Raw genomic sequence first — 113,044 nt, 5'->3', positions numbered from 1 at the left:
GCGATCGCCGACAAGGCCGATCCGGTCCTCCTGCCCTCGCCCGCCAAGGGCGCGGTCGCCTTCGAGGGCGTCAGCTTCGCCTATCCGACGCGGCCGGGTGTCTCGGCGGTGCACGAACTGTCCTTCGCCGTCAGTCCCGGCGAGACCGTGGCAATCGTCGGCCCGTCCGGCGCCGGCAAGTCGACGATCTTCGGCCTTCTGGAGCGCTTCTACGACCCGCTGGCCGGCCGGATCCTCGTCGACGGCGTCGACATCCGCGACGCCTCGCTGGAGGCGCTGCGCCGGCGCATCGCGCTGGTGCCGCAGGACGTGACGATCTTTGCCGCGAGCGCCGCCGACAACATCGCCTTCGGCGATCCGGACGCCTCGCGCGAAAGAATCGAGGCGGCGGCGCAGACCGCGCTCGCGGACGGCTTCGTGCGGGCGATGGACAAGGGCTACGAGACCGTCATCGGCGAACGCGGCATCACGCTTTCCGGTGGCCAGCGCCAGCGTATCGCGATTGCCCGCGCGGTTCTTCGCGACGCGCCGATCCTGCTCCTCGACGAGGCGACCTCGGCGCTCGACGCCGAGAGCGAGACCGCCGTGCAGAAGGCGCTCGACCGGCTGATGGAAGGGCGCACGACGCTCGTCATCGCGCATCGCCTGGCGACCGTCCTCAAAGCCGACCGCATCCTCGTTCTCGACGGCGGACGGATCGTGGAGGACGGCACGCATCAGAGCCTGATCGCCAAGGGCGGCCTCTATGCCCGCCTCGCCCGGCTGCAGTTCGAGGCTGGCCGCGCTGACGCGATGCTGGCCGGCGCGGCGGAGTAGCGCCAACCGGCCGAGAAAAAGGCCCGGGGCGTCGTCCGGGCCCCTACTTTACCTCGGGCAGCGTCGCCTCGACCTCGATCGCGGAGAACCAGGCCGCGAGGTTGGCAATGTCTTCCTCGCTGAGGCTCTGAGCGATCAGCGACATCTGCTCGTGCTGGCGCTTGCCGGATTTGAACGCTTTTAGCTGCGCGGTGAGATAGTAAGCGCTGTCGCCGGCGATGTTCGGCGCGTCCGGCATGACCGCGAGCCCCTTCGGCCCGTGGCAGGTCGCGCACATCACCGCCTTGGCCTTGCCCGCGGCAAGGTCCGCCGCGTAGGCGGGCGGCGCTGTCAGCGCAAAAAGAAGAAGCGCGGCAGCCAAGAGCCGGCATGGGGTCATCTGGGACAGTCCTCGTCGCCCGATCGACCATCGCCGGGGCAATGAACCCGAACAGCCGATCGATGGTTGGGAGATTGGCGCAATCGGCCGGCGCCGGAACGGCTGGCACGGCGCCGGACGCTTCCCGCCCGGCGCCGCAAATGGCGATCGCCTACTTGTCGTAGGAGATCCGGTAGAGCGCGCCGGCCAGGTCGTCGGAGACCAGCAGCGAGCCGTCCTTCATCATCTCGACGTCGACCGGGCGGCCGAGATATTCGCCGCTGCCCGTCAGCCAGCCCGAGGCGAAGACCTCCGTCTCGCCGGCCGTTCCGTCGTCGTTTACCGGTGTGAACATCACCCTCGCGCCGACCGGCTCGGTCCGGTTCCAGGAGCCGTGCTGGGCGGAGAAGATGCCGCCGCGATATTTCTGCGGAAAGCTCTTGCCGGTGTAGAAGTCCATGCCAAGATCGGCGGCATGCGCGGTCATCTCGACCTGCGGCATCACCGCGTCCGCCGGCACTTCGGCATCCTTGTACTCGTTGGTCCTGACGCTGCCGCCACCATAGACCGGGAAGCCGAAGTTCTGGCCCGGCCCCGTCGAGCGGTTCAGTTCGCCCGGCGGAATGTCGTCGCCCATGCCGTCGACCTGGTTGTCGGTGAACCAGAGATCGCCATTTGCGGGATTGAACTGCATGCCGACCGAATTGCGGATGCCGGTGGCATAGACCTCGCGGCCGGTGCCGTCGCGGTTCATCCGGATGATCCCGCCGATGCCTTCCTTCCTGTACATGTCGAGCTTGTCGGCCGCCGGCACGTTGAAGGGCTGGCCGAGCGCGATGTAGAGCTTGTCGTCCGGGCCGATACGGCAGACGCGGGCCGTGTGGTTGAAGCTCTCCTCCGATGGGGGAATGAGCTTGCCCTGCTCGACCACGGTGCCGACCGCGACATCCGGGCTCTCATAGAAGAATTCCGCCGCCGGCATGACCAGGACGCGGTTCTGCTCGGCGATGAACAGGAAGCCGTCCTTGGAGAAGCAGACGCCGTTCGGGATGGCGAAGGAGATCGACGGCGCGAACTCCTTCACTTCGTCCGCAACGCGGTTCTTGTCGCGGTCGGTGACCACCCAGACATTCTGCTTGCGGGTGCCGACGAAGGTCGCGACACCCTGCGGGCCGACGGCGATGTGTCGGGCATCCGGCACCACCGCGTAAAGGTCGATCTTGAAGCCGTCCGGCAGCTGGACCTTCTTGAGGTTCTCCCGCAGCTGGTCGGCATACTCGCCGGTCTGCTCGATGGTCTTGAAGTCCATCGAGGTCCCGGTCTTCTGGAAGCCCTGGAGCTTCTTCATGTTGTCGTCCTGCGCGAACGCATGCGACGCCATCACGAGGCCGAGCGCGGCCACCGTGCTCATCAGCACCTGTTTCATGTCCAATTCCTCCCTGCCGCACTCCCGTCGCGGTCTTTTCAAGGGCTTATCTGCCCCTGCGGAATGGATGCTGACACAGCGCCGACAAAGCCGTCAATCTCGTTCGAAACGAACCGCGCCCGACCGCCGGTCTTCAGGCCACGCTGCGGGAAAAGACGCGGATCCGGTGTCCGTCAGACGTCGCGCCCGTCACGGCATAGCCGAAATCGAGCCGGGTCGGCGCCTGCAGGATCACGGCGCCTAGCTCGGCAAGGCGATCCCCCAGCCGCTGCACCGCCTCCTCGCTCTCGACGCGAAAGGCAACTTCCGATCCGCCGATCTCGGCCTCGGCCTTGGGTTCGACGCCGGAGCGGCGCCAGAGGCCGAGCATCATGCCGTCCAGGGCGAAGAGGGCGAAGGTGGCCGAACTGTCGATCGGCTCGCGGTCGAAGAGCGCCCCGAAGAAGCTCGCCGAGATCTCGGGGTCGGCAACGTAGAGAAGGGCATAAGGGGTCATGACTTGTGCTCCGTGGTGGTTGATGACGGAGGCATTGCTACGCGAGGTGAGTGTCAGCCTATGGCAGCAGCGGGTTCGTCACCCGCCCCGCTCGGCGCGGTAGAGGCGCCATTCGGCGAAAAGCAGGCGGTGGCGCCGGCCCATGGGGCCGCCGGTCGGCGTCGCGGAGAGGACCCGGTCGAGGCGGAAGTGGCGGAAGTCGGTACGAAGCTCGCACCAGGCGGCCAGCATCTCCGCCGCCTCGAAAAAGCCGACTGCAATCGGCCAGACTCGTCGCCGGCTTTCCCTCCCGTTCTTGTCGCGATAGGCGATGTCGAGGGATTCCTCCGTCCGGATAGCCCGACGGATTGCATCGAGTGAAACCGCTTCCCGCCGACCCCGCGGCGGAACCAAGAGCGCCACGTCCGTCGCAGTCCGCCCGGGCGGCAGCACGGCCTCGATCTTGGCAAGCGCGCCGCGGGCCTTTTCGCCGAGGAGATCGGGGAGCCTCTGTTCGATCATGCGCAGGCCGAGGACGAGCGCGTCGATCTCGTCCTCGTCGAACATCAGCGGCGGCAGGCTGAAGCCGGAGCCGAGGACATAGCCGAGACCGGCCTCCCCTTCGACCGGCACGCCCTGGCCCTGAAGCACCGCGACGTCGCGATAGAGCGTTCGCAGGCTCACGCCCAATTCCGCCGCGAGATCAGCGCCGCGCATCGGCCGACGGTGTCGGCGCAGGATCTCGATCAGGTCGAGCAGGCGTGCGGCGCGGGTCATCCTGCAACGGCGGTCATTGCGGGTCCGTCAGGCCGGCACCGGCGCCACCGGTGTCGTCGGCCCGGTCCCTGCGATCCGGCTCCACCACCCGTCTCACCAGCCGAACCGGTTCGGCCGCTCGTCACTGCGCCGACAGAAGAAGACGATGAGGATGATCGCGCCGACGACCGGGATGAGAAGGAGGAGGTAGTTCCAGCCGGACTTGCCGATGTCGTGCAGACGCCTGACCGAGATCGAGAGCGATGGAATGAGCGTCACCAGCCCGAAGATCTGGTCGACGGGCTGATCGGATCCCGGCCAGGCGAACGTCTCGAATATTGCCAGGACGATCCCGATCAACAGGATGGCGAGCTGCGCATACCAGAATTCCGAGCGGCTCGCCCGCCCGCGGAAGTCCAGTCCCCGCTTCCAGAAGCGCGTGAAAGCTTCGCCGAATGTCGCCCCGGGGAGCGAGCGGTCGGTCTCCCGGGGAGCGGACGCCGCAGCTCCGGATTGCCCCATGGGGCGGACGCCGATCGCACCCTCGGTGCCGCGCCGGGCGGCTTCTGGCACGAGTGGTAGATCCGGCGGCAGCTGGATCCGGCCGGCGAGCTCGGTTCGTTCCGCCGGCTCCCAGTCCGCCATGCCGTCGCGCCAGACCAGGGTGTCGCGACGCACCCGGCCAGTCCTGGCGAACTGCGCCATGTCATGCTCGTCATGCGGACCGACCTGCTGTCCGGCTTCGACGAAATACCACTCTGCCAAGACCATCCCCCTGAAACAGCCCCGCCCGGTCGCGGGGCGGCGAAGACTTCCGTCACGGCTTAGAGCTTGGCAAGTTCTGGCGACGAAGGACAGGGGGCCGGAGATCCAGCGACTTCGCCGAAAGACTCGACATGCGCCCGAGCGCGCCGGAGTGCGGCGCGGGCGCCCTCAGCGCTCGGTCAGCTTGAACTCGATGCGCCGGTTCTTCGCCCGTGCCTCCGGCGAATCGCCCTCCTCGAGCGGCTGGAATTCCCCGAAGCCGGTAGCGGCAAGCCGCTGCGGCGGCACGCCCTGGCTGATCAGGAAGCGGACCACCGCATCGGCGCGGGCGGTCGAAAGCTCCCAATTGTCCCTGAAGCGATTGCCCGAGGTCGGCACATTGTCGGTGTGGCCGTCGACTCGGATGATCCAGTTGATGTCGGAAGGGATCTCGCGGACGAGTTCCTTGATGGCGTCGGCGAGCTTGGCCATCTCGTCCTGGCCGGCAGGCTGGAGGTCCGCTGCGCCCGAGGGAAACAGGATTTCCGACTGGAAGACGAAGCGGTCGCCGACGACGCGGATGTTCTGGCGATCGGCGAGGATCTCGCGCAGGCGCCCGAAGAAGTCCGACCGGTAGCGCGACAGCTCCTGGACGCGCTGCGCGAGCGCGATGTTCAGCCGCTTGCCGAGATCGGCGATCTTGGTCTGGCTCTCCTTGTCGCGGCTCTCGGAGACGTCGAGCGCGTTTTCCAGCGCGGCGATCTGCTGGCGCAGCGCCGAAAGCTGCTGGTTGAGCAATTCGACCTGCGACTTCGCCCGCTGCGAAACCTGTTGCTCCTCGTCAAGCGCGCCCTCCAGCGCGCTGACCTGCTGGCTTGCCGCCGCGGCCGTGCCCGAACCCGATTCCAGCGCCTTCTGCAGCCGTGAGCGCTCGTCCTCCGACGAGGAGAGCGAGGCACGCAGCGTTGCGATCTGGTCCTGATAGTCCTGGCTGGAGGAGCGCTCCAGCGCCAGCATCTGGGTGAGCTCGTTGATCTGGCTGTTGAGCCGGTCGAGCACGGCGTCCTTGCCGGAGATTTCGCGGGTCAGGAGGAACTGCGCCAGCACGAACACCGACAGGAGGAACATGATGGCCAGGAGCAGCGTCGAGAGAGCGTCGACGAAGCCGGGCCAGTAGTCGATCGTGCGCTCGCTGCGGCGATTGCGGGAAAGCGCCATCGCCCTATTCCTTCTCCTCGACCCGCGCGCCCGTCTCGCCCTTGCCGAGCTGGCCGGCCAGCCTGTCGAGAACCTTCCGCATCTCGCGCTGCTCGCCGGCCTGCGCCTCGACGAAGTCGCGCAGAAGCTGCTGCTCCCCGCGCATGTGTTGGACGAGGCCCTGGATGCTCTCGGCGAGATTGGCCATGGCGGCACTGGTGCGCGGGCTCGCGGCCTGGTCATGGATCATCTTGTTCAGCCGCTCCGACAGGACACGGAGCTCTTCCGCGCCGTCCTGCGAGCCGCCAGGCGCCGGCGGCAGCACCATGTCGGAGCCGACGTCGGTGACCGAGGAGAGCCAGTTCTCGAGTTCGGTGTAGAACCGGTTCTGCGCCCGCCCGATCTGCAGGTCGAGAAAGCCGAGGACGAGCGAGCCGGAGAGGCCGAAGAGCGAGGAGGAAAAGGCCGTGCCCATGCCCGACAGCGGCGCGGCAAGCCCCGCCTTCAACGCGTCGAGAATGCTGGCCGTGTCGCCGCCACCGGGGTCCAGGCCCTGGATCGTCGCGCCGATCGAGCCGATGGTGCGCAAGAGACCCCAGAACGTGCCGAGCAGGCCGAGGAAGACCAGGAGGCCGATGAGATAGCGCGCAATGTCGCGCGTCTCGTCGAGGCGCGTCGCGATCGAATCGAGGATCGAGCGCATCGAGGTGGTCGACAGCGAGATCGAGCGGCGGCGGCCGATCAGGGCGCGCATGGGGGCGAGCAGGACCGGGTCGCGCAGACGGTCGAAATCGGCCGATCCGTCGCGATAGGCATTCACCCATCGCACCTCGCGCGACAGGCGCAGGACCTGCAGCAGTGCCAGGAAGATGCCGACGGCCAGGACACCGATGATCAGGCCGTTGAGCCCCGGATTGGTCGCGAACGCCGTCGAGATCTGCCGGCCGAGGATTGCCGCCACGAAGCCCGCAAGCGCCAGGAAGACCAGCATCGACCACAGGAAGACGACCGGGCTCGACAACCGCGTCGGGTCGTAGGCGTCGGGTCGCTCTGTCTTGTTCGTCGGCGCGTTGAAGACCTGCATCTGTTTCACTCAACCCATCGGAGCCGCACGGGCGTCGACACCCCCTTTGCCAGCGGGCCTTTCCGCCAATTATCCCTTACCTCGACCAGATGGCCGATCGGAGCAAGGGATTTCGGCCGGCCCAAGGCATCCGGCTGTAATCATGGGAAACAATAGGGAAGAATGCCGATCATTGAAACGCCGGGGCGAATTCGGGAACGAGCGTCCGCCTCGGGGGACGGAGCGCCGCTTGCGGGCAAGTCGCTGCGATCAGGCCGATCCCGTTTCCGCGCTCGTCGACGTCGCGCGCTTGCGCTTCTGCGCGGCCGTCTTCAGCTGATCCACCAGCGCCTTGTGCATGAACTCGTTGCCGCAGGCGACGTCGCCGCGCATGTGGTCGAACTTCTCGCCGGACAGGCCGGTGACGAAGCCGCCCGCCTCGCGCAGCAGGACGATGCCGGCGGCCACGTCCCAGGGCTGCAGCGCCTGTTCCCAGAAGCCGTCCAGGCGCCCGGCCGCCACATAGGCGAGGTCGAGCGAGGCCGCGCCCATGCGCCGGATGCCCGCCGTCTCCGACATGATCTGGCGCAGCTCGTAGAGGAAACCGGCATGGTCGCCCCGGCCGAGAAAGGGAATGCCGGTTCCGAACAGGCCCTCGGGCAGGGTCTTTCTCGCCGCGACGCGGATGCGCCGGTCGTTGAGGAAGGCGCCGCCGCCCTTTTCGGCCGTATAGAGCTCGTCCATCGCCGGGTTGAAGATCACGCCCGCCACCAGCTGGCCATCGCGCTCCAGCGCGATCGAGACCGAGAACATCGGAATGCCGTGCAGGAAATTCGTGGTGCCGTCGAGCGGATCGACGATCCAGCGATGCTGCGGATCGCGGCCCTCGATCTCGCCGCGCTCTTCCATCAGGAAGCCCCAATCGGGCCGCACCCGCGACAGTTCCTGGAAGACGATTTCCTCGGCCCGGCGATCGGCATTGGAGACGAAATCCGCCGGTCCCTTCATCGAGACCTGCAGATTCTGGACCTCGCCGAAATCGCGGGTCAGGGCGCGGCCGGCCTTCATGGCGGCCTGCGTCATCACGTTTAGCAGCGCGGAACGGGCCATCGAACGCTTTCTTCGGAATTTCTCGGATGCCGGGTGTCGTCAGATCGTCGGACGGCAGCGGTCAGTCGGCACGCCGCAGATAGGAGATCTCGTTGGTGTCCACCAGGATCTTCTCGCCGGTCTCGATGAACGGCGGCACCATCACCCGCATGCCGTTCTCCATCACCGCCGGCTTGTAGGACGACGCCGCGGTCTGTCCCTTCACCACCGGATCGGCCTCGACGATGGTCAGGACGACCTGGTCCGGCAGCTTGATGCCGATCGGCTTTTCCTCGTGGCTTTCCACCGTCACCATCATGCCGTCCTGCAGAAAGGCGGCGCGCTCGCCGACGAAGTCCTTCTGCAGTTCCAGCTGCTCGTAGGTCTCGGTGTCCATGAACACCAGCATCTCGCCCTCGGCATAGAGGAACTGGTAGTCCTTCTGCTCGAGGCGCACGCGCTCGACCGTCTCGGAGGCGCGGAAGCGCTCGTTCAGCTTGGTGCCGTCGATCAGGTTCTTGAGCTCGACCTGCGCGAAGGCGCCGCCCTTGCCGGGCTTCACATGCGCGGTCTTCACCGCGGCCCAGAGGCCACCGTTGTGCTCGATCACATTGCCGGGGCGGATTTCGTTGCCGTTGATCTTCATCGGGACTCTCAAGAGGATGGGCACGCCGCGCATCCGAAGGATCCGGGCCGGCGGCATTCGTTTCGGCCATGGCGCCGCGCCGGCGAGCCCTGGCGGTTTCGCTTCCGCATGGCGCGCGCGCAGTCACAAATTCGGCCGGCGAGGGCTCAAGACCATAAATCATCGCCGCATTCAAGCCTTGCGGCGCGCCCGGCGGGGGGAGGCCCTGCGCCAAGCGCCGTTGCCAGCCCGCCCGCCCGGCGCTACCACCTTGCGGAAATTTCGCTCTTACGGCCTTTCGCGAAGGATCAAGCCATGGCGCTCGATGTCGCGGTCCAGATGGACCATGTCTCCTCGATCTCGATCAAGGGGGATTCCACCTTCGCCCTGTGTCTCGAAGCGCAGCGGCGCGGGCACAGACTGTTCCACTACACGCCGGACCGCCTGTCGCTGCGCGACGGCCGGGCCACAGCCCGCGGCGAGCGGATGGAGGTGCGCGAGGAGGAAGGCAACCACTTTACCCTCGGCCCCTCGGAAAAGGTCGATCTGGCGGACTTCTCGGTGGTGCTCCTGCGCCAGGACCCGCCCTTCGACATGGCCTACATCACCTCGACGCACATTCTGGAGCGCGTCCAGCCGAAGACCCTCGTCGTCAACGACCCGGCCGCGGTGCGCAACGCGCCGGAAAAGATCTTCGTCACCGAGTTTCAGGATCTGATGCCCGAGACTCTGATCACCAAGGACATCCAGGAGGTCGCGGCCTTCCGCGCCGACTTCGGCGAGATCGTCCTGAAGCCGCTCTACGGAAACGGCGGCGCCGGCGTCTTCCACATCACAAGGGAAGACCGCAACCTCACCTCCTTCATGGAGACCTTCGCCCAGCTCTTCCGCGAGCCCTTCATCGTCCAGCGCTACCTCAAGGACGTGCGCCAGGGCGACAAGCGCATCATCCTCGTCGACGGCGAGTTCGCCGGGGCGATCAACCGCATCCCGGCCGAAACCGACGCGCGCTCCAACATGCATGTCGGCGGCAGGGCGGTGGCGACGGATCTGACGGACCGCGAGCGCGAGATCTGCGAGCGGATCGGGCCGGCCTTGAAGGAGCGGGGACTGATCTTCGTGGGGATCGACGTCATCGGCGGGTACCTCACCGAGATCAACGTCACCTCGCCGACGGGCATCCGCGAGGTCCAGCGCTTCGGCGGCGCCGACATCGCCGGCCTGATCTGGGACGCGATCGAGACCCGCCTCTGACGACCTCCCGCAATCGTCTCGCGCGGCCTTCCTGCCGCGACCGGCGCAAGGGCAGCAGGGCGGAACCGGGCAACGGCGGCCGGACGGGCGAATGGCCTCCCGCAGGCGGTCCGGCCGGGCCGCCGCAGGCTTCGGCGCCGGCGCGGCGAAGCTGAACCGCAGATAACAGCGCCGTTCCGGAACGGTTCGGGTGTGGCATGGCTTAATCCCAGCAATCAGCAACACCTCTGAAACGAGGGAAGGGAACTCACATGACTCTCAGGCTTCTCGCAGCCGCAGCAGCGCTCGGGGCTCTGGTCCTGCCGGGAACGGCGCTCGCGGCCGAACGCGCCATCGCCACGACGGACGTCAATCTGCGGGCCGGCCCATCGACCGACTATCCGGCGGTGAACGTCGTCGAACAGGGCGACTCCGTCCGGGTGTTCGGCTGCCTGCAGACCCGGTCCTGGTGCGACGTCGCCTATGACGGCCAGCGCGGCTGGCTCTCGGCCCACTACATCGCCTATGCCGGACGCCACGGCTATTCCGACCGCCGCGACTTCGATCCCTATCAGGCGCCGGTGATCACCTTCTCGATCGACAGCTACTGGAACGATCACTATCGCGGTCGCGATTTCTACAGCCGCCGGGACGATTACGACGGTCCGCGCTTCCGTCCGCGTCCGGACCACTGGCGCGACCGGCGCGACGCCCGCCGCGACTGGCGCGACGACAGGCGTGACTTCCGTCGCGACAGGCCCGAGGATCCCCTCGAATATCGCGACGGCCGCCGCGATCGCCGCGACAATTACCGCCGCCGCCATCATGACGATCGCGGGCCGGACCCCGTCGTGCCGCTCTATCGGGTCGACTGACTGCTCGCGGAGGCGGCGGCCCGCAACCTTCAGATTTTCTTAGCAAAGTCATGAACCGACCGGCCGAACGCGATTCGGCCGGTCTTTGTTCGTTCCCTGTTCTTGTTTTATTCCAGCCCCTGTGCTTAGCTGTGTCCGCCTGACATTCAACCCTGTCTTGCGGCGCCCTTAGCCGCGTTCTTGCGGGAGGGCAGCATGGTATCGCGGGTCAAGACCGTCGCCTTCCAGGGCATCGAGGCCGTTCCGGTCGACGTGCAGGTCATGGTGGCGCCCGGCAAGATGGGCATCCAGATCGTCGGGCTGCCGGACAAGGCGGTGGCGGAGAGCCGCGAGCGGGTGCAGGCGGCGCTCCATGCCTCCGGGCTGTCGATGCCGCCGAAGAAAGTGACGGTCAATCTGGCGCCGGCGGATCTGCCGAAGGAAGGCAGCCATTACGATCTGCCGATCGCCCTCGGCCTGATGGCGGCGCTGGGCGCGATTCCGTCCGATTCTCTCGCTGGCTACGTGGTTCTTGGCGAATTGTCGCTCGACGGGATGATCGCGCCGGTTGCTGGCGTCCTGCCGGCGGCGATGGGTGCCAATGCGATCGAACTCGGCCTGATCTGCCCGGCCGAATGCGGGGCGGAGGCGGCCTGGGCGAGCGGCGACATGGACATCGTGGCCGCCCGCAGCCTGATCCAGATCGCCAACCACTTTCGCGGGACACAAGTGATCGCCCGGCCGGAGCCGGCGATCCGGGCCGCCCCGGCGAACCTTCCGGATCTCGCCGAGATCAAGGGCCAGATCGTCGCCAAGCGGGCGCTGGAGATTTCCGCGGCCGGCGGCCACAATCTCCTGATGGTGGGGCCGCCGGGCTCGGGCAAGTCGATGCTGGCGCAGCGCCTGCCCTCGATCCTGCCGGCGCTGACCCCGCGTGAACTTCTCGAAGTGTCGATGATCGCGTCGATCGCCGGGGAACTCTCGGGCGGCAAGCTGTCGGACCGCCGGCCGTTCCGGGCACCGCACCATTCGGCCTCGATGGCCGCGATGGTCGGCGGCGGACTGCGGGCCCGGCCGGGGGAGGTCTCTCTCGCTCATCGCGGCGTTCTCTTCCTCGACGAATTTCCGGAATTCACGCCGGTCGTCCTCGATTCGCTGCGCCAGCCGCTGGAAAGCGGCGAGAGCGTGATCGCCAGGGCCAATCACCGCGTGACCTATCCGGCGAAGATCCAGCTCGTCGCGGCGATGAACCCGTGCCGCTGCGGCATGGCGGGCGAGCCCGGGCACAGCTGCCCGCGCGGGCCGCGCTGCGCTGCCGATTACCAGGCCCGGATCTCCGGCCCGCTGCTCGACCGGATCGACCTGCGCGTCGCCGTCCCGGCGGTCACAGCCGCAGACCTGATCCGGCCGGCCCCGGCCGAGACCTCGGAGACCGTGAAGACCCGCGTCGCGGCCGCGCGCCGGCGCCAGGCGGAGCGGTATGCGGCGCTCGGAATGGCGTCGGAGACGCTCAATGCCCATTGTTCGGCCGCGCTGATCGAGACCGTCGCCGAGCCGGATGCCGGTGGGCTGGCGCTCCTGCGCGAGGCGGCCGAGCAGATGAAGTTCTCGGCTCGGGCCTATCACCGGATCCTGAAGGTCGCCCGCACGCTCGCCGATCTCGGCGGGCAGGAGACCGTCGGGCGCATTCATCTGGCCGAGGCGATCTCCTACCGCGTCGCCGGCGAGCGGCTCGCGGCGGCGGCCTGATCGGCGATGGCGCGCGTTTGTCCGCCTGGGCGCCGATTGCTCCGGCGGTTCCGCCGATTATGGATTAGAGCCGCGGCCGGCTTCCGCCGGCGTCTCCGCTCAGTTGCGCAGCGTGCCGCCGGTCGCCTTTTCCACCTGTGCGACAATCCGGCCGGACACCGCTTCGAGATCCTCCTCGGTGAGCGTCCGGTCCACCGGCAGGAGCGTCACCTCGATCGCCACCGACTTCCTGCCCTCCCCGAGCGCTTCACCGGTGAAGACATCGAAGACCCGAACCTCGCGGACGAGCTTCTTGTCGGCCCCCTCGGCCGCCCGGACAATCTTCAGCGCGTCCACATCCGCCGCGACAAGGAAGGCGAAGTCCCGGCGTACCGGCTGGAAGGCAGACAGGGAGAGAACCGGCTTCGTGCGGGTCGGCCGCTCTCTCGGTTCCGGAATTGCGCCCAGGAACACCTCGAACCCGCAGAACGGTCCGGCGGCGTCGAGAGTCTTCAGCGTCTTCGGGTGGAACTCGCCGAATTCCGCGAGCACGACCTTCGGGCCGAGCTTGATCCGGCCGGAGCGGCCGGGATGATACCATTCGCTTGCCGGCGTCTCGATCATCAGCCGGTCGACGGGCGCCCCCGCCGCCTCGAGTGCCGCGATGGCGTCCTGCTTGGCGTCAAAGACGCCGACCGGCTCCAGCCGCTCGCCCCAGAAGCGGCCGGTCCCGGCCATGCGCGCCGTCCCCCGACGCACGCCGGCCGCGACCCGCCGCTGGCCGTCCGGCTCGTCGGAGACATAGCTTGCTGCGACCTCGAAGAGCGCGGTGTCGCCATAGCCCCGCGCCGCGTTGCGGCCGGCAGCGGCGATCAGGCCGGGCAGGAGCGACGGCCGCATGTCGGACATGTCTGCCGAGATCGGATTTTCGAGCTTCAGCGCTTCGGCCCCGCCGCCGAAGGCGACGGCGTACTCTTCCGCAATGAAGCTGTAGGTGACCGTCTCGACCATGCCGCGGGCGGCGAGCGCCCGCCGTGCCGCCCGGTCGCGGATCTGGGCGACCGTCAGGATCTTGGTGTTGACGCTCGCGGCCGCCGGCAGCGGCGCCGGCGCGATCCGTTCCACACCCTTCAGCCGCATGACCTCCTCGACGAGATCGGCCTTGCCGTCGATGTCCGGCCGCCAGGTCGGGGCGACGATTTCGGCCGCCTCGCCATTCGCTTCGACCGTGAAGCCGAGCGTTTCGAGGATGGCGATCTGCTCGTCCTTTTCGACGGCGAGCCCGGTGAGCCGCTCCACCTCGGCGAAGGGAAGCCGGATCGCCTTCGCCGACGGCGGATCGTAGGCGACGACGGTGCGCTCGGACGCCTGGCCGCCGCAGATGTCGAGGACGAGCTTGGTCGCGAGATCGAGGCCCGGCTCCATGTATTCCGGATCGACGCCGCGCTCGAAGCGGTAGCGCGCATCCGTGATGATGCCGAGCGCGCGCCCCGTGCGGGCGATGTCGATCGGCTCCCAGAGGGCCGATTCGATCAGGACGTCCGTCGTCGTCTCGTCGCAGCCGGAATGTTCGCCGCCCATGATGCCGGCGATCGATTCCACGCCGTTCTCGTCGGCAATGACGCACATGCCGGCCGAGAGCGTGTAGCTGCGCTGGTCGAGCGCGAGGATATCCTCGCCGTCCCGCGCGGCGCGCACGACGAGGTCGCCCTTGACCTTGGCCGCATCGAAGACGTGCAGCGGCCTGCCGCGGTCGAAGGTGACGTAGTTGGTGATGTCGACGAGCGCGTTGATCGGCCGAAGCCCGATCGCCTTCAGCCGCTTCTGCATCCAGTCCGGCGAAGCGCCGTTGGCAACGCCGGAAACCTGCCGGAGCGCGAAGCCGCGGCAGGTGGGCGTGTCGACCGTCACGGTCACCGGACAGGCACCCTCGCCTGCGACGCGGTCCGGGGCCGCCGTCTTCAGGCGGCCGAGGCCAGATGCCGCAAGGTCGCGCGCAATTCCGGCGACGCCCGTCGCATCCGGCCGGTTCGGCGTGAGGTTGATCTCGACCACCGGATCGGCGAGGTCGGCATAGTCGGCGAATTTCGCGCCCACAGGCGCGTCGGCGGGCAGGTCGATGATCCCGTCATGGCTGTCGGACAGGAGGAGCTCGCGCTCCGAACACATCATGCCGTTCGATTCGACGCCGCGGATCCTGCCGACGCCGAGGGTCGTGTCGATGCCAGGCACGTAGACTCCGGGAAGCGCCAGCACGCCGACAAGCCCCGCCCGGGCGTTCGGCGCGCCGCAGACGACCTGCAGCGGCTTGCCGCCATTCACGTCCGGTCCGGCCTCGACGGAGAGGACCTGCAGCCTATCGGCATCCGGATGGGGGGCGGCCGAAACGACCCTGGCGATCCGGAACGGCGAAAAAACGGCCCGGTCGTCCACGGATTCGACTTCGAGACCGATCATCGTCAGCCGTTCGCAGATATCGGCGAGCGGCGCGTCCGTCTCGAGATGGTCCTTCAGCCAGGAGAGCGTGAATTTCATGGGTCCGGATCGCAAATTTTGTCGAGCCAGCCAAAAGGGCTGCGGCTCAAGGAAGGCCTCGCCGGCAAGCCGGGCGGCCAGGGTTCGTTAAGGCGCGCGCGCAGGCCAGTCAACGCCGGGGCGATCTTCGCGGGGGCGTCCGCCGCGCGTTTCAGGGCGCGGCCCGCGCCGACGTCAGGACTGCCCGTCGCCGGGCGTGGTGACCCGCTCGGCCATGCCGCGCGCGGGAGCCCCGGCTCGCACAAACCGGTAGACGAACAGCGCCACGACCGCGAACACGACATAGAGGAACAGGAGCGAGGTGGTCGGCAGGCTGGACCCGAAGATCAGCTTTTCCGCGACGAGCGGCAGGACGACGCCGGTGAAGAAGGAGGCGAGCGCCGCGGCGGTCGTCGGCAGGACGCGGTAGTAGACGGCAAAGAGCGCGACGGTCAGGAGGATGATCACCCAGCGGCCGAGCGAGGCGACCATGCCTGCGATCGCCGTGCCGAGAAAGATCCAGGCGATGACATCGACCACGAACAGGGCGATGACCGCCCCGGCGAGGACGGATATCGCATCAAGGACGATCAGGCGGGTTGTCATGGGCAGAGTCCGGCTTCGGTTGCGGAAGGTTGCATCTGGGGCGGCGACCGGAGGATCAAGGTCGCGGGACACTCGTTCGGGCGTGACCTGGCAGGTCTACCGTCAATGCAGCGAAAGGCAGCCGCTCCGACAGAAAGGCCTGCTGATCGGGCGGGTAGCGCTCCGCCCTGTCCATGGCGCCGAGAACGACGAAGATCCGGTCCGGAAGACGTGCGTCCGCATAGGTCAGCGGGGAGCCGCAGTCTCCGCAGAACCCGCGCGAGACCGGAGCCTCTCCGAACGTCTTCAGCTCGGCGCCGACGAAGTGCAGATCGGCTCGCCGAAACCCGACAAAGGCCAGGAACGGCGCACCCGAAGCCCTCCGGCAGTCCCCGCAATGGCAGATGCCGAGAAAGTCCGGCGCGACCGTGGACGAAAAGCGGATACGCCCGCAGCGGCAGCCGCCGGCATGCTCGGTCTCGGTCGCGCGTCGTTCGCCCGCCATCGCCGCTCCCCGCATGGTCACCCGCTCAATCCCCCGAACAGCGTCGGCATGTCGAGCGGGCGGAAGCCGTAGTGCTCCAGCCAGCGCACGTCGGAATCGAAGAAGGCCCTGAGGTCCGGCATGCCATATTTCAGCATGGCGATGCGGTCGATGCCCATGCCCCAGGCAAAACCCTGATATTCGTCCGGATCGAGGCCGACGCCGCGAAGGACGTTCGGATGCACCATGCCGCAGCCGAGGATCTCCATCCAATCCGTGCCTTCGCCGAAGCGGATCTCGGACCCCGACCGATCGCACTGGATGTCGACCTCGAGGCTCGGCTCGGTGAAGGGGAAGAAGGAGGGCCGGAAGCGCATGTTGAGCGAGGGCACCTCGAAGAACGCCTTGCAGAATTCTTCCAGCACCCACTTCATGTTGGCGACATTGGCCGAGCGGTCGATCACCAGCCCCTCGACCTGATGGAACATCGGCGAGTGGGTGGCGTCCGAATCCTGCCGGTAGGTCTTGCCGGGGATGACGATGCGGATCGGCGGGGCCTGCCGCTCCATGGTGTGGATCTGAACCGGCGAGGTATGGGTGCGCAAGAGCTTGCGCTCGCCCGCCGCATTCGCCTTCAGGAAGAAGGTGTCGTGCATCTCCCGCGCCGGATGGCCCTCGGGAAAGTTCAGCGCCGTGAAATTGTAGTGGTCGGTCTCGATGTCCGGCCCTTCGGCAATGGAAAACCCCATATCGGCGAAGATCGCCGTGATCTCGTCGATCACCTGACTGATCGGATGGATGCGGCCGCGCGCCGCCGGTCCCATGCGCACGGGAAGCGTCACGTCGACGCGCTCGGCCTGAAGCCTCGCAGCGATCGCGGCGTCGGCGAGTTCCTCGCGGCGGGCGGCGACTGCCGCCTGGACGCGGTCGCGCAGACCGTTGAGCCGCGGGCCGACCTCGCGCCGCTCCTCCGGGCTCATCTTGCCGAGCCCCTTCAGGAGATCGGAAATCCGGCCCTTCTTGCCGAGTTCGGCGATGCGGATCTCTTCCAGCGCCGCCTCGTCGGTGGCAGCCGCGATCGCGCTGATCACCGCCTCTTCCAGCGCCTCGGGGGTGTCGGTCACGCTTTCGCTCCTTCAATCCGGTTCCTGCCGCACGAGCGCGTCAATAGCGTCGGCGCGGCGCGCAGGAAAGGGACCCGCCCGTGCCGAAGCCGCGCGCCCCATGCAAAAAAGCCCGCCGCCTTGCGGCAGCGGGCCCCCGTCATTCGGTTTCGCGGCGCCCGATCAGGCGGCGCGCTTCTCGCCGACGGCCCGCTCGTAGGCGCCGTCGAACTCGCTCTCCTTGAGATAGGCGAGCGACGCCTTCGACTGTTCGCACAGGGCCGCGAAGGCCTCGGGCTCATGGATGGCGATGTCGGACAGGACCTTGCGGTCGACTTCGATGCCGGCCTTGTTGAGGCCGTCGATGAAGCGCGCATAGGTGAGGCCGTGCTCGCGGACTGCGGCGTTGATGCGCTGGATCCACAGGGCGCGGAAATTGCGCTTCTTCACACGGCGGTCGCGCGTCGCATACTGCTTGGCGCGATCGACCGCCGCCTTGGCGGTGCGGATGGTGTTCTTGCGGCGGCCGTAGAAACCCTTGGCCTGCTTGAGAACCTTCTTGTGCTTGGCGTGGGACGTAACGCCCCGCTTGACGCGTGCCATGATCTAAGCTCCTGAAATCTTTGTGTCTGCCCGACCGCTCAGCGGTCGTAGGGCATGTAGACCTTGACGATGCGCTCGTCGGGCTTCGACAGAATCATCGTGCCCCGCGCATCGCGGATAAAGTCGTTGGAACGCTTGATCATGCCGTGGCGCTTGCCGGCGGCTCCCGCCTTCACGCGACCGGTGGCGGTCATCCTGAAGCGCTTCTTGGCGCTCGACTTCGTCTTCATCTTGGGCATTTTGCTCTCCTCGGTCGGGGATCGCGACGAGAAAGAAGCACCGCTCTGCGGCACCTGTTTCCTCCGGACGATGTCGGAAATGTCGCGACAGCATTGCGAGCCGCCACGGCATGCCCTGCCGGACGGCTCATCAGGGTCGGGCTCATACACCGCTTAGGGCCGGGTTGCAAGGCTCAGCGCGGGACAAGGCAGGTTCGAAGCCCGGGATCGGATCGTCCCGCCGTCTTGCAGGCGTCCGCGCCATCTCCAGCTACCGCACCGACGGATCGGCCTGCGCGAGTAGGATCGCCCGGCCCCGCTCGATGGAGATCTCGACGGGCCCGAGCGCTTCGTTCGACTGGGTGAGGATCGACTGGAAGGGGACCGTCAGGTCGGTCAGCGGCCATTTCGCTCCGGCGATGGTAAGGCCGGTGAGATCGGAGAATTTCAGGATGGAGAACTGCGTTCCCGGCGCGAGATCGAACCGGCGCGCAGACGGCAAGAGCGGCCAACCATGCTCGAAGCCGTCGAAAAGCTCGACGTCGAGGCCGGCTTCGGCGTAGCGCAGGGCGAGAACCAGATGGGTGAAGGCGTGGTCGCTGCGCCGCCCGCCGAGCGCGCCGACGAGGGTGAGATGCGTCGCGCCGCGCGCGATGGCCGCCTCGATCGCCAGTTCCCCATCGGTCTGGTCCTTGTCGCGCGGAAACGGCTCGCGCGTGATGCTGGTGAGTTCGATCGCCGGGTGCTGCGGCGTCGAATCGAAATCGCCGACCCATAGCTCCGGGGACAGGCCCAAGGCCGAGGCGTGGCGGATCCCGTCGTCGGCGGCGATCACGCGGCTGCCGGCAAGGGCGTCACGGAGAGCCGGCGTCGGATCGACCCGGCCGGCGAGAAGGATGGAGAATCGCGCCATCGGCCGCAGCACCTACAGCATCGGCCCGCGAACCGGAATCAATTTCCGACGCGCCACGGCAAGACCAGAGCGTCGGACGGCAGGCGCCGCCCTTGTCGTCTCCGAATGATCCTGTGCGGCATCTGCCGGCGCGCCTTGCCGGCCTTGCCAAGCCGGGCGAGGCCCGTACATATCGGTCCTGCTCACACGGGGTGCCCGAGAAGGGGCTGAGAGGCCGAGCGCCAACCCGTCGAACCTGATCCGGATCGTGCCGGCGGAGGGATTGCGAGCGTTGCAGGTCTTAAGGGCAGCGCGACCGCCTCCTCGGCACATAGCGAAAGATGTCGCAATGCCCGCATCCTCCGCCTCCCATTCCACACGACGGCTCGCGCCGCTGGTCCTTGGCGCCGCCCTCGCCTCGCTTTCGACGACGCATGCGCTGGCGCAGGACGACAAGCCGGTCCTGGCCGTCTACACCTATGACAGCTTCACCCCGGACTGGGGTCCCGGACCGAAGATCGAGAAGATGTTCGAAGAGGTCTGCGACTGCGACCTCCGCTTCGTCGGCCTGGAAGACGGGGTCGCCATCCTCAACCGGCTCAAGCTCGAAGGCGCCTCGACCGAGGCCGACGTCGCGCTCGGGCTCACCACCGATCTCATTCCTGAAGCCAAGGCAACCGGCCTGTTCGTCGACAGCCATGTCGATCAGTCCGACATCAGCGTGCCCACCGGCTTCTCCGATCCGGTCTTCGTTCCTTACGACTATTCCTATCTCGCCTTCGTCTACGACACGCAGACGATCAAGACCCCGCCGAAAAGCCTCGACGATCTCGTCACCGGCGACCCGCAAGTGAAGATCGCGATCGAGGATCCGCGCACCTCGACGCCCGGGCTCGGCTTCCTGCTCTGGATGAAGGCGATCTATGGCGACGAGGCCGCCGCCAAGTGGCAGACGCTGTCCGACCGCATCCTCACCGTCACCCCCGGCTGGAGCGAGGCCTATGGCCTGTTCACCAATGGCGAGGTGCCGATCGTCCTCAGCTACACGACTTCGCCCGCCTATCACCAGATCGAGGAGAAGTCCGACCGCTACCAGGCCGCGCGCTTCTCGGATGGGCAATATCTGCAGATCGAGGTGGGCGGCGCCTTGAAGAGCGCCGACAGGCCGGAGCTCGCCCGCAACTTCCTCGCCTTCATGCTGACTCCAGAGGTGCAAGAGATCCTGCCGACCACCAACTGGACGCTGCCGGTGCGGGACGACATCGCGCTGCCGCCGGAATTCGAGGCGCCGGCCAAGGTCGAGACGCCGATCTCGATCGACCCGCAGACGGTCGCGAAGAACCGCAAGGCCTGGACGCAGGAATGGCTGGAAGCGCTCGGCCGGCGATGATCCTTACCCCTTCCGCCGGGCCCCTCCCCGGCCGCCTCGCCCCGGCGGGCAGACGCTTCGTCGACGCGAATCTCGCCATCGCCGCAGGTCCCGGCCGGACGTCCGCGGGATCGTCTTGCAAGCGACGTCCGGCGCCATGATGCGGGGAACCGACCGGCGCGTGCGAATCGCCCTCGGCGCGGCGGCAACCGCGCTTCTCTTCGCCTTTCTCGGCGGTGCCTTCGTGCTTCTCGCCGCGAGCGGCGACACCGCCGGCAGCCTTCTTGCCGCCGTCGGCGACCCCTATATCCGCTCGCTCGTCTGGTTCACGCTCGAACAGGCGGTGCTTTCGACTGTCCTCTCGGTGGTCGGCGCGGTGCCGCTGGCGCTGGCGCTTCACCGCATCCGCTTCTTCGGCCGCGGCGCGGTGCTGCGGCTGTTCCTCCTGCCGCAGGCGCTGCCCGTCCTCGTCGGTGCGCTGGCGATCATCGCGGTCTGGGGCCGCAACGGCGCCGTCTCCTCGGCTCTCGCAGCGCTGGGCATGCCGCGGCTCGACGTCTACGGCCTGTCCGGCATTCTCATCGCCCATGTCTTCTTCAATCTGCCGCTGGCGGCACGGTTGATCCTGTCCGCGCTCGACCGGGTGCCGGCGGAAAGCTGGAAGCTCGCCGGCCAACTCGCTTTGCCCCCGCTCGCGACCTTCCGCCTGATCGAATGGCCGGCGATCCGGCCGAGCCTTCCCGGCGCCGCAGGCCTCGTCTTCATGCTCTGCGTCACAAGCTTCACGCTCGTCCTCGTCCTCGGCGGCGGTCCGGGCGCAACCACGCTCGAGGTCGCGATCTACCAGGCGCTGCGCTACGATTTCGATCCCGGCCGCGCCGTCGCCCTGTCGCTCCTGCAGGTCGCGCTCACCGCCGCGATCCTCCTTGCCGCAACACGGCTCGGCGGCGATCCGGCGGGCGGCTTCGGCCTCGGCGGCCGGGCGCGGCGCTACGACAGGCCGAGCCGGATCCGCGCGGGGCTAGACCGGGTCGTGCTCGTCATCGGGGTGGCCTTCGTGCTCTCACCCTTCCTGGCGGTTTTGATTTCCGGGCTTTCGGCCGATCTCCTCCGCCTCGTGTCGGAGGCGGCCGTCCGCGGCGCGGCGGTGACGAGCCTCGTCGTCGCGTTTTCGGCCGCCATTCTCGGCCTCCTCCTGTCGACCGCCATCCTTCTTGCGATCGAGGCGTTGCGCCCGCGGGTCCGGGGCAGGCGCCCTGACGGCGCCGACATGCCGCGCCTTGCCGGGGGCGCGATGGAGACGGCTGCAAGCCTCGTCCTCGTCGTCCCGCCCATCGTCGTCGGCGCCGGCTGGTTCCTCGCCCTGCGACGCTTCACCGACGTCTTCGCAACCGGGCCGTATGTGGTCGTTGCGACGAATGCCGCCATGGCCGTGCCGTTCATCGTGCGGATCGTCGGACCGGCCCTTCGCGAAGCTTCGGAGCGCAGCGGCCGGCTTGCCGACAGCCTCGGCCTGTCCGGCCTGTCGCGTGTCCGGCTTGTCGACTGGCCGGCAATCCGGGCGCCGCTCGGTCTCGCCTTTGCGTTCGCCCTGGCGATCTCGCTCGGCGATCTCGGTGCCATCGCCCTATTCGGGAGCCAGGATTTCGTGACCCTGCCCTACCTTCTTCTGCAGCGCATGGGCAGCTATCGCACGAGCGACGCCGCCGGCCTCGCGCTCATCCTCGGCTTCCTCTGCCTCGCCCTGATGACGCTTGCCGAAAGCGGCCTCAGCAGGGATCGGCGGCCGGCATGAGCGTAGATCGTCTAAAGACCAAGGAAGCTCCTGCGGCGGGTTCCGTGCCGGCCCTCGAAATGGCGGACGTGCGCTTCTCCTACGCGGATCTCGCCATGCGCTTCGACCTGCGGGTGGAGAGCGGCGAATGGCTGGCCGTCATCGGCCCGAGCGGCGCCGGCAAGTCCACCCTGTTCGATCTCGCCGCGGGCTTCGCGGAGCCGGAATCGGGGACAATCCGCATCGCCGGCGCCGACATGGAAGGTGTCGCCCCGGCCGAGCGGCCGCTGAGCCTCGTCTTCCAGGACAACAATCTGTTCCCCCATCTCGACGTCTTCCGCAACGTCGCACTCGGCGTGGCACCGAACCTGAAACTTCAAAGCGCACAGAAGGACGCGGTAGCCGAGGCGATCGCCGAGGTGGGTCTTACGGGTTTCGAGCGGCGCCGGCCTGCGGAGATGTCGGGCGGCGAACGCCAGCGCGTGGCGCTGGCGCGAGCCTTCGTCCGCCAGCGTCCGCTGCTGCTCCTCGACGAGCCCTTCGCCGCGCTCGGACCGGCGCTGCGGTCCGAGATGCTCGAGCTCATCGGGTCCCTGCGCCAGGCGAATGGACGCGACGCCGTCACCGTGATCATGATAACCCACGATCCGGAGGATGCCGCCGGCCGGACCGATCGAACCGCCTTCGTCGAGGCCGGACGAATCGCCGTCGTCGGGCCGACCGGGGAGATCCTGTCCGGAGCCGGGGATGAACGGGTGGCACGCTATCTCGGAAGTCGGCCGAACGATCGCCGACGCATTTCCGGCGAATTTGCTTGTTAGCTGCTATCCTATTGGAATCGAGGGGTTCCGTCACAATTTGAGACGTTCTGTTGCGGTTCTATCCTTCCGCAGCGAGAAACGATTCGGCACAGTCTGCGCAAGTGGCGCGACGAATACTGGTTGCGACGGGTGACGGGGGCGGCAATCGCGGCAATGATGGGAACGAGCGGGAATCGGTCGAGACGGCATGCGATGCGCTCCGTTCTGTGCAGCGCTTCGCTTCTCGTGCTGCTCGCGACCGGCGCCTGCACGACTGTTGAACAAGGCCTCGACGGCCTGACCAGCGGCGTCGGCGGAAGCAGCGTCCAGACCGGCTATGCCGCCCCGCCGCACGAGCCGATCAGCTTCGATCAGGTCCAGGCCGAGGACCCGCAATCGGTCATCGGCAAGTCCCAGCATCCGAAAATCCTGGCGGCCTATGGCGGCGCCTATTCCGATCCGAAGCTCGAGCGGATGCTGGCGACCGTCGTCGGGCGGCTGGCGGCGGTGACCGACGATCCGACTCGGGCCTACCGAATCACCATTCTCAACTCGCCGAACATCAACGCCTTCGCCCTGCCCGGCGGCTATGTCTACATTACCCGCGGCCTCCTCGCGCTCGCCACCGATTCGGCGGAAGTGGCCGCCGTGATCGGCCATGAGATGGGCCACATCACCGCCAATCACGGCATCGAGCGCCAGCAGCGCGAACAGGCGGCGGAAATCGCCAGCCGCGTGGTGACCGACGTCCTCCACAGCGATCCGGCCGGCCAGCTCGCGCTCGCCCGCAACAAGCTCAGCCTCGCGCAGTTCTCCCGCCAGCAGGAGCTGCAGGCGGACGCGCTCGGCATCAAGCATATCGCGCGCGCGGGCTACGATCCCTACGCCGCGGCGCGGTTCCTGGAGGCGATGGAGGACTTCCAGAAGTTCCGCAACGCCTTCCAGGCGAACAATCCCAATCTCGACTTCCTCGCCTCGCACCCCTCCGCGCCGCAGCGCATCCAACTCGCCAAGACGCTCGCCGGCCAGGCCGATCCGTCGGGCGGCGGCGCCACCGACCGCGACCATTATCTCTCGGGGATCGACGGCATGTTGTTCGGCGACTCGGCTGCCGAAGGCTATGTCCGCGAACATCGGTTCTACCATCCTGGCCTTGGCATCACCTTCGAGGTCCCGGCAGATTTCGTCATCGACAACACCGCCGAGGCGGTGCTGGCGACCGGTCCCGGCGACACCGCGATCCGCTTCGACGGCGTCGCGCTGCCGGCCAATCGCAGCCTCACCGACTATGTGAACTCGGGCTGGATCGGCGGCCTGGACAGGGACAGCATCCGGGAGCGGCGGATCGGCTCCCTGGAGGCGGTGTCGGCACGCGCTCGCGGCGGCGACTACGCCTTCGACGTCACGGTGATCCGCGTCGGCGGCCAGGTCTATCGCTTCCTGACGGCGGTTCCCGCGAGCTCCGCTAATTCGGCCAGCCGTATCGCCGACCAAGTGTCGGACTCCTTCCGGCTGCTCAGCCCGCAGGAGAAGGCCAATCTGAAGCCGTTGCGCATCCGGATCGTTGCGGCGGCGGCAGGCGACAGCGCCGCAACGATGGCCGGCAGGATGATCGGTGTCGACCGCAAGGAGGCAATGTTCCGCCTCTTGAACGAGCTTGGGTCGAACGACGGCATCGTGGCCGGACGGCGCTACAAGATCGTCGCGGAATAGACGCGGCGTCCCGGAGGGCGGCCACACGGCCGGCCCTTGTCCGCACTCCGGAGACCCGGGTTCAGCGCTTCGACGAGATCGTGCGAAACAGGGCGCCAGGCCGGGCGGACACGACCGAGTTGAGACGAGGCCCTGTCCTATCGCGGCGAAAGTCGTGTCCCGCTCAGGCCGGGCGTCGCAGCGGACCTTGAAGGGACTCGCCGGCTGGTGGATCGAATTCGAAATTCGAACGCCGCCGAAGCCGAGCGGCGAAATCTGCCCTATGAAATGGCCCGCACCGCATCCATCTCCTGTTCCTCGGTCGGATCGTCCATCTCCAGGGGATCGCCGATCGCGGAGAAACGGGCGGCGAGCTTGGCCGATTCCCGCTGCCGCACCACCTGCGACTTCCGCCGGCTCTCGACCTCGAGGAGAGGCTGGTAGGGCGCCGGCCGGTTGTGCATGCACTGGTCGCAGATCGTGCCTTCGAGCGCGCGGTCGAGGTGCTTCTGCCGGAGCCCGGCGATCAGCCGGTTGTTCCAGAGCGTGCGCAGCTTGTCCTTCTTGAAGTCGCCGAAGACGAGGTCGAGATCGTAGTCGACGCAGCAGCCCGACAGATATCCCTCCGCCGTCAGGTGATACCGGTTCCACAGCATGGCGCAGGGCTTGATCTTCTCGGTCGCGACCTCCTTGCCGATATTGCCGAAGACCGGCCGCTTCCAAGCCTCAGGTATCGCCAGTTCGAAAGACTGGCCGCCCTGGCTGCCGGCGTTCACGTAGAGGATGTCGTCGAAATATTCGGAAAACACCTTGCGATGCTCGTCCTTCAGATCGGGCAGGCTCGGAATGCAGACGCATGAGGCGAGCATCTGCAGCGCGATCCCTTCATCCTTCCGCCAGCGATTGATGGCCCTGACATTGGCCATGACGGTCTCGAAATCGTCGAAGCCGTGAACGGCGCGATAGTCCCGGCGATTGGCGGCGTTGATCGAGAACTTGATGCTGTCGAGCCCCGCCTCCACGCATTTCTGGACACGCTCCTGGCTGGCGAGCGCCCCATTGCTGGTGAGATAGATCCTCTCGATGCCGAGGCCCTTCGCGGCCGCGACATAGTCCTCGAGGTTCTTGGTCATGAAGGGCTCGCCGGTGGCGTAGAGCCCGACTTCCCGCAAGCCGAGCTCCACCGCCTGCTCGACGAAATCCCGGAATATCTCGAGCGGCAGATGGGTGTGCCGGCGCGCCTGATCGGAATTCTTGCAGAAGATGCAGGCGTGATTGCAGCCATTGGTCAGTTCGATGAGCGCGTTCTTCGGAAAGTCGGCGATCGCCGCCAGCCCGTCCGGTCGACTATTTTGATCCGAAAGCCGTCGATGAAAATAGCCAGGTGTCGTCATTTGCTTCCCGCCTGCCAAGAATTCCTCTTGGCGTAGGCAGTCGGCCTTGCGGCAACCTTGTCCGTCTCTCCTCCACCTTCGAGATCCTCAAGATCTTGGGAGGGGAGAAGACGCAGGGAGGCCTCCGATCGGAGAGACAAGCCTCAAACGAAAGGCGGGAAGATCGTACCCCACGATCTTCCCGCCTTTCGCGTCCCCGACGATTTTGTCTGCGCTCCCGCGTCAGCTTACATAGGCCGCGCGATCGGCATTGGTTTCCAGAAGCGCCGCACGCAGCTTTTCGAGCGCCCTCGTCTCGATCTGGCGGACCCGCTCCTTGGAGATGCCGAGCTTGAGGCCAAGAGCCTCCAGCGTCGCCCCGTCATCCTGAAGCCGGCGCTCGCGAATGATCTTCAGTTCGCGATCGGACAGAACGCCGAGGGCCGAATTCAGCCAGGTGACGCGGCGCTCGTCGTCGATCGAGCTCGACACCATCTCGTCGGGCAGCGGGTCGTGAGAAACCAGGAAATCCTGACGGTCAGCACTGCCGGATTCGTCCTCGACGAGTGGCGCATTGAGCGAGGAATCGGGACCCGACAGCCGCGAGTCCATCAGCGCGACATCGCCTTCGGACACTTTGAGCGCCGTCGCGATCTCCCGGTACATCGCCGTGCCGGAAAGGCTTTCGGACCCTTGGCTGAGACGGGCGCGGAGCCGGCGAAGGTTGAAGAACAGCGCCTTCTGGGCCGACGAGGTGCCGCCGCGGACGATCGACCAGTTGCGCAGGATATAATCCTGAATGGAGGCGCGGATCCACCAGGTGGCATAGGTGGAGAAGCGAACCTCCCGCTCCGGCTCGAAGCGGGCCGCCGCTTCCAGGAGCCCGACATGGCCTTCCTGGATGAGATCGCTCATCGCCAGGCCGAAATGCCGGAATTTGGAGGCCATCGAGATGACCAGGCGCATATGCGCGGAAGTGATCTTATGGAGGGCTTCCTGGTCGCGGTGTTCCTTCCACCGGACGGCGAGTTCGTATTCCTCTTCGCGCTGGAGATAGGGCGCGGCCATGGCGGCACGGATCATCGTGCGTCGAGCGGACTGAGACTTCATCTTGCAACCCTCCGGTCAAGCTATGCGGCGTTTAGGCCTACCGCGCGAGTCCAAGAGAAGATCGCGCGCCGGGTACCGGCGAAACGCACGGCCGGGCCAAACGTTCCCAGAGGGGCAAACTTTTCCAGCGAATGTAGAGGGAGCCAGCTTCGCGGCAAGACCGATCCGGGTCGCAACGCGCTGATCCGCAGAGATTAACACTTCTTCCCACGAAAAAAAAGACCGGCGGCCCAAAGGCCGCCGGTCCCGTCGCAAATCTGGTTCTGAACGCTGCGGGGAAGGCCTCACCGCGGACGGGCCGAAGCCCGCCCATGGTCGATCAGGCCGCCTCTTCGCGCTGCTGCTCGGAGCCCTCGACCGCGGCATCGTTGTCGCCTTCGGTCTCGGCGTCGCCTTCGCCTTCATCTTCGGCCGTCGCGCCCTTGGGCAGGCGCTTCGGACCCTTGTTCAGATTGACCTCGATGAGCTGCACCGCCTCGGTCTCGGAGACCTCGTTGACGGCTGCAAGCTCACGCGCCATGCGGCCGAGGGCCGCCTCGTAGAGCTGGCGCTCGGAATAGGACTGCTCCGGCTGGCTCTCTGCGCGATAGAGGTCGCGAACGACTTCGGCGATCTGGATCAGGTCGCCGGAATTGATCTTGGCGTCGTATTCCTGGGCGCGGCGGCTCCACATGGTCTTCTTGACCCGGGCGCGGCCCTGCACGACCTTGAGCGCGCGGTCGACGAAATCGGTTTCAGAGAGCTTGCGCATGCCGATCGAATTGGCCTTGGCCACCGGCACCTTCAGGCGCATCTTGTCCTTCTCGAAATCGATGACGAACAGTTCGAGCTTCATGCCCGCGACTTCCTGTTCCTCGATCGCGACGATCTGGCCGACGCCGTGCGCGGGGTAGACGATGCTCTCGCCGGTCTTGAAGCCCAGGCTGTTCGTCGCCTTCTTCTGACTGCTCATACGCTTCTTCTTACTCCCTGTTGTGTCCAGCCGCGACAGCCGCTAGACACGGGCAGCGACCGCTTGTCGCCGATTTGGACGACCCTTCGGGAGCCGTCAGACCGCAGTCGATGGGTATGATGTCGCCCTTTTCCTGCCACGGGCCGCGTGAAAAACCCGGCCCGGCAAGGGAACCGCCAAGTACGTGGCGATAAAGGAAACGTCCTTTCGGAAACCCGTGAGCGCCAAAGAGCGTGGCGCGATTGCCACAGCGCCCGACTGTGTGACGCATCCTACACGAGGCTGGCGAAAAATTCAAGGATTTCCGGCGGCTGGGGCGTGCGCGCACCACGGCGCACGGCGCGACCGCGTTTGTCAGCCGACCAATTCCGGTCCGCTGCCGGACCATATTCGCAAGAGACGATCCGGCCCGGCGGCAAGCTGCGCTGCGCCCCGCATCGCGGCCATTAGCCGATGAGCCGTCTCAATCGCCCTGGCCGGGCTCCGGCGAGAAGTACTTTTCGAACTTGCCCTCCTGCCCGTCGAATTCCTTCCCGTCCGCCGGGCCTTCCCGCTTGATCGTTATGTTGGGCCATTTGTCGGCGTATTCGGCGTTCACCTGCAGCCACTTGTCGAGGTTCGGTTCGGTGTCCGGCTTGATCGCCTCGGCTGGGCATTCCGGCTCGCAGACACCGCAGTCGATGCACTCGTCCGGGTGGATGACGAGCATGTTGTCGCCTTCGTAGAAGCAGTCGACCGGGCAGACCTCCACACAGTCCATGTACTTGCAGCGGATGCAGTTGTCGGTCACCACATAGGTCATGACGGGTCCTCAAGGTGGCGGTGGCCCGGCGCCGGGCCACCCGGTTCGCAGGCCGCGTGCGATGCGCAAGATGCGTCGCGCAAATCGTCGGGCCGAAGGTGGTGCCGCCGACGTAGCCACTCCGGAAATGCCATGCAAGCGCAAAGCTTGTCGCGTCCGGGGCGGATTTCGCAAAGATTTTCTGTCGGCTAGCGGATGAGTTGCGGCGGGAATGGAGAGGAAGCCGCATCGGCGAGCAGATATCGGCTCGGCCCACTTGCCGGCGTCACCCGGCCTCGCCGCGGCGCAGACGCTGCAGCGCGCACCGGTCGTGCTTGCCGGGGCGACCGCCGGGGCTCGGCGCCGGCTGGCCGAGCGAAAGGTCCGCGGGTCGCGCGTCCTCACGCGAGACGCTTGCGTCGGTGGCGGCCGCAGGGCTCGCGGCAGCGGTTCCCATCTCTTCGTAGAGGAGCGCCGCCTCGCTGGCTGGCCCCCGGCGTGTTCCCGGATCCAGCACCTTCAGGACGCGCACCCTGCCGCCGATCGACAGCGTCAGGACGTCGCCTGGCCGCACGATCCGCGCGGCATTGTTGATCTTCTCGCGGTTGACCCGAACCACCCCGGACTGAACCAGCTTCTGTGCAAGCGTGCGCGACTTCGCGACCCTTGCGAAGAAGAGCCATTTGTCGACGCGCTGGCCGGCGCCAGCCGCCGCTTCGCCGGTCGGATTATCGGCCAAGCTTCTCCTTCAGGGCGGCGAGTTTGGCGAAGGGCGAATCGGGATCGACGCGCTGCGGCTTGTTGTCGGGGCGGCGCGAGCCGCCATCCTGGCGGTCGTTTCGCTCGGGCCGGTCCGGACGATCCTTCTGGGGCCGTCCCTTGCCGCCCTTCGGACCGCCTTTGCCGAAGCGCTGCTGGCGCTCCTCCTGGCCAGGACGATCGCCGCCGCCCTTACCGTGGCGCTGATGGCGCGGCGGCCGGTCGCCGTCGACCCCTGCCGTCTCCTCGCCACCGGGCGCGCCCTGCGCCTGGCCGGGGGCCGGGCGGCGGTTGCGCCGTCCGTGCCGCTCGCGATTGGCGTTGCGATCACCGCCCCGATGCGGACGCCAGACCTGGACGATCCGCGGCTCCGCCGGCTGAGAAGCTTCGGCCTCAGCGGTTCCGGGAGCGGACGCTTCGGAGGCTTCGCCAGTCTCCTGCGTGGCCGCGGCCTCGCCGGCCTGTGCCTCGACTTCGGCCTCCGGCGCAGCGGACGCCTCTGCTTTCTCGGTCGCAGCGTCCTCCGGCGTCTCGGACGAGGACGCGACCGCCGTGGTCTCGTCGGATGCGGGAGCCTCGGGGGACTCGGTCTCCGCAGGGTCGGCTGCCGCCATCTCCGCCGGCGGCGTAGCCGTAGCAGCTTCGACAGCGGCCGGCGCGCCGTCGTCCGTCGCTACGCTCGCGGCGGTCTCTGCCGCTGCGTCCACGGCCACAAGTGCCGGTTCGGCAGCAGCCGGCTCGGCGGCGGCGGCATCCTCCGGCGCGGCGGTGTCAGCAGGCATCTCCGCAGACGCCGCTTCGGCGGGCTGCGGCGCCTCGGCCGAGGCAGCCGCCTCGGCGGCCGCCCGAGCGGCCTTTTCGGCGACTTCGGCCCTCTGGGCCTCTGCGGCCGCGGCGGCCTCCGCATCGAGCCGCTTCAGCTCCGATTCCACCCCGTCGGCTTCCATGCCCTGCGGACGATAGCCGAGGCCCTTCAGGATCTCGTCCATGTCCTCGGCGGTGGCGCCCAGGATCGACATCATTGCCGGGGTCACCAGGAATTGCGAGCCGTTAAAGGCGCCTTCCGGCCGCTTGCCGGAACCGGGCTTCCAGGCGAGCGCCGGGCGGATGAGGTCGGCGAGGCGCTCGAGAATATCGATTCGCACGGCGCGGCGACCGAGCAGCCGGTAGCCGGCCAGCGCGTAGAACACCGGGTCGAAGCTCGGATCGGCGACCGCCGAGGTGCGGCCCGTCGCCAGGAGATGCGTCACCTCGCCGAAGCCCGGCCGATCGCGGCCGTCGTTCTGGATCGCCCACAGAAGCGTCAGGAGGCTGGCCGGTGCCGGCTTGATCAGCGTCGGCACGAAGATATGGTAGGCGCCGAAGCGCACGCCGCAGCGCCTGAGCGCAGCGCGCGAGGCCTGATCGAGCGCGCGCACCTCCTCGGAGACGTCGCGGCGCTGCAGAAGGCCGAAATTCTCGGTCAGGCGGAAGGCGAGGCCGCGCGCCGTGCCCTCCAGCCCCTCGGCCGACTTCAGGTCGAGCAGCGGCTTCAGGATCGTCGAGACCTGGTAGGTGAGGAAGCGCTCGGCCCGCGCCGCGACCTTGTCGCGCGAAGGACCGGCCAACTGCTCGTCGGCCAGGATCACGACCTTCGGCTTCAGGGCGTCCTCGCCCGCCGAAAGGCTGGCGACCGGTGCACCGAGCCAGCGCACCAGCCCGTCCGATGCCAGCGCCAGATCGCCGTTCGGCGCGTTCGTGAAGCGCTCGGCGCGCTTGTCGAACTCGCCGGCGAGCGCCTTCTGCGCGGCCGCACGTACGGCCCTGCCGTCGGCGCCCTCGGCCTTGGTGTCCGGCGTGAACCGAAATCCCTGAAGTTCGCCAACGGGATGGCCTTCGACCACCACCGTGCCGTCGCTGGCGATTTCAGCTTCCATGAACGCGTTCTCTCTCAGCCGCCTCATCAAGACGCTTGTCCTGCGGTCTACGAAGCGTTTCGTCAACCTATCGTGTAGAGCGTCGGAAAGTCGGTCTTCAATGTCCCGTGTCTTTTCCTGCCAGTGTGTCGGATCGGCAAGCCAGTCGGGACGGTGGGAAATGTATGTCCAGGTGCGGATTTCCGCGATGCGCTGGGACAGGGTGTCGAGATCGCCCTCGGTCCGGTCGGCCCGATGCACCTGGGACGCCATGTAGTCCTCCGAGACATGGCCGTTGTCGGTCAGGTCGCCGTAGATCGCGGCGATGATCTCGGCATGCTGGGCCGGCGCGATGCGGCGATAGTCGGGAAGCTTGCAGGCCTCCCAGAGAAGCTCGACCCGGCGGCGGCCGGTCGCGCGGCGCTCGATTGCCGGGTCACGCGACAGAAACTGCAGCGCGCGCTGGTCGACCGAGGGCAGCGCGCGGGTGAGTTCGGCGGAGGGGGGCGGGCGTTCCAGGCTCGCCGTCAGCGCCGCGATCGAGGAGAAGTCGAGATCGCTGCTGCGCCACTGCAGCACCTTGATCGGCGCGAACCGGTGAGCTTCCAGCGCTTCGACGAGCTCGGTCGGCAGCGGATCGACGCGTCCGGTCACGCCGAAGGTGCCGTCCCTGACGTGGCGGCCCGCCCGGCCGGCGATCTGGCCGAACTCGGCCGGCGTCAGCTGGCGGTACTGGAAGCCATCGAATTTCCAGTCCTGGGCGAAGGCGACATGGTCGACGTCGAGATTGAGCCCCATGCCGATCGCGTCGGTGGCGACCAGGAAGTCGACGTCGCCGGACTGGTAGAGCGCCACCTGGGCGTTGCGGGTGCGCGGCGAGAGCGCCCCGAGGACCACCGCCGCCCCGCCCCGCTGCCGGCGAATCAGTTCGGCGATCGCATAGACCTCGTCGGCGGAGAAGGCGACGATGGCGCTCCGGCGCGGCAGCCGGGTTATCTTCTTGGAGCCGGCATAGGTCAGGTTCGACAGGCGCGGGCGCGTCGTCGTCTGGACGCCCTTCAGGAGCTTCGCCAGAACCGTCTGCATGGTTGGCGCACCGAGGAGCAGCGTCTCCTGGCTGCCCCGGCAATGCAGGATCCGATCGGTGAAGACGTGGCCGCGTTCCAGATCGTTCGCCAGCTGCACCTCGTCGATGGCGACGAAGGCGGTGCCGGGATTGCGCGGCATCGCCTCGACCGTGCAGACGAAATAGCGGGCGTTCGGTGGCTTGATCTTCTCCTCGCCGGTGATCAGCGCCACGGCACCGACACCGACCCGGTCGACCACCTTCGCGTAGACTTCCCGCGCGAGCAGCCGCAGCGGCAGGCCGATCGTTCCGGACGAATGCGCGATCATCCGCTCGATCGCGAGGAAGGTCTTGCCCGTATTCGTCGGCCCGAGGACCGCGGTCACATTGGTGCCGTCGAATCGGATCGTGTCGGGAACAGGTCGAAGCTCGGTCATGCGTACCGCTTAGATGGGATGCCGGAGCCGGTCTGAAAGGCTTAAGGCCATCTGTGCTACCGAACCGTCGCGTTCGACGCCGGCCGTGGCCGGTCTCGTCGGGTCGCGGCCGGCACCGGAGGCGCCTCGTCGTCCGGCGGCCGGGTGCGCTGCGAAGGGAGGCTCGATTGAAGACCGCCGTGGTACTCGGCGCCTATGGCCTGATCGGCTCGGCATGTATGCGGGCTCTCGAGGCGGACGGCTTTCGCACCGTCGGCGTGGGTCGGCGCCGGGCGGCGGCCCTCCGCTCGGCCCCGGATTCGATCTTCGTCGAGCGGGACATCGCGAAGACCGACGCATCGGACTGGCGATCGCTTCTCGCCGATACCGACGTGGTGGTCAACGCGTCCGGCGCGCTCCAGGACGGCGCGCGCGATAGTCTGTCGGCGATCCACGAGCGGGCGATCGGCGAACTCGTCGTCGCGCTCGGAGGAACCCGCACCCGGCTGATCCAGATTTCCGCCGCCGGCGTCTCGGAAGCGGCGACGACCGAATTCTTCCGGTCGAAGGCGAGGGGCGACGGCAAGATCATGGGCTCGGACCTCGACTGGGTCATCCTGCGCCCGACGCTGGTCGTCGGCGCCGAGGCCTATGGCGGCACGGCGCTCCTGCGCGCCGCCGCGGCGGTTCCCGCTTTCTTCCCGAAGATCCTGCCGGAAAGCCGCATCCAGACGGTCTTCCTCGGCGATGTCGCGGCGGCGGTCGTCAGCGCGGCCCGCGGCGAGGTGCCGAGCCGAACGCTCGCCGATCTCACCGAGCCGGAGGCGCGCTCCTTCGCCGACACGGTCCGCGCCCTTCGAAAATGGCAGGGCTTTGCGCCCTGGACACGAAGCGTCCCGGTTCCGATGCCGCTCGTCCGGTTCCTGGCTCTGGGAGCCGACGCGCTCGGCTGGCTCGGCTGGCGCTCGCCCCTGAGGACGACGGCGATCCGGTCGCTTCAGGCCGGCGTCCTCGGCGACCCCGCTGCCTGGCGCGCGGCGGGCGGAGCGGATTGCCGGCCGCTGACCGAGACCCTTGCCGCCCTGCCGTCGACCGCGCAGGAGCGCTGGTTTGCGAGGCTCTACCTCCTGATGCCGCTCTGCGTGGCGACCCTCTCGATCTTCTGGATTCTCTCCGGCCTGATCGGGCTCGCGGAGATCGGCGCCGCGGAAACGGTCCTCCTCACAAGGGGATTTTCTCCGTCGCTTGCCGGCACCGCGGCGCTCGGAGGAGCCGTGCTCGACCTCGCCCTCGGGCTCGCAATCCTCTACCGGCCGCTGGCGCAGCGGGCCTGTCTCGCCATGCTGGCGGCGGGCCTTGCCTATCTCCTTGCCGCGACGGTGTTCGCGCCGGACCTTTGGGCGGACCCGCTCGGCCCGCTGGTCAAGATCCTGCCGGCCTCGCTCCTCGCCCTCGTCACCGCGGCGCTGCTTGGCGAACGATGACCGAGGCGCTGCTCTTCCTCCATGTCGTCGGGGCCTGCGTGCTGCTCGGCACGGGCGCGGGCATCGCCTTCTTCATGGTGATCTCGAACCGCAGCGGCGATCCGGCGCTGATCGCCCACACCGCCGGCATCGTCGTCCTCGCCGACACGCTGTTCACGGCGACGGCGGCCGTGCTTCAGCCGGTGACCGGCTATCTCCTCGCCAGGCAGATCGGCTGGCCGCTCACCGAGGGCTGGATCCTCGCCGCGCTCGGCCTCTACGTCTTCGTCGGCCTGTTCTGGCTGCCGGTGGTCGTCATCCAGATCAGGCTGCGGCGCCTGGCGGCTGCCGCACGCGATGCCGGCGCGCCTTTGCCTGCCGCCTATCACCGGCTCTACCGGATCTGGTTCGCCTGCGGCTTTCCGGCCTTCGCGGCGATGCTCGCGATCGTCTGGCTCATGATCGCCAAGCCCGATCTCTGACCTTCGGCTGCGCGTTCCCTGATCAAGGCGCGTCATCCTTGCCGCAGGACAGCATGTCGAAGGCGAAGGGCGTCGCATCGGCCTCCTCGCGCCGGCGCAGCATCGAGCGGCCCGGCACGTAGCGGGCGTCGCAGGCGGCGACCAGACTGCCTTCGAGGGTCAGCGCATCGTCGAACAGGGCGAGGACCCGCCGGTTGGGATCGGCCGGATGCAGGCAACATGCGGTTCCGGCGCCGGCGGCCTCGGCGGGGCCGAGCTGCGCCGCGAGGATGCCGATCCCCACCGCCGGCGCGCGCCGCACGCCCTGCAGCCCGTGTACCAGAAGCCGCGCCTCGGCCGGCAGACGCGCGGCGAAGGCGAGGATCGCCGAGACCTGCTCAGCCGTCGGCCCGCCCGCCGCTCCGGCAGCTTCGACATCCTCGAACTCGACGATCAGATGGTGGTCTTCCGCAAGGTCCCGGGGCCCGAGATAATTTCGGCCGGGCGACTTGATCGAGATCACGTCAGTCGGGGCAAGCTCGGCAATGTTACGGCGCGCTTCGGATTGGCCGCAGACCATCAGCCTGCCCGGCCAGCCGTTCGGGTGCCGGCTCGCATCGCCGACGGCGCGAAACGAAGCAACCAACTCGGCCTCCTTTCGGATCCCTGCACAGAACGGACCCGAACGCGCCGCGAATGCTGCACTGCGTCCTGCCCCGCCCCACCTTATGCACCGATCAGGCGTGTCTTGCCATCCCTGCACGTGCCGACCAGGGGCAAGTCGCAGGTGACGATCGCGCCGGTGCCGGGGCCAGAGCGCGGGCCGGAAGCGGAACGGGAGACCCAGGCTTGAGCGAGGTCGCTGTGCGGCCAACGGGAGGATGCGAAAAAAAGTTTTCGAGCGACCAATTTTTTTGGAACCCCGAAATCAGTCACGCATTATCAGGACACCCCAAGCGATCATCCCCCTCGATCGCAAGCAGTCGAAAAAGGGCAGCTCCCCCTCGCTGCCCTTTTTCGTACCAGATCGCTCCCACCCGGCGGACGAGGTCGTTCCCTCCAGTCCGACATCGAACCGACGGGTGGGGCGCGGGTCCGGAGCCAACCCCTTCCCCAGAACATCCTGGGTCTTCCCAAAATATCTCCGGCCGCCACATGCGGCTTGCCTTGCGGGCGTCCAGGGCATATCCGGCACTGAAATCCCAGCCACCGGACCTTTCCATGCAAGCCGGCATCCTCCTTGCCTTCGCGGCCTATTTCGCGTTCGCCTGCGGCGATGCGACGGCCAAGGCCATCGGTGCGCGGCTGCCGGTGTTCGAGATCGGCTTCTTCATCTCGCTCATCGCCCTGGCGCCGGTCGCCTTCACCAAGCGGCCCGGCGACACCTGGTCCAACGTCTTCGTGCCGAAGCACCCGCTGCTTTTGACGCTCAGGATGGCGAGCGGCACGCTCGGCGGCATTCTCGGCATCTACGCCTTCACCACGCTGCCGCTTGCCGAAGCCTATGCGCTGATCTTCCTGTTGCCGCTCTTCGTCACCGTCTTCTCCTGGCTGGTCCTGAAGGAGCCGATCGGCTGGCGGCGCTGGCTCGCGGTCTTCGGCGGCCTCGCCGGCGTCCTTCTCGTCGTGCGGCCGGGGTTCCGGGAAGTGCTGCCCGGCCATTTCGCTGCCGTGGGCGTCGCCATCTGCGGCGCGATCACGGTCATCGTCCTGCGCGTCCTCGGCCCCGCCGAGCGCAGGATCACCCTGATCGGCGCCGTCCTCGTCGCCGCCATCGCGGTCAACGGCGTCCTGATGGTGCCGGACTTCGTCCCGCCGACGGCCGATCTCTGGCCGCTGCTCCTCTTTGGCGGCGTCGTCGTCGGCCTCGCCCATCTCCTCATCGTCTTCGCCACCCGCCTCGCCCCCGCCGCGCGCGTCGCACCGACCCAGTACAGCCAGATCGTCTGGGCCGCGCTGATCGGCGCGAGCTTCTTCGGCGAATATCCGGACGGCATCGCCGTCGCCGGCATGGTCCTCGTCGGCATGTCCGGCCTGTTCACCTTCGTGCGCGAGACCGAGAAGACGCCGTGGCCTCAGAAGACCCCGCTCATTCGCAACCGTTGAGGCGTCGGCCGCCCCGCACGGCCGCCCTTCGCACTTGCGAACCTCTCGCATCCGCCGCAAAGTTGAGCATTCGGGCCGACCCGCTATAAGTCGTGCGCCTTGTTCGAAGGGAGCGTTCCTTGGCCATCCGTAAGATTCTCGTTGCGAACCGATCCGAAATCGCCATTCGCGTATTCCGCGCTGCCAACGAGCTCGGGCTCCGGACGGTGGCGATCTGGGCGGAGGAGGACAAGCTGGCGCTCCACCGCTTCAAGGCGGACGAGAGCTACCAGGTCGGCCGCGGCTCGCATCTGGACAACGACATGGGCCCGATCGAGGCCTATCTGTCGATCGAGGAGATCCTGCGCGTCGCCAAGCTGTCGGGCGCCGACGCGATCCATCCCGGCTACGGTCTTCTGTCGGAGAGCCCGGAATTCGTCGATGCCTGCCGCGAGGCCGGCATCACCTTCATCGGCCCATCGGGCGATACGATGCGCCGGCTCGGCAACAAGGTCGCCGCGCGCAATCTCGCCGTCGAGGTCGGCGTGCCGGTGGTGCCGGCGACCGAGCCGCTGCCCGACGACATGGGACGTGTCCGCGAGATGGCAGCCGAGGTCGGCTTCCCGGTGATGCTGAAGGCGTCCTGGGGCGGCGGCGGGCGCGGCATGCGCGTCATCCGCGCCGAAAAGGACCTCGAGCGCGAGGTGACGGAAGCCAAGCGCGAGGCCAAGGCCGCCTTCGGCAAGGACGAGGTCTATCTCGAAAAGCTGGTCGAGCGGGCCCGCCATGTCGAGGTGCAGATCCTCGGCGACACCCATGGCAATGTCGTCGACCTCTTCGAGCGCGACTGCTCGATCCAGCGCCGCAACCAGAAGGTCGTCGAGCGCGCGCCGGCGCCGTATCTAGACCACGAGCAGCGCCGCGAACTGGCAGCCTACGCGCGCAAGCTCGCCGACGCGACCGATTATGTCGGCGCGGGCACGGTCGAGTTCCTGATGGATGCGGATACCGGCGCCTTCTACTTCATCGAGGTCAATCCGCGCATCCAGGTCGAGCATACCGTCACCGAAGAGGTGACCGGCATCGACATCGTCAAGGCGCAGATCCACATCCTCGATGGTCACGCGATTGGTACGCCCGAATCCGGCGTGCCCGCCCAAGAGGACATCAAGCTCAACGGCCATGCGCTGCAGTGCCGAATCACCACCGAGGACCCCGAGCACAATTTCATCCCGGACTATGGCCGCATCACCGCCTATCGCGGCGCCACCGGCTTCGGCATAAGGCTCGACGGCGGCACCGCCTATTCCGGCGCCGTGATCACCCGCTACTACGACCCGCTCCTCGAAAAGGTCACCGCCTGGGCGCCGACGCCGCAGGAGGCGATCGCCCGCATGGACCGGGCGCTGCGCGAGTTCCGCATCCGCGGCGTCGCGACGAACCTCACCTTCCTCGAGGCCATCATCGGCCACGAGAAGTTTCGGGACAATTCCTACACCACCAAATTCATCGACGAGACGCCCGAGCTGTTCCAGCAGGTCAAGCGAAGAGATCGCGCGACCAAGCTCCTGACCTATCTCGCCGACGTCACCGTCAACGGCCATCCCGAGACCAAGAACCGGCCGCGTCCCTCGGAAGACCACGCGCCGCCGGTGCCGCCGCTGTTCTCGGCGCCGATGGTCGACGGCACCCGTCAGAAGCTCGACCAGCTCGGCCCGCAAGGCTTCGCACAGTGGATGCGCGACCAGCCGGAAGTTCTCGTCACCGACACGACGATGCGCGACGGGCACCAGTCGCTCTTGGCGACGCGCATGCGCACGCATGACATCGTCGCCATTGCCGATGCCTATGCGCGGGCGCTGCCGCAACTTCTCAGCCTCGAATGCTGGGGCGGCGCGACCTTCGACGTCGCCATGCGCTTCCTCACCGAAGACCCGTGGGAGCGCCTCGCGCTGATCCGCGAGAAGGCGCCGAACATCCTCCTCCAGATGCTGCTGCGGGGCTCCAACGGCGTCGGCTATACGAACTATCCCGACAATGTCGTGAAGTACTTCGTCGCCGAGGCGGCGAAGGGCGGCGTCGACCTCTTCCGCGTCTTCGACTGCCTCAACTGGGTCGAGAACATGCGCGTCTCGATGGACGCGGTGCAGGAGGCCGGCAAGCTCTGCGAGGGAGCGATCTGCTACACTGGCGACCTCTTCGATCCCGAGCGGTCGAAGTACGATCTCAAATATTATGTCGCCCTCGCCAAGGAGATGGAGGCGGCGGGCGCCCACATCCTCGGCGTCAAGGACATGGCCGGCCTCCTGAAGCCGGCCGCCGCGCGCGTCCTGTTCAGGACGCTGAAGGAGGAGGTCGGCCTGCCGATCCACTTCCACACCCACGACACCTCGGGCATTTCGGCCGCGACGGTTCTCGCCGCGATCGATTCCGGGGTGGACGCGGTGGATGCGGCGATGGACGCCTTTTCCGGCAACACCGCCCAACCCTGCCTCGGCTCGATCGTCGAAGCGCTGAAGGGGACGGAGCGCGATCCGGGCCTCTCGGCCGAGGCGATCCGGCGCATCTCCTTCTACTGGGAAGCGGTGCGCAACCAGTACGCCGCCTTCGAGAGCGACCTCAAGGGGCCGGCCTCGGAGGTCTATCTCCACGAGATGCCGGGCGGCCAGTTCACCAACCTCAAGGAACAGGCGCGCTCGCTCGGCCTCGAGACCCGCTGGCACCAGGTCGCCCAGACCTATGCCGACGTCAACAAGCTGTTCGGCGACATCGTCAAGGTGACGCCCTCCTCCAAGGTCGTCGGCGACATGGCGCTGATGATGGTCAGCCAGGACCTCACCGTCGCCGACGTCATGGACCCGAAGAAGGACGTCTCCTTCCCCGACAGCGTCGTCTCCATGCTGCATGGCGATCTCGGACAGCCGCCGGCGGGCTGGCCGAAGGATATCCAGAAGCGCGTGCTCAAGGACAGGACGCCGATCACCGTGCGCCCCGGCTCGCTGATCGCCGACGCCGACCTTGCCGCCGAACGGCAGGAGATCGAGGAGAAGATCGAACGCAAGGTATCGGACGCCGAGTTCGCCTCCTATCTCATGTACCCCAAGGTCTTCACCGACTTCGCCCTGGCCTGCGAGACCTACGGCCCGGTCTCCATGCTGCCGACCCCGTCCTATTTCTACGGGATCGAGCAGGAAGAGGAGGTGCTGGTCGAGATCGAGCGCGGCAAGACGCTGGTCATCCGCTGCCTCGGCTTCGGCGAGACCGACGACAAGGGCATGCGCACCGTCTTCTTCGAGCTGAACGGCCAGCCGCGCCGCGTCAAGGTGCCGGACCGGGCGCACGGGGCTGCCGGCAACGGCGTCAAGCAGAAGGCCGACCCGACCAACACGAATCATGTCGGCGCGCCGATGCCGGGCGTCGTCTCGACGCTCGCGGTCGCGGCCGGCCAGCAGGTCAAGGCCGGCGACGTCCTCCTGTCGATCGAGGCGATGAAGATGGAGACCGCGCTCCACGCCGAACGCGACGGGACGATCGAATCCGTCCACGTCTCCGCCGGCGCCCAGATCGACGCCAAGGACCTCTTGGTGGTGTATCAGGGGTAAGCCCGCCGAAGCGGCTGTCTGCAGGTTCCGGCGGGTCGTGCGGAGGCGACCCCGCCGGAGCGGGCGGAGCCGTCGAGCGGAGGCGTCACGGCCGTGTCGCGACGCAGCGGACGACGCCGGCAGAGCGAGGAAGCGATAGCGTGCCGAGTGTCGGCCCGGCTGCCGACTGCGTCCGCTCTTCAATTTCCCGCCGCTATCGGGTAGAGACGGCGTCCGCCGGGGCGATGCCCCGATGTTTCCGTTTCTCGAACCGTCCGAACCCGCCCGCCGATCGCCGCGCCGCTTTCGGCGCGGGCGCGCCTGGGAACGGTTCGCGTCCGACCCCGAGAGCCCTGTCATGCTTCGAACCTTCGCCGGCCTCGATTTCGGCACCACCAATTCCACGCTCGGCCTTGCCGGGGCCGGGCGCGGCAACAATGCCGGGCCGCGGCTTCTGCCGGTCGAGGGCGAGGCGCCGACCCTGCCTTCGGCGCTGTTCTTCTCGCTGGAGGACGGCAAGACCTATTTCGGCCGCGCCGCCGTCTTCGAATATGTGGATGGCGCCGAAGGGCGGTTCATGCGGGCGCTGAAATCGGTGCTCGGTTCCTCGCTGATGGAGGAGACGACGCAGGTCGGGCGCATGCGGCTGACCTTCGTGGAGCTGATCGGCCGGTTCCTCGCGCATCTGAGGGAAAAGCTCGAGGCCGAGGCGCGGCGCGCGGAGGCGGCGGGCGAGGCGTCCGTGGCGCTGAGCGACGTGGTGCTCGGCCGTCCGGTCCGCTTCGTCGACGAGGACGACGACGCCGACCGGGCCGCGCAGGACCAGCTGGAGGCAGCGGCCCGCTCGCAGGGCTTCTCCAACATCGCCTTCCAGTTCGAGCCGGTCGCTGCCGCGCTCTATTATGAGAGCCGGATCGCGGCGGAGGAGCTGGCGCTGGTCGTCGACATCGGCGGCGGCACGTCCGACTTCTCGGTCGTCAGGCTATCTCCGGAACGCGCGCAGGCCGAGGACCGGCTGTCCGACATCCTCAGCTCCACCGGCGTCCATGTCGGCGGCACGGATTTCGACCGGCTCCTGTCGATCGCGGAAGTGATGCCGCATTTCGGCCTCGGCAGTTCAACCGACGACGGCAAGCGGCGGATGCCGGTCTGGTATTTCAACGACATGGCGACCTGGCACCGGATCAACACGCTCTACACGCCGAAGATCCGGCGCGACGTCTACGCCCTGCAGAAGGAAGCGGCCGAGCCCGAGAAGCTCGCCCGCTTCGGCCATCTCCTGGAGCATCGCTCCGGCCATCGCCTCGCCGGCGCGGTCGAGGCGGCGAAGATCGAGCTGTCCGACGCGGACGAGACGCTCATCCGGCTGGAGGAGCCCGGTCTCGACCTTCGGGCGCCGGCGACCCGGGAGGCGTTCGAAGCGGCGACGGCCGAGCTCGTCGCCCGTATCACCGGCGCTATCGACGCCGCGCTATCGGAGGCCGGCGTCAAGGCGGAGGCGATCGAGACGGTGATCCTGACCGGCGGCGGTGCGCAGGTCCCCGCCGTCAGGGCGGCCGCCGTCTCGCGCTTTTCCCATGCGCGGATCGCCCAGTCCGACGCCTTCGGCTCGGTCGGCCTCGGCCTTGCCATCGACGCCGCGCGCAAATTCGGCTGAGCTGGCTGCGGTCGTTTCGGCCGGCGGCAAATCACCGCCGGCCGAAAGGGCGTTAGCGTTGCGCGGTCGCTTGTTCGGCCGCGCTCACCCGCCAGACCGTATTGTCGACACCGTCCGCAATGAGCAGCGCGCCGGTCTTGTCGATCGCGACACCCACCGGCCGGCCGCGGGCATTGCCCTCGCCGCCGAGAAAGCCGGTAATGACGTCCTCGGCCTTGCCGTCAGGCTTGCCGTTCGCGAAGGGCACATAGACCACCTTGTAGCCGTTGAAGCGGTCGCGGTCCCAGCTGGCGTGCTCGCCGACGAAGGCGCCGCTCGCTTAGATCGGGAGGCAGCGAGCTGCCGGAGGAGAAGGCGCCGTCCTTCGCCACGGTCAGCCGTCGCGGCAAGGGATCTCGCCGCGACTGGGGGAGCCTCTGAAGCCCGCCTCCCTTCAGGGGAGGCGCTCTTCCTCAGGCGACCCGGCGCAGATGGGAGCCGGCCCCGCGTGAACCGGACGATCCCGCCTCCGTATCGTCGATCCGGAAGCGCTCGACGATGGTGCCGAGGCGATGGGCGTCGTTGGCGAGTGCCTGTGCGGCCGCGGTCGTCTCCTCGACCAGCGCGGCGTTCTGCTGGGTGATCTTGTCCATCTGGTCTGCGGTGCCCGACACCTCCTTCAGGCTCACCGCTTGTTCCCGGGCGGAATCGGCGATCTGGCCGATCACGCTGGCCATGGCCGTGACCTCCTCGACGATCTCGTCGAGGCTCTTGCCGGACGCTGTGACGAGGTCCACCCCGGCCTCGACCTCGGCGCTCGATGCGGAAATCAGCGTCTTGATCTCCTTGGCTGCCTCGGCCGAACGCTGCGCGAGCGCGCGCACTTCCTGGGCAACGACAGCAAAGCCCTTGCCCGCCTCGCCGGCCCGCGCGGCCTCGACGCCTGCATTCAGCGCCAGGAGGTTGGTCTGGAAGGCGATCTCGTCGATGACGCCGATGATGTGGTTGATCTTCTCGGAGGAAGCCTCGATCCGGCTCATCGCGTCGACCGCCTTGGCCACGATCTCGCCGCCCTTTTCCGCTTTCTGGCGGGCGGACGCGGCGGTCTTCTGAGCCTGGGCAGAACTTTCCGCGGTCCGGCCGACCGCGCCGCTCACTTCGCCCAGTGCGGCGACCGTCTCTTCGAGGCTCGCCGCCTGCCGTTCGGTGCGGTTCGCCAGGTCGCCGGAGGAATTAGCGATCTCCGTCGTCGCGCCCTGGACGGTCGCCACGGTCGAGGAAACCTCGCCGAGCGCCCGCGAGAGCGCGGAAATGGCAGTGTCGAAATCTGCGCCGATCTTGGCGAAGCTCTTCGGCAGGCGGCCGGAGAGCCGAACCCTGAGATCGCCGCCCGCGACATCCTTCAGCCCGGCCGCCAGCGCGTCCATCGCGTCCGATTGTTCCTTCGCGGCGGCCTCTTCGGCGGCCCGCGCCTTGGCCTGTTCCTCGCGCATGTCGACCATGATCGTCATGTCCACGAGGAAGACCAGTTCCGCCGGGCGTCCGTCGATCTCACCCATGATCAGCGTCACGAAACCCGGGAAGGTCGTTCCGTCGAGGCGCTTCACCGTCCACTCGAAGCGTTCGATACCGTTCTTCTTCAGGTTCTGGTCGTGCTGCTTCGCCCGCTCCGAGCTCTTCGTCCCGCAGGCCTGGGTCTCAGGCGAGATCGCGCTCGGCGAAAGCCCGACGATCTTGTCGCGACCGCCCCGCAGGAAGCGTTCCGTCGCCGGATTGCAGTCGCGGATTACTCCGTCCTGCACGACATAATAGGCATCCGGCGAGACCCGAAGGACCGCGTCCGCGAACTGTTCCTGATACGACCGCTTCTGCTTCCCGAATGCGCTTAACACGGATTATTCCCCCCTTATTGGACGAGGAGTAACCATAAGTTTCACGGGTGAAGAAATACTTAGCAGCCATTGGCCTGCCTCTGGCGAAGCCGGCCCCCAAGCGGGGATAGGCGCCCCGCCCGACGGCCCCGAGGGCGCCGCCGCCCCCCGGTGGCTTGGCGGGACGCCGACCGGCCCGTCACAGCATCGGTCGGCCGCCGGTGACCGGCACCAGCGCGCCGGTGATGTAGGTGGCATCATCCGAGGCGAGAAACACATAGGCGCCGGCGAGCTCCGCCGGCTGGCCCGCACGGCCGAGCGGCGTATTGGAGCCGAAGCTCTTCACCTTCTCCTCCGGCATGGTCGAGGGGATCAGCGGCGTCCAGATCGGCCCCGGCGCGACTGCGTTCACCCGGATCCCCCGGTCGGCGACATACTGGCCGAGCCCGGCGGTGAAGTTCGCGATCGCGCCCTTGGTGGTCGCATAGGCGAGAAGCTGCGGTGTCGGGCTCGTGGCATTGATCGAGCTGGTGTTGAGGATCACGCCGCCCGGCTCCATCCGGGCGACCGCGGCCTTCGACAAATAGAACATCGAATAGATGTTGGTGCGGAAGGTGACGTCCCATTCCTCGGCCGAGATGTCCTCGATCTTCTCAAAGGTCGCCTGGTGGGCGGCGTTGTTGACGAGGATGTCGAGCCGGCCGAACTCGGCATAGGCCTTGTCGATCAGGCCGTTGCAGAAGGCTTCGTCCTTGACGTCGCCGGCGACCGTGACCGCCTTGCGGCCGGCCTTCTCCACCCAGCGCGCGGTCTCCTTGGCGTCCTCGTGCTCGTCCCAATAGGCGACGATGACGTCGGCACCCTCGCGGGCATAGGCGATGGCGACGGCACGGCCGATGCCGGAATCGCCGCCGGTGATGATCGCCACGCGATCCTTGAGCTTGCCGGAGCCCTTGTAGCTCTCTTCGCCATGGTCGGGCTTCGGCGCCATGTCGCCGGTCGAACCGGGCATGCCCTGTTGCTGGTCGCGCTGCTCAGGGCGCGGATAGCAATTGCGGGGATCGAGAGCCATTGGGAGCATCCTTCATGTCGTAAGGCGGGTTAGGCAGCGCGCACCGCAAAATCCTCCGAGAAAACCCCGGGTCGCGCCAAGCCTTTGCGCCGACAAGCCGAAATCGGTGGCAGGGGTTCCGGATCGGAGCCGGCGCATCCGCTAGCCGGCCAAGCGACCTGTCGCGGTGCCCTCACCCAACCAAGGCCGCAACCCGTTCGAACCCGGGAAGGCCTTGCCGGATCATGCACGATCATGCATAAACCCGCATAACATTGCATGAATGGCGAGACCACGTGACCACATCCGCGACCACAGCCCCGCTCCTCACCCGCCAGCGCCAGGACCTCATCCGCCAGCGGCTCGAGCGGGACGGGCGTGTCCTGGCCGGTCCCCTGGCGCAGGAACTCGCCGTGTCCGAGGACACCATCCGCCGCGATCTGCGCGAACTCGCAGCGCTCGGCGCCTGCGAGCGCGTCTATGGCGGCGCGGTCAGGCGCGCGCCAAAGGCCGGGCTGATGGCGGACCGCGTCCTGGCGCAGACCGAGGAGAAATCGCGGCTCGGCAAGACGGTCGCCGGTCTGATCGAACCGGGCGAGACCGTCTTCATCGATGCCGGCTCGACCAATGTCGCGGTCGCCGCGGCGCTGCCGCACGGAGCGCGCCTGACGGTGGTCACCAATTCGCCGGCCGTCGCATCGGCGGTGCCGCCGGACGCCGGCATCGAGATCGTTCTTCTCGGGGGGCGGTTCGACCCCAGATTGGGGGCCTGCCTCGGGGCGCGGACGCTTCGCGAGGCCGGACGGCTGCGCCCCGACGTCATGATCATCGGGGCCTGCGGTATCGATCCGGTCGCGGGCATCACCGCTTCCGAGGTCGAAGAAGCCGAGCTGAAGCTGGCACTCGCGACGGCAAGCCACCAGGTCATGGTCGCGGCGACCGCAGACAAGCTCGGCACGGCCGCCCCCTTCGCCATCATCGCGGCCGATCGGCTGAACCGGCTGGTGGTCGAGGCCCATGCGGACCCGGTGCTCGTTTCCGCCTTCGAGGACAAGGGCGTGCGCGTCAGCCGCGTTTCCGGCTGACGGCCCCGCGCCATTTTGAAGATCAACCAGAGAAAGAATCCTCGCTTGACCGTCAACACCATGGCTCTCGACCGGGCCGGCTTCTTTCCGCCCGCCCGCACGGCGGTTGCAATCGCCTTCCTGGTCAACGGATTCGCCATCGGGTCCTGGGCGCCGCAGGTGCCGATCCTCGCCGGCCGGCTCGGCTTTTCCGAGGGCGCGCTGGGGCTCCTGATCCTCGTCTTCGGCCTCGGCGCAGTGGCGGCCATGCCGGCGATCGGGGCTGCGATCTCGCGCGGCGGCTCGCGCCGACCGCTGATCGCGACCCACCTCCTGCTCGCGCCCGCCCTGACGCTTCTCGTCGTCGCGCCGAGCCCGCTTCTCGCCGTCCCCGCGATCTTCTTCTTCGGCATGATGCTCGGCGGGATGGACGTCGCGATGAACGCCAATGCCGTCGCGGTCGAGCGCGGCATGGGCCGGGCGATCATGTCGTCCTGCCATGGCTTCTGGTCGATGGGCGGCATGATCGGAGCGGGGATCGGCGGTCCGGTCATCGCGGCGCTGGGCGCGCCGGCCCATGCCGTCCTTGCCGGCCTCCTGACCCTCGCCGCGCTCCTCGTCGTCGTGAAGCTCGGGCATGACGACCGGCTCGACCACGAGGCGGCGCAAGAAACGGGCGGCGGCGGGGGCCTTGCCGCGATCATCGCGGCGGCGCGGCGCGACCGCTCGGCGCTCGTGACGGCGCTCGCCATCGGCGTGTTCGCGCTGATCGCCATGCTGCCGGAGGGCGCGGCGATCGACTGGAGCGCGATCTATCTGCGCGGGACGCTCGGCGCCGACGTCGTCACGTCGGGGCTCGCCTTTGCAGCCTTCTCGGCGGCCATGGCGACCTTCCGCTTCCTCGGCGACGGCATCCGCGACCGGCTCGGCGCGGTCAACACGGTGCGGCTGTTCTCCCTCGTCGCGGCGAGCGGCCTCCTCCTCACCGGGCTCGGCGGCAGCCTGCCGATCGTCATCTGCGGCTTCGCGCTGACCGGTATCGGCCTGTCGAACATCGTGCCGATCGCCTTTTCCGCCGCCGGCAACGTTCCCGGCCTCAAGCCCGGCATCGGCATCTCGATCGCCACCGCCATCGGCTATTCCGGCGGGCTCTTGGCGCCCTCGGCGATCGGCCTCCTTGCCGAGAGCGTCGGCCTCGCCGACGTCTATGTCGGCATGTCCGCGCTCGTTCTCGTCGTTCTCGCCCTTTCCGGCATGATGGCGGGTGCCGACGCGCGCAAGGCCTGAGAGACCTCGATCACCGCACCCTGGCATCCTCCAGCATCATCTCGGCGCCCTTGTCGGCGATCATGATGGTCGGCGAATTGGTGTTGCCGGAGGTGATCGTTGGCATCACCGAAGCGTCGATCACCCTGAGGCCCCTGATGCCGCGGACGCGAAGCCGTTCGTCGACCACCGCCATCCTGTCGTCCTCGGTGCCCATCTTGGCGGTGCCGACCGGGTGGAAGATCGTCGTGCCGAGATCGCCGGCAGCCACCAGCATCTCCGCGTCCGAGGCGATGTGCGCGCCGGGCTTCACCTCCTCCGGCCGGTAGGCTTCGAGCGGCTTCTGCGACACGATGCGCCTTGCCCATTTCAGGGAATCCACTGCGACGCGCCTGTCGGTCTCGGTGGAGAGGTAGTTCGGGCGAATGTCCGGCCGGTCCTCGGCCTTGGGACCCGACATGTGGATCGAGCCGCGGCTCGTCGGCCTCAGATTGCAGACGCTGGCGGTGAAGGCCGAAAAGCGGTGCAGGCCATGGCCCCAGTCGTCCAGCGACAGCGGCTGGAAGTGGAATTCGAGATTGGCCGTCTCGTATTCGGGCGACGACTTCACGAAGGCGCCGACCTGGCTCGGCGCCATGGTCAGCGGCCCGCGCCGGCGGAACAGATAGCTCGCGCCCATCAACGCCCGGGAGACGAGGTTCCAGTATTCGGTGTTCAGCGTCTTGATGCCGTGGACCCTGTAGATCGGCCGGATCTGCAGATGGTCCTGGAGGTTCTCGCCGACGCCCGGCAGATGGTGGACCGCCTCGATGCCGTGCGCCTTCAGCCGCTCGGCCGCGCCGATGCCGGAGCGCTCGAGGATCAGCGGCGAGCCCACCGCCCCCGCGGCGAGCACGATTTCGCCGCGCACGCCGGCGGTCATCGTCTCGCCGGCCCTGCGATAGGTGACCGAGACCGCGCGCCCGTCCTCGAGGTTCACGCGCTCGACGGTCACGCCCGTCTCGACCCTGAGGTTCGGCCGCTTCATCGCCGGCTTCAGGAAGCCGCGCGCCGCGCTCCAGCGCCGGCCGGCCCTCTGGTTGACCTGGAAATAGGCGGAGCCCGTGTTGTCGCCGGTGTTGAAATCGGCGATCTTCTTCACCCCCGCCGCCTCCGCCGCGTCGCGCACGCGGTCGAGGATCTCCCAGCTTATGCGCGGATGCTCGACCCGCCACTCGCCGCCGGCACCGTGGAACGCGCTTTCGCCCTCCACATGGTCCTCGACCCGCTTGAACACCGGCAGGACGTCGCCCCAGCCCCAGCCCTGAAGCCCCAGCTGGCGCCAGTGGTCGTAGTCGGCGGCCTGGCCGCGCATGTAGATCATGGCGTTGATCGCCGAAGAGCCGCCCAGCACCTTTCCGCGCGGATAGGCGAGCGCACGCCCGTTCAGTCCGGTCTCGGCAGCGGTCTTGAACATCCAGTCGGCGCGCGGATTGCCGATGGCGAAGAGATAGCCGACCGGGATGTGGAACCAGATCCAATTGTCCTTGCCCCCGCCCTCCAGAAGCAGGACCCGGTTCTTCGGATCGGCCGACAGGCGGTTGGCGAGGACGCAGCCCGCCGACCCCGCGCCCGCGATCACGTAGTCGTAGGTCTCTGCCGGGTTCTTCCCGTTCATGGCGTCCTCCCGAAGCGTCTCCCGCAACCGGCATACAACGCCCCGCCGGGCGGCTCCACCCGGACGGAAGACGCAAGAAGGGCAACCCGGCCGGCCACGGCCGCCCTTTCGCTCCGGTAGCGTCGGGCCGCAGATCCCGTCGCGACGATGAAGGCTTCACCCGTCAAAGCCTGCGCCCTTCATTCGGCCAGCCGGCTTTACGGGGGAGAAAGGAGCGTCGCGCTAGCCTCCCCGCAATCGGCCCGGCGCGAAGGCGAAATCCGATGCACAAATTCCTTGTCCTGATGGTGTTCTCGTCGCTGGTGGCGCTTGCCGCCCCCTCGGTGTTCGAGCGTTACGAGGCGGCGATGCTGTCGGGCGAGGTCGAGGAACTCGATCCCGCGCCGAGCCTCGTCGAGGCGGCCGCGCCCGCCGCGCCGCGCCCCGCCGGCCGCACCACGGAACTTCAGGCTGACCGGGCCGGGCATTTCCGCACCGACGCACGGCTCAACGGCCAGTTCGTGCCGGTTCTGGTCGACACGGGCGCGACCCTCGTCGCGCTCGACGAGACGACGGCACGCCGGCTCGGTGTCGCACCCCCGCCCGCCGCATGGCGCGAAACGGTCCGAACCGCGAATGGCGAGGCGCCTGCCGCGCGCACGCGGATCGCCCGCGTGTCGCTCGGGCCGATCGAGATCACCAATGTCGATGCGATCGTGCTCCATGACGGGCAGCTGCCGGTGACGCTGCTCGGCATGAGCTTTCTCAACCGCCTCGATGGCTTTTCGATCGAGAACGGGCGGCTGGTGCTGAGGCAGTAGCGGCCGACCGCCGGCGAGCAGCCGAATCTCAGCCGACGCGGGCGATCACCGCCGGGCCCGGCGCCGCGACGGCCTCGTCGGACAGTCGATAGGCCGCACGCAGCATCGCGGCGGCGCGGGCAAAGGCGTCCTCGCTGCGGGCATGGATGGTGCCGAGCCGATCGCCCGCCTCCAGTTGCGAGCCGATGCGCGCAAGGCCGGTGAGCCCGACGGCATGGTCAATTTCGTCCTGCGGCCGGGTCCGCCCGCCGCCGAGCTCGACAACCGCGAGCCCAAGCGCGCGCGCGTCGACGGCAGCGACATGGCCGGCGGACTCCGCCGTCACCTCCCGCACCACCGGCGCCTTCGGCAGATACGCCCCCATCCGCTCCACGAAATCGCCGGGGCCGCCGAGCGCCTTGACCATGCGGCCGAAAACCTCCGCCGCTTGCCCGTCCGCGAGGGCCTTCGCCGCCATCGCCCGTCCCGCGTCCGGCGTTTCGGCAAGACGCGCCAGCACCAGCATCTCCGCGGCGAGCGCCAGCGTCACCGCTTCCAGCGCGCCGTCGTGATGGTCACCGGTGAGGAAGCGCACGGCGTTCTCCACTTCGACCGCATTGCCGGCGGCCGAGGCCAGAGCCTCGTCCATGCGGGTGAGGAGCGCGGTGGTCGCAAGGCCGGCGCCATTGGCGACCGCGACGAGGCCTTCGGCCAGCGCGCGGGCGTCCTCCTCCTTCGCCATGAAGGCGCCGGAGCCGGATTTGACGTCGAGGACGAGGCCCTGAAGCCCCGCCGCGAGCTTCTTCGACAGGATCGAGGCGGTGATCAGCGGGATCGATTCCACCGTCGCCGTCACGTCGCGGACGGCATAGAAGCGCTTGTCGGCCGGCGCGAGGCGGCCGGTCTGGCCGATGATCGCGCAGCCGACGTCGCGGACCGTGCGGCGGAAGGTCTCGTTGTCGGGCGTGACGCTGTAGCCGGGGATCGCCTCCATCTTGTCGAGCGTGCCGCCGGTATGGCCGAGGCCACGGCCGGAGATCATCGGCACGGCTGCCCCGCAGACGGCGACGATCGGGGCGAGCATCAGCGAGACATTGTCGCCGACGCCGCCGGTCGAGTGCTTGTCGACGACCGGGCGGTCGAGGCCGGACCAGTCGAGCGTGTCGCCGGAATCGCGCATCGCTTCGGTCAGCGCGACGGTCTCAGCCGAAGTCATCCCCCGAAAGAACACCGCCATGGCAAAGGCCGCGACCTGGCCCTCGGTGACCCGCTCGTCTTCGAACCCGGCGATAAAGGCCTTGATGGCCTCGGGGTCGAGCGCACCACCGTCGCGCTTTTGCCGGATCAGTTCCTGGGGGAGGATCATCGTGTGCGCCCCCGCATTCTCTCGCGACGGTCGTGCCCGAGGCGCCCCCCTCTGTCCTGCCGGACATCTCCCCCGCAAGGGGGGAGATCACGCGCTTCGTCGATGGCGCCCATTCTGTCGATGTTGCTGCGATCGGAGGGGCGAGCGAGCGGGCTGAGACGTCCGCGCAAGATCGATCTCCCCCCTTGCGGGGGAGATGGGCGGCAGCCCAGAGGGGGGCGTGCAGCCGCAGACGTAAGACGCATAGCCATCAATACCCCGCCTTCTCGCCGGCCCTCTCGCGCCCCTCGAATACCGCGAGGAGATCCCCCAGAACGCCGGAAGCGCCCAGCCGGAAGCGTTCAGCCGTCGGGTAGTCCTTGCCGCAGATCGATTCGGCGAGCGTCATGTAGCCGTCGGCGTCCTCGAAGGTCTTGATCCCGCCGGCCGGCTTGAAGCCCACCGTCGACCCGGCCTTGGCGATCTCCTCGAGGAGGATGCGCGCCGAGGCGGGGGTCGCGTTGACCTCCACCTTGCCGGTCGAGGTCTTCAGGAAGTCGGTGCCGCCGGCAAGCGCTGCGCGGCAGGCCGTGCGGATGGCGGGTTCGTCGAAGAGCTTGCCGGTCTCGAGGATCGTCTTCAGCCGTGCCGGACCGCAGGCGGCCTTCACCGTGCGAACCTGCGCCTCGACGAAGCCCGGATCCTCGACCAGGCGCGAATAGGCGATCACCATGTCGATCTCGTCGGCGCCGTCGGCGACCGCCTGCTTCGCCTCCATCACCGTTTCGTCGACATCGTCGCCGCCGGCCGGGAAGTTGACGACCGTGGCGATGCGGATGCCCGGCACGAGATGCTGGCGGGCATAGGCAACGAAACGTGGCCAGATGCAGATCGCGGCCGTCGGTCCCGCCGGCGTTGCCGCGCGCAGGCAGAGCGCGGCTATGTCGTCCTGCGTACAGTCGTCGTTGAGATTGGTGAGGTCCAGCCGACCGATCAGCTCGGCCGCCCGCCTGCGGCGCGCCACGTCATCCATCGAAAGCTCCATCGGCCAGCATGCGCTCGACGAGGCGCGCGAGCCGCGCACCGCCCATCGGCGCCATGGTCTTGGTCTCCTCGTGGGAGAGTTCGCCACCGGTCATGCCGGCGGCGAGATTGGTGATCACCGACGCCGCGACGACCCTGAGGCCGAAGAAGCGGGCAAGGATCGTCTCCGGCACGGTCGACATGCCGACCGCGTCGGCGCCGAGCGTCCTCGCCATCCGGATCTCCGCCGGCGTCTCGAATGAGGGGCCGGAGAACCACATGTAGACGCCGGTGGAGACCGGCTCACCGAGCGCCCCTGCCGCGGCCGAAAGCCTTTCCCGCAGATCCGGGTCGTAGGCGGCGGTCATGCCGACGAAGCGCCCGTCGGAGGCCTCGCCGATCAGGGGATTCATGCCGGAAAAGGCGATGTGATCCTCGACGATCATCACAGATCCCGGCGGCATGTCCTCGCGCACCGAGCCGGCGGAATTGGTGAGGAACAGTGCCCTGACGCCGAGATCGCGCAGCGCCTCGATCACCGGGCGCATCACCGCCGCATCGCCCTTCTCGTAATAGTGGACGCGGCCAGAGAGAAAGAGGACTTCGCGCCCGCCGAGCCGCCCCGCGATGACCTTGCCCGCATGGCCGGACACGCCGCTCGCGGGAAAGCCCGGCACTTCGGAGAACGGCACGTTCAGCGGCGCCTCGACCCTCTCCACCAGGCTGCCGAGACCGGAGCCCAGCACCATCGCCATCACCGGCCGGCGCTCGCCGAGCCGGAACCGCAGATATTCTGCCGACGGGCTCATCCGAGCGTGTCCGTGTCGAAGGCACGCGGCAGGAGTTCGCCCATCGAGACGCTCTCCTTCACCCCGCCGTCGATGTCGCAGAGATGGACGCGCGTCTCGGCCGAGGCGAATTCGGCGATGCGCTGCCGGCAGCCGCCGCAGGGCGAGCACAGCGGCAGCTTCTCGGCGACGACGGCGATCTCGGCGATCCGGCCACCGCCGTCCATCACCATGTGCGCGATCGCCGTCGTCTCGGCGCACCAGCCCTCGGGAAAGCTCACCACTTCGATGTTGCAGCCGGCAAAGATCCGCCCGTCCGTGGTCCGCAGCGCCGCCCCGACGGGAAATTTCGAATAGGGCGCGTGCGCCTTGCGCATGGCGGATTTCGCCTTGGCGAAGAGATCGTCGGCCATGGTCAAGAACCCCGATGCAGCATGAACACTTGCTACCTTTCCTTCACATAGGGCACGCCCCCGGCCTTGGGCGGCGTCGCCTTGCCGACGAAGCCGGCCAAGAGGATCACGGTCAGGATATAGGGCAGCGCCTGCACGAACTGCACCGAGATCTGGCCGACGACCGGGAGTTCGACACCCTGCACGCGGATCGAGATCGCGTCGAGGAAGCCGAACAAGAGGCAGGCGAACATCACCGGCACCGGCTTCCAATTGGCGAAGATCAGCGCGGCGAGCGCGATGTACCCCTTGCCGGCGGTCATGTCGCGGGTGAAGCCGGCGGCCTGCGCAACCGAGAGATAGGTGCCGGCAAAGCCGGTGAGGACGCCGCAGATGATGACCGCGCGATAGCGCAGGAAGGCGACCGATATGCCGGCGGTGTCGACCGCGGCGGGGTTCTCGCCGACGGCCCGAAGGCGCAGGCCGAAGCGGGTGCGAAACAGCACCCACCAGGTCAGCGGCACCATCGCGAAGGCGACATAGACGAGCAACGTCTGCCCGGAGATCACCTCCGAATAGATCGGCCCGAGGACGGGCACGCCTGCCAGCGCCTCCTCGCCCGGCAGGTGGATCGACGTGAAGCGGCCGCCGCCGAAGAGGCTCGGCGTGCGCCCGCCCTGGCCGAACCAGCTCTGGCCGAGAATGATCGTCAGGCCCGCGGCGATGAAGTTGATGGCGACGCCGGAGACGATCTGGTTGCCGCGATAGGTGATCGAGGCGAGGCCGTGGATGAGCGAGAAGAGGATCGCTGCGCCGATGCCGACGAGGAGGCCGAGGAAGGCGGATCCCCAGACGGCGGCGGCCGAGGCCGAGGCGAAGGCAGCGATCAGCATCTTGCCTTCGAGGGAGATGTCGAAGATGCCGGAGCGCTCGGAGTAGAGCCCGGCAAGCGCTGCGAAGAGCAGCGGCGTCGACAGGCGGATGGTGGAATCGACGATGTCGAGGGCGATGCCGAGATCCATCAGCGCGCCTCCGGAAGATTGGCGCCGGCCGGCTCCTCCTTGCGGAAGCGGACCCATTGATAGGCTGCGCCGACGCCCGGCCGGAACATGTTTTCCAGCGCGCCGGCGAAGAGGATGACGAGGCCCTGGATGATGACGATCATGTCGCGCGAGATCGACGGCATGTCGAAGGCGAGTTCCGCCCCACCCTGATAGAGCACGCCGAAGAGGAGGGCCGCCGGAATGATGCCGGCGGGATGGCCGCGGCCCATCAGCGCGACGGCGATGCCGACGAAACCGGCGCCGCCGGGAAAGTCGATGACGACGCGGTATTGGTCGCCCATCACCGGGTTGAGCGCCATCATGCCGGCGAGCCCGCCGGAGATCATCATGGTGACGACGATCAGCCGCGTCTCCGACATGCCGGCATAGCGCGCTGCGCGCGGCGAGAAGCCGAGCGTGCGGATCTCGTAGCCGAGCCGGGTGCGCCAGATCAGCACCCAGACGAGGAGGGCCGCGAGGAGCGCGACGAAGATCGAGACGTTGAGCGGCGCGCCGCCGAGATTCGAGCCGAACAGCGTAAAGAGCCCTTTCAGCTTCGGCAGCTGCCCGCCTTCGACGAAGGTCGCGGACTCCGGCGCCATCGTGCCCGCCGGCTTCAGCACCCCCACCAGGAGATAGACCATCAGCGCGGCGGCGATGAAGTTGAACATGATGGTGGTGATGACGATGTGGCTGCCGCGCCTGGCCTGGAGATAGGCCGGGATCAGCGCCCAGAGCGCACCGCAGGCAAAGGACAGGACGACCGCCAGCGGCAGGTTCAGCCACCAGGGCAGGACCGCCCCGAGCGACAGCGACACCACGGCGACGCCGAGCCCGCCGACATAGGCCTGTCCCTCACCGCCGATGTTGAACAGCCCGCCATGGAAGGCGACCGCGACGGCGAGGCCGGTGAAGATGAAATTGGTGGCGTAGTAGAGGGTGAAGCCGACGCCCTCGCCATAGCCGAAGGCGCCGCGCAGCATCAGCGCCGCGGCCTTGAGCGGGCTTTCGCCGACCGCGAGCACCACGAGACCCGCGACCGCGAAGGCAACGACGAGATTGATCAGAGGGATCAGGCCGTAGTCGATCCAGCGCGGGAGTTTCGCATAGGGGCGGCTCATCGGCGCGTCAGCCTTCGATGGGTGGAGAGGCCGGACTTGATGCCGGGCGATCGTCGGGCGGCGATCTCGGCGCGTCGAGCTCTGCTCCGTCTACGCCCTTCGGCTGCACCCCGCTCTGCCGCGCACCGTGGCGCTCCGCCATGGGCGCAATGGGTAGACGCCAGCATCATGACGCGCTCGTCAGATCGACCCGGCCATCGTCGCTGAGCCGCCAGAAGGGGTTGTGCGCGACCTCCCAGAGATGACCGTCCGGATCGCGGAAATTGCCGGAATAGCCGCCCCAGAACACCTTCTTGGGCGGTTTCACCGGGCTCGCACCGGCATCCACTGCGCGGGCGTAGAACGCATCGACCGCCTCAGGGCTCTCGAAGTTCACCGCCAGCGCCATTGAGCCGGAGCCTTCCGGCAGTTCGCCTTCGCCGCCGTCGGCGATCATCTCGGTGCGGTCCCAGAGCGACAGGATGATGCCCTCGCCGAGCATGAAGGCAGTCGATTCCACGCTCGCCTCGGACTTTTCCCATCCGAGCGCGGCGTAGAAGGCGACCGAGCGGGCGACATCCGCGACGCCGAGGGTTATCAGTGTCACGCGGGCGGAATTCACTCGGCAGCCTCCCTTTCCTCGACGCCGGCCATCAAGAGGCCGAGTTCGCCCTCGGCCGCCTCCGGCCCACGCTCGCCGACGATCTTGCCGGCAAACATCACCAGGATACGATCCGTCAGCGCGCGGATTTCGTCGAGCTCGACCGAGACCAGCAGGATCGCCTTGCCGGCGTCGCGCATGGCGACGATCCGCTTGTGGATGAACTCGATCGCCCCGACATCGACGCCCCGGGTCGGCTGGCCGATCAGGAGAACGTCGGGATCGCGCTCCATCTCTCGCGCCAGCACGATCTTCTGCTGATTGCCGCCGGAAAAGTTCGAGGTCTTCAGCCGGCAGTCCGGCGGACGGATGTCGTAGTCGGCGATCTTTTTCCTGGCATCGCGGCGCATGGCGTCGCGGTCGAGAAGCAGCCCCTTTCGAAAGCGCGCGTCGTCCTGATAGCCTAAAATGGCGTTCTCGTTTTCCTCGAAGGGCAGGACGAGGCCCATATAATGGCGGTCCTCGGGCACATGGGCGCAGCCGATCTTCCGGATCGCCGCCGGGTCGGCCTCGCGCACCGGGTCGATGTCGCGGCCGAGAAGGCGAATCTCGCCCCGCTCCGCCCGCCTGATCCCGGAAATCGCCTCGAGAAGCTCGCTCTGGCCGTTGCCGGCGACGCCGGCAATGCCGACGATCTCTCCGGCCCGGACGTCGAAGGAGACGTCGTCGACCATGACGACGCCGCGCCCGTCGCGGACGGTCAGGTTGCGGACGGAGAGCTTCACATCGGCCGGCCTCGCCTCGCCCTTGTCGACCGTCAGGAGGACGCGGCGTCCGACCATCAGCTCGGCGAGTTCCCCGACGGAGGTCTCGGCGGTCTTGCGCGTCGCCACCATCTCGCCCTGCCGCATGACCGAGACGGCGTCGGTGATCGCCATGATCTCCCGCAGCTTATGGGTGATCAGGATGATCGTCTTGCCCTCGTCGCGCAGTTGTTTCAGCACGGCGAAGAGGTGGTCGGCCTCGGCCGGGGTGAGGACGCCGGTCGGCTCGTCGAGGATCAGGACGTCGGCCCCGCGATAGAGCGCCTTCAGGATCTCGACCCGCTGCTGCAGGCCGACCGGCAGTTCCTCGACGACCGCGTCGGGATCGACATCGAGCGAATGCTCCTCGGCGAGCCGCTTCAGCTCGGCCCGCACGGCGGCGATGCCTTGCCTCAGGAGCGGCGACTTCTCGGCGCCGAGCATGACGTTCTCGACCACGGTGAAGTTGTGGACGAGCATGAAATGCTGGTGGACCATGCCGATGCCGGCGGCGATGGCCGCGTTCGGATCGACGATTTCGACCGCCTTCCCGCCGACCCGGATCTCGCCGCGATCGGCCTGGTAGAAGCCGTAGATGATCGACATCAGGGTCGATTTGCCCGCGCCGTTCTCGCCGACGATCCCGTGGATCGTGCCGCGCTCGACCTCGAGGTTGATGTTCCTGTTCGCCCGTACCGCGCCGAAGCTCTTGTCGATATCGATGAGTTCGATCGCGGGTTCAGCCATGCGGAGGGTGCTCAAACAACGGGTTGCGTCGGCCGAAGACTAGTTGGGCGGAACGCAGATTGCCAGTCTCCGGCAAATGAGTTTCCCCCGGCGGGAAAGGCGGCCATTGCGTCCCGTCCATGCCTCGCCGCATGATGCGCCGGCAGGACGAACGGGGGAGGCCGCCGCAGCGACGCCATGGAGGAGCAAGATCGACCGGCCGCAAAGCGACAGGCCCCGCCCCGGCGCGCCGCCTTCCGCGCCTTCGTGCCGCTGACCACGCGCTGGTCCGACAATGACGTCTACGGCCATATGAACAATGTCGTGCACTATCAGCTCTTCGACACGGCGGTGAATTCCTGGCTGATCGCCGAGGGGTTGCTCGATCTGTCCCAAGGCGAGACGATAGGCCTCGTCGTGGAAACCGGCTGCCGCTATCATCGCGAGATGGCCTTCCCGGATCGGGTGACGGCGGGTATCCGTGTCGGCCGGCTGGGGACGTCCTCGATCCGCTACGAGATCGGCCTGTTCCGAGAGGACGAGGAGTGCGCGGCAGCGGACGGCTTCTTCGTCCATGTCGCGGTCGACCAGACGACGCGGCGGCCGGTGGCCATCAGCGGGACAATGCGCGAAAAGCTTCAGGAGATCGCAGGATGAGCCAGTCTGAAGATGCGGACGGCAGCCGGATCGAGGACCTCGAGGTCATGGTCGCCCATCAGGCGAAGGAGATCGAGGAATTGTCGGGCGAGCTTGCCCAGGCCTTCGAGACGATCAAGCGGATGCAGCGTGCGATCCAGGGGCTGACCGACCGGGTCGGCACGGTCGAGGACATCGCGCTGCCGAAGCCGGAAGCGGGAAAGCCGCCGCACTACTGAGTGGCAGCCTTCCCCGGGCGAATGTCTGCGGAAGGCGCCCGGTACGCCTGCGGGACCTATTGCCGGTATTCGTAGGTATAGGACGCGCACATCTCGGCATCCGACTGCGGCACGTCCTGCGTCGTGAAGACCGCAACCATGACCAGGTCCGTTCCCCAGCTGGCGACATAGGTGACCTTGCCCTGGCCGCAGAGCCTGTTGCCATTGAGTAGGACAGGGTCGCCCGGCGTCTTGACGCTGTAGAGCGAGGCGGCGACCTGCTGCCCGTCGACCGTGAAACTGTCGGCGACCAGCTCGTCGAAGGCGAGTTGGTCGCCGTTCTCGAAGGTCATGCCGAAATCGTCCATGGTGACGTCGCCGGTGATCGACATCGCGGTGTTGCTGACCGCGACGAGATTCTCCGCATCCTGGGCGACGGCAGGCCCTCCCGCGATCATGAGAGCGCCGAGGGTGAGAGCTCGAAGGAGGTTCATCACAAATGGCCTTCCGACCGTCGATCCGCAGGGTCTGGCGGGACGACCGGCCACCGCGGACGGGCGGCCGCGAAGCATCCTTGGGTGGATCCGCCGCATTCGCGACCATCCATAGGATGGTTCGCCGCCGCCTTCCATATCTGCGCGTCCGCAGCTCTTGTCGCAGCGTCCGTCCGCCCGCACTGCGGCGCGCGCGGCTGGATCCCGGGCGAGGGCAGACGCGGGGGCGTCATCCTTCTTCGGCGAGGGTCTCCATGACGACGTTGCCGTTCGTGTAGATGCAGATCTCGCCGGCAATCTTCATCGCCCGGCGGGCGATTTCCTCGGCGTCGTAGCCGGTGTCGGCGAGCGCCCGCGCGGCGGCCAGCGCATAATTGCCGCCCGAGCCGATCGCCATCACGCCCTCCTCCGGCTCCAGCACGTCGCCATTGCCGGTCAAGGTGAGGGTGATGGTGCGGTCGGCGACGATCATCATCGCCTCGAGCCGCCTGAGATAGCGGTCCGTGCGCCAGTCCTTGGCGAGCTCGACACAGGCGCGCATCAGCTGGTCGGGATATTGTTCGAGCTTGGCCTCCAGCCGCTCCAGAAGCGTGAAGGCGTCGGCGGTCGCGCCGGCAAAGCCCGCGATCACCTGGCCCTTCTTGCCGATCCGGCGGACCTTGCGGGCATTCCCCTTGATCACCGTATTGCCGAGGGAGACCTGACCGTCGCCGGCGATCACCACCTTGCCGCCCTTGCGGACGGTAACGATCGTCGTCGCATACATCTGCGCCGGGTCGTGCTGTTCCATGCTCATGCTCAGAAAATCCTTCTCATCCGACGCCCGAACCCTCATGCGAGGCGAAGCGGGCCGTCGATCCGCCTCGCATGTGGGCGCGGCGGCGGGATTTGCCAAGCATGGCGTCGCGAGCTACTTCGCCCATCGCGGGATGTCCGGATCCCGCCGCCGGCCTGCCCGTTTCAACCGGGCCGCAATTTTTGCCGGCCGGCTCGCGGGAGTATCGCCATGGCGGACGACAACACGATCGAGCGCAAGACCGCGGTCAAGCCGAAGGTCGAGCGACCGCGCCTGTTCAAGGTCATCCTGATCAATGACGACTTCACGCCGCGCGAATTCGTCGTCAGGGTGCTGAAGGGCGAGTTCCGCCTGTCCGACGATCAGGCGCAGCGCGTGATGGTCACCGCCCATACCAAGGGCTCGTGCGTCGTCTCGGTCTATCCCAAGGACGTCGCGGAGACCAAGGCGAGCCGCGCCACCGAAGCCGGCCAGCGCCGCGGCTACCCGCTGATGTTCACGACCGAGCCCGAGGAATAGGGGCGGCCGCAGACGAGGCTCCACCTGCCTTTTGCCGGCTTACCTCCCTTTCGGGCGACCTTCTTGAACGGCCCTCGCCCCGGCTGCCGGAAAAGCCATAACGAAACGCCATGGCCGACCGTAAACGGATCGCGCGCCACCGGCCGATATGAAGACGGCCGGTGGCATTTCGGCGGCGGCGGCCGCCGCTTTCGTGAGGCTCAGCCCCTGCCGCCGGCTCGCAGAGGAACGACGATGCCGTCGCCACTTTGACGCCGGGCCGAGGAATGCGACCCCGAGACGCCTCCACTTCCTGACCGATCGGCGACGACCTTGAAGCTCGTGACCATGTCGGTCAGGCCCTCGGAGTCGCGCAGGAGCGCGTGGCAGGCCGCGGTCGACTGCTCGACCATGGCGGCGTTCTGCTGGACCACCTTGTCCATCTGCCCGACTGCGGCGTTGATTTCGCGCAGGGTCGAGGACTGGTTCTGTCCGGAGACGCTGATCTCGGCGATGAGCTTGTCGATCGCGCGGACCTGCTCGACCATATGCCGCAGAGCCTCGCCAGTCCGGCCGACCAGCGAGACACCTGTCTCGACCTGTGTCGAGGAGATCGAAATCAGGTCCTTGATCTCCTTGGCCGCTTCCGCCGAGCGCTGGGCGAGGCCGCGAACCTCCTGCGCGACGACGGCAAAGCCTCGGCCGGCTTCGCCGGCTCTGGCCGCCTCGACCCCGGCGTTCAACGCCAGAAGATTGGTCTGGAAGGCGATTTCGTCGATGACGCCGATGATGTTCCCGATCTTCCCGGAAGATTTTTCGATCTCCGCCATGGCCGATACCGCCTGCGTGACGATTTCGCCCGAGGCGTTCGCCTCCGCCGTGGTGGCGGCCGCCGTCCGCGCCGCCTCGGCCGCACCGCTCGCCGCCTGCTGGACGGTGTCGGTGATCTCTCGCAGAGCCGCGCTGGTCTCCTCCAGGCTCGCCGCCTGCTGCTCGGTGCGGCGCGCGAGGTCGTCGCTCGCCTGCGTCAGCTCCTGCGAACCGCCCTGGATGGCCGACGCGGTCTCCCGGATCTGCCCCATGGCCCCTTCGATCTGCTCAAGCGCCGCGTTCAGGTTGACCTTCAACTGCTCGACCCGCGGCGGCAAGCTGTCGGTGACGCGGAAGGAGAGATCTCGCTTGGCAATCGCCTGGAAGGCTTCGTCCAGGCAGGCGATGATCCGGGCATCGTCCGCAGCGGCCTCGGTCCGGGCCTGAGCCGCCAAGGTTGCCTCGTGAATGTCGGTGAGCGACCCGCAGGCGCGGATCGTGCCGTCGCCGGAATGGCGGCAGCCGCCCGTGGCGCGGAACCAGCGATACTCGCCGTCGCGCATCTTCAGGCGATAGTTCACATCGTAGCGAGCCTTGCCGGACTTGTCGCCGAGATGCCCACCGAAGGCGGCGAAGGTCGCCTCCACGTCGTCCGGATGCAGGCGGTCCGACCAGGACTGCACGACATTGGGAAATTCGGCCTCGGAGGAAAAGCCGATCAGCCGGCGAAACTCCGGCGACCAGGTCCATTGGCTCTGCGGGTGCATGGCGTCTGCCTGGTGGAGGACGGCCTCCCACAGGCCCACGCCGCAGGTCGTGTCCAGAAGGTTCCAGCGCTCTTCGAGCTTGCGATAGGTGTCGAGCTTGGCCTGGGTTTCGTCGTGACGCCGGGAAAAGGGCCGCATGAAGCTTCCTGTCGAAAGGGAGAAAGTTGCTACGATGTGATCCCCTTCGGTCTTCGGCGGGTTCGATTGAAAATTGGTTAATATCGCTGCATGCGACGCCACAAACTTCAGTGATACAATAAAAGCAAGTATGCCTGATATTCTCATCCTGCGCCGCACAGGTGATCGCGGGACTATCGACTGTCACCCGCGGGAGTTTTGCTGCAAGGAACCCGCATCGGCCGATCCGGAGGACGGCCGCGCCCTACTGACGCGGGAGGCAGGCTGGATGCGGCGTTCAGTCGCCTGCCGGCGCGGTGAACAGCAGGAACTGGCTTGCCTGGTGCCGGCTGAAATTGTTGTCCGAGGCGATGACGATCGAGCGCTCGCCGGCGATCTCAGGCCCGAAGGTCAGGCATTCGATATTGTCGATGTCGAGCCCGCCGAAATCGCCCTCGTCGATCTTGAACCACAGCGCCTTCTTCAAAGGCGTCGCGCCCGCGATGGTCGCCTTGCCGGAGATTTCGTCGGCGCCTTCGAGCGAGACGACGTAGAAGGCGATGTGGTTGCCGACGCCGGCGACATAGGACCGCTCGACGGTCACCAGACGGCCGTCCGGAAGCGAGAGCATCTCGCTGACGCCGTTGTCGGCGCTGCCCCCCGCCTGTTTCGGGCGAAACGGGATCCTGTCGGTCTCATAGACATATTCGGTGCCGGGCTTGCCGGTGTCGAGGTCGATCGCCAGCAGCCGCGACGGGCTGCCCACCTCAAAGGTCGCCTTGTCGCCATCCTGGACCAGCGCGTTCTCGGTGATGGCATAGAGCGTCGTTCCGTCCGGCGAGATCGCCAACCCCTCGAGGGCAAGGTTCGGGTTGATGCCGCGCGTTCCCCCGGCATTCGGCAGGAAGGCGTCGGGCAGGTCGAGCGTCTTCTCTGCCTTGCCGTTCATTCCGGCGACGAAGATCTGCGGCTTGCCGAAGGCGTCGCCCTCGCTCGACCAGTAGATCCGCTGGCGGGCCGCATCAACGCGAATCGCCTCGGGATCGATGCCGCCAACCGGAAACGGTTTGCCGTCGAGGCCGGTCAGCGTGTCGGTCGCGGCGATGTCGAGGCCGGCGATGCCCTTCTCGGACAGGTCCATTATCAGCCGGTAGAACCTCGCCGGCGCCTTTTCCGAACGATCGTCCGAGATTGCATAGAAGGTCCCGCTGGCCGCATCGTAGTCGAGGCCGGAGATCCCGCCGAATTCGGTGCCGGCGATCTTCAGGCCGGTCGGGATGACGATCTCGCCGCGATAGGTCGGCGCGGGGAGCGGCGCGGCGTCCTCGGCGAGCGCCGGCGCTGCGGCGAGGAAGGCCCCGACGAGGGCGGAGATCGAGGAAAGCCGGCGGATCGAACGCATGGCGCTTGCCTTTCAGGGACAGGATGCGATGTTCTCGCGCGCCAGGCTGACAGGGCGATGACAGGCAAAGCAGCGAGCCGTCTCGATGTCCGAGGATACCACTCGTCGCGTCGTCTATGCCACGGCCGCGCCCGACACGATCGCGGAATGGCTCGCCGATCGCTACCAGATTGCGGGCACGCCACGCGCCTCGCTTCTCAGCCGCGGCTTCAACGACACCTATGAGATCGCAGGCCGGAATGGCGAGCGCTTCATCGCCCGGCTGTCCGGCGAGCGCCTCGGTGGCATCCGCGACGTTCAGGCGGAGACGGCTTTCATCGCCTTTCTCGACCAGGCCGGCGTCCCGGTCGCGGCGCCAGTGCCGGCCGAGGACGGAACGCTCTTCCAGCTTGTCGACCTGCCGCAGGGGCCGCGCCCGCTCGTCCTCTTCCGCTTTCTTGACGGTCGGGTTCCCGACCTCGACTCGCCGCAGGACGCCCGGGCGCAAGGGATGACCCTCGCCCGCCTTCATGACGCGGCCGAAACCTATGGTGAATGGGAGACGGGCCTGCGGCGCTGCGACCTCGAGCAGCTGCTCCGCCGGCCGCTCGCCGCGATCCGGAGCCTCGGTCGTCTCGGGCCGGACGACGCCGGCGAACTCGCCGCCCTTGCCGAGCGGCTGGCGGAGCGCGTTACGGCGCTGGACGCGCATATGACGAAGACGCGCTGCCATGGCGACTGCCATGGGCTGAACGCCCGCATCGCCACCGCCGGTCCGAGGCCCGGCGAGGCCGCCTTCTTCGATTTCGACGATGGCGGTCCCGGCCCTCTCGCCTACGACCTCGCGGTGCATCTATGGGCGCAGATCTCCTTCGGCCGACGCCGGCACGCGATGTGGCATGCCTTCGAGGACGGCTATCGCTCGATCCGCCGGATCGCTCCGGCCGACGAGGCGGCCATCCTGCCCTTCGTCGCCATCCGCCACATCTGGCTGCTCGGCCAGTATGCCGGCAAGGCGGCGAGCGAATGGGGCATGGAACATCTGCCCGAGCCGGTCCTGCGCCGGGAGTTGGCCTTCCTCCTCGCCTTCGAGCAGGAGAGGCTGGGCCCGCGGCTGCTGTGAGCTGGCGGTATACCGGGCCGTGTCCGTTCGGCCACACTTCCCGGCAAATCGCCGACCCTGCCCGCAAGCCCTATTCCAGCCGTCTGTGCTGACTATCGGCAGACGCGAAGGACACCCGAAGCGGGCGATGAACGCCCGCGCTCACAGGCTGGAAGACGACCCGATGAAGAAGCTCGCCCTTGCACTCGCCATGACCGCCGCATTCGCCGGCTGCACCACCGATCCCTATACGGGCGAGGCCAAGCTCTCCAACACTGTCGGCGGAGCCGGCATCGGCGCGGGCCTCGGAGCGGGGGCCGGCTATCTGATCGGCCGCGCGACCGGCGTCGACGCGGGCCGCGCCGCGCTGGTCGGAGCGGGTGTCGGCCTCCTCAGCGGCGCCGGCGTCGGCGCCTATATGGACAATCAGGAGGCCAAGCTGCGCGCCCAGCTGCAGGGCACCGGCGTGTCGGTGACGCGCGTCGGCGACCGCATCATCCTCAACATGCCCTCCAACATCACCTTCCCGACCGACCAGGCGTCGATCCTGCCGGCCTTCTACCCGACGCTGGGCTCGGTCGCCCTCGTCCTGAAGGAATACGACCGGTCGATCGTCGACGTTTACGGCCATACCGACAGCCAGGGCTCGGACGCATACAATCTGCAGCTCTCGCAGCAGCGCGCCTCCTCCGTCGGCCAGTATCTGGCCAGCCAGGGCATCGATCCCCGGCGCCTCAACATGCAGGGCTTCGGCGAAAGCCGGCCGGTCGCTTCCAACGCCACGGAAGAGGGCCGCGCCCAGAACCGCCGGGTCGAGATCGCGATCTCGCCGCTCACCGCCGGCTGAGGCAGTCCCGTCTCGTGAAAAAGAGTGGCCGCGCCCGGGGCGCGGCCATCTGGCTTCGGCCTCTCTGAGCGATCAGTAGTTCCGGCCGACGACGCCGCCCACGACCGCACCGCCGACGCCGCCGACGATCGCGCCGCCCGAGCCGGCGACGGCATTGCCGATCACCGCGCCGCTCGCGCCGCCGATCCCGGCGCCGGCGAGCGTGCGCTCGGTCCGGGTGCAGCCGGAGGCTGCAGCCAGCGACACACCAAGTACAACCAGAAGTCCAGTCCGGAACTTGTTCATTCCCTGCATTTCGGATTCTCCATCGACCGGCGAGCAACTTGCTCCTGACGGGAAGAATTGTCGCAAAGTGTTGAGACGACAAGAACTGTTCGCGAAAATTCCTGCGCGCGGCGAGGATCTGGCGGGGCCACCATGTGGCGGCGGCCGGCGGTGGCCGCTCCCGCCGGCCATCGCGCGCTTCTGCAACGGGTTCTAAACCGATTTTTACCGCAGGGGCGCCCTTCCGATCCGCCGGTCGCCCCGTTATGGCAAGACGATCATCGGATAACGCGAGGAAGGGTTCGCCCATGACGACACGCACAGAGACCGATTCCATCGGTGCCATCGAGGTGGCGAGCGATCGCTATTGGGGGGCGCAGACCGAACGCTCGCGCAACAATTTCAAGATCGGCACCGACCGCCAGCCGCTGCCGCTGATCCACGCTCTGGCGACGATCAAGAAGGCCGCGGCGCGTGTCAGCGCGAGGAAGGGCCGGCTCTCCGAGGAGATCGCCGAGGCGATCGAGAACGCCGCGGACGAGATCATCGAAGGCAAGCTCGACGATCACTTCCCGCTGGTCGTCTATCAGACCGGCTCCGGCACCCAGACCAACATGAACGTCAACGAGGTCATCTCGAACCGCGCGATCGAGATGATGGGCGGGACGATGGGCTCCAAGAAGCCGGTCCACCCCAACGATCACGTCAATATGAGCCAGTCGTCGAACGACGTCTTTCCGACCGCGATGCATGTCGCGGCGGTGATGGAGACCGAGCGTCGCCTCCTGCCCGCCCTCGACCGGCTGCAGGCCGCCCTCGCCAAGAAGGCCGATGACTTCGCCGATATCATCAAGATCGGCCGCACCCACACGCAGGACGCGACCCCGGTCACGCTCGGCCAGGAATTCTCCGGCTATGCGGCGGCGCTAGAGCTTTCGAAGAAGCGCGTCGGCGACTCGCTGGAGGGCGTCTATTCGCTGGCCCAGGGCGGCACGGCGGTCGGCACCGGGCTCAACGCCCCGATCGGCTTCGACGCCGAGATCGCGATCGAGATCGCGAACCTGACCGGCCAGCCCTTCCGCACTGCGGAGAACAAGTTCGAGGCGCTTGCCTCGCACGGCGCGCTCGCCTTCTTCCACGGGTCGCTGAATACGCTCGCCGCCGACCTCTTCAAGATTGCCAACGACATCCGCTTCCTCGGCTCCGGTCCCCGCTCCGGCCTCGGCGAGCTCAACCTTCCCGCCAACGAGCCGGGTTCCTCGATCATGCCCGGCAAGGTCAACCCGACCCAGGCGGAAGCCCTCACAATGGTCGCGGCGGAAGTCTTCGGCCACGAGACGACGGTGACAGTTGGCGCCTCCCAGGGGCATTTCGAGCTGAACGTCTTCAAGCCGGTCATCGCCAACGCCGTCCTCTCCTCGATCCGGCTTCTCGCCGACGGCATGGAGAGCTTCGCCGAGCACTGCGTCGACGGCATCGAGGCGAACGAGGAGCGCATCAGGAGCCTCATGGAGCAGTCCTTGATGCTGGTGACGGCGCTCGCTCCGACGATCGGCTACGACAATGCCGCCAAGATCGCCAAGACCGCGCACCAGAACGGCACGACGCTGCGCGAGGAGGCGATCGCCTCCGGCCTCGTCTCCGGCGAGGACTACGACCGCATCGTCGACCCCAAGACGATGATTTCGCCGAACTGAACCGATGGCAGGGGCGGGCCTGCCGGACGAGCCCCTGCGGCAGATCCGGCGCTCCGCCCCACTCGCCCGCCCCGCCGACCGAGATTCCGACCTCGAGAAGCGGCGCGCGACAGCGCACCCCCGGAACCGTTGACCGCCTCAACGGTTGTCGCTGGTCTTTCGGCAGTGCGGAAGGCGGGGATCGATCCCGCGTGCTGCCGCATCATCATCCGGCAGAAGGGATCCCATCATGGCCAAGGCCGCCAAGACAAAGCTCCATCCGACCAAGAATCCGATCTCGGAGAACATCCGGGGCTCGATGGTCGAACTGCTCCAGACCCATCTCGCGACAGCGGTCGACATCACCTACCAGACCAAACAGGCGCACTGGAACGTCAAGGGCATGAACTTCATCGCCGTGCACAAGCTGTTCGACGAGCTGCACGAGCTGACCGAGGACTATGTCGACACCATCGCCGAGCGGCTCACCGCGCTCGGCGGCCAGGCGCACGGCACCGTCCAGGCGGCGACGGAAAACTCGGTGCTCGACCCCTATCCGCTCGATCTCGTCAAGTCCGAGGACCATCTGAAGCGGCTGACGGAAAGCTACGCCAAATGGAGCGCGGCAGTCGAAAAGGGTATCGAGGAAGCCTCCGAAGCGGGAGACCCGCTGACCGAAGACCTTCTGACGGGGGTCGGGCGCGGCCTCGACAAGTCGATCTACTTCATGGAAAGCCATTTCCAGGCCTAGACCGGGCCTCGATCACGAAGCGACCTTGCAAGGCCGGAAGCTTTCGCCTCCGGCCTTCTTCATGTCTTCCAGCGTTCCCCGGACCTAGCTGTGCGGGCCGCGGTCTACCCCCGCAGCCAATACGCGCCGAGTGCGCCGAGGTCGCTGGCGCGATCAGCCGATCGTCTGGCCGGTCTTCTTCCAGTCCGCCAGGAACTGATCGAGCCCCTTGTCGGTCAGGGGATGCTTGACGAGGCCCTTCAGCGTCGCCGGCGGCACGGTGCAGACGTCGGCGCCGATCAGCGCGGCCTCGCGTACATGGTTCATGGTGCGGATCGAGGCGGCGAGGATCTCCGTCTCGAACTCGTAATTGTCGTAGATGCGCCGGATGTCGGCGATCAGCTGCATGCCGTCGAGATTGATGTCGTCGAGCCGGCCGATGAAGGGCGAGATGAAGGTCGCGCCGGCCTTGGCGGCGAGCAGCGCCTGCACTGCCGAGAAGCAGAGCGTGACGTTGACGAGATAGCCCTCGCCCGTCAGGTCCTTGCAGGCCTTCAGCCCGTCCAGCGTCAACGGCAGCTTGATGCAGACGTTGTCGGCGATCTCCGCGAGGATCTTGCCCTCGCGAACCATGGACGCATAGTCGGTGGCCGTCACCTCGGCCGAGACCGGCCCGTCGACCACGTCGCAGATCTCGGCGACGATGTCCTTCATCGGCCGGTCCGCCTTCATGATCAGCGACGGGTTCGTGGTGACGCCGTCGAGGAGCCCGGCATCTGCGAGCTCGCGAATTTCGGCGATATCCGCCGTGTCGACGAAGAATTTCATGACTGTGCCCTCTTCGTGGCGTCTGGGTTGGGGTCTGAAGCGTCCCTTAACAGGAGTTGGGCCATCGGCGCCACATGCATGCTGTGCTGCCGTCGACGCGAGCCCTTGCACATGTTGATATAGGAAGCCGGTCGGTAAAGAGGAACGCGGCGGTCTCGGGGACAGGAAGCCGATATGTCAGATCAGAAAGTCGCCATCGTTACCGCAGGCGGAAGCGGCATGGGCGCGGCCGCCGCCCGCAAGCTGGCCGAGGACGGGTACCGGATCGCCGTGCTTTCTTCCTCCGGCAAGGGCGAGGCGCTCGCCGAAGAACTCGGCGGTTTCGGCGTCACCGGGTCGAACCGGTCGAACGAGGACCTGACGCGGCTGGTCGAGGGCACCATGGAGCGCTTCGGTCGGATCGACGTCCTCGTCAACAGCGCCGGCCACGGCCCCCGCGCCCCGGTCCTCGACCTCACCGACGAGGACTGGCACGAGGGGATGGACGTCTACCTCCTCAGCGCCGTGCGCCCGACGCGGCTGGTCACGCCGATCATGGTGAGCCAGCGATCCGGCTCGATCGTCAACATCTCGACCTTCGCGGCCTTCGAGCCGGACCCGGTGTTTCCCACCTCCGGCGTCTTCCGCGCCGGGCTTGCGGCCTTCACCAAGCTCTTCGCCGACAAATATGCGAGCGACAACGTGCGCATGAACAACGTCCTGCCCGGCTTCATCGACAGCCTGCCGGAAACCGAGGAGCGGCGCCGGCGCATCCCGATGGAACGCTACGGCCACAGCGCCGAAGTCGCCGCGACGATCGCCTTTCTCGCCTCCGAAGGCGCCGGCTACATCACCGGACAGAACATCCGGGTCGACGGCGGTATCACCCGATCGGTGTGATCGCGGCCGGGTCCGGTTCGAAGCCTTGATCGTCCGCCCGGTTGGCGGACGGGCCGTCGCCGCTTAAATCCGGGAAAGGACGACGGTCGCGATTCGCCGCCATGTCGCCCGCTGCGCCGCTCTGCCGGGGATGCCTTGAACTTCACGGACCAGCTCTTTGCGATCTCCACCGTCCCGGTCCTGGTGCCGCTGCCCAGCGAGCGCGCCTATTCCTATGCCGTACCAGAAGGTATGCTGGTCCAGCCGGGGTCGATCGTGCAGGTGCCGCTCGGGCCCCGGCAGGTCGCGGGCGTGGTCTGGGACGGACCGACGGATGCGGTCGATTCCAAGAAGCTCCGGCCGATCACGAAAGTCTTCGACTGCCCGCCCCTCGGCGCGGAGATGCGCCGCTTCGTCGACTGGGTGTCGGACTACACGCTGTCGCCGCCCGGCCTCGTCGTGCGCATGGCGCTGCGCGCACCGGCAGCCTTCGATCCGGAACCCTTCATCGACGGCATCGAGGCGACGGGTGTGCTGCCGGACCGCATGACCGACGCCCGCCGCCGGGTGATGGAAACTGCGGCAGAGGTCGGCGCCTGGTCGCGCTCGGGCCTCGCCCATGCCGCCGGGGTTACGCCGTCCGTCGTCGACGGGCTGATCAAGCAGGACGCCTTCCGGCCGGTGAAACTGCCCCCCGCCCCCGCGGTGGCCGAACCCGACACGGCCTACGGCCGGGCCGAACTCAGCGCCGAACAGGGCGCTGCGGCGGCCTCGCTGGTCGAGACTACGACGGCACCGGGATTTTACGTAACGCTCCTCGAGGGCGTCACGGGCGCCGGCAAGACGGAGGTCTATTTCGAGGCGATCGCCAATGTGCTCGATCAGGGCAGGCAGGTGCTGATCCTCCTGCCCGAGATCGCGCTCACCCAGGCCTTCATCGACCGGTTCCACGCCCGCTTCGGTGCGCCGCCGGCCGAATGGCATTCCGACGTCTCCCCCCGCCAGCGCGAGAAGATCTGGCGCCAGGTGGCGGAAGGGCGCGTGCGCATCGTCGCCGGCGCCCGCTCCGCGCTCTTCCTGCCGTTCAAGGAACTCGGCCTCGTCGTCGTCGACGAGGAGCACGACCCGGCCTACAAGCAGGAGGAGCGCACCTTCTACCACGCTCGCGACATGGCGGTGGTGCGCGGCTCGATCGGCGACTTCCCAGTCATTCTCGCCTCGGCCACCCCCTCGATCGAGACCCGGGTGAATGCGGCCCAGGGGCGCTATCGCCACGTCGCGCTTCCCGCCCGCTTCGGCGCCGCCGAACTGCCGAGCCTGTCGCTGGTCGATATGCGGCTGTCGCCGCCGCCGCGCGGCCGCTTCGTCTCGCCGGTGCTGCACACGGAAATCGCCGCGACGATCGCGCGTGGCGAACAGGCGCTCCTGTTCCTCAACCGCCGCGGCTATGCACCGCTGACGCTCTGCCGCGTGTGCGGCCATCGCTTCCAGTGCCCGGACTGCTCGACGTGGCTGGTCGACCATCGGCTGCGCGGCCGCCTGCAATGCCATCATTGCGGCTTCGAGGTGCCGCGGCCGGAAGCCTGCCCCGAATGCGGCACGTTCGATCACCTCGTCGCCTGCGGCCCCGGCGTCGAACGGATCGCCGAGGAGATGCTCACCGATTTTCCCGAGGCGCGCACCATCCTTTTGTCCTCCGACATGGCCGGCGGCGCGCGGCGGCTGCGGCGCGAACTGGAGGCGATCGCCGACGGCGAGGCCGACATCGTCATCGGCACCCAGCTCGTCGCCAAGGGCCACCACTTCCCGCTGATGACGCTGGTCGGCGCGGTCGACGCCGATCTCGGCCTTGCCAATGGCGATCCGCGCGCCGCAGAGCGGACCTTTCAGCTGCTTCACCAGGTGACCGGCCGGGCCGGACGCTCGGGCCTGAAGAGCCGCGGGCTGATCCAGACATTCCAGCCGGAGCACCCGGTGATGCAGGCGATCGCCTCCGGCAATGCGGACGCCTTCTACGACCGCGAGATCGAGGAGCGCGGACGGGCCGGCCTGCCGCCCTTCGGCCGGCTAGCCGCGATCATCGTCTCGGCGAACACGCGCCGCGAGGCGGAGGCGCACGGGCGGGCTCTGCGCGCCGCCGCGCCGGAGACGGGCGAGATCGAAATCCTCGGCCCCGCCGAGGCGCCGCTCGCGGTGCTGAGGGGCCGGCATCGGTTTCGCCTGCTCGTCCAGGCGAGCCGGCGCGCGCCGATCCAGGCCTATCTGAGGACGATGCTCGCAGCGGCACCGCCTCCGCGCGGATCGGTTCAGGTGCAAGTCGACATGGACCCGCAAAGCTTTCTGTGACACATCCTGTTGCAAATAAGGGAGATGGGAAGACGATGCGGTTCGGGCAAAGGATTCTGGCGGCACTCAGCCTGGCACTCGGTTCCTTCCTCTGCGTCGCGGCCGGGGCGCAACAGACGCCGCCGGCCGACCTGACGCCGGAATCTTCCCCCTTCGCTCAGCCCAAGCCCGGCCAGTCGCCGGACGCCGCCGCGCCCGCGACCCCGCAGGGCCTGTCGCTCGGCGTGCTCGACTGGGCTCCGATCGCCAGCCGCTGCACCTTCTTCGCCGCCAAGGGCGGTCCCGCGGAACTCGCGGTCGCTCCGGCCGACGACGGCGGCGACGACACGCACCGGCCCTTCGTCTTCGTGACCATGACCGAGACCGGAACGGCCGGCGGATCGCCGCTGGAACGCGGCTATGTGATGGCGAACGGCCTCGTGCGCGAACTGGAAAAGGGCAAGACCGCGGCCGACAAGGACGGCCGCGTCGTCACTGTCTGGCGCTCGGCGTCCGAGCCCCGCATCAACGTCAACCTGATGCTGCAGAGTGCCCAGAAGATGGATACGGCCCTCGAATATGCGGGCTCCATGACCGTGTTCTGGGGCGACAAGAAGGTGGAAGTTCCGATCCGCGGCTCCTGCGATTGACGCGACCCTCCAGCGGTGCCTGCCTCGGGCGCCGCGCCGGAGCTGTACGACACCCTCGACTACTCTGCCGGCCGCCCGTTCTTTCATTCGCCGGCTAAGCCGGCTGCCGCGTCAGCCGGACCCCGGCAGTGCAGAGTTCAGCGCCGGCGGCGCAATTTCCCAGTCCGCTCACAGAATTGGAACGACTCCAAATCTTCGCAGGACTGCAATCTGCCTGCCATGCGCAGCGACGAGTTTGCGGCCTCCATAAACTGGAGGTCCTCGCGATGATCGCACGCAGCCGATTCACCCTCTCCCGCCGCCGCTTCATGCTGACGTCAGGCGCCGCGGCGTTGACCGCCGGCGCCGGCCTCGCAATGCCGGCGATCAGCCGCGCGGCGAGCCGCCCGAGCTTCACCCACGGCGTCCAGTCGGGCGACGTCGACGCCTCCTCCGGCATGGTCTGGACCCGCACCGACCGCCCGGCGCGCGTCGAGTTCGAATGGGCGACGACCGACAGCTTCAAGAACCCGACGAAGCTGCACGCGCTGACCTCCTCGCCGCAGAGCGATCTTGCGGTGAAGCGTCTGCTGGATGGCCTGCCGTCCGACCAGGAGATCTTCTGGCGCGCGGTCGCGACCGACCTTGGCGACGTCAACGCCGTCTCCGATCCGATCGTCGGCCATTTCCGCACTGCGCCGGCCTCGCGCCGCTCGGTCAAGTTCGCCTGGTCGGGCGACACGGTCGGCCAGGGCTGGGGCATCGACGAGGCCCGTGGCGGCATGAAGTGCTACGGCACCATCGCCAGGCACGAGCCCGACTTCTTCCTGCATTCCGGCGACACGATCTATGCCGACGGCCCGCTGAAGGACGAGGTCGAGCTTGCCGACGGCAGCCTCTGGAAGAACATCGTCATTCCCGAAAAGACCAAGGTCGCCGAGACGCTGGACGAATATCGCGGCCAGTGGAAGTACAACATGATGGACAAGAACGTGCAGGCGCTCAGCGCCTCCGTCCCGACCTTCTTCCAGTGGGACGACCACGAGGTGATGAACAACTGGTCGTCGTCGAAGGACCTGTTGGCCGATGATCGCTATTCGGAGAAGAACATCGCGGTCCTGGCGGCGCGCTCGGCGCGGGCCTTCCACGAGATGATGCCGATCCGCTACGTGCCGCAGGAGCCGGGCCGGATCTATCGCAAGATCGCCTACGGGCCGATGCTCGACGTCTTCTTCCTCGACCTGCGCTCCTATCGCGGCGCCAATGGCGACAATCTGCAGACCGAAATGTCGGAGGCCGCGCAGATGATGGGCCCCGAGCAGATCAGATGGCTGAAGCGGGAACTGGCGAACTCCGACGCCACCTGGAAGGTCATCGCCTCCGACATGCCGATCGGCCTTCTGGTTCCGGACGGCGAGAAGTGGGAAGCGGTCGCCAATGGCGACAATGGAGCCGCGAAGGGCCGCGAACTGGAATTCGCCGACCTCCTGCGCTTCATCAAGGCCGCGAACATCACCAACACGGTGTGGCTGACCGCCGACGTCCACTACACGGCGGCGCATCACTACAGCCCCGAGCGCGCCGCCTTCCAGGACTTCGAGCCGTTCTGGGAGTTCGTCTCGGGCCCGATCCACGCCGGCACGTTCGGTCCCAACGATCTCGACATGACGTTCGGCCCGAAGGTGGAGTTCGTCAAGGCGCCGGAGGCCGGCCAGGCCAACCTGCCGCCGTCCGCCGGCCTGCAGTTCTTCGGCCTCGTCGAGATCGACGGCGACACCCAGGAAATGACCGTGCGCCTGATGGATACCGACGACAAGGAACTCTGGAAGACGACGCTGCAGCCGACGCTCGGCGCGTAGCCGGCACCGCAGGCGGCGCGTCCGCCTCACACGAAAGGACCGGAGGGGGGGCCTCCGGTCCTCCTTCCGCGGGGTTCGCGATCATCGCGAGCCCGGCAGGCGGCGCGGGCGAGCCGGCGGGGCGGCGACGGGCGGTAAGCCTTGGCGTCCGGTCCGGCTTCGCGGGAGGAATGCGAACTCCCGGCCTGCGCCATCTCTGTCGCGGCGGCGGCTGGAATGGCCGCCGCCGCCTTCAGGCATGTTCCGGCGGAGCGATCCTCGGAGCCACCGGCGTCCGGTGCTCCGCAGGGATCACTGGACCGTCGCGGAAGTGGAAGTCATCGGCGTCTTCGCCGACCTTTCGGGCTTCACCGGCCGGTTGCTCGCCAAGGCGATCTTGCTGGCGTCCAGCGCCCGCCCGTTGATCTGATAGCTGATCTTCACATGCTCGCCGGCTTTCAGCGCGGCGGTCTTGAAGCCTTTCGGCAGCTTGTAGACCTTGCCGTTCTTCAAGGTGACGGTATTGCCCGCCATGTCGACGGACTTCACCGTGCCGTTGGCGACATGGGTGGTCGCGGCGAGGGCGACGGGGGCGAAGCCGAGACCGACCGCGAGGGCAGTGGCGATGATGAGATGGCGCATGGCGCATCCTCATGGATAGGCCGGCGGACGGCTCGACCCGTTCGACCGGCGCAAAGGACGAAGCCGTCCGGTCACGTCGCGTCGCGGCCGGAAGGTTGCGGCCGCCGGCGTTCCCCGGCTTCGGATCGGAACGCTACGCCCGCTCGAACGCCCTCTCAAATGAACAAGAAATAATCTTCTTCGACCGCAAAATCGCCGGCAATCGCGCAATCGGCGCGAGCTCCAAGGTCGCTCTATGCCGGTTGCCGCCGCGCCTCGGGACGCCGGGCGGGGCTTCCTCGGACGCCGGTCCGCTGCTAGAGCGCTTCGAAACGTTGGGAGTATCGACATGCAGCAAAGACGGCTTGGCGGGGACGGACCGATGGTCGGGTCGATCGGCCTTGGCTGCATGAGCTTTGCCGGATTCTACGGCGCGACCGACCGTGCCGTGAGCCATCGCACCCTCGCCAGGGCGCTCGAGCTCGGCGTCACCCATCTCGACACCGCCCTCATCTACGGCGCTGGCCTTTCGGAAGAGGTGGTCGGCGACTTCATCAAGGACCATCCCGGCCGCTTCACCATCGCGACCAAGGGCGGCATCCGCACCCAGCCGGTGCGCAGCTTCGACAATTCGGAAGGCTTCCTGCGCGAGAGCCTGGAGGCCTCGCTCCGCCGGCTCGGCGTCGAGCATGTGGAACTCTACTACATCCATCGCCGCGACCAGACGATCCCGATCGAGGACGTCGTCGGCACGCTGCTCAAGTTCAAGGAAGAGGGCAAGATCGGCGGCATCGGCTTTTCCGAGATCGCGCCCGCCTCGCTGGAGCGTGCCGCCGCGATCCATCCGGTCATGGCGGTGCAGAGCGAATACTCCCTGTGGACGCGCCTGCCGGAACTCGGAATGATCCAGGCCTGCGAGCGGCTCGGCACCGCCTTCGTCGCCTTTTCGCCGGTCGGCCGCGGCATGTTCGGCGCCCGCCCGCTCGATCCCGCCGGCTTCGCCGAGACGGACTTCCGCAAGAGCAATCCGCGCTTCACCGAACCGAACTTCTCGGCCAACGAGGCCCGCATCGCCCGTTTCCGCGCCTTCGCCCGGGAGCGCGGCATCTCGCCGGCAACGCTCGCCATCGCCTGGACGCTCAATGCCGGCGAGCATGTCATCCCAATCCCGGGAACGCGCTCGCCCGAACATCTCGCCGAAGACGCCAAGGCAGCCGAGATTACGCTGACGGCCGGGGATCTCGCCGCGATCGAGGCGATCCTGCCGGCGGGCTTCGCCCATGGCGACCGCTACTCCCAAAAGCAGGCGGTGGGACCGGAGAACTATTGCTGACGGCGTAGCTGGCAGGCAACGCGGGTACGCAAAAAAAAAGACGAAGGCGGGATCACCGCCTTCGCCGTTGCGTCATGCTACTGGGCAAACAGCCGTCAGTCGGTGCTGCCGGAGCTGCTGTTGCCGCTATCGTCGTCAGACCCGGAATTCTTCTGGCGGTTCACCGTCTGATCCTCGCTGGAGGAGTCGTTGCCGGACGCGCTCGCCGAGTTCCCGCTTTCATTCGAGTTCCTGCCGGACGAGCCGCTGTTCTGCATCCAGACCTGGCCGTTCCGGCCGGGATTGTTGGCCTGGTTTTCGTCACTGTTCGACCCGGAGCTGCTGCTGCCCGACGAGGAATTGTCGGAGGCATTGCGCGGCGCGCGGACGACCATCAGGACATCCTCACCGTGCGGCGTCTCGGCCTGGATAAGATAGGACGCGCGGACGATCCTGATGTTGCTGTATCCGGCCCGCTGCAGCGCCTGGCGAGCCTGCGCGGCCGAGCCGACGGAGTCCGCGATCATGGACTGGTTCTGGTCGTTCTGGCCGCCCGAGCGGTTCTCGCCATAGCGGCTGTCATTGCCGGTCCGGTTCTGCTCGCCGGACCGGTTGCGGTTATCGTACCAGTCCTGGTCCTGGTCCTGGTTCTGGCTCCAGTTCCGGTTCTGATCGTTGTTCCAGCTCCGATTGCGGTCGTCGCTCGAGTTCCAGTTACGGTCCCGATCGCGCCAGTCGTGGCGCGAACCGTTGCGGTCGGAATAGGAATTGCCATCATTTCCGTATCGGCCGCGATCGCTGCCATGGCGATCCTGCTGTCCGTAGAGCTGGTCGCCGCCATAGGAGCGCCCGTCACGGTCGTCGCGGTACTGCTGGCCGTAGCCATCCCGCGATCCATAGGCATCATTGTTCCCATAGCGGTCGCGATCGTATCCCCGGCCGTCGTCATAATCGCGCTGAACACCGTACCCGTCGCGATCGCCATACTGGTTCTGGCCGCTGCGGCCCTGCCAGGACCGGTCCTGATCGCGGTTCCAGCCGCCGTAGCCCTGGTCGCTGGAATTATTCGTGGATGCGTTGGGATGATAAATGTTCTGATTTCCGGACTGCGCGAAGGCGGCCGCCGGTGCGGCGAGAAGAGCCCCAGCGGCGATCGTCGTCAAAAGATGATTCTTCATAAACTTGTCTCCCTCGGTGAATCGTTGTTCTGAAATCGGCGCCGAACCCGCGTGTGTTCTCGCGGCGAACCGATCCGTCTGCGCGCGCTCGCGCCTCCGGGGCGCGAGATCGTCGCTTCGATACGGCGCGACATCGCGCGCCCTTCGTGCGGGTTACTCGGTCAATGGGTGCCGCGCCCGGCCGTTCCCGGACGCATTCTGCCAATTTCTGTGGCGATGAAAGGAGTTCGGCGACGTCCGGGGAACCCGGCAGGTGGCCTCCGGAGCCGCGCCGGCGCCCCGGACCGGACGAAGCGCTCCGATGCAGGCGGCCATGCCGACGCGCCGCCGATTCGGGAGCCTTTCGCAGGCGCACATTTTCCTGTATACGCTCACGCGAAATCAGATTTTCGACCGTCTCCGCGCCCCTTCCGTTCCGGCGGGGGCTTTCGGCGCGTCCAACACCGGTAGTCCTATGAAGCTTCGCAACATCGCGATCATCGCGCATGTCGACCACGGCAAGACCACTCTCGTCGACAAGCTCCTCGCCCAGTCCGGCACCTTCCGCGACAACCAGCGCCAGGAAGAACGGGCGATGGATTCCAACGACCTCGAGAAGGAGCGCGGGATCACCATCCTCGCCAAGGCGACGTCGGTGGAGTGGAAGGACACGCGCATCAACATCGTCGACACCCCGGGCCACGCCGATTTCGGCGGCGAGGTCGAGCGCATCCTCAACATGGTGGACGGCGCGGTGATCCTGGTCGACGCGTCGGAAGGCCCGATGCCGCAGACCAAGTTCGTGCTCGGCAAGGCGCTGAAGGTCGGGCTGAAGCCGATCGTGGCGATCAACAAGATCGACCGCACCGACGAGCGCCACCAGGAAGTCCTGAACGAGATCTTCGACCTCTTCGTCGCGCTCGACGCGACGGAGGAGCAGCTCGACTTCCCGATCCTCTACGGGTCGGGCCGCGCCGGCTGGATGGCCGAAGAGCCGGAAGGCCCGCAGGACAAGGGGCTGGAGCCGCTGTTCGACCTGATCCTCAAGCATGTGCCGGAGCCGGACACTGCCGGCAAGGACGAGCCCTTCAAGATGATCGGCACGATCCTCGAAGCGAACCCCTTCCTGGGTCGGCTGATCACCGGCCGCATCCAGGCCGGCTCGATCAAGCCGAACCAGGCGGTCAAGGTGCTGGACCGCGAGGGAAAGCAGCTGGAATCGGGACGCATTTCCAAGATCCTCGCCTTCCGCGGCCTCGATCGCGTGCCGCTCGACTATGCCGAGGCGGGCGACATCGTCGCGATCGCCGGCCTGCAGAAGGGCACGGTCGCCGACACCTTCTGCGATCCGCAGGTCTCGGAGCCGCTGCACGCCCAGCCGATCGACCCGCCGACCGTGACGATGTCCTTCATCGTCAACGATTCCCCGCTCGCCGGCACCGAGGGCGACAAGGTCACGAGCCGCGTCATCCGCGACCGGCTCCTGAAGGAGGCCGAGGGCAATGTCGCGCTGAAGATCGAGGAGGCGGCCGAAAAGGACTCCTTCTACGTCTCCGGCCGCGGTGAGCTGCAGCTCGCCGTCCTCATCGAGACCATGCGCCGCGAGGGCTTCGAGCTCGGCATTTCGCGCCCGCGCGTCGTCATGAAGGAAGACGAGAACGGCGAGCTCCTAGAGCCGATCGAAGAGGTCGTGATCGACGTCGACGAGGAGCATTCCGGCGTCGTCGTGCAGAAGATGAGCGAGCGCAAGGCCGAGATGAAGGAGCTGCGCCCCTCCGGCGGCGATCGCCAGCGCCTCGTGTTCCACGCCCCGACAAGAGGCCTGATCGGCTATCAGTCGGAGCTTCTGACCGACACGCGCGGTACCGCCGTGATGAACCGGCTGTTCCACTCCTACGCGCCGTTCAAGGGCACCCTCGCCGGCCGCAACAACGGCGTGCTGATCTCGTCCGAAGACGGCGAGAGCGTCGCCTACGCGATGTTCAACCTGGAGGATCGCGGCCCGATGGTCATCGACGCCGGCGTCAAGGTCTATGCCGGTATGATCATCGGCATCCACACCCGCGAGAACGACCTCGAGGTCAACGTCCTCAAGGGCAAGAAGCTGACCAATATGCGCGCCTCCGGCAAGGACGAGGCGGTGAAGCTGACGCCGCCGATCCGCATGACGCTCGACCGCGCGCTCTCCTGGATTCAGGACGACGAGTTGGTCGAGGTGACGCCGAAGACCATCCGCCTGCGCAAGCTCTATCTCGACCCGCATGAGCGCAAGCGCTTCGAGAAGTCGAAGAAGGCGGCGTAAGGGACACGTCGCCGCAAAACTTCCGGGCGGCTTCTGGCCCCGGCTTCCAGCCGAGGTCCGAAGGCCGTCCTGGTCGGCATGGCTGGTGTCAGGGCAGGTCCGCTTCCCAGTCGGCTCCACCGTAAAACACACGCAGAATGACGACGCGTTCAGCCTCCGCCACGAATGCCACGGAGACCCGGCGCTCAAACCCGATCACGCGCAACCCAGGCCGGATGTCGTCGCGCCGTGACCCGCGCTCCGAGCGTATTCGAGACCGTCGCAAAATGCTCTGATACGTCGATCATATCGGTCCGCCGCGGTGGAGCTGCCGGCGCCTGCGATAATCTCATAGATCCGGTCGAGATCATCTGCTGCCTCGGGCGTAGAGATGACGGAGCGCCGTTTCACGCCTTTGCCTGCGAGCGGCGCTCGTGCCGCTTGCGTGCCCTCTCCGCCATCTCATCGGGCGTGATCGCGCCGCTTGGATCGGCCTTCCACCGATCGTAAGTGGGTGCCACTTCATCGCGCAGCCATCGCTCGACCGCGGCGTTACGCTCCTGAAGCGCCCGAAGCCCGTCGCGGATCACCTCGCTGCTGGTCGCGTAAGCTCCCGATTCCACGAGCTGATCGATGAACGCCGCCTGTTCCGCCGGAAGGCTGAAAGTCCGCTTTTCGCTCGCCGCCATCACACTCTCCACCAAGCCTGGTATGAATTTATCATACCAGACCTGGGGAGCGCATCCGTGTCGGAGACGAGAACGGATTTCTACGCCGCCCGCTCGTCCCGCGCCTCGGCCTTCTCCAGATACTCCTCGGACCGCATCTCGATCAGCCGCGAGACCGTACGGTCGAATTCGAAGGCTTCAGTGCCGTTTTGCGCGCGATAGAGTTCGTCCACCGGCGCCTCGGCCGAGACGACGAGGCGGCGGCCGGAATCGTAAAGCGCGTCGACGAGGGTGATGAAGCGCTTGGCCTCGTTGCGCTCGGCCTCCGCCATCACCGGCACGTCCTCCAGCACGATGGTGTGGAAGCGCCTGGCGAGCGCCAGATAGTCCTGCGCCCCGAGCGGCCGTTTCAGCAGATCGTCGAAGGCGAAGCGCGCCGCGCCGTTGCCGGCCCGCGGGACGGCGACCGTGCGGCCCTTTACCGACAGGGACGCCGTCCCCTCCTTAGAGCCGTTGATCAGCGTCTTCCAGATGGCGTCGATACGGGCCGCGGTCTCAGCGCCCAGCGGCGCAAGATAGACGTCGTCCCGGCCGAGCGTCGCCAGCCGGTAGTCCTCCGCCCCGTCGAGCTCGAAGACGTCGGCATGCGCCTTCAGATGGTCGACGAAGGGCAGGAAGAGCGGCCGGTTCAGCCCGTCGCGGTAAAGATCGTCCGGCGCGACGTTGGAGGTCGCGACGAGAACGACGCCTTCGGCAAAGAGCGCGTCGAAGAGGCGCGACAGGATCATCGCATCGGCGATGTCGGTGACGGTGAACTCGTCGAAGCACAGGAGCCGGGCTTCGGAGGCGATCGCGCTGGCAACGGGCGGGATCGGGTCGTCGCCCTTCGCCCGCCCCTCCTTCAGCGCCTTGCGATGCGCGCCGATCCGCTCGTGCACGTCCCCCATGAAGGCATGGAAATGCACGCGCCGCTTTTTCGCGACCGAGGTCTGCCGGTAGAACATGTCCATCAGCATGGTCTTGCCGCGGCCGACGGCGCCGTAGATGTAGAGGCCGCGGACGGGCTCCGCGGACTTCTTCTTGCCGAACAGCCAGCCGAGCGCGCTGCCCTTGGAGGCGACTGTCTCCAGCGACAGGGTCCGGTCGAGCCGGTCGAGCCGGTCGGCGAGGCGCCGCTGCAGCGTATCCGGCTCGATCTCGCCCTTCTCGATCAGACGCTCCAGCGCGGAGCGCACCGGCCCCGGTCTCGCTTTGCCCTCAGGCGGCTTCGGCGTCTGCATCCGTGCTCCGTCTCACCGCGCCGCACTGGACCGGTCCGCTCGACCGGCCGACGGCGCCATCTGCCCGACCGGCTCTAGCCGAATTCGGGATCCCGGTGCAATGCAGCGAAAGAAGGAAGGGCGGGCCGAAAGGCCCGCACTGCCGGGAGGATCCGGAGATCAGCGGTAGATGGTGACCTCCTGCCCGCCGGCGGTCCGGCCGGTGTATTTGGAGCCGCCGGCCGAGGAGAGGTTGGCGACGGTCGCGCCGCCGGAATCCTTCAGGACGACCTGGCTGCCCGACACGTCCCAGGCGGTCACATCGGCGATCTTGCCGGGACAGCCGCGCGAGGCGGCGCGGTAGCCGCCTGCCCACTTGGTGTAGGCGAGGCCGATCTGGCAGTTTCCGCCGGTCGTCGAAAGCTTGTAGAAACCGCTGACGCTGGCGCGCGAGAGCGGCTTGGAATCGAGCGAGGCGACCTGCGTGCCGCCGCCGCTGGACTGGCTCGAGTTGCTTCCGTTCGTGCCGGTTCCGGAGTTCGACCCGTTGGTGTTGCCCGTCCCGGCATCTGCCTGGTCGGTCGGCATCGTGCCGTCGGTGCCGGTCTGGTTCTGGGCGAGGTCGTTGGTGGTGGTCGAGGGCGGCGGCGGAGGCGGAGGCGGCGGCGGCAGCTGGTTGGCTGCCACCTGTCCGGTGGGTGCCGGCGTCAGCGGCGCTGGGCCGCTGCTCTCGAAGGGCGATACCGAGCGCGAGCATCCCGCCGCCGCAAGAAGGGCGACCAACGCCGCGCCCGTCATTGTCACTCGTGTCATGTTCGTTGCCTTCCCCGGCCTATCTCTTTCCCAGGATGGCGCGATTTGCCCCGACCACCCGTTCGATTCTCATAAAGAAGACCGCAGCGCCTGTTCGCAAGGCGGCCTTGTCCCAGAACGCAACAGAATGTTGCGTCTGTGACACGCTTTCCACGGAAACCGATGCGAGCGCTTGGCCTGATCCTGCACAGCATCGTGTCAGCGCGATGACCCGGCGCTCAACAAGCGGCCCTCGCGAGCCCGGCAAGGCGGACCGTCACGGTTCTCTCAGGAGACCTGGCCAGGTGAAGCTCCGGACCGATCGGCCAGCCGCTCAGTGGCCGGGGAAATTCCGACGCACCCGCGCGACGCGGCCTCGCAGGCTATCAGCCCTCTTCCACCGTGCGCTGGAAGTCGCCGCTGCCCGGATCCATCGCCCAGAGTTCGCCCGAGGCGATATCCACCCAGGCGCCGTGCAGCGAGAGCTTGCCCTCGTCCTCGAGCGCCTTGATCGCCGGAAAGGTCCTGAGATTGGCGATCGAGTGGCGAATGGCGATCCGCTCCAGCGCCGCCTGCCGTTCCCTAGCCGTCATCAGTTCGTTGGATCCGACGGCCTTGGCGACCGGGTCGAGCAGGCTCATCCACTTGCCGATGAAATCGCCCGGCGACAAGGGTTCAGCGGAGGGCGAGAGCGCGGCATGGATGCCGCCGCAGCCGCCATGGCCGAGGATGACGACATGCTCGACCTTCAAGGCATGGACCGCGAATTCCAGCGCCGCCGAGGTCGAGTGATACTCGCCGTCCGGCTCGTAGGGCGGCACGAGATTGGCGACGTTCCGCACGACGAAGATCTCGCCGGGCGCGGTGTCGAAGATCGTCTCAGGCGCCGTGCGCGAATCGCAGCAGGCGATGACCATCGTCTTCGGCTCCTGGCCGCTCTGGGCGAGCTGGCGGAAGCGCTGTCTCTCGCCCGGGAGACGCTTCTCCAGGAAGGACTGATAGCCGGTGACGAGGTGGTCGGGGAGGAAGCTCTGCATGATAGACAATTACCCACTTGCTGCAGCGCGATCAATCGGCGTTCGGCGGCCCGTCGCCATTCGCGCGAGGGCGGCACCGGGGCGGAAGGCCGGGACGGTCCGGCACGTCCCGCCGGCCGGCCTCAGGCCCGGCGGTTGCCACTCGGATGGGCGAGCCGGCGCATCTGGACCATCGCCATCGGATGCTTGAGGCTGTCGGCATCGGTCTCGAGCGTCAGTTCGTCGGCCCCGCGCTTGGTGGTGCGGGCGAGGATCTCGAAGACCGCCGCGGTGGTTGCCTGCAGCGCCTTTTCGGGCGTCGCGCCGGAAAGGATGCGGGCGAGGAAGACGGCGGAGGTGAGATCGCCGACGCCCTTCGGCGCGTTTTCGATCAGCCGGTGTTCGGCCAGAACCGTCTCGAAGTCGCGAACCAGGAGGTTTCCGGTGCCCCCGCGCAACATGGCGAAGGCGCTGGTGACGACGACGGTCCGCGGCCCGAGCGCGCTCGCCGCCTCCGCGAGGTCGCGATTGTCGGACAGTTCCAGGCCGCACAGGAATTCGAGCTCGAAGCGGTTCGGCGTCGCGATGTCGGCGATCGGCACCAGATGGTCCCTTATCGCCGCCAGCGTCTCCTCCGGCTGATAGAGGCGTCCGGCATCTCCCGTCGCGGGATCGCAGAGGACGATCGCCTCCGGATTGACGCGTCGCACGGCCTCGATCAGCCGGACCGTCGGCGCGATCTGGTCGGGCGAGCCGAAATAGCCGGTCAGGACCGCGCCAACCTCCTTCAGCCAGGGCGAACCGGCGAGGTCGTCGACAAGGCCGGCAAAGGCCTCCGCCGGCGGGACGATCCGCGTGCCCGGACCGTGACCGGGATGAAAGGGCAGCGTGACGGTGGGCACGGACCAGACCGGGAAGCCGAGCGCTTCCAGCGCGAAGGCGGCGGCCCGGTTGCCGACGCTGCCGCGAGCGACATGGCTCGAAATCGAGATGACCGCCGGCCGGTCTCGGCTTTCCACGCTACCTCCTGCCATTTCCGTTCAACCGGCCATCAGTTGGCGCGCCAGTAGAAGGATGAAGACGAGGAGGCCGGCGAGGCCGGCCAGCCGGCCGATCCGCGTGCCGAGCACCTCGATCCTGTCCTTCTGGTCGACGTCGCGGGCCAGGAAGTGCTCGCGCGTCTTCAGGAACATCGCCTGCGAATGCGCGCCCACCTGCGGCTCGGTCTCGAGGCGCACCCGTTCCAGGATGGCCTTCGCCTCGCGCTGGCGTTCGTCTTCGGGCGGCTGATGCATCATGGCCACCACCTCTCGCCGAAATGGCGGCGAAGGGCAACAGAAGATCGGCTGGGGCGGCTTCTGGAGCGCGCCGCGATGGGCTACAAGCGCGGGACCTCTTCCCATACCGGAGCCCCGATGTCGTCCGTCGCCCACCGCCATTTCCAGAGGCTGCGACCGATTTCGCTCGCCGTCATCCTCACCCTCGTCGCCGTCGTCCTGTCGGCCTGCGGGATCAATGCGATTCCGACCAATGAGGAACGGGCGAAGGCCGCCTGGGCCGAGGTCCAGAACCAGTACCAGCGCCGCAGCGACCTCATCCCCAATCTGGTGGAAACCGTGAAGGGCTATGCCAAGCAGGAGAAGGACGTGCTGACGGCCGTGGTCGAGGCCCGGGCCAAGGCGACGCAGACGCGGATCGACGCGAGCCAGCTGACCGACCCGGCGGCGGTGAAGCAGTTCCAGGCGGCGCAGGACCAGCTGTCCAGCACGCTGTCGCGGCTGCTCGCCACGGTCGAGGCCTATCCGGACCTCAAGTCGAACCAGAATTTCCTCGCCCTGCAGAGCCAGCTCGAGGGGACGGAGAACCGCATCGCCGTGGCGCGCCGCGACTATATCGAGGCCGTCCGGGTCTACAACACCGGCCTCAGGACGATCCCGAGCCGCTGGATCGCCGCGATCTTCTATCCCGACGCCCAGCCGATGCAGCCCTTCACCGCGACGCCGGGATCGGACACGCCGCCGAAGGTCGACTTCGGCAAATGACCGTCACCGCATCCCCGCTGACGGAACGCGCGCCGGTCCGCCCGCGCAGCCCGCAGGGAGCCTTTCCGCGGTTCGCCGCCATCGCGGCGCGGTGCGGTGCCGTTTTCCGGGGGCTCGCCCCCGCGCTGTTCGTCGTCATTCTCTTGGGTTCGCCTTCGGCCGCCCAGACCTTCCCGCCTCTCACCGGCCGGGTCGTCGACACGGCCGATCTACTCGACCCCGCGACCGAAGCCGCCATGACCGAAAAGCTCGCCGCCTTCGAGCAGAAATCGAGCGACCAAATCGTGGTCGCGACGATCCCCAGCCTCGAAGGCAATACGATCGAGGACTATGGCTATCGGCTCGGCCGGGCCTGGGGGATCGGGCAAGAAGGCGAGAACAACGGCGTCGTCCTCCTCGTCGCGCGCGACGACCACAAGGTGCGGATCGAGGTCGGCTACGGCCTCGAAGGCACGCTCACCGACGCGCTCTCCTCGGTCATCATCCAGACCGACATCCTGCCGGCCTTCCGCTCGGGCGATTATGCCGCCGGCATCTCGAAGGGCGTCGACGGGATCCTGACAGTGCTGTCGGGCAATGCGGCCGAGCTGGAAGCGCGAGCCGAGCGCAACAAGGGCTGGAGCGGCGACGACGTCGCCACCGGACTGTTCGTCCTCGTCTTCTTCGGCATCTGGGCGCTGGTCATCGCCATGTTCGTCCTGTCGCGCCTCGCCCGCCGGCGAGGCAAGAAGGTCGGGCCGAACCGCTATCGCTGGCTCGGCATGGTCTGGACGCTCGGCAACACCTCCTCCGCCTCCGGCTTCTCCCGCAGCAGCGGCAGTTCGTTCGGGGGCGGTTCGTCCAGCGGCGGCTTTTCGGGCGGCGGCGGCTCGTTCGGCGGCGGCGGATCCTCGGGGAGCTGGTGAAGATGGCGCATCTGACATTCACCCCCGCCGATCACGCCCGCATCGCCGCTGCGATCGGCCAGGCGGAAGCCGGGACGAGCGGCGAGATCTACGCCGTGTTCTCCCATGCAAGCGACGCCTACGGCTTCGTCGCGGCGACGGCGGCGCTGGCGCTTGCGCTGGCTGCGGCCTTCCTCGCTGCCCTCCTCGCCCCGCTCCTCGGCGCATCGGTTCAGGCGCTGACGCTCGTCTCATGCCAGCTCGCCGCCGCGCTCCTGCTCGCCGGGCTCTTCGCCGCGGCACCGGGATTGCGAATGGTCTTCGTGCCGCGCGGCATCGCCGCCGCAAGGGCCCATGCCGCCGCGCTCAAGCAGTTCGCCGCCCATGGCATCCACGTCACCGAAAACCGCACCGGCGTCCTGATCTTCGTCTCCGCGGCCGAGCGCCACGCGGAGATCGTCGCCGATGCCGGCATCGCGGAACGCGTGCCGCAGGAGGCCTGGGACGGCATCGTCGCCGACCTCCTGGAAGCCGCCCGCGCGGACCGCATCGCCGACGGCTATGTCGCGGCCGTCACGGCCGCCGGCGCACTGTTGTGCGAACATTTCCCCTCCAGCGGAAAGAACACCAACGAACTGCCGGACCGGCTGGTGGTGATCTGAGAGCGGGCGCTTCAGAAGGAAGGACTTACAAGCTCGAGCGTCTGGCCGGGACGACCCTCGTCGGAACGCCTCTTGCTGCGCGCTGGCACTCGTCTTCGGATGGCGGCGAAGAGCGCCAGACAATCGGCGGGCGGGCGGTGATGCGTGCCATCGTCTCCGAATGAACGCGCTGCAAAAAAACGAGCGTTCGAAGGAGCGAGTTGGGTGGAAAGGAGACAGTCCGGTTTGGGACGGATTCTTAAGAAAGTTGACTCGGCATGGTGACCCTGGGTGTCGCGAACGACATCGGCAGAATGCCGGCTTTCTCGCCGACTTGGCGAGAGAATTTTCCCTGCCTTTTCAGCGTCGGAGATCTGACCGCGATACTCAGGATTTCCGCGAGATTGTAGTCTACTTCGCGGGACAAAACGCGGCCCGGCGATGCACTGCAAACGCAACTCTAGAATTCAATCACCACTGACGGCGCACTGCGCTTTGCCTCGCCTTGGTAGACGGCCTCGATATTGTTGCCATCCGGGTCGAGGACGAAAGCCGCGTAGTATCCTGGGTGGTAGTTCCTCACGCCGGGCGCGCCGTTGTCGCGGCCGCCGTGGCCCAACGCCACGCTGTAGAAGGCATCCACCGTGGCGCGATCTTTAGCCTGAAAGGCCACGTGATGGCGCCCCGTCAACTCGCCCAAAGCCGTTGAGCTTTGCACCGAGGATACGATGAGTTCGTCGGCCAAGAAGTAGCCATTGTCCGTGCTGAGAATTGGGACACCCAGCACAGCCATGACTGCCGTGTAAAAATCCTGGCTCGCTTTGAGATCACGCACCACGAGCTGGATGTGGTCAATAAGTCGTCCCCTGTGCAGTTGAGTGGCTTCCATGTTGGTTCCTCGTGAGAAGGTCGTCACGAACAGATGTAAGATCGGTCTGAATGGTGGGTAAAGGCTCAAAGGCGATCGCGTGATCCCGATATCTACGCCGCGCTTTTTGTCTTCAGCCACTTCCGCAAACGGGCACGCGCGTTCGCATAAGGCGATGACGTGTTGAACTGGATCATGCGGCCCATCGTCCATTTCCCATACCAAGGGCGGCCATAGAGGTCGTCGTTGCTGCGGGCTTCGATCACCGAAACAATCCGCCCCTTCGCCGCCGCCAGACGCTCGATAAGCTGCGGATAGGGGACGTCCTCATAGTCATGATAGAATTTCTGAGCGAGCCGGCCCAACTCGTTCCACCTGAAGCCGCTTTCGGGAAGATCGACCTGTTCGCCCGCTGCGTCCCGGTCGAGCCACTTGAGCACCAGCTCGTTCCACCCGACTAGATAGGCTGCGAGATTGGCAACGCTCATCTGTGTTCCCTTCGCATGTCCTTCCAGGCTTCGTTCATCAACCACTGACAACGGGACGCTGCGCAGCTCGATGATAAACTTATCGAAGTTTGAATCGACCGCTTTGAGCAATTCGTCTTTGTCTGAAGGGGCAGTCATGTATTTATCCAATTTAAAACAATATTTAAAATCGCACGATATAACAACCTTATGCTTTGCAGTGTTCGGCAGTCAGGACAAATGCGCTCGGATTCCGGGAGTCATTTATCGTATGCCTCTAGGGCAATGGGTAGTGATTGGATCACCACGTTTCCAACTGCTGGCAATCCCGCAAGAATGGCGCTGATAATCTCATCGCGGCTTGCGCCGTGCTCTTTCGCCTCCAATACATGAAACGGAAGACCGCTATCCAGCCGCACCGCTGCAATTATACCTATATACACCAGCGCTTCTGTTTTTGCGTCCAGCTTTGACGATGCGCCAAGTTTTGCGACAACTTCTAACCATGCTTGCTGATGAGCGGGGGCTTCCTCGATGAATATTTGAAATGCATTACTGGTGCGTGTCGGATCCATCGTATATCCCCTGTTGTCTCAGCTCCGTCTGGAGCAATCGAGTCGCAAGTTTATGGGTCTGCCGTGTGCCACGTTCATCAAGCTTCCAGCCTGCAACGGCTCGCACGACAAGCTCCGGATGCCTCTTGCTGATGTCCCGCAGGGCGTTGCCTACCGACTTCCTAAGATATTCGCTGTCGTGGTTTCTAAACTGGCTGAGCAACCCAACTGCAACCTCGGGGTGATCGCGGAAATACGGCCGCCTCGTCCATATCCTAAGACCCTCCGTTACAGCCCGTCGAACGTTGGCGGAAGGATCCGCCAACCAGGTCCTGATAACCGGAAGCGCGGTTTCATATCCCCTATCCGCACAAAAGCGATCAAATGCTTTCGCAATGATTTCTTGAACCCGCCAGTCGCTGTCCCGGCGAGCCTGCTCCTTCAGAGCCGTTAAAGCGTCAACATACTGTGCTGCCACGATCCCGAGAATGAATATTCCAATGCATCGCGCTTGCGGCAAAGGCGCCTGCAGCAGAGTAAAGCCCAGATCTTTGGCTTCGGTCGCATGAACCATGTCGCAGACCTCAACGGCCGCCTTTTCCAGGTCTTTAAAGCCATGTTCGGTCTTACTTGCTCGTTCCAAAAGCGTTTGGATGGACTGCATTAAGCTGAAACCTTCACTATAGTCAGTCGCGAAATCCCGACTCAAACGAACAGTCCTGCACTCGACTTCTGCCACAGATGCGATCGATGACGACAGCCACCTGCAAGGGTCCGCTTTCAGAGTAGTCACTTCCTGGCATGAACGGCGGCGATGGGTCGGTAACTGCCGATCACCTATCCGGGCAAATCTGAAACAGCATCAGCAAACCTAATTCATTCAGCCCCACTGCTCCCACTTACCGGCTCATCCCATGATACTCCGCATTCGGCTTCATGTCGGTCGCCGAAGCCACCCTGTTCGACATCGCGAAAAACGCCGCGACGGCCGCGATGTCGAAGATTCCCCGGTTGGAAAAGCCGGCGTCCCGCAGCGCCTGCCGGTCGGCCTCGACGATGGTGTCGGGTCGCTCGGTGAGCTTGGTGACGAAATCCAGCATCGCTATGCGCTTGGCGTCGAGCCCGGCCGCCCGCCAGTTCTGGGCGATCTGCTCGCCGAAGGCGGGATCGCCGGAAAGCTGGCGCACCGCCGCGCCATGCGCCGTCAGGCAATAGTGGCAATGGTTGATGGCCGAGACGACCACCGCGATGATTTCGCGGTCGAGCTTCGACAATTCGCTCTCGGCCAGCATCAGATCGTTGTAGAAGTTTCCGAAGGCGTCGAGCTTCTTTTCGTCGAAGGCATAGGCGAGGAGGACGTTCGGCACGAGGCCGAGCTTCTCCTCGCATTTGGCGAAATAGGCCTTGGTGCGCTCCGACAACGGCTCGGCGACGCCGAGGTCGAGTGCCGTTACGCCTGCGTCATGGTTCTGGCTCATCTGGTCCTCCCGGGATCGAACGATCGCCTCGTCACGCCTTCTCGGGCTCGGCCGGCGTCGAAGCGAAGAGCTTTTCCGCTATGATAGGCCCGGAAGAGACGCAAAGCGACGAGCGGAGGGAGATTGCCATGGACCGGCCTGTCAACGAGAAGTCGGAGATGCTGCGGGCGGTGATCGAGAGCCTTGGACCGGAACGGCCGGGAGCGCTGCTCGCGCCGCTCCTGTTCGCCCGCCCGCCGGCCGACGATCTGGCGGCCTTCTCCACCGCCGCGCTCGCGGTCGCCGCCGAGGCCGGCGCCGAGGCGCTCGGAGCGCACCGTCCCGGCCAACCCGTGGTCCGCATCGCCCGCCCGGAGGACTTCCGGCGCAATGGCGAGGCGCAGGACCTCGTCACCGTCGTCAGCGACGACATGGCCTTCCTCTTCGATTCGGTGACCGCCGAGATCGCCGACAAGGCGACCGAGATCCACTACATCTCGCATCCGATCCTGGACGTTTCCCGCGGCACGGACGGAAGCGTCGAAAGCTTCTCGGCCTCCGGCAGCACCGAGCCGGGTGGCCGCGTCAGCGTCATCCAGTTCGCCATCGATCCGCTCTCCGACGACGAGGCACAACAAGCGCTTCGCGCGGCGCTGTCCACCATTCTCGCCCAGGTCGCGCATGCCAATCGCGACTTCCAGGCGATGCGCACCCGCGTCAGCGAAGCGGTCGAGGGTCTGAAGCAGCGCGCCCGCCAGGTCGGCGACGGCGAGCGCGCCATGGTCGAGGAATCGGCCGCGCTGCTCGAATGGCTGCACGACGACAATTTCATCTTCCTCGGCACCTGCGACTACGACTTCGTCGGCGAACAGGAAGGCGAGGTCCTGGAGGGCCGGCGCGAGGACGCGCTCGGCATCCTCGCCGATCCCGATGTCCGCATCCTCGGCCGCCCCGGCCGGCCGATGACCACCACGCCGGAGATCCGCGCCTTCCTGAAGGCGCCGAACCCGCTGATCGTCACCAAGGCGAACGCCAAGTCGCAGGTGCACCGCCGCGCCTATATGGACTATGTCGGGGTCAAGCAGTACGACGAGGCCGGAAACTTTGCCGGCGAACTTCGTATCGTCGGCCTGTTCACCTCCACCGCCTACACCCGCTCCATCCTCACCATTCCCTATGTCCGGTTGAAGGCCGAGACGGTGATCGCCAATTCCGGCTTCCGGCCCGGCTCGCATTCGGCCAAGGCCCTTCTCAACGCGCTCGAATCCTACCCGCGCGACGAGGTGTTCCAGATCGAGGCCGATGTCCTCGAACGCTTCGCCTCGGCCATCGTCGAACTCGGCGAGCGCCCGCGCATCCGGGTCCTTCCGCGCGTCGACCGCTTCGACCGCTTCGCGTCGGTAATCGTGTTCGTGCCGCGCGACCGCTACGATTCGCGGCTGCGCGAGCGCATCGGCCTGCTCCTCGCCGAAGCCTATGACGGGCATGTCTCGGCCTATTATCCGGCCTTCCCGGAGGGGCTGCTCGCCCGCGTCCACATCATCATCGGCCGCACCGAGGGCAAGACGCCGGAGGTCGAGCCGGAGCGGCTCGAGGCCCGGATCGCCGAGATGGCCAAGAACTGGGAGGACGAGTTCGCGCTCGCTCTGTCGCGCGGCGGCGAGCCGAGCGGTCTCGCCCGCTTCACCGCCGGGCTTCCCGACAGCTACCGGGACGTGATCGACCCGGTGGAAGCCGTCCGCGACGTCAAGGTCATCGACCATCTGTCGCCGGAGAGCCCGCTCTTCGTCGATTTCTACCGGCGCAGGCACGACGCGTCCGAGACGATCCGGCTGAAGATCTACCATCTCGGCCAGGCGGTCTCCCTCTCGACCCGCGTGCCCATCCTGGAGAACATGGGCTTCGGCGTCGTTTCCGAACGCACGCATCGCATCTCTCGGCCGGACGGCGACACCGTCCATCTCCACGACATGGACCTCACCCGCCAGCGTGGCGGCGACATCAGCCTGGAAGACGAGGGGGTCTCGCTGGAGGAGACCTTCGCTGCGGTCTGGCGCGGCGGCATCGAGAACGACGGCTTCAACGCCCTGGTTCTGGAAGCCGGGCTCTCCTTCCGCAAGGCGAACGTGCTCAGGGCCTATGCGCGCTATCTGCGCCAGGGGGGCCTGCCCTATTCGCCGGACTATCTCGCCGCGGCGCTGGTGCGCCAGCCGAAGATCGCCTCCCGGCTCTGGGACCTCTTTGCAGCAAGCTTCGATCCCGCAGAGGCGGGCAACGCCGCAGGGGCGCAGGCGCCGGAGAGCGGGGAGCACGACGACAATACCGACCCGCAGGCCGAGATCGCCGCCGAGCGCGGCGCACGCGCGATCTACGACGCAATCGTCGAGGCGCTCGACGCGGTGGATTCGATCGACGACGACCGCATCGTCCGCCGCTTCCTCAATGCGATCCTCGCAACGCTCCGGACCAATTTCTACGCCGTAGACGGCATCTCGGCGGACGCCTCCTCCGAACCCGGCCAAGTCGAGCCGGCACTCGCCTTCAAGCTCGATTCGCGCGCCGTCGAGGGGCTTCCCGCTCCGGTGCCCTACCGCGAGATCTTCGTCTTCGACGCCCGGGTCGAAGGCGTTCATCTGCGCTTCGGACCGGTGGCGCGCGGCGGGCTCAGATGGTCGGACCGCGCCCAGGACTACCGCACGGAGGTGCTGGGCCTCGTCAAGGCGCAGCAGGTCAAGAACGCCGTCATCGTGCCGGTCGGCGCCAAGGGCGGCTTCTTTCCCAAGCGCCTGCCGGATGCCGGCCAGCGCGACGCCTGGTTCGCCGCGGGTCGCTCGGCCTATGTCGTCTTCGTCGCCTCGCTCCTGTCGGTGACCGACAATCTCGTCGGCGACAAGCTGGTGACGCCCGACAAGATCCGCCGGCACGACGGCGACGATCCCTACTTCGTCGTCGCCGCCGACAAGGGCACGGCGACCTTCTCCGACACCGCCAACGCCATCGCCCAGTCCGAGGATTTCTGGCTCGACGACGCCTTCGCGTCGGGCGGTTCGGCCGGCTACGACCACAAGGCCATGGGCATCACCGCACGGGGCGCCTGGGAGGCGGTGAAGCGGCATTTCCGCGAGATGGGCCAGGGCGACAAGGCCTGGGACATCCAGGAGGAGCCTTTCACTGTCGCCGGCTGCGGCGACATGTCGGGCGACGTGTTCGGCAATGGCATGCTGCTCTCGCGCAAGACCCGCCTGATCGCCGCCTTCGACCATCGCGACATCTTCATCGATCCGGACCCCGATCCGGAGGCCTCCTTCGCCGAGCGCGAGCGGCTGTTCAACCAGCCCCGCTCGGCCTGGACCGACTATGACCGCGAAAAGATCTCTGCCGGCGGCGGCGTCTTCTCGCGGCGCGACAAGCGCATCCGCCTGTCGGAGGAAGCGGCCGCGGCGATCGGCTGGGACAAGCGCGAGGGCGCGCCGAGCGAGATCATCACCGCGATCCTCAAGAGCCCCGTCGACCTTCTCTGGTTCGGCGGCATCGGCACCTATATCCGCGCCGCGTCCGAGACCAATCCGGATGTCGGCGACCGCGCCAACGACGCCGTGCGCATCACCGGGCAGGACGTCAGGGCCAAAATCGTCGGAGAGGGCGCCAATCTCGCCGTCACCCAGAAGGGCCGCATCGAGGCGGCTCGCTGCGGCGTCAGGCTGAATTCCGACGCGATCGACAATTCGGCCGGCGTCAACACCTCGGACGTCGAGGTCAACATCAAGATCGCGCTGAAGTCGGCGATGAGCGACGGCAGGCTCAGCCGCGAGGACCGCAACAAGCTCCTTGCAGAAATGACCTCCGAAGTCGCCGATCTCGTCCTGTCCAACAATTACGAGCAGACGCTGGCGATCTCGCTGGAAGAGCGCGAGGGCGCCGGGTCGCTCGCCCTGCAGGCCCGCTTCATGGCGGTCCTCGAGGAGGCCGGCCTGCTCGACCGCACGGTCGAGAACCTCCCAGGAGAAGCTGCGATCGCCGATCTCAGGGGCTCGGGCCGCGGCCTCACCCGGCCGGAACTCGGCGTCCTCCTCGCCTATGCCAAGATCACCCTGTTCGACGAACTGACGGCGAGCGATCTGCCGGACGACCCTTATCTGGAAGACCGGCTGCACGATTATTTCCCCGTGCCCATGCGCCGCGACTTCGCCCGCGACATCGAAGGGCACCGCCTCGCGCGCGAGATCATTTCGACGGTCTTGGCCAACGAGGTGGTGAACCGCACGGGTCCGACCTTCGTCACCGTCCTGCGCGAGACCACAGGCGCCTCTCCGGCGGAGATCGTGCGCGCCTTCGTCGCCGCCAAGGACGGGCTCGACGCGCGCGACCTCTATCAGCGGGTCGACGCGCTGGACGGGACGTTGTCGGGCGCGACGCAGAATGCGCTCTATGCCGAGATCGGCCGCTTCCTGCGGCGTACCACCGGCTGGTATGTCCAGAACGAGCGCTTCGAGGGCGGCCTCACCGGCGCGGCGATCGACACGCGCGACGCGCTCGGCCGGCTGAAGCCGCAGCTGAAGGATCTTGCGACCGACATTGCCCGGCAGCAGGTCGAGTCGCGCTCCGCCGCCTGGGCCGAGAAGAACGTCCCGGAGGACCTGGCCGCCGATATCGCGCTTCTGCCGCTTCTCGCTCTCGTTCCGGACATCGCCTCCGTCTCACGTGAAACATCGACCTCCTTCGAGGACACGGTCGGCTGTTATTTCGCCATCACCGGCCTCTTCGAGATCGGCAGGCTGGAGGACGCGCTGTTCAAGCTGGACACGGCGGATTATTTCGAGACGCTCGCCCTGCAGCGGGCCGGCAGCGAGATCGCCGGCGCCCGCCGCCGGTTGACCCGAGCCGCCTTGCGCGACCATCGCGACGCCGCCGAATGGGCCGATGCCCGCCGCAGCGCCGTCGACCGAATCCGCAGCCAGATCTCGGCGCTGGCCGGTTCCGGCGAGACTTCGGTCGCGCGGCTGACGGTGGCGGCGGGTCTCCTCGGCGATCTTGCCGAGCAGTCTTAGCTCTCCCGGACGCCGCTCTCGGCGCGCGCCCCCTTCTCCCCCGGTGGCGGTTTTGCCGGCCGCACGATAGGCCTGGGATCGGCGCGCGCGCGACGCCGCCGACCCGCAGGAAGGTTCCCACGATGCAGCTCGGCTCCATCCACATATATCCCGTCAAGGGCGGCCGCGCGCTCGACCTCGATCACGCGGACGTCCAGCGCGCCGGCATTGCCCGTGACCGCCGCTGGATGGTGGTCGATGCGGGCGACCGCTTCGTCACCCAGCGCGAGCTGCCGAAGCTCGCGCTGCTTCATGCCGAGCCTGATCCGGACGGCCTGCATCTCGGGTTTGAAGAGGCGGGCGAACGCTTCGTGCCGACGCCCGACGGCGCCGAGCGCCTGACGGTGCGGGTCTGGGACGACAGGGTGGAGGCCGCCGTCGCCGACGAGACCACCAACCGCGCCCTGTCGGACTGGCTCGGAATGCCCGTACGCCTCGTCCATCAGGATGCGGGCGCGGGGCGAGAGGTCAGCCCGGATTGGGCGGAAGCCGGACGCCCCGTCACCTTCGCCGACGGATTTCCGCTGCTCGTCGCCAACAGACAGTCGCTGCGCGCTCTCAATGCGGAGATCGTCGGGAGCGGCAGCGAAGCCGTGCCGATGGGCCGGTTCCGGCCGAATGTCGTCATCGACGGGGCGGAGCCCTGGGCCGAGGACGGCTGGGCGACGATCCGTATCGGCGCCGTTCTCCTCGATCTCGTCAAGCCCTGCGCGCGCTGCACCGTCACCACGGTCGACCAGCAGACGGGAGACGTCGCGGGCTCGCAGCCGCTGGACGCCCTGCGCCGGATCCGCTTCTCGGCCGACCGGCGCGTGCCCGGCGTCCTGTTCGGCTGGAACGCCGTCCCGCGCGGCACCGGGCGCATCGATGTCGGGGATTTTGTGCGAGTCGAGGCGGAGCGGCCGGCCGGCGAGGTCGTGCGGGCACCGCGGGCGGGTTGAGGCTGGCCGCGAAATGCGACATTCGAGCCTGGCGACGTAGCGGGTGTTCGCCCCCCTCTGCCCTGCCGGGCATCTCCCCCACCAGGGGGGAGATCATCCTGCAGGACCGTCTTCTCCTACTCCCGACAGATGACACCCGCAGGCAGATGGATGGCGCACTACAGCATCGGCCTAAGATCGGACTAGACTTCCGGAAAGCACGATGCCGAGATTCGAGGCGTTAGAGGCTCTTTTCGCGTCACGATGAACGCATGACACTGCAAGGGAAGAGGCCGAAGGGCGACAAGCCCGAAGCTGCCGATCTCCCCCCTTGTGGGGAGATGCCCGGCAGGGCAGAGGGGGTTATAAGGCCGCCACCCGAGACGGTGAGCAGACCCTAACCTTCGCCGCCTCTGGACGCTTACCCCTCCCGCCGCTATGCGCAAGGATCAGCGACTGCGGGAGACGACGGCGTTGACCAGTGTATCGATCGGCGACCAGCCGCCCTATCGCCGGCCGCTGCGCCGCCCTGCCGTCTGGGGCTGGATGGCCTTCGACTTCGCCGCGCAACCCCTGTTCACCGTTGTCATCACCTTCGTCTTCGGCCCGTATTTCGTCTCGCAGCTCGCGCCCGATGTTGCGACCGGTCAGGCCTGGTGGGCGTTCGCCGCGACGGTGACCGGCATCATCGCCGCGTGTCTCTCGCCACTGATCGGCGCTATCGCCGACCGCGCCGGTCCGCGCAAGCCCTGGATCGCCGGGCTGGCGGTCGTCCAGATCTGCGCCCTGTCGCTTCTGTGGACGGCGGCGCCCGGCTCCTCGCTCGCGCTCGCCGCCACGCTCATCGTCGCCGCGCAGATCGCCGCGGAATTCTCGATCGTCTTCAACGACGCGATGATCCCCCGCCTCGTCCACCGCGCCGAGATCGGCCGCGTCTCCAACATTGCCTGGGGCCTCGGCTATGCCGGCGGCATCGTCTTCCTGATCTTCACCCTCGCCTGTCTCGCCGGCTCGCCGGAGACCGGGCGCACCATTCTCGGCCTCGTGCCGCTCTTCGATCTAGACCCAGCGGCGGGCGAAGGCGCGCGGGCGACCGGGCCTCTATCGGCGCTGTGGTATTGCGTCTTCGTCCTGCCGATGTTCCTGCTGACCCCGGACCGTCCGAGGGCCGAGCCGGTCGGCGCGGCCGTCCGCCACGGCTTTTCCGACCTTCTCGCGACCTTTCGCGAGCTCCGGGGGCGGCCGGCGCTCATGCGCTTCCTCATCGCCCGGATGATCTACCAGGACGGCGTCAACGCGCTGATCGTCCTCGGCGGCGCCTTTGCGGCCGGCATGTTCGGCTGGTCGATCACCGAGAGCGGCCTGTTCGGCATCATCCTCAACGTCACCGCGATCCTCGGCTGTCTCGGGGCAAGCCTCCTCGACGCGCGGCTGGGCTCGAAGGCCGTGGTCGTCGCGGCGATCCTCTGCCTCCTGATCGCGACCCTCGGCATCATCTCGACCGAACCGCGATCCACCCTCTTCGGCCTCGTCGCCTTCGCACCCAGCGAAGCGACCGGGCTCTTCGCGACGGCGGCGGAGAAGAGCTACATCCTGTGGGGCCTGTTCATCGGCCTCGCCTTCGGCCCGGTCCAGGCCTCCTCCCGCTCCTGGCTGGCGCAGTCGGTCACCCCCGACGAGGCCGGACGCTATTTCGGCTTCTACGCCCTCATCGGGCGGGCGACGTCCTTCCTGGCGCCGGCGACGGTCGCGGCTGTCACCGCCATCGCCGCGACAAGCACCGACCCTGTGACCGCCTCGCGCATCGGCATGTCGGCGCTGCTCGCCTTCTTCGTCGCGGGCGTGGCGATCCTACTCTTCACCAAAGGTCCCAACAGAGATCTGGGACTTTGAAGCTGAGCAGCGCCTGCCGGCCCGTGAGGCCGGCTGCCCCAGTGCCGTTTGCCGGCTAGCGATCTTCCGGACGAGGGGACTGGGCGACGGTCGTCTTTTCCTGTGCTGCACTATCTGGCTGGGGACCCGCGGCTCGTGCGGGCCCACAGGATCACCTGGGTCAACTCTCCCGCCCGACCCTCGCCAGCCGGGAGCCAATCATCTCGATGCCGTCCGATCTCGTCCGAAACCGGCTACTCACTGTCATCGCGGCCGTGGTGGCCGTTGCCGCACTGCGCTGGGGCGCCCCTGTGCTGATCCCGATCGTGGTCGCGATCTTCATCATTGCGGCGGCCTGGCCGATCCGTAAGCTCTTTCCAGGCAGCGTCCCGGCGGCGATCAGCTATGGCGGGACGATGCTCATCCTCCTCGCCATCTTCGCCGTCTTCTTCGCCGCGATCTATTTCTCGATGGCGCAGGTCGCGACGACCTTTATTGCCCATGACGAGCGGTTCCGGTCGATCTATTCGCGCTATGTCGAGTGGGCAGAGCCGATGGGCCTGCCGACTCTCGACGCATCCGGCGGCTACGACCGCCTCCTGGCGATCGGCCGCTCGCTTGTGGGCGACGTCTATACGATGCTGAGCTATCTCGGCATCATCGCGGTGATCGTCGTCCTCGGATTTCCCGAAGTCCCGGCGCTCAGCAAGAAGTTCCGCACGCAGTTCGGCCGCGACGAAAACCGCGAGATCTACGGCACCGTCACCGAGATCGCCCACAGCATCCAGCAATATCTCGGCATCACAGTCGTCACCAGCATCATCACCGGCCTTGCGACGGGCCTCTGGTCGTTCGCGATGGGTCTCGAGCTCGCCCTGATCTGGGGGATCTTGAACTTTCTCCTCAATTTCGTGCCGGTCATCGGCAATCTCGTCGGCATCATCCCGCCGACGCTCTACGCCTTCATCCAGTTCGGCGGCTACACCATGCCGCTCGCGGTGTTCGGCGGCCTTTTGCTGCTCAACCTGATCATCAGCAACTTCATCTATCCGATGCTGCAGGGGCGCGGCCTGTCGATGCCGCCCGTGACGATCATCATCTCGCTCCTGTTCTGGGGATGGGTCTGGGGCCTCGCGGGAGGCCTGCTCGCCGTTCCCCTCACCGCGGTCCTCGTCATCGTCTGCGAACGCTTCGAATCGACCAAGAAGTTCGCGCGGATCCTGGGCGAGGAACCGCGAAGCGAGACGGATTGAGCGGCATGCCGGCACGCACCGACGGCCAAGGCGCGTCTCGCCCGTAGATCATCCGGACGAAGACTGAGAACCGGTTCTCACGGAGACCGGCGCGACACGAAGAGATCGGCCGAAGGAGCGGCTCCGGCCGATCGCCCGACCGTTAATGCCGGAAGTGGCGCATGCCGGTGAACACCATGGCGAGGCCGGCCTCGTCCGCCGCCTTGATCACCTCGTCGTCGCGCATCGAGCCGCCGGGCTGGATCACCGCCGTCGCGCCCGCCTCCACCGCCGCAAGGAGCCCGTCGGCGAAGGGGAAGAAGGCGTCCGAGGCGACGACCGAGCCGCGGGTCAGGGGATCGGCGAGTCCTGCGGCTTTCGCCGCATCCTCGGCCTTGCGCGCCGCGATCATGGCCGAATCCACACGGCTCATCTGGCCGGCGCCGATGCCGACCGTGGCGAGATCCTTCGCATAGACGATCGCGTTCGACTTGACGTGCTTGGCGACCCGGAAGGCGAATTTGAGATCTAAAAGTTCAGCCTCGCTCGGCGCGCGGCGCGTGACGGTCCTGAGGTCGAGATCGTCGACCACCCCGTTGTCACGCGACTGGACGAGCAGTCCGCCGGCGACGGACTTCACGATCCGCCCCTTGGCACGCGGGTCCGGCAGGCCGCCGGTCAGGAGCAGGCGGAGGTTCTTCTTGGCCGCGACGATCGCGATCGCCGCCTCGTCGGCCTCCGGCGCGATGATCACTTCCGTGAACACCTTGACGATCTCCTCGGCAGCGGCCGCATCCAGCCTGCGGTTCAGCGCGACGATGCCGCCGAAGGCCGAGACGGGGTCGCAGGCGAGCGCCTGGCGGTAGGCCTGCGTCAGGTCCGCCGCTTCCGCAACGCCGCAGGGATTGGCATGCTTGATGATCGCGACGGCGGCGGTGCGCTCCGGGTCGAACTCGGCGACGAGATCGAAGGCCGCGTCGGTGTCGTTGATGTTGTTGTAGGACAGCGCCTTGCCCTGGACCTGCCGTGCCGTGGCAACGCCCGGCCGCGTGTCGCCGGTGCGGTAGAAGCCGGCCGACTGATGCGGGTTCTCGCCATAGCGCAGCGTCTCGGCCAGCGTTCCCGCAAAGCTCGTCCGCCGGGGCAACTTGTCCGATACTTCGCCGGCAAACCAGTCGGATACTGCGGCGTCATAGGCCGCAGTGCGGGCAAAGGCCCGCGCGGCGAGCTGCCGGCGCAGCGCGAGGCCTGTCTCGGCGCCGGTGCCGAGCGCGGCAAGCACCGCCGCATAATCCTCGGGATCGGTAACGACGGCGACATAGCCGTGGTTCTTGGCGCCGGCGCGGATCATCGCCGGACCGCCGATGTCGATGTTCTCGACGATGGTCGCGGCATCGGCGCCGCCCTTCAGGGTCTCCTCGAAGGGATAGAGATTGGAGACGAGGAGATCGATGCCGGCAATGCCGTGATCCGCCATCGCGGCGGCATGGGCGGCATCGTCCCTTATCGCCAGAAGACCGCCGTGAACGCCCGGATGCAGGGTCTTCACCCGCCCGTCCATGATCTCGGGAAAGCCGGTGAGCTCGGAGACGTCGCGGACGGCGATCCCGGCCTCGGCCAGGGCGCGCAGCGTGCCGCCTGTCGAGACGAGCTCGATCCCCTTGTCGGCGAGCGCCCGCGCGAAATCGACGAGGCCGGTCTTGTCGAAGACCGACAGAAGCGCGCGGCGGATCTCGACGCGGTCGGGAAGGGGCGTGGCATTGGCCTTGACGGACATTTCGAAGATTCCCTGCGATCGTGGAGAGGGACGGCGCGGCGACACTTCCGTCCTGCCGCTCCTGATAGGACTACACGCCCGCCGGGACAATGCCGGCCGGTCTCCATCCCCGCGAGGCTCGAAGCAGACGGGTTCCCCCGATGCGGGGGAGGCCGGAGTCAGTCCGCCGGGGTCTCCGCCGGCCCACCGGGAGCCGGAGCCGCAGCGGAATTGCCCCGCGACTTCGCGGCGAGGTCGTCGAGCGTGTTCGGGAGGACGCCGACCGCCCGGTTCATGCCGCCGCAGGCGGAGAGAAGGGTAAGGGCGGCGAGGAGGAGGACGAGACGCATGGCGTCCTATCTGGACCGCGACGGCGGCGGCGTCCAGCCGCCGGGTCAGCGCTCGCGCTCGAACCGCCAGCAGACCTCTTCGGTGAGGCCGGGATCGAACATCACAACGAGCTGCAGCGTCCGCCGCGCCCCGCCGGAATCGGCGAAGAGGATCGAGTCCTCAATGGTGAAGGGCTGGTCGGCCGCAAAGCGCCAGACCTGACCGCGCATCGTCAGCCGCGCCTCGCCGGCGCCGTGCATCTCGACGCTGACGCCCGGATGGAGATGAAAGCGCGCCGCCGCGGCGATCGCATGATCCTGATGCCGGGCGCGGCGGGTGCGGGAGAACCGGTCGCGTCCCTCCAGCGTCCATCCATCCTTCGACAGGATCATGCTGCGGCCGTGCAGGAGCCCGAAATCGCGGTCATAGCCGTCATGCGTGGCCAAGAAGCCCGCGCCCCCGCGCTGCGGATCGACATCGGGCTCGGCGAGGTCGATCCGGGTCGGGCCCGGCACCAGCGGGTTGCCGAGAAAGCGGTCGAGCCCTTTCGAGGCGGCAAAGCGCGAGGAGGACCGGTCGTCGAGGGTGACGGTGGAGTGGGCCGCCGTCGCGCGGGACAGGCGGCGCCATTCCGGCTTCTCGCCCACGGGGCGACCGCAATTCACGACGATCCGGCACGGCCCGCTCGAGAGTTCGAAGGCGAGCGTGCCCGCATGCGCTCCGTGCGAGACCTGGGCGGGAGGCGGCCGGCCGGTATCGGCGATGACCACCGTGCCGCCCGCGGCCAGCCTGTGAAAGCCGCTATGGCGCGCATGGGACAAGGGCTCGCCCAGCGTCTCGTCGAAGCGCAGGAGCGCCGTCATGAGCTGCATGTCGGAGACGCCGGCGCCGTTGAACAGCGCGAGCGAGCCGTCGCCATGGCGGAAGAAGCGAAGCGCCGGCAGCATCCGGTCGATCGCGGAATAGATGCCCTTCGGGATCGGCTGGCCCTGGCCGAGATAGGTCTCGCGCAGGGGCAGGAGCTCTGCAAGGATCGCGACAACCGCCGCTGGGTCGCGCGAGATATGGCCGCCGTCGGGGAAGACCTGCCGGTCCAGCTCGGCGGCAAGGTTCTCGGCCGCGGCGCGGATGCGCCCATTGCCGGTCGGCATGCAGAGCGAGGCGAAGGCGAGCGCGATGCGCACCATCAGCCGCGGAATACCGTCGGGCGCCTCCGCCGCGACCGAGCGCAGGAACCGCGCCTGCGCAGTCAGGCTGTTCATGAAGCGGCGATAGAACCGGTAGTCGGTCTCATTCGTCAGGAGATCGGCATGGCTCAGCCAGGCGATGACCCGGCGCGCGGCCACTTCCGGCTCGAAGGCCGGGCCGGACAGGCGGTGGCCGCTGATCCGGATCCAGTCGCAGACGAGCGCCCGCGCATTGTGGGCGGCCAGCGCATCGCCGGCGGCGGCGTGGTGGCGAAGCCAGGAAAAGCCGTTGAGTTCGGCGGTGAATGCCGCCGAGGGCGGCGGACACTGGAAGATCGACCCGTCCCCGGCCTCAAGCAGCTGGCCGGCGAAATAGAAGCGGCTGCCATAGACGGCCTCCGCGATCAGCGGGTCGCCATGACGCAGGCTCGGAGGAACGACTAGCAGCCGCGCCGCGCCCGTTCCGGCGAAGCGCAGCCGGTGGACCGGCCCGTTGCGCAGGCGCCGACGCAGGCGGCGCCAGGCCTCCTGGAACATCAGGGCCGCCAGAAGCGGCTTATCCACCAAGCTCGTCGACACTGCGACACCTTGCATCGGACAGCGGACTCGAAGTCCGGTTCGCCGCACTCCTTCAAGCCTGCCATCGCGCGGCACGAAGAGCGGCGGTTCGAACGCCAAGTTTCTGCCGATAAGGTAAACGCATTCTTACCAAGGCTGCGAGTCGGATAAATTACGCTGGGGAATACCTTGTATTTTTTCGCACCGAGTGTTGCCGAATCAGCAATCTACTGATCGCGAATCAGCCGTGCCGCATAGAATCCGTCGAGACCACCGGCCTTTCCCGCCTCGCCGGCCAGCATGTCCGGCGTCGTGCGCAGGTCTCCCGCGGCGCTGATCGCAAAGCCGAAGTCCGTTATTTCCTCGGGCAGGACCGGCAGCCGGCGGAATTCCGGATGGTCGGACAGGAAAGCCTCGACAACTGCTTCGCCCTCGGCCCGGTCGAGCGAACAATTGGAAAAGACGAGCCGGCCGCCGCGCTTCACCAGCCGCGCCGCCTCGCCGAGAAGCCGGGCCTGGACGCCGGCCAGCTTGTCGATCTCGGCGGCATCCTTGGTGTAGGCGACATCCGGATGCCGCCGGATCGTGCCGGTCGAGGAACAGGGCGCGTCGAGGAGCACGGCATCGAACGGCTCCGATGGGGAAAATGCCGAAAGATCGCCCACGACCGTCTCGGCCTCCAGGCCGAGGCGCGAGAGGTTTTCCGAAAGCCGCTTCATCCGCGAAGCCGAGAGGTCGAGCGCCGTGACGTTGGCGCCGGTAAGGGCGAGCTGCGCGGTCTTGCCGCCGGGCGCCGCGCAGAGGTCTGCGACCCGCTCCCCGGGCGCCGCCGCGACGAGGCGGGCCGGCAGCGCCGCGGCGACGTCCTGGACCCACCATTCGCCATCGGCAAAGCCGCCCAGTTCGGGCACCGGCGCCTCCAGCCGCTCGAGCCGCACGCTGCCACCGGCGATGACGCGGCCGCCGAGCCGTTCCGCCCAGCCGGCCGGATCGGACTTGACGGTGATGTCCACCGGCGCCGGCCGGCGATGGACGGCGGCGATCGCCCCGGCCCGCTCGACACCGTATTGCGCCTCCAGTCGTTCGCGCAGCCAGGCCGGACAATCGACCAGCGGGTCGGCCGCCGCCGTGCCGGACGCCGCCTCGCGGGCGATCCGGCGCAGGACGGCGTTGACGAGGTTCTTGAACCGGGCGGTACGCGGATCGGCTGCGGCGGACGCGACGGCGAGATCGACGGCGGCGGAGTCGGGAATGTCGAGATAGAGGATCTGCGCCGCCCCGACATGCAGCACATGACGCAGCGCCGACGCGTTGGGCGGCAGCGGCCGCTCGATGCGAGCGGCAATCTCCTGGTCGAGCGAGCCGCGAAAGCGCAGCGCCGTCTGCAGGATCGCCCGCACCAATCCCTGGTCGCGCGGCTCCAGCCGGCGGAACTGCGGATGACCATGGGAGGGATCTGTCAGGCCGTCGAGCGAGGTCTTCGCCTCGACGACCGCAGCAAGCAGCCTCGCCGCGACCTGGCGCGCGGGAAGCCCGGGACGCGGCGCGGACGCGGCGGGATCGGCCCCGCCGGCTTCCGAGCCGGCTCCCCGGCCCTTCACAGACGGGGCACCCCGCCCTTTAGGCTTGGAACTGCGCGGCCTTGCGGAAGCCGTGTTCCTGTCGCGGCCGCTGCCTGCTCTCTCCGCCCCGGTCAACCCCAGGGTCCCCGGCGCGAGCGATCGGTCTTGCCCGACGGCCGGCGGCCGCGATTGCTCCAAGGGCCTGGCACCGGCCCTTCCTTGTCCGCCCTGTCGGGCCGGCCGCCATCGCCCCAGGGGCCGGGTGCCGAATGGTCGATCGCGGTCGCCGGCTCGGGCGCGCGCGGCGCAATGCGCTCCGCAGCCGTATAGCCGGTTCGCGCGAAGCCCGCCCCGCCGCCGCCGCCGATCCGGCCAGCCAGTTCCTGCAGTGCCACGATGCGGTTCTCCGTGTCGGGATGGGTCGAGAACAGATTGTCCATTCGCTGTCCGCTCAAGGGGTTGATGATGAACATGTGGGCGGTCGCGGGATTGCGCTCGGCATCAGGGTTCGGAATCCGCCGGGCCGTGCTGGCGATCTTGCCAAGGGCCGAGGCGAGCCAGAGCGGATTGCCGCAGATTTCGGCGCCGCGCCGGTCGGCCGAATATTCCCGCGTCCGGCTGATCGCCATCTGCACCAGCATGGCGGCGAGCGGTGCGACGATGATCGCGACGAGAACGCCGACGAAGCCGAGCGGATTGTTGTTGTCTCTGCTGCCACCGAAGAAGAAGCCGAAATTGGCGAGCATGGAGATCGCGCCCGCAAGCGTCGCGGTGATCGTCATGATCAGCGTGTCGCGGTTTTCGACATGCGACAGTTCGTGCGCCATCACGCCGGCGACCTCCTCGGCCGTCAGCCGCTCCAGGAGGCCGGTCGAGGCGGCGACGGCCGCGTTCCGGGGGTTACGCCCGGTGGCAAAGGCGTTCGGCTGCGGGCTGTCGATGACATAGACCTTCGGCATGGGCAGGCCGGCATTGCCGGCAAGGCCCTCGACGATGCGGTAGAACTCAGGCGCCGTACGCGCATCGACCTCGCGCGCATGGTGCATGGACAGGACCAGCCGGTCCGCGTTCCAGTAGGTGTAGAGGTTCATGCCGGCGGCCAAGACGAAGGCGAACGCCATGCCGCCCGTGCCGCCGATCATAAAACCGACGCCCATGAAGAGGGCCGTCAGAAAGGCGATCAGCATCGCCGTCTTGATCATGTTCATGCGGGTGATTTCGCACCTCCGGAAAGGGGCGGCAAGTGCCGCCGTTTGCCGGGAATCTGGGAATTTCGCGGCCGGCCTTCAATGTCTCTCGGGACGTGTCCGCTGCCCTTGCCGCAATCGTTTAGCCGGCCACCGAGGATCTGCCTGTGAGCGCCTTTCGGGAAGCTTATCTCCCGCACCCAGGCCGGCGGGACACCCGCCTCGCCCGAGACGTGAAGGGCGGCCGAGGCTTTCCCTCGCGCCTCGCCCTCACGACCAACCGGCCGCAAGGAGATGGATCATGGCCCAGTACCGCCGCCTCGAAGGAACCCGCCAGGAAGGCCAGCTCGTCGTGCGGCTGGTCAGGGAGGGCGACCAGGTGAAGGCTTTCCTGATCGGCTTCGACGAGACCGGTGATCCGGCCGAAGCGTCCGTCTATCCGAGCGAGGAGATGGACCCCGAAGAGGCGTTCCGGATCGCCGAGAACAAGCGTCAGGCGATCGGCGACGCCGAAGTCCTGATCGAAAAGGAGGTCGACGTCGACTGGAACCCGGCATGGGGCGAATTGCGGGGCTGAGGCGGATCCCGCAATACGGGGGGAGACAGGGCTCAGCCCGCTGCCCCTGTTTCACGTGAAACTGGCAAAGGCCTGAAGTTTCTCGCGATCGAGCCGGAATTCGCGCGCACTCAGCCGGGCGAGGAGGCCCTCGCGCTCCAGCTTGGCGACGGCGCGGGTGATCGATTCGGCCGATGTGCCGAGATAGTCGGCGATGTCGCAGCGGGTCATCGGCAAGGTGAGAACGCCATCCTTCGCCTCGAAGAACGCGTCATGGGTCGAGCAGTCGAGAAGGAAGATCGCCAGGCGCTTGGAGACGTCGAATCGGCCCATCACGATCAGCTGGCGCTGCGCGGCACGCCATTCATGCAAGGCCTTGACGAAGAATCCGTACTGGATGCCCGGATTGGCTTCGAGGAGATCCTGCAGTTCGCGATAGGGAAACCGGTAGACGGTCGACGGGGTCACCGCTTCGGCCGACGCCACATAGCGCCCCTCCGCCGCCAGGCCGAAGAGATCGCCGGGCCAATGAAAGGCAAGGATCTGCCGATCGCCATTGGTCAGCGTGACATGCGTGCGCACGACGCCGGTCGCCAGGAGAAACAGGAAGCGGCTCGACTCGCCCTCGAGGAGGATCTGCGATCCCGGCGTGCGGTATTCCACGATTTCGGCGAGCCGCGCGAGCTCGGTCCGTTCGGACCCGGAGAGCGGCAGCACGCCCCGTCGCTCGCCCGGCGTGGGCGGCAAGCTTCCAACCGCACGGATCTTCAGATGGGCGCTCTTCGGCGTCTTGTCCTTCACTGCCGGACGCCCCCTTGCGCATGCCGACCGGCCCGGGCACCTTCGGCGAAAGAACGAGGCCAATACTGACTTTCGTCAGCGCGAGGATGCCAAGCAGCCGGTATAGGTCCGACCGGGGATCGGCAAGCTCGCCAGGAGAATCGGCTGCGACGCCCGTTCTTCGGCAGCGCGCCGGCGATGCGCCGCGCCCATGACAATTGCTCGAACCTCGGCGGAGAATCACAGTGGACGAGAGCATCGCGCAGCTGAACATCGAGCATTTCCGCAAGCTCCTGACGAAAGAGACGGACGCGAAGAAGCGCGAAATGATCCTGCGGCTCCTGGCCGAGGAGGAGGCCAAGCTGGCGGCCTGCCGCAAGCAGCCGCCAAGCCGCCAGTCGAAGACCTGATACCGCCGGCGGCTCAGTCACGCGGTTTGCGCCATTCGCGCCAATGACTCGGGCGGATGTCGATCTTCGCCCCGCCATCGCTCTGGACCCAGCCGAAGGACGTCCGCCGGCAAGGGAAGACGAGAGCGTGTTGCTCATCATGGTCGAGCACCGCCAGCTCGAGATCGCGATCGAACGGTGCGCTGGAGATCGGTTGCCACTCCACGGGTAGACGGACTCCTGCCTTGACAGCCCCTTTGTCAGCCAGAGATGACCGATCCGCATCCCCTCCACATTGATCCGGATCATTCGAGTGCCCATTTCCAATGTTCCGCTTCGACGCGGAGACGGGATTGCGGAGATCGCCGCCTATCGTCGCCGGCCCGCCCGAGGCATGGAGACGTGAGTGCGCCAGCCGCGATGGCTCGTGCTCGTGCGGGCGAGATGAATGGAGTCATGGACGTGACAGACGAGCCGACGGAACAGCGCACCGGAGAAGCCGCGCACGACAGCGTGGCGGGCGCGACTAGTCCGGCTCGCGGCCATAAAGGGCGGGAGCTTCCGCCCGCCGCCCTCCGCGCGCTTGCCGAAGCCGAGGAGCGCCGGCGTCGCGGCGCCGCGGAACGGGTGCAACCGGGCGAGTTGCCGAAGGAGCTTGCCGGCCGCGAGGGGCCTGAGCCGGTCCGCTACGGCGACTGGGAGAAGAACGGCATCATCTCCGACTTCTGAGACCGGCGCGCGAAACTCATCTTCAATCGCAATGGTTGTATGCCGGAAGTCCTAGATGGCATTCGGTCCGCGGCCGATGCGCGTCGTGCCTTAGAGCCAAGTTGCGGCCCCCGCTCATGCCCATTCGCCCTCTTTCTTTCGCCTTTGACTAGGAATATACTCCGATCTGTTGCAGGCCACCGAAACCGTCGCTTATGTACCGCCAGCATGCTGCTCTTTTTGGTTGCATTTTTCTCGCCCTCTCGGGTGACGCCGCATCCGCTTGGGCCGACGGCGAGTTCGCGAAGGCGATCACCGGGCCGGTCGAGGCGCGCGTCACCAAGGTTCGCGACGGCGACACTGTCGAGGTCGAGGCCTTCATCTGGCCGATGCAGACGGTCCATGTCGCCGTGCGGCTGAAGGGGATCGACGCACCGGAACATCGCGGCAAATGCCCCGCCGAAAAGCATGCCGCCGACGTCGCGACCAACCGCCTCGTGGCCCTGATCGGCGACGACAGGGTGAAGCTCTATGAAATCTCCGGCGGTAAATATTACGGCCGCGTCCTCGCCCGCATCGCCACCGATACGGAGAAGGACCTGTCGCGCACGCTGCTGAAGGAAGGGCTCGTTGCGCCCTACAAGGGCGGCAAGCGCCGCAACTGGTGCGATGGCTCGCGGCCCGAAACGTTCAGCGAAGCGGCCTCGTCAGTCCGCGAGCGCGGCTGATGCCGCGTCCGGCCGGACGCCCGCTCAAGTTCGGCGCGGCGGCTGGACTTCTCCGGGTCCCAATACTGCAGGGAATCGCCCAGGCCGCGCGAGATGGCCCGACGGCTATTCCTTTCCAGGCACTGGCACGTTGAAGCCGTTCAGCGTCACCGAAACGAGGCAGTAGAGCCCGACGAGATAGATCAATTCGTTGGCGCCGTGCTGGCCGAAGGTCTTCACCGCCATGTCGTAGGTCGGCCGCGGCAGGACGCTGCCGGTGACGAGGGCATGGGCGAGGTCATAGGCCACCTCCTCCTCGTCGGCGAGGCCGGTCGGCTTGACGCCGGCGACCAGGGTCGACAGCCGCTCCTCGGTCATGCCCTCCTTCTCGGCGACGGCGACATGGGCGTAGATCTCATAGGCCGCGTTGAAATGCGCGCCGGTGACGAGCATGGCGATCTGCCGCGCATTGTCGGGGAGTGTCGCCTGCATCGACATCGCCTTGGTGAGGTCCCAGATCGCCCCGCCGATCTCAGGCTCGTGCAGCCAGGGATTCCACGGCCCCCATCAGCGCGCCGTCCTCGCGGATTGCCTCGAAGGCGTTGAACTTCTCGCCGATGCCGGTCTTCATGTCCTCGTAGAGCGGCTTCTGGTCGTCGGACAGGCTGCCCGGCGCGATGAGAGGAAGGCGCATGGCTCGTCTCCTTGGCGTGAGTTCAAGAGCAGCGGCATGCTGCAGTGCAGCAGATACCGTCCGAGGGCCCCTTGCCGAGGGCGTGTCCGAAAATTCATGTTGAGCCCGGGCCGTGGTCCCGGCGCAATTGCCGCATCTTTCGCAAGCGGTTAAGCCACGCTCAGGACGATCAGCTGTTTCACGTGAGACTGGAGACTGCGCATGGCCACAGCCGAAGACAAACTGGCTGGCCTCGTGCGCCATGTCGTGGCCGCCTTCGAACCGAGGATGGCGGTGCGGCTATGGACCGGCGAGCGGATCGGCGGCGACGGGTCCCGGCCGGTGCTGGCGTTGAACGACCCGGCGGCGATCGCCAGGCTCGCCATCCGCCCGAACATCGCCAATGCCGTCGGGCTCTGGATGACCAAGGCGATCGACGTCGAGAACGGCACGATCTTCGATCTCGCCGCCGCGCGCTCCGACATCCGCACCAAGGCGGCGCTGAAGCGGATCGACAAGCTGAAGATGGCCCGCGCCCTCCCCGCCCTCTATGCGCTGTCGCGGCGCGCCAAGGGCGCCGGGCCGACATCCGGTGCGAACGCGGCGGCCAGCGGCTCCTCGAAGGAGGCGATCCAGTTCCACTACGACGTGTCGAACGATTTCTACCGGCTCTTCCTCGACAGCCGCATGCTCTATTCCTGCGGCTATTTCGACGGCTGGCACGAGGACATCGACAAGGCGCAGGCTGACAAGCTCGACATGATCTGCCGCAAGCTGCGGCTGAAGCCCGGCGAGCGTTTTCTCGACATCGGCTGCGGCTGGGGCGCGCTTCTGATTCACGCCGCCGAGCACTACGGAGTGTCAGGCGAAGGCGTGACGCTCAGCCAGGCGCAATACGACCTCGCCCGCGAGCGGGTTGCGGCAAAGGGCCTGTCGGACAGGATCACGATCGCGCTGAAGCCGTTCCAGGAGCTTGAAGGGACGTTCGACAAGATCGCCTCGATCGGCATGTTCGAGCATGTCGGCTGGGACAATCACGACACCTATTTCAAGGCGGTGCGCAAGCTCCTGAAGCCGAACGGGCTCTATCTCCACCACGCGATCACCCGGCCCGCCAAGCAGACGGACGCGAAGTTCCGCAAGGGCTCGCGGGAGTACCAGGCGATCATCCGCTACATCTTCCCCGGCGCAGAACTCGACCATATCGGCCACACCGCACAGCTTCTGGAGAAGCACCGTTTCGAGGTGCACGACGTCGAGGACTGGCGCGAACACTATGCCCGCACCTGCCGGCTCTGGCACGACCGGCTGCTGGCAAGGATGGACGAGGCCTCGGCGATCGCCGGTGAGGAGCGCGCGCGGCTGTGGCTCCTCTATCTCGCCGGCGTCTCGCTCGGCTTCGAACGTGGCGGCCTGCTGATCTACCAGACGCTGTCGTCGAAACGCTCCAAGGGCCCGAGCGGCCTGCCGCCGACGCGGCGGGACCTCTACGCTTGAGCCGGCGGCACGACCGGCGCCGCTCTGCCGACGGTCGCCGCTTTGTCAGAGAATGCGCCGCCATGTCCGCGGCCGATTTCGGCGCTATGATTTTCATCTGCCGGACCTGAGGGAGGCGCGGATGGGAGACGAGGCGATCTGGGCGGCCGAGCGGGCGCTGTGGATCGAAGGCGCGGATCGTTTCCGCGAGACGCTCGCGCCGGATTGCGTCATGGCCTTCGCCGAGCCGGTGGGGATCCTGCAGGGGCGGGAGACGATCATCGCAACGCTCGAGCAGGCCCCACGCTGGCGGTCGGTCGAGATGACCGACACTCGGACGGCGGTGACCGGACCGGTCGTGGTGCTCGCCTATCGTGCGCTGGCCCAGCGCGACGGCTCGCCTGACTACAGGGCCCTCTGCAGCTCGACCTATAGTCGCGAGCCCGCCGGCCTTTGCCTTCTTCAGCACCAGCAGACTCCCCTCACCTGACGGATCATCCCTTGCCGACATCCTTCCTCTGCACCGCCTGCGGAACCGGCTATCCGCCGGCCGAGACGCCTCCGAAGACCTGCCCGATCTGCCGCGACGAGCGCCAATACGTGCCGCCGTCCGGCCAGGGCTGGACGCCGTTCGAGGCAATGCGGGACGGCCACCGCGCGCTGATCGCCTATGACGGTGAATTCCTCGGGCTCGGCATGGCGCCGTCCTTCGCCATCGGCGAGCGCGCGCTGCTGGTGCGCACGCCGGCCGGCAACATTCTCTGGGACCTGATTCCGCTGATCGACCGGGCTATGGTCGAACTCATCGACGGGCTGGGCGGTCTCGCCGCGATCGCCATCTCGCACCCGCACTACTACACGACCATGGCCGAATGGTCCGAGGCCTTCGGCGGCATTCCGGTGCTCACACACGCCGCCGACAAGGCCTGGATCCAACGCCCCGGCCCGCATGTCGCGCTCTGGGAGGGCGAGCGCCGCGAGATCCTGCCGGGCGTGACCCTGATCCGCTGCGGCGGCCATTTCGCGGGCGGCACGGTTCTGCACGTTGCGGACGCAGCCGGCGGCAAGGGCGCGCTTCTGTCCGGCGACATCCTTCAGGTCACTCCCGGCTGCGACGGCTTCGGCTTCATGCGCAGCTATCCGCACTACATCCCGCTCGGGCAGAAGGCCGTCCGCCGGATCGAAGCCGCGCTGGATGGCCTTGCCTTCGAGACGGTCACCGGCGCCTTCTGGGGGCGAGTCGTTCCCCAGGACGGGCGGGCGGTGCTGAAGAAATCCGTCGAGCGGCATGTGAGATGGCTGGGCGAGAGCGCGGATATCTAGGCGCCGGTGTGGAAGGGTGGGACGGGTGCCTGCCTGAACGGAGCGGCCATTGATACCGGTCAGTCTCGCGGCGAGGTCTTACCCCCCTCTGCCTGCCGGCATCTCCCCCACAAGGGGGGAGATCGCTCTCGCGTGATACGCCGTGGCAGGCTTCCGACGACCACGAAGCCTGCGGCGGCGCTGCGGAGTTCGCGCCGTCCAGCGCCCCATCGATCTCCCCCCTTGTGGGGGAGATGGGCGGCAGCCAGAGCGGGGTGCTGCGCCAGCTCGCCAAGTTGAGGCTGGTGCGTCGTGGGTCTCTCTTGCGCTCATCGCGCTAATTACCGGCGCCACAAAATCAAAAGGCCGCTTCCTTGCGGAAGCGGCCCCAGACTGCTGACAAACCCCTGGCTATTGCCGGGGGTTTTTGATTCACTCGGTCAT

General features: G+C 67.3%; 103 protein-coding genes, 2 pseudogenes and 1 riboswitch (1 of these 106 cut by a window edge). Of the genes and pseudogenes, 43 read left to right on the top strand and 62 right to left on the bottom strand.

Translation table 11 applies throughout. The annotated features are described in order from the left end of the window. Positions 1 to 816: the final stretch of an ABC transporter transmembrane domain-containing protein gene (locus LH400_RS25385; RefSeq protein WP_255618249.1), read on the top strand. 1,047 nt of this gene lie to the left of the window's left edge; only the last 816 of its 1,863 coding nucleotides appear in the window; the start codon falls outside the window, past its left edge; its stop codon occupies positions 814 to 816. A gap of 43 nt (positions 817 to 859) precedes the next feature. On the opposite strand, the gene LH400_RS25380 is transcribed toward LH400_RS25385, so the two are convergent. From LH400_RS25380 to efp, 9 genes are all read right to left on the bottom strand, one after another. Continuing rightward, positions 860 to 1,177, bottom strand: a complete 318-nt coding sequence (locus tag LH400_RS25380; protein WP_229156251.1) for a c-type cytochrome — start codon at positions 1,175 to 1,177, stop codon at positions 860 to 862. A gap of 169 nt (positions 1,178 to 1,346) precedes the next feature. Next, positions 1,347 to 2,600: a PQQ-dependent sugar dehydrogenase gene (locus LH400_RS25375; protein ID WP_229156250.1), complete on the bottom strand. Its 1,254-nt coding sequence runs from the start codon at positions 2,598 to 2,600 to the stop codon at positions 1,347 to 1,349. 133 nt (positions 2,601 to 2,733) lie between these two features. Then, positions 2,734 to 3,096: a VOC family protein gene (locus LH400_RS25370; RefSeq protein WP_229156249.1), complete on the bottom strand. Its 363-nt coding sequence runs from the start codon at positions 3,094 to 3,096 to the stop codon at positions 2,734 to 2,736. Positions 3,097 to 3,174: 78 nt separating this feature from the next. Continuing rightward, positions 3,175 to 3,852, bottom strand: coding sequence for a helix-turn-helix transcriptional regulator (locus LH400_RS25365; RefSeq protein ID WP_229156248.1), 678 nt, complete (start codon positions 3,850 to 3,852; stop codon positions 3,175 to 3,177). A gap of 93 nt (positions 3,853 to 3,945) precedes the next feature. After that, positions 3,946 to 4,596 (bottom strand): DUF805 domain-containing protein, encoded by a 651-nt coding sequence (locus LH400_RS25360; protein WP_229156247.1) that lies wholly within the window; start codon positions 4,594 to 4,596, stop codon positions 3,946 to 3,948. Between the two features lie 168 nt (positions 4,597 to 4,764). After that, positions 4,765 to 5,793, bottom strand: a complete 1,029-nt coding sequence (locus LH400_RS25355) for a peptidoglycan -binding protein (protein WP_229156246.1) — start codon at positions 5,791 to 5,793, stop codon at positions 4,765 to 4,767. A 4-nt stretch (positions 5,794 to 5,797) separates the two neighbouring features. Then, a complete protein-coding gene (locus LH400_RS25350; protein WP_229156341.1) occupies positions 5,798 to 6,856 on the bottom strand; it encodes a MotA/TolQ/ExbB proton channel family protein in 1,059 nt (352 codons plus the stop codon). Positions 6,857 to 7,105: 249 nt separating this feature from the next. Then, positions 7,106 to 7,945, bottom strand: coding sequence for an inositol monophosphatase family protein (locus LH400_RS25345; RefSeq protein WP_229156245.1), 840 nt, complete (start codon positions 7,943 to 7,945; stop codon positions 7,106 to 7,108). Positions 7,946 to 8,006: 61 nt separating this feature from the next. Further along, a complete protein-coding gene (gene efp, locus LH400_RS25340; RefSeq protein WP_229156340.1) occupies positions 8,007 to 8,570 on the bottom strand; it encodes an elongation factor P in 564 nt (187 codons plus the stop codon). Between the two features lie 294 nt (positions 8,571 to 8,864). Here efp and gshB point away from each other — a divergent pair, with 294 nt between their 5' ends. The 3 genes from gshB to LH400_RS25325 all read left to right on the top strand — a co-directional run bounded on the left by gshB (position 8,865) and on the right by LH400_RS25325 (position 12,385). Then, positions 8,865 to 9,803 (top strand): glutathione synthase, encoded by a 939-nt coding sequence (gene gshB / locus LH400_RS25335; RefSeq protein WP_229156244.1) that lies wholly within the window; start codon positions 8,865 to 8,867, stop codon positions 9,801 to 9,803. Between the two features lie 251 nt (positions 9,804 to 10,054). Continuing rightward, complete coding sequence (locus LH400_RS25330) at positions 10,055 to 10,657, top strand: SH3 domain-containing protein (RefSeq protein WP_229156243.1); 603 nt, start codon at positions 10,055 to 10,057, stop codon at positions 10,655 to 10,657. A gap of 195 nt (positions 10,658 to 10,852) precedes the next feature. Further along, positions 10,853 to 12,385 (top strand): YifB family Mg chelatase-like AAA ATPase, encoded by a 1,533-nt coding sequence (locus tag LH400_RS25325; RefSeq protein ID WP_229156242.1) that lies wholly within the window; start codon positions 10,853 to 10,855, stop codon positions 12,383 to 12,385. Between the two features lie 99 nt (positions 12,386 to 12,484). Here the strand turns inward: LH400_RS25325 and pheT are convergent, their stop codons facing one another. From pheT to LH400_RS25290, 7 genes are all read right to left on the bottom strand, one after another. After that, positions 12,485 to 14,899, bottom strand: a complete 2,415-nt coding sequence (gene pheT / locus LH400_RS25320) for a phenylalanine--tRNA ligase subunit beta (protein ID WP_229156241.1) — start codon at positions 14,897 to 14,899, stop codon at positions 12,485 to 12,487. Positions 14,900 to 15,073: 174 nt separating this feature from the next. Then, positions 15,074 to 15,484, bottom strand: coding sequence for a hypothetical protein (locus LH400_RS25315; protein WP_229156240.1), 411 nt, complete (start codon positions 15,482 to 15,484; stop codon positions 15,074 to 15,076). A 55-nt stretch (positions 15,485 to 15,539) separates the two neighbouring features. Continuing rightward, positions 15,540 to 15,983 (bottom strand): GFA family protein, encoded by a 444-nt coding sequence (locus LH400_RS25310; protein ID WP_229156339.1) that lies wholly within the window; start codon positions 15,981 to 15,983, stop codon positions 15,540 to 15,542. A gap of 2 nt (positions 15,984 to 15,985) precedes the next feature. Further along, entirely contained in the window at positions 15,986 to 17,071 is a 1,086-nt protein-coding gene (gene pheS, locus LH400_RS25305) for a phenylalanine--tRNA ligase subunit alpha (RefSeq protein ID WP_229156239.1), read from the bottom strand. A gap of 162 nt (positions 17,072 to 17,233) precedes the next feature. Next, positions 17,234 to 17,653, bottom strand: coding sequence for a 50S ribosomal protein L20 (gene rplT, locus LH400_RS25300; RefSeq protein ID WP_229156238.1), 420 nt, complete (start codon positions 17,651 to 17,653; stop codon positions 17,234 to 17,236). Between the two features lie 38 nt (positions 17,654 to 17,691). Then, positions 17,692 to 17,892: a 50S ribosomal protein L35 gene (gene rpmI / locus LH400_RS25295; RefSeq protein WP_229156237.1), complete on the bottom strand. Its 201-nt coding sequence runs from the start codon at positions 17,890 to 17,892 to the stop codon at positions 17,692 to 17,694. 250 nt (positions 17,893 to 18,142) lie between these two features. Next, positions 18,143 to 18,784, bottom strand: a complete 642-nt coding sequence (locus LH400_RS25290) for a thiamine diphosphokinase (RefSeq protein ID WP_229156236.1) — start codon at positions 18,782 to 18,784, stop codon at positions 18,143 to 18,145. A gap of 177 nt (positions 18,785 to 18,961) precedes the next feature. Further along, positions 18,962 to 19,064, top strand: a riboswitch (TPP riboswitch). 48 nt (positions 19,065 to 19,112) lie between these two features. Between LH400_RS25290 and thiB the strand changes: the two genes are divergently transcribed. The 4 genes from thiB (at position 19,113) to LH400_RS25270 (ending at position 24,419) form a co-directional block, all read left to right on the top strand. Then, complete coding sequence (thiB, locus tag LH400_RS25285) at positions 19,113 to 20,153, top strand: thiamine ABC transporter substrate binding subunit (protein ID WP_229156235.1); 1,041 nt, start codon at positions 19,113 to 19,115, stop codon at positions 20,151 to 20,153. Positions 20,154 to 20,289: 136 nt separating this feature from the next. Continuing rightward, on the top strand, positions 20,290 to 21,927 hold the full coding sequence (thiP, locus tag LH400_RS25280) for a thiamine/thiamine pyrophosphate ABC transporter permease (RefSeq protein ID WP_229156234.1): 1,638 nt from the start codon (positions 20,290 to 20,292) through the stop codon (positions 21,925 to 21,927). Next, positions 21,924 to 22,727: a thiamine ABC transporter ATP-binding protein gene (gene thiQ / locus LH400_RS25275; protein ID WP_229156233.1), complete on the top strand. Its 804-nt coding sequence runs from the start codon at positions 21,924 to 21,926 to the stop codon at positions 22,725 to 22,727. The genes thiP and thiQ overlap by 4 nt, the downstream gene beginning before the upstream one ends. Before the next feature lie 192 nt (positions 22,728 to 22,919). Then, positions 22,920 to 24,419, top strand: coding sequence for a M48 family metalloprotease (locus tag LH400_RS25270; RefSeq protein ID WP_229156232.1), 1,500 nt, complete (start codon positions 22,920 to 22,922; stop codon positions 24,417 to 24,419). A gap of 260 nt (positions 24,420 to 24,679) precedes the next feature. On the opposite strand, the gene LH400_RS25265 is transcribed toward LH400_RS25270, so the two are convergent. The 6 genes from LH400_RS25265 to LH400_RS25240 all read right to left on the bottom strand — a co-directional run bounded on the left by LH400_RS25265 (position 24,680) and on the right by LH400_RS25240 (position 32,771). Beyond that, complete coding sequence (locus LH400_RS25265; protein WP_229156231.1) at positions 24,680 to 25,792, bottom strand: radical SAM/SPASM domain-containing protein; 1,113 nt, start codon at positions 25,790 to 25,792, stop codon at positions 24,680 to 24,682. Positions 25,793 to 26,014: 222 nt separating this feature from the next. Next, positions 26,015 to 26,881, bottom strand: coding sequence for an RNA polymerase factor sigma-32 (locus LH400_RS25260; protein ID WP_229156230.1), 867 nt, complete (start codon positions 26,879 to 26,881; stop codon positions 26,015 to 26,017). A 319-nt stretch (positions 26,882 to 27,200) separates the two neighbouring features. Continuing rightward, positions 27,201 to 27,833 carry a CarD family transcriptional regulator gene (locus tag LH400_RS25255; protein ID WP_229156229.1) on the bottom strand — a complete coding sequence of 211 codons (633 nt, stop codon included), beginning with the start codon at positions 27,831 to 27,833 and terminating at the stop codon, positions 27,201 to 27,203. Positions 27,834 to 28,296: 463 nt separating this feature from the next. After that, positions 28,297 to 28,635, bottom strand: a complete 339-nt coding sequence (fdxA, locus tag LH400_RS25250; protein WP_229156228.1) for a ferredoxin FdxA — start codon at positions 28,633 to 28,635, stop codon at positions 28,297 to 28,299. A gap of 265 nt (positions 28,636 to 28,900) precedes the next feature. Next, entirely contained in the window at positions 28,901 to 29,353 is a 453-nt protein-coding gene (locus tag LH400_RS25245; protein ID WP_229156227.1) for an RNA-binding S4 domain-containing protein, read from the bottom strand. Then, positions 29,343 to 32,771 carry a helicase-related protein gene (locus tag LH400_RS25240; RefSeq protein WP_229156226.1) on the bottom strand — a complete coding sequence of 1,143 codons (3,429 nt, stop codon included), beginning with the start codon at positions 32,769 to 32,771 and terminating at the stop codon, positions 29,343 to 29,345. The genes LH400_RS25245 and LH400_RS25240 overlap by 11 nt, the downstream gene beginning before the upstream one ends. Positions 32,772 to 32,938: 167 nt before the next feature. Here LH400_RS25240 and LH400_RS25235 point away from each other — a divergent pair, with 167 nt between their 5' ends. Together LH400_RS25235 and LH400_RS25230 are read left to right on the top strand one after the other, a co-directional pair. Continuing rightward, positions 32,939 to 34,234 (top strand): SDR family oxidoreductase, encoded by a 1,296-nt coding sequence (locus LH400_RS25235; RefSeq protein WP_229156225.1) that lies wholly within the window; start codon positions 32,939 to 32,941, stop codon positions 34,232 to 34,234. Next, a complete protein-coding gene (locus LH400_RS25230) occupies positions 34,231 to 34,695 on the top strand; it encodes a DUF2269 family protein (RefSeq protein ID WP_229156224.1) in 465 nt (154 codons plus the stop codon). The genes LH400_RS25235 and LH400_RS25230 overlap by 4 nt, the downstream gene beginning before the upstream one ends. A gap of 22 nt (positions 34,696 to 34,717) precedes the next feature. On the opposite strand, the gene LH400_RS25225 is transcribed toward LH400_RS25230, so the two are convergent. Beyond that, complete coding sequence (locus LH400_RS25225; protein WP_229156223.1) at positions 34,718 to 35,320, bottom strand: phosphatase; 603 nt, start codon at positions 35,318 to 35,320, stop codon at positions 34,718 to 34,720. A gap of 575 nt (positions 35,321 to 35,895) precedes the next feature. Here LH400_RS25225 and LH400_RS25220 point away from each other — a divergent pair. The 3 genes from LH400_RS25220 (at position 35,896) to LH400_RS25210 (ending at position 41,997) form a co-directional block, all read left to right on the top strand. Beyond that, the gene (locus tag LH400_RS25220) at positions 35,896 to 36,780 is read left to right on the top strand and encodes a DMT family transporter (protein WP_229156222.1); all 885 of its coding nucleotides are present in this window, start codon (positions 35,896 to 35,898) and stop codon (positions 36,778 to 36,780) included. Between the two features lie 119 nt (positions 36,781 to 36,899). After that, complete coding sequence (gene pyc / locus LH400_RS25215; protein ID WP_229156221.1) at positions 36,900 to 40,361, top strand: pyruvate carboxylase; 3,462 nt, start codon at positions 36,900 to 36,902, stop codon at positions 40,359 to 40,361. 337 nt (positions 40,362 to 40,698) lie between these two features. Further along, on the top strand, positions 40,699 to 41,997 hold the full coding sequence (locus tag LH400_RS25210) for an Hsp70 family protein (protein WP_229156220.1): 1,299 nt from the start codon (positions 40,699 to 40,701) through the stop codon (positions 41,995 to 41,997). 52 nt (positions 41,998 to 42,049) lie between these two features. On the opposite strand, the pseudogene LH400_RS25205 reads toward LH400_RS25210, so the two are convergent. The 3 genes and pseudogenes from LH400_RS25205 to LH400_RS25195 all read right to left on the bottom strand — a co-directional run. Continuing rightward, positions 42,050 to 42,310 (bottom strand): annotated as a pseudogene (locus LH400_RS25205) (PQQ-dependent sugar dehydrogenase); the annotation flags it as partial. Positions 42,311 to 42,449: 139 nt separating this feature from the next. After that, the gene (locus LH400_RS25200) at positions 42,450 to 43,868 is read right to left on the bottom strand and encodes a methyl-accepting chemotaxis protein (protein WP_370638488.1); all 1,419 of its coding nucleotides are present in this window, start codon (positions 43,866 to 43,868) and stop codon (positions 42,450 to 42,452) included. A gap of 178 nt (positions 43,869 to 44,046) precedes the next feature. Further along, complete coding sequence (locus tag LH400_RS25195) at positions 44,047 to 44,919, bottom strand: SDR family oxidoreductase (RefSeq protein WP_229156219.1); 873 nt, start codon at positions 44,917 to 44,919, stop codon at positions 44,047 to 44,049. Between the two features lie 275 nt (positions 44,920 to 45,194). Between LH400_RS25195 and LH400_RS25190 the strand changes: the two genes are divergently transcribed. Next, a complete protein-coding gene (locus LH400_RS25190) occupies positions 45,195 to 45,983 on the top strand; it encodes a DeoR/GlpR family DNA-binding transcription regulator (RefSeq protein ID WP_229156218.1) in 789 nt (262 codons plus the stop codon). Between the two features lie 60 nt (positions 45,984 to 46,043). Beyond that, complete coding sequence (locus tag LH400_RS25185; RefSeq protein WP_229156338.1) at positions 46,044 to 47,249, top strand: MFS transporter; 1,206 nt, start codon at positions 46,044 to 46,046, stop codon at positions 47,247 to 47,249. Between the two features lie 10 nt (positions 47,250 to 47,259). Here the strand turns inward: LH400_RS25185 and LH400_RS25180 are convergent, their stop codons facing one another. After that, complete coding sequence (locus tag LH400_RS25180; protein ID WP_229156217.1) at positions 47,260 to 48,885, bottom strand: GMC family oxidoreductase; 1,626 nt, start codon at positions 48,883 to 48,885, stop codon at positions 47,260 to 47,262. A 263-nt stretch (positions 48,886 to 49,148) separates the two neighbouring features. Between LH400_RS25180 and LH400_RS25175 the strand changes: the two genes are divergently transcribed. Next, positions 49,149 to 49,685, top strand: coding sequence for a retropepsin-like aspartic protease family protein (locus LH400_RS25175; RefSeq protein ID WP_229156216.1), 537 nt, complete (start codon positions 49,149 to 49,151; stop codon positions 49,683 to 49,685). Positions 49,686 to 49,713: 28 nt separating this feature from the next. On the opposite strand, the gene deoA is transcribed toward LH400_RS25175, so the two are convergent. The 8 genes from deoA to LH400_RS25135 form a co-directional block, all read right to left on the bottom strand. After that, on the bottom strand, positions 49,714 to 51,030 hold the full coding sequence (gene deoA, locus LH400_RS25170; RefSeq protein ID WP_229156215.1) for a thymidine phosphorylase: 1,317 nt from the start codon (positions 51,028 to 51,030) through the stop codon (positions 49,714 to 49,716). Between the two features lie 250 nt (positions 51,031 to 51,280). After that, a complete protein-coding gene (gene deoC / locus LH400_RS25165; RefSeq protein WP_229156214.1) occupies positions 51,281 to 52,042 on the bottom strand; it encodes a deoxyribose-phosphate aldolase in 762 nt (253 codons plus the stop codon). Next, entirely contained in the window at positions 52,035 to 52,841 is an 807-nt protein-coding gene (locus tag LH400_RS25160) for a purine-nucleoside phosphorylase (RefSeq protein WP_229156213.1), read from the bottom strand. Before LH400_RS25160 ends, deoC begins: the two co-directional genes overlap by 8 nt. Beyond that, on the bottom strand, positions 52,838 to 53,233 hold the full coding sequence (locus LH400_RS25155; protein ID WP_229156212.1) for a cytidine deaminase: 396 nt from the start codon (positions 53,231 to 53,233) through the stop codon (positions 52,838 to 52,840). The genes LH400_RS25160 and LH400_RS25155 overlap by 4 nt, the downstream gene beginning before the upstream one ends. Before the next feature lie 32 nt (positions 53,234 to 53,265). Continuing rightward, positions 53,266 to 54,234: an ABC transporter permease gene (locus tag LH400_RS25150; RefSeq protein ID WP_229156211.1), complete on the bottom strand. Its 969-nt coding sequence runs from the start codon at positions 54,232 to 54,234 to the stop codon at positions 53,266 to 53,268. Then, on the bottom strand, positions 54,234 to 55,376 hold the full coding sequence (locus LH400_RS25145; protein WP_229156210.1) for an ABC transporter permease: 1,143 nt from the start codon (positions 55,374 to 55,376) through the stop codon (positions 54,234 to 54,236). Before LH400_RS25145 ends, LH400_RS25150 begins: the two co-directional genes overlap by 1 nt. A 166-nt stretch (positions 55,377 to 55,542) precedes the next feature. Continuing rightward, complete coding sequence (locus LH400_RS25140) at positions 55,543 to 55,962, bottom strand: VOC family protein (RefSeq protein WP_229156209.1); 420 nt, start codon at positions 55,960 to 55,962, stop codon at positions 55,543 to 55,545. Positions 55,963 to 55,973: 11 nt separating this feature from the next. Then, positions 55,974 to 57,506 (bottom strand): ABC transporter ATP-binding protein, encoded by a 1,533-nt coding sequence (locus LH400_RS25135; protein ID WP_229156208.1) that lies wholly within the window; start codon positions 57,504 to 57,506, stop codon positions 55,974 to 55,976. A gap of 177 nt (positions 57,507 to 57,683) precedes the next feature. On the opposite strand from LH400_RS25135, the gene LH400_RS25130 reads away from it, so the two are divergent. Both LH400_RS25130 and LH400_RS25125 read left to right on the top strand, forming a co-directional pair. Then, the gene (locus LH400_RS25130; RefSeq protein ID WP_229156207.1) at positions 57,684 to 58,142 is read left to right on the top strand and encodes an acyl-CoA thioesterase; all 459 of its coding nucleotides are present in this window, start codon (positions 57,684 to 57,686) and stop codon (positions 58,140 to 58,142) included. Beyond that, complete coding sequence (locus tag LH400_RS25125; RefSeq protein ID WP_229156206.1) at positions 58,139 to 58,360, top strand: SlyX family protein; 222 nt, start codon at positions 58,139 to 58,141, stop codon at positions 58,358 to 58,360. Before LH400_RS25130 ends, LH400_RS25125 begins: the two co-directional genes overlap by 4 nt. 56 nt (positions 58,361 to 58,416) lie before the next feature. Here LH400_RS25125 and LH400_RS25120 read toward each other — a convergent pair whose 3' ends face one another. Continuing rightward, a complete protein-coding gene (locus LH400_RS25120; protein ID WP_229156205.1) occupies positions 58,417 to 58,833 on the bottom strand; it encodes a hypothetical protein in 417 nt (138 codons plus the stop codon). A gap of 229 nt (positions 58,834 to 59,062) precedes the next feature. After that, positions 59,063 to 59,623, bottom strand: a complete 561-nt coding sequence (gene hslV, locus LH400_RS25115) for an ATP-dependent protease subunit HslV (RefSeq protein ID WP_304502374.1) — start codon at positions 59,621 to 59,623, stop codon at positions 59,063 to 59,065. 216 nt (positions 59,624 to 59,839) lie between these two features. Between hslV and clpS the strand changes: the two genes are divergently transcribed. Further along, positions 59,840 to 60,148, top strand: coding sequence for an ATP-dependent Clp protease adapter ClpS (gene clpS, locus LH400_RS25110; protein ID WP_229156204.1), 309 nt, complete (start codon positions 59,840 to 59,842; stop codon positions 60,146 to 60,148). A gap of 200 nt (positions 60,149 to 60,348) precedes the next feature. Here clpS and LH400_RS25105 read toward each other — a convergent pair whose 3' ends face one another. Further along, entirely contained in the window at positions 60,349 to 61,842 is a 1,494-nt protein-coding gene (locus LH400_RS25105) for a methyl-accepting chemotaxis protein (protein ID WP_229156203.1), read from the bottom strand. A 277-nt stretch (positions 61,843 to 62,119) separates the two neighbouring features. After that, positions 62,120 to 63,223: an esterase-like activity of phytase family protein gene (locus tag LH400_RS25100; protein ID WP_229156202.1), complete on the bottom strand. Its 1,104-nt coding sequence runs from the start codon at positions 63,221 to 63,223 to the stop codon at positions 62,120 to 62,122. Positions 63,224 to 63,308: 85 nt separating this feature from the next. Here LH400_RS25100 and LH400_RS25095 point away from each other — a divergent pair, with 85 nt between their 5' ends. After that, positions 63,309 to 64,325 carry a phosphotransferase enzyme family protein gene (locus tag LH400_RS25095; protein WP_229156201.1) on the top strand — a complete coding sequence of 339 codons (1,017 nt, stop codon included), beginning with the start codon at positions 63,309 to 63,311 and terminating at the stop codon, positions 64,323 to 64,325. Between the two features lie 163 nt (positions 64,326 to 64,488). Then, the gene (locus LH400_RS25090) at positions 64,489 to 65,151 is read left to right on the top strand and encodes a YiaD family glycine zipper/OmpA-like lipoprotein (RefSeq protein WP_229156336.1); all 663 of its coding nucleotides are present in this window, start codon (positions 64,489 to 64,491) and stop codon (positions 65,149 to 65,151) included. Between the two features lie 72 nt (positions 65,152 to 65,223). Here LH400_RS25090 and LH400_RS25085 read toward each other — a convergent pair whose 3' ends face one another. Beyond that, on the bottom strand, positions 65,224 to 65,445 hold the full coding sequence (locus LH400_RS25085) for a YMGG-like glycine zipper-containing protein (protein ID WP_229156200.1): 222 nt from the start codon (positions 65,443 to 65,445) through the stop codon (positions 65,224 to 65,226). 278 nt (positions 65,446 to 65,723) lie between these two features. Between LH400_RS25085 and fumC the strand changes: the two genes are divergently transcribed. Beyond that, positions 65,724 to 67,112, top strand: coding sequence for a class II fumarate hydratase (gene fumC / locus LH400_RS25080; protein WP_229156199.1), 1,389 nt, complete (start codon positions 65,724 to 65,726; stop codon positions 67,110 to 67,112). A 229-nt stretch (positions 67,113 to 67,341) separates the two neighbouring features. Further along, the gene (gene dps, locus LH400_RS25075) at positions 67,342 to 67,842 is read left to right on the top strand and encodes a DNA starvation/stationary phase protection protein Dps (RefSeq protein ID WP_229156198.1); all 501 of its coding nucleotides are present in this window, start codon (positions 67,342 to 67,344) and stop codon (positions 67,840 to 67,842) included. 153 nt (positions 67,843 to 67,995) lie between these two features. Here dps and fsa read toward each other — a convergent pair whose 3' ends face one another. Next, positions 67,996 to 68,649, bottom strand: coding sequence for a fructose-6-phosphate aldolase (fsa, locus tag LH400_RS25070; RefSeq protein WP_229156197.1), 654 nt, complete (start codon positions 68,647 to 68,649; stop codon positions 67,996 to 67,998). Positions 68,650 to 68,823: 174 nt separating this feature from the next. On the opposite strand from fsa, the gene LH400_RS25065 reads away from it, so the two are divergent. The 4 genes from LH400_RS25065 (at position 68,824) to LH400_RS25050 (ending at position 74,320) form a co-directional block, all read left to right on the top strand. Continuing rightward, positions 68,824 to 69,528, top strand: coding sequence for an SDR family oxidoreductase (locus tag LH400_RS25065; RefSeq protein WP_229156196.1), 705 nt, complete (start codon positions 68,824 to 68,826; stop codon positions 69,526 to 69,528). A 111-nt stretch (positions 69,529 to 69,639) separates the two neighbouring features. Further along, a complete protein-coding gene (locus LH400_RS25060) occupies positions 69,640 to 71,853 on the top strand; it encodes a primosomal protein N' (RefSeq protein ID WP_370638492.1) in 2,214 nt (737 codons plus the stop codon). Positions 71,854 to 71,888: 35 nt separating this feature from the next. Further along, positions 71,889 to 72,482, top strand: coding sequence for a hypothetical protein (locus LH400_RS25055; protein ID WP_229156194.1), 594 nt, complete (start codon positions 71,889 to 71,891; stop codon positions 72,480 to 72,482). Between the two features lie 266 nt (positions 72,483 to 72,748). Next, entirely contained in the window at positions 72,749 to 74,320 is a 1,572-nt protein-coding gene (locus LH400_RS25050; RefSeq protein WP_229156193.1) for an alkaline phosphatase D family protein, read from the top strand. A gap of 291 nt (positions 74,321 to 74,611) precedes the next feature. Here the strand turns inward: LH400_RS25050 and LH400_RS25045 are convergent, their stop codons facing one another. After that, entirely contained in the window at positions 74,612 to 74,941 is a 330-nt protein-coding gene (locus LH400_RS25045) for a DUF1344 domain-containing protein (protein WP_229156192.1), read from the bottom strand. A gap of 361 nt (positions 74,942 to 75,302) precedes the next feature. Between LH400_RS25045 and LH400_RS25040 the strand changes: the two genes are divergently transcribed. After that, entirely contained in the window at positions 75,303 to 76,253 is a 951-nt protein-coding gene (locus LH400_RS25040) for an aldo/keto reductase (protein WP_229156191.1), read from the top strand. A gap of 95 nt (positions 76,254 to 76,348) precedes the next feature. On the opposite strand, the gene LH400_RS25035 is transcribed toward LH400_RS25040, so the two are convergent. Beyond that, positions 76,349 to 77,410, bottom strand: a complete 1,062-nt coding sequence (locus tag LH400_RS25035) for a hypothetical protein (protein ID WP_229156190.1) — start codon at positions 77,408 to 77,410, stop codon at positions 76,349 to 76,351. A gap of 454 nt (positions 77,411 to 77,864) precedes the next feature. Here LH400_RS25035 and typA point away from each other — a divergent pair, with 454 nt between their 5' ends. Beyond that, positions 77,865 to 79,691 (top strand): translational GTPase TypA, encoded by a 1,827-nt coding sequence (typA, locus tag LH400_RS25030; protein WP_229156189.1) that lies wholly within the window; start codon positions 77,865 to 77,867, stop codon positions 79,689 to 79,691. Positions 79,692 to 79,886: 195 nt separating this feature from the next. Here the strand turns inward: typA and LH400_RS26475 are convergent, their stop codons facing one another. From LH400_RS26475 to LH400_RS24995, 7 genes are all read right to left on the bottom strand, one after another. Further along, positions 79,887 to 80,081 carry a type II toxin-antitoxin system RelE/ParE family toxin gene (locus LH400_RS26475; RefSeq protein WP_370638487.1) on the bottom strand — a complete coding sequence of 65 codons (195 nt, stop codon included), beginning with the start codon at positions 80,079 to 80,081 and terminating at the stop codon, positions 79,887 to 79,889. Then, the gene (locus LH400_RS25020; RefSeq protein WP_229156188.1) at positions 80,078 to 80,359 is read right to left on the bottom strand and encodes a type II toxin-antitoxin system ParD family antitoxin; all 282 of its coding nucleotides are present in this window, start codon (positions 80,357 to 80,359) and stop codon (positions 80,078 to 80,080) included. The genes LH400_RS26475 and LH400_RS25020 overlap by 4 nt, the downstream gene beginning before the upstream one ends. An 80-nt stretch (positions 80,360 to 80,439) precedes the next feature. Then, a complete protein-coding gene (zapE, locus tag LH400_RS25015; protein WP_229156187.1) occupies positions 80,440 to 81,618 on the bottom strand; it encodes a cell division protein ZapE in 1,179 nt (392 codons plus the stop codon). 159 nt (positions 81,619 to 81,777) lie between these two features. Next, positions 81,778 to 82,410, bottom strand: coding sequence for an AprI/Inh family metalloprotease inhibitor (locus LH400_RS25010; RefSeq protein WP_229156186.1), 633 nt, complete (start codon positions 82,408 to 82,410; stop codon positions 81,778 to 81,780). A 365-nt stretch (positions 82,411 to 82,775) separates the two neighbouring features. Then, positions 82,776 to 83,426, bottom strand: coding sequence for a carbonic anhydrase (locus tag LH400_RS25005; protein ID WP_229156185.1), 651 nt, complete (start codon positions 83,424 to 83,426; stop codon positions 82,776 to 82,778). A gap of 122 nt (positions 83,427 to 83,548) precedes the next feature. After that, complete coding sequence (pdxY, locus tag LH400_RS25000; protein ID WP_370638486.1) at positions 83,549 to 84,439, bottom strand: pyridoxal kinase PdxY; 891 nt, start codon at positions 84,437 to 84,439, stop codon at positions 83,549 to 83,551. Between the two features lie 6 nt (positions 84,440 to 84,445). Continuing rightward, positions 84,446 to 84,703: a hypothetical protein gene (locus tag LH400_RS24995; protein ID WP_229156183.1), complete on the bottom strand. Its 258-nt coding sequence runs from the start codon at positions 84,701 to 84,703 to the stop codon at positions 84,446 to 84,448. 117 nt (positions 84,704 to 84,820) lie between these two features. Between LH400_RS24995 and LH400_RS24990 the strand changes: the two genes are divergently transcribed. Genes LH400_RS24990 through LH400_RS24980 form a run of 3 tightly spaced genes read left to right on the top strand, consistent with a single transcriptional unit; the run spans position 84,821 to position 86,993 of the window. After that, positions 84,821 to 85,447, top strand: a complete 627-nt coding sequence (locus tag LH400_RS24990; protein ID WP_229156182.1) for a LemA family protein — start codon at positions 84,821 to 84,823, stop codon at positions 85,445 to 85,447. Continuing rightward, positions 85,444 to 86,352, top strand: a complete 909-nt coding sequence (locus LH400_RS24985) for a TPM domain-containing protein (protein WP_229156181.1) — start codon at positions 85,444 to 85,446, stop codon at positions 86,350 to 86,352. Before LH400_RS24990 ends, LH400_RS24985 begins: the two co-directional genes overlap by 4 nt. Positions 86,353 to 86,354: 2 nt before the next feature. Further along, on the top strand, positions 86,355 to 86,993 hold the full coding sequence (locus LH400_RS24980; RefSeq protein ID WP_229156180.1) for a TPM domain-containing protein: 639 nt from the start codon (positions 86,355 to 86,357) through the stop codon (positions 86,991 to 86,993). Positions 86,994 to 87,432: 439 nt separating this feature from the next. On the opposite strand, the gene LH400_RS24975 is transcribed toward LH400_RS24980, so the two are convergent. From LH400_RS24975 to LH400_RS24955, 5 genes are all read right to left on the bottom strand, one after another. Next, positions 87,433 to 87,861: a VOC family protein gene (locus tag LH400_RS24975; protein ID WP_229156179.1), complete on the bottom strand. Its 429-nt coding sequence runs from the start codon at positions 87,859 to 87,861 to the stop codon at positions 87,433 to 87,435. Positions 87,862 to 87,953: 92 nt separating this feature from the next. Then, positions 87,954 to 88,466, bottom strand: a complete 513-nt coding sequence (locus LH400_RS24970; RefSeq protein ID WP_229156178.1) for a ClbS/DfsB family four-helix bundle protein — start codon at positions 88,464 to 88,466, stop codon at positions 87,954 to 87,956. Positions 88,467 to 88,567: 101 nt separating this feature from the next. Further along, positions 88,568 to 88,882: a carboxymuconolactone decarboxylase family protein gene (locus LH400_RS24965; protein WP_229156177.1), complete on the bottom strand. Its 315-nt coding sequence runs from the start codon at positions 88,880 to 88,882 to the stop codon at positions 88,568 to 88,570. Then, positions 88,860 to 89,570 carry a DNA alkylation repair protein gene (locus LH400_RS24960; RefSeq protein WP_229156176.1) on the bottom strand — a complete coding sequence of 237 codons (711 nt, stop codon included), beginning with the start codon at positions 89,568 to 89,570 and terminating at the stop codon, positions 88,860 to 88,862. The genes LH400_RS24965 and LH400_RS24960 overlap by 23 nt, the downstream gene beginning before the upstream one ends. A gap of 190 nt (positions 89,571 to 89,760) precedes the next feature. Then, positions 89,761 to 90,339 (bottom strand): peroxidase-related enzyme, encoded by a 579-nt coding sequence (locus LH400_RS24955; protein ID WP_229156175.1) that lies wholly within the window; start codon positions 90,337 to 90,339, stop codon positions 89,761 to 89,763. Between the two features lie 128 nt (positions 90,340 to 90,467). Between LH400_RS24955 and LH400_RS24950 the strand changes: the two genes are divergently transcribed. The 4 genes from LH400_RS24950 (at position 90,468) to LH400_RS24935 (ending at position 99,450) form a co-directional block, all read left to right on the top strand. Continuing rightward, a complete protein-coding gene (locus LH400_RS24950) occupies positions 90,468 to 95,366 on the top strand; it encodes an NAD-glutamate dehydrogenase (RefSeq protein ID WP_229156174.1) in 4,899 nt (1,632 codons plus the stop codon). A 122-nt stretch (positions 95,367 to 95,488) separates the two neighbouring features. Continuing rightward, positions 95,489 to 96,346 (top strand): MOSC domain-containing protein, encoded by an 858-nt coding sequence (locus tag LH400_RS24945; RefSeq protein ID WP_229156173.1) that lies wholly within the window; start codon positions 95,489 to 95,491, stop codon positions 96,344 to 96,346. Positions 96,347 to 96,763: 417 nt separating this feature from the next. Continuing rightward, positions 96,764 to 98,218 carry an MFS transporter gene (locus LH400_RS24940; protein WP_370638485.1) on the top strand — a complete coding sequence of 485 codons (1,455 nt, stop codon included), beginning with the start codon at positions 96,764 to 96,766 and terminating at the stop codon, positions 98,216 to 98,218. Between the two features lie 206 nt (positions 98,219 to 98,424). Next, entirely contained in the window at positions 98,425 to 99,450 is a 1,026-nt protein-coding gene (locus tag LH400_RS24935) for an AI-2E family transporter (protein WP_229156172.1), read from the top strand. 142 nt (positions 99,451 to 99,592) lie between these two features. Here the strand turns inward: LH400_RS24935 and purH are convergent, their stop codons facing one another. From purH to htpX, 5 genes are all read right to left on the bottom strand, one after another. After that, positions 99,593 to 101,206 (bottom strand): bifunctional phosphoribosylaminoimidazolecarboxamide formyltransferase/IMP cyclohydrolase, encoded by a 1,614-nt coding sequence (gene purH / locus LH400_RS24930; RefSeq protein WP_229156171.1) that lies wholly within the window; start codon positions 101,204 to 101,206, stop codon positions 99,593 to 99,595. 158 nt (positions 101,207 to 101,364) lie between these two features. Beyond that, positions 101,365 to 101,535, bottom strand: coding sequence for a hypothetical protein (locus tag LH400_RS24925; protein WP_229156170.1), 171 nt, complete (start codon positions 101,533 to 101,535; stop codon positions 101,365 to 101,367). A 45-nt stretch (positions 101,536 to 101,580) separates the two neighbouring features. Further along, the gene (locus tag LH400_RS26470; protein WP_229156169.1) at positions 101,581 to 103,281 is read right to left on the bottom strand and encodes a heparinase II/III family protein; all 1,701 of its coding nucleotides are present in this window, start codon (positions 103,279 to 103,281) and stop codon (positions 101,581 to 101,583) included. 206 nt (positions 103,282 to 103,487) lie between these two features. Beyond that, entirely contained in the window at positions 103,488 to 104,861 is a 1,374-nt protein-coding gene (locus LH400_RS24915; RefSeq protein WP_229156168.1) for an RsmB/NOP family class I SAM-dependent RNA methyltransferase, read from the bottom strand. A gap of 92 nt (positions 104,862 to 104,953) precedes the next feature. Then, positions 104,954 to 106,030: a zinc metalloprotease HtpX gene (gene htpX / locus LH400_RS24910; protein ID WP_229156167.1), complete on the bottom strand. Its 1,077-nt coding sequence runs from the start codon at positions 106,028 to 106,030 to the stop codon at positions 104,954 to 104,956. 280 nt (positions 106,031 to 106,310) lie between these two features. Here htpX and LH400_RS24905 point away from each other — a divergent pair, with 280 nt between their 5' ends. Beyond that, on the top strand, positions 106,311 to 106,586 hold the full coding sequence (locus LH400_RS24905; protein ID WP_229156166.1) for a hypothetical protein: 276 nt from the start codon (positions 106,311 to 106,313) through the stop codon (positions 106,584 to 106,586). A 51-nt stretch (positions 106,587 to 106,637) separates the two neighbouring features. Here the strand turns inward: LH400_RS24905 and LH400_RS24900 are convergent, their stop codons facing one another. Then, positions 106,638 to 107,366, bottom strand: coding sequence for a Crp/Fnr family transcriptional regulator (locus tag LH400_RS24900; protein ID WP_229156165.1), 729 nt, complete (start codon positions 107,364 to 107,366; stop codon positions 106,638 to 106,640). A gap of 224 nt (positions 107,367 to 107,590) precedes the next feature. Here LH400_RS24900 and LH400_RS24895 point away from each other — a divergent pair, with 224 nt between their 5' ends. The 3 genes from LH400_RS24895 (at position 107,591) to LH400_RS24880 (ending at position 109,170) form a co-directional block, all read left to right on the top strand. Beyond that, entirely contained in the window at positions 107,591 to 107,755 is a 165-nt protein-coding gene (locus LH400_RS24895) for a hypothetical protein (protein ID WP_229156164.1), read from the top strand. 435 nt (positions 107,756 to 108,190) lie between these two features. Further along, positions 108,191 to 108,463, top strand: coding sequence for a DUF1674 domain-containing protein (locus LH400_RS24885; RefSeq protein WP_255618246.1), 273 nt, complete (start codon positions 108,191 to 108,193; stop codon positions 108,461 to 108,463). A gap of 194 nt (positions 108,464 to 108,657) precedes the next feature. After that, a complete protein-coding gene (locus LH400_RS24880) occupies positions 108,658 to 109,170 on the top strand; it encodes a thermonuclease family protein (RefSeq protein WP_229156162.1) in 513 nt (170 codons plus the stop codon). Between the two features lie 105 nt (positions 109,171 to 109,275). Here the strand turns inward: LH400_RS24880 and LH400_RS24875 are convergent. Continuing rightward, positions 109,276 to 109,843, bottom strand: a pseudogene (locus LH400_RS24875) (carboxymuconolactone decarboxylase family protein). Positions 109,844 to 110,044: 201 nt separating this feature from the next. Between LH400_RS24875 and LH400_RS24870 the strand changes: the two are divergent. The 3 genes from LH400_RS24870 to LH400_RS24860 all read left to right on the top strand — a co-directional run bounded on the left by LH400_RS24870 (position 110,045) and on the right by LH400_RS24860 (position 112,621). Continuing rightward, the gene (locus LH400_RS24870) at positions 110,045 to 111,319 is read left to right on the top strand and encodes an SAM-dependent methyltransferase (protein WP_229156161.1); all 1,275 of its coding nucleotides are present in this window, start codon (positions 110,045 to 110,047) and stop codon (positions 111,317 to 111,319) included. 121 nt (positions 111,320 to 111,440) lie between these two features. Next, the gene (locus LH400_RS24865; protein WP_229156160.1) at positions 111,441 to 111,788 is read left to right on the top strand and encodes a DUF4440 domain-containing protein; all 348 of its coding nucleotides are present in this window, start codon (positions 111,441 to 111,443) and stop codon (positions 111,786 to 111,788) included. Between the two features lie 11 nt (positions 111,789 to 111,799). Then, on the top strand, positions 111,800 to 112,621 hold the full coding sequence (locus LH400_RS24860; RefSeq protein WP_229156159.1) for an MBL fold metallo-hydrolase: 822 nt from the start codon (positions 111,800 to 111,802) through the stop codon (positions 112,619 to 112,621). Positions 112,622 to 113,044: the final 423 nt, after the last annotated feature.

Origin of the sequence: Jiella soli (assembly GCF_020615385.1) — a bacterium.
Classification (GTDB): Bacteria; Pseudomonadota; Alphaproteobacteria; order Rhizobiales; family Rhizobiaceae; genus VKMB-3413.
The sequence above is the reverse complement of the archived record's forward strand: the minus strand, read 5'-3'. Positions and strand labels throughout refer to the sequence as shown.

What these genes read in the sequence shown, in the direction of transcription:
- LH400_RS25375 (WP_229156250.1), bottom strand. Translation starts at nt 2,600, where the DNA reads ATGAAACAGGTGCTGATGAGCACGGTGGCCGCGCTCGGCCTCGTGATG.
- LH400_RS25370 (WP_229156249.1), bottom strand. Translation starts at nt 3,096, where the DNA reads ATGACCCCTTATGCCCTTCTCTACGTTGCCGACCCCGAGATCTCGGCG.
- LH400_RS25365 (WP_229156248.1), bottom strand. Translation starts at nt 3,852, where the DNA reads ATGACCCGCGCCGCACGCCTGCTCGACCTGATCGAGATCCTGCGCCGA.
- LH400_RS25355 (WP_229156246.1), bottom strand. Translation starts at nt 5,793, where the DNA reads ATGGCGCTTTCCCGCAATCGCCGCAGCGAGCGCACGATCGACTACTGG.
- LH400_RS25350 (WP_229156341.1), bottom strand. Translation starts at nt 6,856, where the DNA reads ATGCAGGTCTTCAACGCGCCGACGAACAAGACAGAGCGACCCGACGCC.
- LH400_RS25345 (WP_229156245.1), bottom strand. Translation starts at nt 7,945, where the DNA reads ATGGCCCGTTCCGCGCTGCTAAACGTGATGACGCAGGCCGCCATGAAG.
- efp (WP_229156340.1), bottom strand. Translation starts at nt 8,570, where the DNA reads ATGAAGATCAACGGCAACGAAATCCGCCCCGGCAATGTGATCGAGCAC.
- gshB (WP_229156244.1), top strand. Translation starts at nt 8,865, where the DNA reads ATGGCGCTCGATGTCGCGGTCCAGATGGACCATGTCTCCTCGATCTCG.
- LH400_RS25330 (WP_229156243.1), top strand. Translation starts at nt 10,055, where the DNA reads ATGACTCTCAGGCTTCTCGCAGCCGCAGCAGCGCTCGGGGCTCTGGTC.
- LH400_RS25325 (WP_229156242.1), top strand. Translation starts at nt 10,853, where the DNA reads ATGGTATCGCGGGTCAAGACCGTCGCCTTCCAGGGCATCGAGGCCGTT.
- pheT (WP_229156241.1), bottom strand. Translation starts at nt 14,899, where the DNA reads ATGAAATTCACGCTCTCCTGGCTGAAGGACCATCTCGAGACGGACGCG.
- LH400_RS25315 (WP_229156240.1), bottom strand. Translation starts at nt 15,484, where the DNA reads ATGACAACCCGCCTGATCGTCCTTGATGCGATATCCGTCCTCGCCGGG.
- LH400_RS25310 (WP_229156339.1), bottom strand. Translation starts at nt 15,983, where the DNA reads ATGCGGGGAGCGGCGATGGCGGGCGAACGACGCGCGACCGAGACCGAG.
- rplT (WP_229156238.1), bottom strand. Translation starts at nt 17,653, where the DNA reads ATGGCACGCGTCAAGCGGGGCGTTACGTCCCACGCCAAGCACAAGAAG.
- rpmI (WP_229156237.1), bottom strand. Translation starts at nt 17,892, where the DNA reads ATGCCCAAGATGAAGACGAAGTCGAGCGCCAAGAAGCGCTTCAGGATG.
- LH400_RS25290 (WP_229156236.1), bottom strand. Translation starts at nt 18,784, where the DNA reads ATGGCGCGATTCTCCATCCTTCTCGCCGGCCGGGTCGATCCGACGCCG.
- thiB (WP_229156235.1), top strand. Translation starts at nt 19,113, where the DNA reads ATGCCCGCATCCTCCGCCTCCCATTCCACACGACGGCTCGCGCCGCTG.
- thiP (WP_229156234.1), top strand. Translation starts at nt 20,290, where the DNA reads ATGATGCGGGGAACCGACCGGCGCGTGCGAATCGCCCTCGGCGCGGCG.
- thiQ (WP_229156233.1), top strand. Translation starts at nt 21,924, where the DNA reads ATGAGCGTAGATCGTCTAAAGACCAAGGAAGCTCCTGCGGCGGGTTCC.
- LH400_RS25270 (WP_229156232.1), top strand. Translation starts at nt 22,920, where the DNA reads ATGCGCTCCGTTCTGTGCAGCGCTTCGCTTCTCGTGCTGCTCGCGACC.
- LH400_RS25265 (WP_229156231.1), bottom strand. Translation starts at nt 25,792, where the DNA reads ATGACGACACCTGGCTATTTTCATCGACGGCTTTCGGATCAAAATAGT.
- LH400_RS25260 (WP_229156230.1), bottom strand. Translation starts at nt 26,881, where the DNA reads ATGAAGTCTCAGTCCGCTCGACGCACGATGATCCGTGCCGCCATGGCC.
- LH400_RS25255 (WP_229156229.1), bottom strand. Translation starts at nt 27,833, where the DNA reads ATGAGCAGTCAGAAGAAGGCGACGAACAGCCTGGGCTTCAAGACCGGC.
- fdxA (WP_229156228.1), bottom strand. Translation starts at nt 28,635, where the DNA reads ATGACCTATGTGGTGACCGACAACTGCATCCGCTGCAAGTACATGGAC.
- LH400_RS25240 (WP_229156226.1), bottom strand. Translation starts at nt 32,771, where the DNA reads ATGACCGAGCTTCGACCTGTTCCCGACACGATCCGATTCGACGGCACC.
- LH400_RS25230 (WP_229156224.1), top strand. Translation starts at nt 34,231, where the DNA reads ATGACCGAGGCGCTGCTCTTCCTCCATGTCGTCGGGGCCTGCGTGCTG.
- LH400_RS25220 (WP_229156222.1), top strand. Translation starts at nt 35,896, where the DNA reads ATGCAAGCCGGCATCCTCCTTGCCTTCGCGGCCTATTTCGCGTTCGCC.
- LH400_RS25210 (WP_229156220.1), top strand. Translation starts at nt 40,699, where the DNA reads ATGCTTCGAACCTTCGCCGGCCTCGATTTCGGCACCACCAATTCCACG.
- LH400_RS25195 (WP_229156219.1), bottom strand. Translation starts at nt 44,919, where the DNA reads ATGGCTCTCGATCCCCGCAATTGCTATCCGCGCCCTGAGCAGCGCGAC.
- LH400_RS25185 (WP_229156338.1), top strand. Translation starts at nt 46,044, where the DNA reads ATGGCTCTCGACCGGGCCGGCTTCTTTCCGCCCGCCCGCACGGCGGTT.
- LH400_RS25180 (WP_229156217.1), bottom strand. Translation starts at nt 48,885, where the DNA reads ATGAACGGGAAGAACCCGGCAGAGACCTACGACTACGTGATCGCGGGC.
- LH400_RS25175 (WP_229156216.1), top strand. Translation starts at nt 49,149, where the DNA reads ATGCACAAATTCCTTGTCCTGATGGTGTTCTCGTCGCTGGTGGCGCTT.
- deoA (WP_229156215.1), bottom strand. Translation starts at nt 51,030, where the DNA reads ATGATCCTCCCCCAGGAACTGATCCGGCAAAAGCGCGACGGTGGTGCG.
- deoC (WP_229156214.1), bottom strand. Translation starts at nt 52,042, where the DNA reads ATGGATGACGTGGCGCGCCGCAGGCGGGCGGCCGAGCTGATCGGTCGG.
- LH400_RS25160 (WP_229156213.1), bottom strand. Translation starts at nt 52,841, where the DNA reads ATGAGCCCGTCGGCAGAATATCTGCGGTTCCGGCTCGGCGAGCGCCGG.
- LH400_RS25155 (WP_229156212.1), bottom strand. Translation starts at nt 53,233, where the DNA reads ATGGCCGACGATCTCTTCGCCAAGGCGAAATCCGCCATGCGCAAGGCG.
- LH400_RS25150 (WP_229156211.1), bottom strand. Translation starts at nt 54,234, where the DNA reads ATGGATCTCGGCATCGCCCTCGACATCGTCGATTCCACCATCCGCCTG.
- LH400_RS25145 (WP_229156210.1), bottom strand. Translation starts at nt 55,376, where the DNA reads ATGAGCCGCCCCTATGCGAAACTCCCGCGCTGGATCGACTACGGCCTG.
- LH400_RS25135 (WP_229156208.1), bottom strand. Translation starts at nt 57,506, where the DNA reads ATGGCTGAACCCGCGATCGAACTCATCGATATCGACAAGAGCTTCGGC.
- LH400_RS25130 (WP_229156207.1), top strand. Translation starts at nt 57,684, where the DNA reads ATGGAGGAGCAAGATCGACCGGCCGCAAAGCGACAGGCCCCGCCCCGG.
- LH400_RS25125 (WP_229156206.1), top strand. Translation starts at nt 58,139, where the DNA reads ATGAGCCAGTCTGAAGATGCGGACGGCAGCCGGATCGAGGACCTCGAG.
- LH400_RS25120 (WP_229156205.1), bottom strand. Translation starts at nt 58,833, where the DNA reads ATGAACCTCCTTCGAGCTCTCACCCTCGGCGCTCTCATGATCGCGGGA.
- hslV (WP_304502374.1), bottom strand. Translation starts at nt 59,623, where the DNA reads ATGGAACAGCACGACCCGGCGCAGATGTATGCGACGACGATCGTTACC.
- clpS (WP_229156204.1), top strand. Translation starts at nt 59,840, where the DNA reads ATGGCGGACGACAACACGATCGAGCGCAAGACCGCGGTCAAGCCGAAG.
- LH400_RS25105 (WP_229156203.1), bottom strand. Translation starts at nt 61,842, where the DNA reads ATGCGGCCCTTTTCCCGGCGTCACGACGAAACCCAGGCCAAGCTCGAC.
- LH400_RS25100 (WP_229156202.1), bottom strand. Translation starts at nt 63,223, where the DNA reads ATGCGTTCGATCCGCCGGCTTTCCTCGATCTCCGCCCTCGTCGGGGCC.
- LH400_RS25095 (WP_229156201.1), top strand. Translation starts at nt 63,309, where the DNA reads ATGTCCGAGGATACCACTCGTCGCGTCGTCTATGCCACGGCCGCGCCC.
- LH400_RS25090 (WP_229156336.1), top strand. Translation starts at nt 64,489, where the DNA reads ATGAAGAAGCTCGCCCTTGCACTCGCCATGACCGCCGCATTCGCCGGC.
- LH400_RS25085 (WP_229156200.1), bottom strand. Translation starts at nt 65,445, where the DNA reads ATGCAGGGAATGAACAAGTTCCGGACTGGACTTCTGGTTGTACTTGGT.
- fumC (WP_229156199.1), top strand. Translation starts at nt 65,724, where the DNA reads ATGACGACACGCACAGAGACCGATTCCATCGGTGCCATCGAGGTGGCG.
- dps (WP_229156198.1), top strand. Translation starts at nt 67,342, where the DNA reads ATGGCCAAGGCCGCCAAGACAAAGCTCCATCCGACCAAGAATCCGATC.
- fsa (WP_229156197.1), bottom strand. Translation starts at nt 68,649, where the DNA reads ATGAAATTCTTCGTCGACACGGCGGATATCGCCGAAATTCGCGAGCTC.
- LH400_RS25065 (WP_229156196.1), top strand. Translation starts at nt 68,824, where the DNA reads ATGTCAGATCAGAAAGTCGCCATCGTTACCGCAGGCGGAAGCGGCATG.
- LH400_RS25055 (WP_229156194.1), top strand. Translation starts at nt 71,889, where the DNA reads ATGCGGTTCGGGCAAAGGATTCTGGCGGCACTCAGCCTGGCACTCGGT.
- LH400_RS25050 (WP_229156193.1), top strand. Translation starts at nt 72,749, where the DNA reads ATGATCGCACGCAGCCGATTCACCCTCTCCCGCCGCCGCTTCATGCTG.
- LH400_RS25045 (WP_229156192.1), bottom strand. Translation starts at nt 74,941, where the DNA reads ATGCGCCATCTCATCATCGCCACTGCCCTCGCGGTCGGTCTCGGCTTC.
- LH400_RS25040 (WP_229156191.1), top strand. Translation starts at nt 75,303, where the DNA reads ATGGTCGGGTCGATCGGCCTTGGCTGCATGAGCTTTGCCGGATTCTAC.
- LH400_RS25035 (WP_229156190.1), bottom strand. Translation starts at nt 77,410, where the DNA reads ATGAAGAATCATCTTTTGACGACGATCGCCGCTGGGGCTCTTCTCGCC.
- typA (WP_229156189.1), top strand. Translation starts at nt 77,865, where the DNA reads ATGAAGCTTCGCAACATCGCGATCATCGCGCATGTCGACCACGGCAAG.
- LH400_RS25020 (WP_229156188.1), bottom strand. Translation starts at nt 80,359, where the DNA reads ATGGCGGCGAGCGAAAAGCGGACTTTCAGCCTTCCGGCGGAACAGGCG.
- zapE (WP_229156187.1), bottom strand. Translation starts at nt 81,618, where the DNA reads ATGCAGACGCCGAAGCCGCCTGAGGGCAAAGCGAGACCGGGGCCGGTG.
- LH400_RS25010 (WP_229156186.1), bottom strand. Translation starts at nt 82,410, where the DNA reads ATGACACGAGTGACAATGACGGGCGCGGCGTTGGTCGCCCTTCTTGCG.
- LH400_RS25005 (WP_229156185.1), bottom strand. Translation starts at nt 83,426, where the DNA reads ATGCAGAGCTTCCTCCCCGACCACCTCGTCACCGGCTATCAGTCCTTC.
- pdxY (WP_370638486.1), bottom strand. Translation starts at nt 84,439, where the DNA reads ATGGCAGGAGGTAGCGTGGAAAGCCGAGACCGGCCGGCGGTCATCTCG.
- LH400_RS24995 (WP_229156183.1), bottom strand. Translation starts at nt 84,703, where the DNA reads ATGATGCATCAGCCGCCCGAAGACGAACGCCAGCGCGAGGCGAAGGCC.
- LH400_RS24990 (WP_229156182.1), top strand. Translation starts at nt 84,821, where the DNA reads ATGTCGTCCGTCGCCCACCGCCATTTCCAGAGGCTGCGACCGATTTCG.
- LH400_RS24985 (WP_229156181.1), top strand. Translation starts at nt 85,444, where the DNA reads ATGACCGTCACCGCATCCCCGCTGACGGAACGCGCGCCGGTCCGCCCG.
- LH400_RS24980 (WP_229156180.1), top strand. Translation starts at nt 86,355, where the DNA reads ATGGCGCATCTGACATTCACCCCCGCCGATCACGCCCGCATCGCCGCT.
- LH400_RS24975 (WP_229156179.1), bottom strand. Translation starts at nt 87,861, where the DNA reads ATGGAAGCCACTCAACTGCACAGGGGACGACTTATTGACCACATCCAG.
- LH400_RS24970 (WP_229156178.1), bottom strand. Translation starts at nt 88,466, where the DNA reads ATGACTGCCCCTTCAGACAAAGACGAATTGCTCAAAGCGGTCGATTCA.
- LH400_RS24965 (WP_229156177.1), bottom strand. Translation starts at nt 88,882, where the DNA reads ATGGATCCGACACGCACCAGTAATGCATTTCAAATATTCATCGAGGAA.
- LH400_RS24955 (WP_229156175.1), bottom strand. Translation starts at nt 90,339, where the DNA reads ATGAGCCAGAACCATGACGCAGGCGTAACGGCACTCGACCTCGGCGTC.
- LH400_RS24950 (WP_229156174.1), top strand. Translation starts at nt 90,468, where the DNA reads ATGGACCGGCCTGTCAACGAGAAGTCGGAGATGCTGCGGGCGGTGATC.
- LH400_RS24945 (WP_229156173.1), top strand. Translation starts at nt 95,489, where the DNA reads ATGCAGCTCGGCTCCATCCACATATATCCCGTCAAGGGCGGCCGCGCG.
- LH400_RS24940 (WP_370638485.1), top strand. Translation starts at nt 96,764, where the DNA reads ATGCGCAAGGATCAGCGACTGCGGGAGACGACGGCGTTGACCAGTGTA.
- LH400_RS24935 (WP_229156172.1), top strand. Translation starts at nt 98,425, where the DNA reads ATGCCGTCCGATCTCGTCCGAAACCGGCTACTCACTGTCATCGCGGCC.
- purH (WP_229156171.1), bottom strand. Translation starts at nt 101,206, where the DNA reads ATGTCCGTCAAGGCCAATGCCACGCCCCTTCCCGACCGCGTCGAGATC.
- LH400_RS24925 (WP_229156170.1), bottom strand. Translation starts at nt 101,535, where the DNA reads ATGCGTCTCGTCCTCCTCCTCGCCGCCCTTACCCTTCTCTCCGCCTGC.
- htpX (WP_229156167.1), bottom strand. Translation starts at nt 106,030, where the DNA reads ATGAACATGATCAAGACGGCGATGCTGATCGCCTTTCTGACGGCCCTC.
- LH400_RS24905 (WP_229156166.1), top strand. Translation starts at nt 106,311, where the DNA reads ATGGCCCAGTACCGCCGCCTCGAAGGAACCCGCCAGGAAGGCCAGCTC.
- LH400_RS24885 (WP_255618246.1), top strand. Translation starts at nt 108,191, where the DNA reads ATGGACGTGACAGACGAGCCGACGGAACAGCGCACCGGAGAAGCCGCG.
- LH400_RS24880 (WP_229156162.1), top strand. Translation starts at nt 108,658, where the DNA reads ATGTACCGCCAGCATGCTGCTCTTTTTGGTTGCATTTTTCTCGCCCTC.
- LH400_RS24870 (WP_229156161.1), top strand. Translation starts at nt 110,045, where the DNA reads ATGGCCACAGCCGAAGACAAACTGGCTGGCCTCGTGCGCCATGTCGTG.
- LH400_RS24865 (WP_229156160.1), top strand. Translation starts at nt 111,441, where the DNA reads ATGGGAGACGAGGCGATCTGGGCGGCCGAGCGGGCGCTGTGGATCGAA.